This is a genomic window from Microbacterium sp. CGR1 (genome assembly GCF_001266755.1).
GTDB lineage: Bacteria > Actinomycetota > Actinomycetes > Actinomycetales > Microbacteriaceae > Microbacterium.
Genome location: NZ_CP012299.1, coordinates 2031755 through 2144650, shown reverse-complemented (window position 1 = coordinate 2144650; position 112896 = coordinate 2031755). Strand labels below are relative to the sequence as shown.

108 protein-coding genes, 1 tRNA gene and 1 pseudogene (2 of these 110 only partly in view) are annotated in these 112896 nt (G+C 67.9%); 57 read left to right on the top strand and 53 right to left on the bottom strand.

What is annotated here, in order from left to right; all coding sequences use genetic code 11:
- The 3 genes in view from AKG07_RS10395 to AKG07_RS10385 are tightly spaced (at most 47 nt apart) and all read left to right on the top strand, a layout consistent with a single transcriptional unit that may run on beyond the window.
- Nucleotides 1-1286 carry the 3' portion of an aldehyde dehydrogenase family protein gene (locus tag AKG07_RS10395; RefSeq protein WP_053097801.1) on the top strand. The gene continues 76 nt to the left of window position 1, outside the view, so the window shows 1286 of its 1362 coding nt (coding positions 77-1362); its start codon lies off the left edge, out of view; the stop codon is at nt 1284-1286.
- A 47-nt stretch (nt 1287-1333) separates the two neighbouring features.
- Nucleotides 1334-2113, top strand: a complete 780-nt coding sequence (locus tag AKG07_RS10390; protein ID WP_053097800.1) for a 3-oxoacyl-ACP reductase — start codon at nt 1334-1336, stop codon at nt 2111-2113.
- A gap of 33 nt (nt 2114-2146) precedes the next feature.
- Nucleotides 2147-2875, top strand: a complete 729-nt coding sequence (locus AKG07_RS10385; protein ID WP_053097799.1) for a FadR/GntR family transcriptional regulator — start codon at nt 2147-2149, stop codon at nt 2873-2875.
- A 34-nt stretch (nt 2876-2909) separates the two neighbouring features.
- Here the strand turns inward: AKG07_RS10385 and AKG07_RS10380 are convergent, their stop codons facing one another.
- Both AKG07_RS10380 and AKG07_RS10375 read right to left on the bottom strand, forming a co-directional pair.
- Entirely contained in the window at nt 2910-4298 is a 1389-nt protein-coding gene (locus tag AKG07_RS10380; RefSeq protein WP_053097797.1) for an aspartate aminotransferase family protein, read from the bottom strand.
- Nucleotides 4299-4334: 36 nt separating this feature from the next.
- Nucleotides 4335-5819 carry a CoA-acylating methylmalonate-semialdehyde dehydrogenase gene (locus AKG07_RS10375; RefSeq protein ID WP_053097796.1) on the bottom strand — a complete coding sequence of 495 codons (1485 nt, stop codon included), beginning with the start codon at nt 5817-5819 and terminating at the stop codon, nt 4335-4337.
- A 174-nt stretch (nt 5820-5993) separates the two neighbouring features.
- Between AKG07_RS10375 and AKG07_RS10370 the strand changes: the two genes are divergently transcribed.
- Nucleotides 5994-7457 (top strand): PucR family transcriptional regulator, encoded by a 1464-nt coding sequence (locus AKG07_RS10370; RefSeq protein WP_053097795.1) that lies wholly within the window; start codon nt 5994-5996, stop codon nt 7455-7457.
- A 1-nt stretch (nt 7458) separates the two neighbouring features.
- On the opposite strand, the gene AKG07_RS10365 is transcribed toward AKG07_RS10370, so the two are convergent.
- The 6 genes from AKG07_RS10365 to AKG07_RS10340 all read right to left on the bottom strand — a co-directional run bounded on the left by AKG07_RS10365 (nt 7459) and on the right by AKG07_RS10340 (nt 13440).
- Nucleotides 7459-8853 carry an aspartate aminotransferase family protein gene (locus AKG07_RS10365; RefSeq protein WP_053097794.1) on the bottom strand — a complete coding sequence of 465 codons (1395 nt, stop codon included), beginning with the start codon at nt 8851-8853 and terminating at the stop codon, nt 7459-7461.
- The gene (locus AKG07_RS10360; protein WP_053097793.1) at nt 8850-9317 is read right to left on the bottom strand and encodes an Lrp/AsnC family transcriptional regulator; all 468 of its coding nucleotides are present in this window, start codon (nt 9315-9317) and stop codon (nt 8850-8852) included. Before AKG07_RS10360 ends, AKG07_RS10365 begins: the two co-directional genes overlap by 4 nt.
- An 88-nt stretch (nt 9318-9405) precedes the next feature.
- Nucleotides 9406-10566: an acyl-CoA dehydrogenase family protein gene (locus AKG07_RS10355; RefSeq protein ID WP_053097792.1), complete on the bottom strand. Its 1161-nt coding sequence runs from the start codon at nt 10564-10566 to the stop codon at nt 9406-9408.
- Nucleotides 10563-11321, bottom strand: a complete 759-nt coding sequence (locus AKG07_RS10350) for an alpha/beta fold hydrolase (RefSeq protein ID WP_053097791.1) — start codon at nt 11319-11321, stop codon at nt 10563-10565. The genes AKG07_RS10355 and AKG07_RS10350 overlap by 4 nt, the downstream gene beginning before the upstream one ends.
- 44 nt (nt 11322-11365) lie before the next feature.
- A complete protein-coding gene (locus AKG07_RS10345) occupies nt 11366-12280 on the bottom strand; it encodes a sugar kinase (protein ID WP_053097790.1) in 915 nt (304 codons plus the stop codon).
- Nucleotides 12277-13440: an MFS transporter gene (locus AKG07_RS10340; protein WP_053097789.1), complete on the bottom strand. Its 1164-nt coding sequence runs from the start codon at nt 13438-13440 to the stop codon at nt 12277-12279. Before AKG07_RS10340 ends, AKG07_RS10345 begins: the two co-directional genes overlap by 4 nt.
- 434 nt (nt 13441-13874) lie before the next feature.
- Here AKG07_RS10340 and nrdH point away from each other — a divergent pair, with 434 nt between their 5' ends.
- From nrdH to nrdF, 5 genes are read left to right on the top strand one after another with little or no spacing between them, the layout of a single operon-like run.
- Nucleotides 13875-14108, top strand: a complete 234-nt coding sequence (nrdH, locus tag AKG07_RS10335) for a glutaredoxin-like protein NrdH (RefSeq protein ID WP_042537838.1) — start codon at nt 13875-13877, stop codon at nt 14106-14108.
- A gap of 6 nt (nt 14109-14114) precedes the next feature.
- On the top strand, nt 14115-14576 hold the full coding sequence (nrdI, locus tag AKG07_RS10330) for a class Ib ribonucleoside-diphosphate reductase assembly flavoprotein NrdI (RefSeq protein ID WP_053097788.1): 462 nt from the start codon (nt 14115-14117) through the stop codon (nt 14574-14576).
- 20 nt (nt 14577-14596) lie between these two features.
- Nucleotides 14597-16717 (top strand): class 1b ribonucleoside-diphosphate reductase subunit alpha, encoded by a 2121-nt coding sequence (gene nrdE / locus AKG07_RS10325; RefSeq protein ID WP_053099256.1) that lies wholly within the window; start codon nt 14597-14599, stop codon nt 16715-16717.
- 10 nt (nt 16718-16727) lie between these two features.
- Complete coding sequence (locus tag AKG07_RS17470) at nt 16728-17552, top strand: NUMOD3 domain-containing DNA-binding protein (protein ID WP_233277246.1); 825 nt, start codon at nt 16728-16730, stop codon at nt 17550-17552.
- Nucleotides 17549-18526: a class 1b ribonucleoside-diphosphate reductase subunit beta gene (gene nrdF, locus AKG07_RS10315; protein ID WP_053097786.1), complete on the top strand. Its 978-nt coding sequence runs from the start codon at nt 17549-17551 to the stop codon at nt 18524-18526. The genes AKG07_RS17470 and nrdF overlap by 4 nt, the downstream gene beginning before the upstream one ends.
- Before the next feature lie 73 nt (nt 18527-18599).
- Here nrdF and AKG07_RS10310 read toward each other — a convergent pair whose 3' ends face one another.
- Genes AKG07_RS10310 through AKG07_RS10290 form a run of 5 tightly spaced genes read right to left on the bottom strand, consistent with a single transcriptional unit; the run spans nt 18600 to nt 23322 of the window.
- Nucleotides 18600-19451 carry a siderophore-interacting protein gene (locus tag AKG07_RS10310; RefSeq protein ID WP_053097785.1) on the bottom strand — a complete coding sequence of 284 codons (852 nt, stop codon included), beginning with the start codon at nt 19449-19451 and terminating at the stop codon, nt 18600-18602.
- A complete protein-coding gene (locus tag AKG07_RS10305) occupies nt 19448-20284 on the bottom strand; it encodes an ABC transporter ATP-binding protein (RefSeq protein ID WP_053097784.1) in 837 nt (278 codons plus the stop codon). The genes AKG07_RS10310 and AKG07_RS10305 overlap by 4 nt, the downstream gene beginning before the upstream one ends.
- Nucleotides 20277-21341 (bottom strand): FecCD family ABC transporter permease, encoded by a 1065-nt coding sequence (locus AKG07_RS10300; protein ID WP_233277245.1) that lies wholly within the window; start codon nt 21339-21341, stop codon nt 20277-20279. Before AKG07_RS10300 ends, AKG07_RS10305 begins: the two co-directional genes overlap by 8 nt.
- Complete coding sequence (locus tag AKG07_RS10295) at nt 21338-22390, bottom strand: iron chelate uptake ABC transporter family permease subunit (RefSeq protein WP_082297899.1); 1053 nt, start codon at nt 22388-22390, stop codon at nt 21338-21340. The genes AKG07_RS10300 and AKG07_RS10295 overlap by 4 nt, the downstream gene beginning before the upstream one ends.
- The gene (locus tag AKG07_RS10290) at nt 22387-23322 is read right to left on the bottom strand and encodes an ABC transporter substrate-binding protein (RefSeq protein ID WP_053097783.1); all 936 of its coding nucleotides are present in this window, start codon (nt 23320-23322) and stop codon (nt 22387-22389) included. The genes AKG07_RS10295 and AKG07_RS10290 overlap by 4 nt, the downstream gene beginning before the upstream one ends.
- A gap of 161 nt (nt 23323-23483) precedes the next feature.
- Here AKG07_RS10290 and AKG07_RS10285 point away from each other — a divergent pair, with 161 nt between their 5' ends.
- A complete protein-coding gene (locus AKG07_RS10285; RefSeq protein ID WP_053097782.1) occupies nt 23484-23780 on the top strand; it encodes a hypothetical protein in 297 nt (98 codons plus the stop codon).
- A 70-nt stretch (nt 23781-23850) separates the two neighbouring features.
- Here the strand turns inward: AKG07_RS10285 and AKG07_RS17465 are convergent, their stop codons facing one another.
- From AKG07_RS17465 to AKG07_RS10270, 3 genes are all read right to left on the bottom strand, one after another.
- On the bottom strand, nt 23851-24291 hold the full coding sequence (locus AKG07_RS17465) for a hypothetical protein (protein WP_082297898.1): 441 nt from the start codon (nt 24289-24291) through the stop codon (nt 23851-23853).
- Nucleotides 24292-24382: 91 nt separating this feature from the next.
- Nucleotides 24383-25729, bottom strand: coding sequence for an MFS transporter (locus AKG07_RS10275; protein WP_082298048.1), 1347 nt, complete (start codon nt 25727-25729; stop codon nt 24383-24385).
- 5 nt (nt 25730-25734) lie between these two features.
- Entirely contained in the window at nt 25735-26175 is a 441-nt protein-coding gene (locus AKG07_RS10270) for a MarR family transcriptional regulator (protein ID WP_053097780.1), read from the bottom strand.
- An 81-nt stretch (nt 26176-26256) separates the two neighbouring features.
- On the opposite strand from AKG07_RS10270, the gene AKG07_RS10265 reads away from it, so the two are divergent.
- The 5 genes from AKG07_RS10265 to AKG07_RS10245 all read left to right on the top strand — a co-directional run bounded on the left by AKG07_RS10265 (nt 26257) and on the right by AKG07_RS10245 (nt 30894).
- Nucleotides 26257-26994, top strand: a complete 738-nt coding sequence (locus AKG07_RS10265) for a copper homeostasis protein CutC (RefSeq protein ID WP_053097779.1) — start codon at nt 26257-26259, stop codon at nt 26992-26994.
- A 55-nt stretch (nt 26995-27049) separates the two neighbouring features.
- Nucleotides 27050-27904, top strand: coding sequence for an alpha/beta fold hydrolase (locus AKG07_RS10260; protein ID WP_053097778.1), 855 nt, complete (start codon nt 27050-27052; stop codon nt 27902-27904).
- 161 nt (nt 27905-28065) lie between these two features.
- Nucleotides 28066-28803: a DUF1684 domain-containing protein gene (locus AKG07_RS10255; RefSeq protein ID WP_053097777.1), complete on the top strand. Its 738-nt coding sequence runs from the start codon at nt 28066-28068 to the stop codon at nt 28801-28803.
- A 49-nt stretch (nt 28804-28852) separates the two neighbouring features.
- Entirely contained in the window at nt 28853-29902 is a 1050-nt protein-coding gene (locus AKG07_RS10250; protein WP_053097776.1) for a lipoate--protein ligase family protein, read from the top strand.
- Complete coding sequence (locus tag AKG07_RS10245) at nt 29899-30894, top strand: DNA-methyltransferase (RefSeq protein ID WP_053097775.1); 996 nt, start codon at nt 29899-29901, stop codon at nt 30892-30894. Before AKG07_RS10250 ends, AKG07_RS10245 begins: the two co-directional genes overlap by 4 nt.
- Before the next feature lie 51 nt (nt 30895-30945).
- Here the strand turns inward: AKG07_RS10245 and AKG07_RS10240 are convergent, their stop codons facing one another.
- The gene (locus tag AKG07_RS10240) at nt 30946-31491 is read right to left on the bottom strand and encodes a hypothetical protein (protein WP_053097774.1); all 546 of its coding nucleotides are present in this window, start codon (nt 31489-31491) and stop codon (nt 30946-30948) included.
- Nucleotides 31492-31615: 124 nt separating this feature from the next.
- Here AKG07_RS10240 and AKG07_RS10235 point away from each other — a divergent pair, with 124 nt between their 5' ends.
- Nucleotides 31616-33082 carry a carboxylesterase/lipase family protein gene (locus tag AKG07_RS10235; RefSeq protein ID WP_053097773.1) on the top strand — a complete coding sequence of 489 codons (1467 nt, stop codon included), beginning with the start codon at nt 31616-31618 and terminating at the stop codon, nt 33080-33082.
- Between the two features lie 43 nt (nt 33083-33125).
- Here the strand turns inward: AKG07_RS10235 and AKG07_RS10230 are convergent, their stop codons facing one another.
- Entirely contained in the window at nt 33126-33599 is a 474-nt protein-coding gene (locus AKG07_RS10230) for a DUF3237 domain-containing protein (protein WP_053097772.1), read from the bottom strand.
- A 57-nt stretch (nt 33600-33656) separates the two neighbouring features.
- Between AKG07_RS10230 and AKG07_RS10225 the strand changes: the two genes are divergently transcribed.
- On the top strand, nt 33657-33872 hold the full coding sequence (locus tag AKG07_RS10225; RefSeq protein ID WP_053097771.1) for a hypothetical protein: 216 nt from the start codon (nt 33657-33659) through the stop codon (nt 33870-33872).
- Here the strand turns inward: AKG07_RS10225 and AKG07_RS10220 are convergent.
- The 4 genes from AKG07_RS10220 to AKG07_RS10205 are packed head-to-tail and all read right to left on the bottom strand — an operon-like array spanning nt 33869 to nt 35911.
- The gene (locus AKG07_RS10220) at nt 33869-34237 is read right to left on the bottom strand and encodes a hypothetical protein (protein ID WP_082298046.1); all 369 of its coding nucleotides are present in this window, start codon (nt 34235-34237) and stop codon (nt 33869-33871) included. The two genes, AKG07_RS10225 and AKG07_RS10220, sit on opposite strands and share 4 nt — an antisense overlap.
- A 57-nt stretch (nt 34238-34294) precedes the next feature.
- On the bottom strand, nt 34295-34906 hold the full coding sequence (locus tag AKG07_RS10215; protein WP_150115121.1) for a hypothetical protein: 612 nt from the start codon (nt 34904-34906) through the stop codon (nt 34295-34297).
- A 23-nt stretch (nt 34907-34929) separates the two neighbouring features.
- A complete protein-coding gene (locus AKG07_RS10210; RefSeq protein ID WP_150115120.1) occupies nt 34930-35373 on the bottom strand; it encodes a hypothetical protein in 444 nt (147 codons plus the stop codon).
- Nucleotides 35351-35911 (bottom strand): hypothetical protein, encoded by a 561-nt coding sequence (locus AKG07_RS10205; RefSeq protein ID WP_150115119.1) that lies wholly within the window; start codon nt 35909-35911, stop codon nt 35351-35353. The genes AKG07_RS10210 and AKG07_RS10205 overlap by 23 nt, the downstream gene beginning before the upstream one ends.
- A gap of 24 nt (nt 35912-35935) precedes the next feature.
- On the opposite strand from AKG07_RS10205, the gene AKG07_RS18185 reads away from it, so the two are divergent.
- Complete coding sequence (locus AKG07_RS18185; protein WP_256381360.1) at nt 35936-36067, top strand: hypothetical protein; 132 nt, start codon at nt 35936-35938, stop codon at nt 36065-36067.
- On the opposite strand, the gene AKG07_RS10200 is transcribed toward AKG07_RS18185, so the two are convergent.
- Genes AKG07_RS10200 through AKG07_RS10190 form a run of 3 tightly spaced genes read right to left on the bottom strand, consistent with a single transcriptional unit; the run spans nt 36055 to nt 38316 of the window.
- On the bottom strand, nt 36055-36417 hold the full coding sequence (locus tag AKG07_RS10200) for a cupin domain-containing protein (RefSeq protein WP_233277244.1): 363 nt from the start codon (nt 36415-36417) through the stop codon (nt 36055-36057). The two genes, AKG07_RS18185 and AKG07_RS10200, sit on opposite strands and share 13 nt — an antisense overlap.
- Nucleotides 36414-37820 (bottom strand): NAD(P)/FAD-dependent oxidoreductase, encoded by a 1407-nt coding sequence (locus AKG07_RS10195; protein ID WP_053097766.1) that lies wholly within the window; start codon nt 37818-37820, stop codon nt 36414-36416. Before AKG07_RS10195 ends, AKG07_RS10200 begins: the two co-directional genes overlap by 4 nt.
- A gap of 28 nt (nt 37821-37848) precedes the next feature.
- Nucleotides 37849-38316, bottom strand: a complete 468-nt coding sequence (locus AKG07_RS10190; RefSeq protein WP_053097765.1) for an Lrp/AsnC family transcriptional regulator — start codon at nt 38314-38316, stop codon at nt 37849-37851.
- Nucleotides 38317-38416: 100 nt separating this feature from the next.
- On the opposite strand from AKG07_RS10190, the gene AKG07_RS10185 reads away from it, so the two are divergent.
- Nucleotides 38417-39850, top strand: a complete 1434-nt coding sequence (locus AKG07_RS10185) for a gamma-aminobutyraldehyde dehydrogenase (protein ID WP_053099251.1) — start codon at nt 38417-38419, stop codon at nt 39848-39850.
- Between the two features lie 14 nt (nt 39851-39864).
- On the opposite strand, the gene AKG07_RS10180 is transcribed toward AKG07_RS10185, so the two are convergent.
- Nucleotides 39865-40152 (bottom strand): hypothetical protein, encoded by a 288-nt coding sequence (locus AKG07_RS10180; RefSeq protein ID WP_053097764.1) that lies wholly within the window; start codon nt 40150-40152, stop codon nt 39865-39867.
- 157 nt (nt 40153-40309) lie between these two features.
- On the opposite strand from AKG07_RS10180, the gene AKG07_RS10175 reads away from it, so the two are divergent.
- Genes AKG07_RS10175 through AKG07_RS10165 form a run of 3 tightly spaced genes read left to right on the top strand, consistent with a single transcriptional unit; the run spans nt 40310 to nt 43676 of the window.
- A complete protein-coding gene (locus AKG07_RS10175) occupies nt 40310-41449 on the top strand; it encodes an ROK family transcriptional regulator (protein ID WP_053097763.1) in 1140 nt (379 codons plus the stop codon).
- Nucleotides 41446-42354, top strand: a complete 909-nt coding sequence (locus AKG07_RS10170) for a polysaccharide deacetylase family protein (protein WP_053097762.1) — start codon at nt 41446-41448, stop codon at nt 42352-42354. The genes AKG07_RS10175 and AKG07_RS10170 overlap by 4 nt, the downstream gene beginning before the upstream one ends.
- Nucleotides 42351-43676, top strand: a complete 1326-nt coding sequence (locus AKG07_RS10165) for an MFS transporter (protein ID WP_053097761.1) — start codon at nt 42351-42353, stop codon at nt 43674-43676. Before AKG07_RS10170 ends, AKG07_RS10165 begins: the two co-directional genes overlap by 4 nt.
- A gap of 6 nt (nt 43677-43682) precedes the next feature.
- On the opposite strand, the gene galE is transcribed toward AKG07_RS10165, so the two are convergent.
- The 3 genes from galE to galT form a co-directional block, all read right to left on the bottom strand.
- Entirely contained in the window at nt 43683-44660 is a 978-nt protein-coding gene (gene galE / locus AKG07_RS10160; RefSeq protein ID WP_053097760.1) for a UDP-glucose 4-epimerase GalE, read from the bottom strand.
- Between the two features lie 94 nt (nt 44661-44754).
- Nucleotides 44755-45951: a galactokinase gene (gene galK, locus AKG07_RS10155; protein WP_053097759.1), complete on the bottom strand. Its 1197-nt coding sequence runs from the start codon at nt 45949-45951 to the stop codon at nt 44755-44757.
- Nucleotides 45948-47168: a galactose-1-phosphate uridylyltransferase gene (gene galT, locus AKG07_RS10150; RefSeq protein WP_053097758.1), complete on the bottom strand. Its 1221-nt coding sequence runs from the start codon at nt 47166-47168 to the stop codon at nt 45948-45950. The genes galK and galT overlap by 4 nt, the downstream gene beginning before the upstream one ends.
- 158 nt (nt 47169-47326) lie before the next feature.
- Here galT and AKG07_RS10145 point away from each other — a divergent pair, with 158 nt between their 5' ends.
- The 7 genes from AKG07_RS10145 to AKG07_RS10115 all read left to right on the top strand — a co-directional run bounded on the left by AKG07_RS10145 (nt 47327) and on the right by AKG07_RS10115 (nt 55407).
- On the top strand, nt 47327-48280 hold the full coding sequence (locus AKG07_RS10145; protein ID WP_053099250.1) for a LacI family DNA-binding transcriptional regulator: 954 nt from the start codon (nt 47327-47329) through the stop codon (nt 48278-48280).
- 259 nt (nt 48281-48539) lie between these two features.
- Entirely contained in the window at nt 48540-49703 is a 1164-nt protein-coding gene (locus tag AKG07_RS10140; RefSeq protein WP_053097757.1) for a Gfo/Idh/MocA family protein, read from the top strand.
- 2 nt (nt 49704-49705) lie between these two features.
- Nucleotides 49706-50878 carry a dihydrodipicolinate synthase family protein gene (locus AKG07_RS10135; protein ID WP_053097756.1) on the top strand — a complete coding sequence of 391 codons (1173 nt, stop codon included), beginning with the start codon at nt 49706-49708 and terminating at the stop codon, nt 50876-50878.
- Nucleotides 50875-51738, top strand: a complete 864-nt coding sequence (locus AKG07_RS10130) for a sugar phosphate isomerase/epimerase family protein (RefSeq protein ID WP_053097755.1) — start codon at nt 50875-50877, stop codon at nt 51736-51738. The genes AKG07_RS10135 and AKG07_RS10130 overlap by 4 nt, the downstream gene beginning before the upstream one ends.
- 683 nt (nt 51739-52421) lie before the next feature.
- Entirely contained in the window at nt 52422-53180 is a 759-nt protein-coding gene (locus AKG07_RS10125; protein WP_053097754.1) for a sugar phosphate isomerase/epimerase family protein, read from the top strand.
- Nucleotides 53181-53251: 71 nt separating this feature from the next.
- On the top strand, nt 53252-54310 hold the full coding sequence (locus AKG07_RS10120) for a LacI family DNA-binding transcriptional regulator (RefSeq protein ID WP_082297895.1): 1059 nt from the start codon (nt 53252-53254) through the stop codon (nt 54308-54310).
- Nucleotides 54307-55407, top strand: a complete 1101-nt coding sequence (locus tag AKG07_RS10115) for a glycerate kinase (protein WP_053097752.1) — start codon at nt 54307-54309, stop codon at nt 55405-55407. Before AKG07_RS10120 ends, AKG07_RS10115 begins: the two co-directional genes overlap by 4 nt.
- A 640-nt stretch (nt 55408-56047) precedes the next feature.
- On the opposite strand, the gene pgm is transcribed toward AKG07_RS10115, so the two are convergent.
- A complete protein-coding gene (gene pgm, locus AKG07_RS10110) occupies nt 56048-57691 on the bottom strand; it encodes a phosphoglucomutase (alpha-D-glucose-1,6-bisphosphate-dependent) (protein WP_053097751.1) in 1644 nt (547 codons plus the stop codon).
- A gap of 62 nt (nt 57692-57753) precedes the next feature.
- Here pgm and pheA point away from each other — a divergent pair, with 62 nt between their 5' ends.
- The gene (pheA, locus tag AKG07_RS10105) at nt 57754-58704 is read left to right on the top strand and encodes a prephenate dehydratase (protein WP_053097750.1); all 951 of its coding nucleotides are present in this window, start codon (nt 57754-57756) and stop codon (nt 58702-58704) included.
- Between the two features lie 15 nt (nt 58705-58719).
- Here pheA and AKG07_RS10100 read toward each other — a convergent pair whose 3' ends face one another.
- The 11 genes from AKG07_RS10100 to AKG07_RS10050 all read right to left on the bottom strand — a co-directional run bounded on the left by AKG07_RS10100 (nt 58720) and on the right by AKG07_RS10050 (nt 69785).
- A complete protein-coding gene (locus tag AKG07_RS10100; protein ID WP_053097749.1) occupies nt 58720-60786 on the bottom strand; it encodes a molybdopterin oxidoreductase family protein in 2067 nt (688 codons plus the stop codon).
- Nucleotides 60783-62327, bottom strand: coding sequence for an FAD-dependent oxidoreductase (locus tag AKG07_RS10095; protein WP_053097748.1), 1545 nt, complete (start codon nt 62325-62327; stop codon nt 60783-60785). The genes AKG07_RS10100 and AKG07_RS10095 overlap by 4 nt, the downstream gene beginning before the upstream one ends.
- 2 nt (nt 62328-62329) lie before the next feature.
- A complete protein-coding gene (locus AKG07_RS10090) occupies nt 62330-63721 on the bottom strand; it encodes an MFS transporter (protein WP_053097747.1) in 1392 nt (463 codons plus the stop codon).
- 125 nt (nt 63722-63846) lie between these two features.
- Nucleotides 63847-64131, bottom strand: coding sequence for a DUF6457 domain-containing protein (locus tag AKG07_RS17670; protein ID WP_053097746.1), 285 nt, complete (start codon nt 64129-64131; stop codon nt 63847-63849).
- On the bottom strand, nt 64128-64838 hold the full coding sequence (gene mobA, locus AKG07_RS10080; RefSeq protein ID WP_150115118.1) for a molybdenum cofactor guanylyltransferase: 711 nt from the start codon (nt 64836-64838) through the stop codon (nt 64128-64130). The genes AKG07_RS17670 and mobA overlap by 4 nt, the downstream gene beginning before the upstream one ends.
- Nucleotides 64835-66067: a molybdopterin molybdotransferase MoeA gene (locus AKG07_RS10075; protein ID WP_053097745.1), complete on the bottom strand. Its 1233-nt coding sequence runs from the start codon at nt 66065-66067 to the stop codon at nt 64835-64837. The genes mobA and AKG07_RS10075 overlap by 4 nt, the downstream gene beginning before the upstream one ends.
- A gap of 108 nt (nt 66068-66175) precedes the next feature.
- Nucleotides 66176-66385 (bottom strand): hypothetical protein, encoded by a 210-nt coding sequence (locus AKG07_RS10070; protein WP_053099248.1) that lies wholly within the window; start codon nt 66383-66385, stop codon nt 66176-66178.
- 230 nt (nt 66386-66615) lie between these two features.
- Nucleotides 66616-66933 carry a hypothetical protein gene (locus tag AKG07_RS10065; RefSeq protein ID WP_053097744.1) on the bottom strand — a complete coding sequence of 106 codons (318 nt, stop codon included), beginning with the start codon at nt 66931-66933 and terminating at the stop codon, nt 66616-66618.
- Nucleotides 66934-67957: 1024 nt separating this feature from the next.
- Nucleotides 67958-68998 (bottom strand): LLM class flavin-dependent oxidoreductase, encoded by a 1041-nt coding sequence (locus tag AKG07_RS10060; protein ID WP_150115117.1) that lies wholly within the window; start codon nt 68996-68998, stop codon nt 67958-67960.
- 63 nt (nt 68999-69061) lie between these two features.
- Nucleotides 69062-69298 (bottom strand): DUF2795 domain-containing protein, encoded by a 237-nt coding sequence (locus tag AKG07_RS10055; protein ID WP_053097742.1) that lies wholly within the window; start codon nt 69296-69298, stop codon nt 69062-69064.
- Nucleotides 69299-69362: 64 nt separating this feature from the next.
- Nucleotides 69363-69785 (bottom strand): Hsp20/alpha crystallin family protein, encoded by a 423-nt coding sequence (locus tag AKG07_RS10050; RefSeq protein WP_053097741.1) that lies wholly within the window; start codon nt 69783-69785, stop codon nt 69363-69365.
- A 123-nt stretch (nt 69786-69908) separates the two neighbouring features.
- On the opposite strand from AKG07_RS10050, the gene AKG07_RS10045 reads away from it, so the two are divergent.
- Both AKG07_RS10045 and AKG07_RS10040 read left to right on the top strand, forming a co-directional pair.
- Nucleotides 69909-70193, top strand: a complete 285-nt coding sequence (locus AKG07_RS10045) for a MerR family transcriptional regulator (protein WP_053097740.1) — start codon at nt 69909-69911, stop codon at nt 70191-70193.
- A gap of 75 nt (nt 70194-70268) precedes the next feature.
- A complete protein-coding gene (locus AKG07_RS10040; RefSeq protein WP_053097739.1) occupies nt 70269-71999 on the top strand; it encodes a cation:proton antiporter in 1731 nt (576 codons plus the stop codon).
- A 63-nt stretch (nt 72000-72062) separates the two neighbouring features.
- Here the strand turns inward: AKG07_RS10040 and AKG07_RS10035 are convergent, their stop codons facing one another.
- The 5 genes from AKG07_RS10035 to AKG07_RS10015 form a co-directional block, all read right to left on the bottom strand.
- Nucleotides 72063-73490, bottom strand: coding sequence for a dicarboxylate/amino acid:cation symporter (locus AKG07_RS10035; protein WP_053097738.1), 1428 nt, complete (start codon nt 73488-73490; stop codon nt 72063-72065).
- A gap of 141 nt (nt 73491-73631) precedes the next feature.
- Nucleotides 73632-73970 (bottom strand): hypothetical protein, encoded by a 339-nt coding sequence (locus tag AKG07_RS10030; RefSeq protein WP_053097737.1) that lies wholly within the window; start codon nt 73968-73970, stop codon nt 73632-73634.
- Nucleotides 73971-74098: 128 nt separating this feature from the next.
- Nucleotides 74099-74329 carry a helix-turn-helix domain-containing protein gene (locus AKG07_RS10025; RefSeq protein ID WP_053097736.1) on the bottom strand — a complete coding sequence of 77 codons (231 nt, stop codon included), beginning with the start codon at nt 74327-74329 and terminating at the stop codon, nt 74099-74101.
- The gene (locus tag AKG07_RS10020) at nt 74326-74961 is read right to left on the bottom strand and encodes a hypothetical protein (RefSeq protein ID WP_150115116.1); all 636 of its coding nucleotides are present in this window, start codon (nt 74959-74961) and stop codon (nt 74326-74328) included. The genes AKG07_RS10025 and AKG07_RS10020 overlap by 4 nt, the downstream gene beginning before the upstream one ends.
- Nucleotides 74962-74963: 2 nt before the next feature.
- The gene (locus tag AKG07_RS10015; RefSeq protein ID WP_053097734.1) at nt 74964-75584 is read right to left on the bottom strand and encodes a DUF2975 domain-containing protein; all 621 of its coding nucleotides are present in this window, start codon (nt 75582-75584) and stop codon (nt 74964-74966) included.
- Between the two features lie 226 nt (nt 75585-75810).
- Here AKG07_RS10015 and AKG07_RS10010 point away from each other — a divergent pair, with 226 nt between their 5' ends.
- The 4 genes from AKG07_RS10010 (at nt 75811) to AKG07_RS09995 (ending at nt 80323) form a co-directional block, all read left to right on the top strand.
- A complete protein-coding gene (locus AKG07_RS10010) occupies nt 75811-78336 on the top strand; it encodes an ATP-dependent Clp protease ATP-binding subunit (RefSeq protein WP_053097733.1) in 2526 nt (841 codons plus the stop codon).
- A gap of 124 nt (nt 78337-78460) precedes the next feature.
- Nucleotides 78461-78964: an amino-acid N-acetyltransferase gene (locus AKG07_RS10005; RefSeq protein WP_053097732.1), complete on the top strand. Its 504-nt coding sequence runs from the start codon at nt 78461-78463 to the stop codon at nt 78962-78964.
- A gap of 9 nt (nt 78965-78973) precedes the next feature.
- Entirely contained in the window at nt 78974-79633 is a 660-nt protein-coding gene (locus AKG07_RS10000) for a hypothetical protein (protein ID WP_053097731.1), read from the top strand.
- A 279-nt stretch (nt 79634-79912) separates the two neighbouring features.
- Entirely contained in the window at nt 79913-80323 is a 411-nt protein-coding gene (locus tag AKG07_RS09995; RefSeq protein ID WP_053097730.1) for a hypothetical protein, read from the top strand.
- 364 nt (nt 80324-80687) lie between these two features.
- Here AKG07_RS09995 and radA read toward each other — a convergent pair whose 3' ends face one another.
- Nucleotides 80688-82055 carry a DNA repair protein RadA gene (gene radA, locus AKG07_RS09990; RefSeq protein ID WP_053097729.1) on the bottom strand — a complete coding sequence of 456 codons (1368 nt, stop codon included), beginning with the start codon at nt 82053-82055 and terminating at the stop codon, nt 80688-80690.
- Between the two features lie 100 nt (nt 82056-82155).
- Between radA and AKG07_RS09985 the strand changes: the two genes are divergently transcribed.
- The 5 genes from AKG07_RS09985 (at nt 82156) to cydC (ending at nt 88823) form a co-directional block, all read left to right on the top strand.
- The gene (locus AKG07_RS09985) at nt 82156-82836 is read left to right on the top strand and encodes an ArsR family transcriptional regulator (protein WP_053097728.1); all 681 of its coding nucleotides are present in this window, start codon (nt 82156-82158) and stop codon (nt 82834-82836) included.
- 93 nt (nt 82837-82929) lie between these two features.
- Entirely contained in the window at nt 82930-84345 is a 1416-nt protein-coding gene (locus tag AKG07_RS09980; RefSeq protein WP_053097727.1) for a cytochrome ubiquinol oxidase subunit I, read from the top strand.
- Between the two features lie 14 nt (nt 84346-84359).
- Nucleotides 84360-85382: a cytochrome d ubiquinol oxidase subunit II gene (cydB, locus tag AKG07_RS09975; protein ID WP_053097726.1), complete on the top strand. Its 1023-nt coding sequence runs from the start codon at nt 84360-84362 to the stop codon at nt 85380-85382.
- Between the two features lie 106 nt (nt 85383-85488).
- Entirely contained in the window at nt 85489-87156 is a 1668-nt protein-coding gene (gene cydD / locus AKG07_RS09970) for a thiol reductant ABC exporter subunit CydD (protein ID WP_053097725.1), read from the top strand.
- Nucleotides 87153-88823: a thiol reductant ABC exporter subunit CydC gene (cydC, locus tag AKG07_RS09965; protein WP_053097724.1), complete on the top strand. Its 1671-nt coding sequence runs from the start codon at nt 87153-87155 to the stop codon at nt 88821-88823. Before cydD ends, cydC begins: the two co-directional genes overlap by 4 nt.
- Before the next feature lie 332 nt (nt 88824-89155).
- On the opposite strand, the gene AKG07_RS09960 is transcribed toward cydC, so the two are convergent.
- Nucleotides 89156-89932: a hypothetical protein gene (locus AKG07_RS09960; protein WP_053097723.1), complete on the bottom strand. Its 777-nt coding sequence runs from the start codon at nt 89930-89932 to the stop codon at nt 89156-89158.
- 173 nt (nt 89933-90105) lie between these two features.
- Between AKG07_RS09960 and AKG07_RS09955 the strand changes: the two genes are divergently transcribed.
- Nucleotides 90106-90196 (top strand) — tRNA-Ser (locus tag AKG07_RS09955).
- A gap of 370 nt (nt 90197-90566) precedes the next feature.
- A complete protein-coding gene (locus tag AKG07_RS09950; RefSeq protein WP_201778456.1) occupies nt 90567-91652 on the top strand; it encodes a glycosyl hydrolase in 1086 nt (361 codons plus the stop codon).
- Nucleotides 91653-91660: 8 nt separating this feature from the next.
- Here AKG07_RS09950 and AKG07_RS09945 read toward each other — a convergent pair whose 3' ends face one another.
- The gene (locus AKG07_RS09945; protein ID WP_171821944.1) at nt 91661-92377 is read right to left on the bottom strand and encodes a FadR/GntR family transcriptional regulator; all 717 of its coding nucleotides are present in this window, start codon (nt 92375-92377) and stop codon (nt 91661-91663) included.
- 181 nt (nt 92378-92558) lie between these two features.
- Here AKG07_RS09945 and AKG07_RS09940 point away from each other — a divergent pair, with 181 nt between their 5' ends.
- The 4 genes from AKG07_RS09940 (at nt 92559) to AKG07_RS09925 (ending at nt 97855) form a co-directional block, all read left to right on the top strand.
- Nucleotides 92559-94112 (top strand): carboxylesterase/lipase family protein, encoded by a 1554-nt coding sequence (locus tag AKG07_RS09940; RefSeq protein WP_053097720.1) that lies wholly within the window; start codon nt 92559-92561, stop codon nt 94110-94112.
- Nucleotides 94113-94180: 68 nt separating this feature from the next.
- A complete protein-coding gene (locus tag AKG07_RS09935) occupies nt 94181-95887 on the top strand; it encodes an extracellular solute-binding protein (protein ID WP_082297891.1) in 1707 nt (568 codons plus the stop codon).
- 133 nt (nt 95888-96020) lie between these two features.
- Nucleotides 96021-96884, top strand: a complete 864-nt coding sequence (locus AKG07_RS09930) for an ABC transporter permease (protein ID WP_233277243.1) — start codon at nt 96021-96023, stop codon at nt 96882-96884.
- Nucleotides 96881-97855 carry a carbohydrate ABC transporter permease gene (locus AKG07_RS09925; protein ID WP_308418028.1) on the top strand — a complete coding sequence of 325 codons (975 nt, stop codon included), beginning with the start codon at nt 96881-96883 and terminating at the stop codon, nt 97853-97855. Before AKG07_RS09930 ends, AKG07_RS09925 begins: the two co-directional genes overlap by 4 nt.
- Nucleotides 97856-97911: 56 nt before the next feature.
- Here the strand turns inward: AKG07_RS09925 and AKG07_RS09920 are convergent, their stop codons facing one another.
- From AKG07_RS09920 to AKG07_RS18235, 3 genes and pseudogenes are all read right to left on the bottom strand, one after another.
- Nucleotides 97912-99141, bottom strand: a complete 1230-nt coding sequence (locus AKG07_RS09920; protein ID WP_082297889.1) for a multidrug effflux MFS transporter — start codon at nt 99139-99141, stop codon at nt 97912-97914.
- 40 nt (nt 99142-99181) lie between these two features.
- Entirely contained in the window at nt 99182-100144 is a 963-nt protein-coding gene (locus AKG07_RS09915; protein WP_053097716.1) for an ROK family protein, read from the bottom strand.
- Between the two features lie 54 nt (nt 100145-100198).
- Nucleotides 100199-100375 (bottom strand): annotated as a pseudogene (locus AKG07_RS18235) (DprA-like winged helix domain-containing protein); the annotation flags it as partial.
- A gap of 77 nt (nt 100376-100452) precedes the next feature.
- Between AKG07_RS18235 and AKG07_RS09910 the strand changes: the two are divergent.
- The 7 genes from AKG07_RS09910 to manD all read left to right on the top strand — a co-directional run bounded on the left by AKG07_RS09910 (nt 100453) and on the right by manD (nt 108639).
- Nucleotides 100453-101118 (top strand): ThuA domain-containing protein, encoded by a 666-nt coding sequence (locus AKG07_RS09910; RefSeq protein WP_053097715.1) that lies wholly within the window; start codon nt 100453-100455, stop codon nt 101116-101118.
- 96 nt (nt 101119-101214) lie between these two features.
- Nucleotides 101215-102504 (top strand): ABC transporter substrate-binding protein, encoded by a 1290-nt coding sequence (locus tag AKG07_RS09905; protein WP_171821942.1) that lies wholly within the window; start codon nt 101215-101217, stop codon nt 102502-102504.
- Nucleotides 102501-103454, top strand: a complete 954-nt coding sequence (locus AKG07_RS09900) for a carbohydrate ABC transporter permease (protein ID WP_053097713.1) — start codon at nt 102501-102503, stop codon at nt 103452-103454. The genes AKG07_RS09905 and AKG07_RS09900 overlap by 4 nt, the downstream gene beginning before the upstream one ends.
- The gene (locus AKG07_RS09895) at nt 103451-104350 is read left to right on the top strand and encodes a carbohydrate ABC transporter permease (protein ID WP_053097712.1); all 900 of its coding nucleotides are present in this window, start codon (nt 103451-103453) and stop codon (nt 104348-104350) included. The genes AKG07_RS09900 and AKG07_RS09895 overlap by 4 nt, the downstream gene beginning before the upstream one ends.
- Nucleotides 104347-105327 (top strand): aldo/keto reductase, encoded by a 981-nt coding sequence (locus AKG07_RS09890; RefSeq protein ID WP_053097711.1) that lies wholly within the window; start codon nt 104347-104349, stop codon nt 105325-105327. Before AKG07_RS09895 ends, AKG07_RS09890 begins: the two co-directional genes overlap by 4 nt.
- Before the next feature lie 73 nt (nt 105328-105400).
- Nucleotides 105401-107404 (top strand): cellulase family glycosylhydrolase, encoded by a 2004-nt coding sequence (locus AKG07_RS09885; RefSeq protein WP_082297887.1) that lies wholly within the window; start codon nt 105401-105403, stop codon nt 107402-107404.
- Entirely contained in the window at nt 107401-108639 is a 1239-nt protein-coding gene (gene manD, locus AKG07_RS09880) for a D-mannonate dehydratase ManD (protein WP_053097710.1), read from the top strand. Before AKG07_RS09885 ends, manD begins: the two co-directional genes overlap by 4 nt.
- A gap of 72 nt (nt 108640-108711) precedes the next feature.
- Here the strand turns inward: manD and AKG07_RS09875 are convergent, their stop codons facing one another.
- Entirely contained in the window at nt 108712-109932 is a 1221-nt protein-coding gene (locus AKG07_RS09875; RefSeq protein WP_171821941.1) for an ROK family transcriptional regulator, read from the bottom strand.
- A 75-nt stretch (nt 109933-110007) separates the two neighbouring features.
- On the opposite strand from AKG07_RS09875, the gene AKG07_RS09870 reads away from it, so the two are divergent.
- The 3 genes from AKG07_RS09870 to AKG07_RS09860 form a co-directional block, all read left to right on the top strand.
- Nucleotides 110008-110877 carry a LacI family DNA-binding transcriptional regulator gene (locus AKG07_RS09870; protein WP_053097709.1) on the top strand — a complete coding sequence of 290 codons (870 nt, stop codon included), beginning with the start codon at nt 110008-110010 and terminating at the stop codon, nt 110875-110877.
- Between the two features lie 141 nt (nt 110878-111018).
- A complete protein-coding gene (locus AKG07_RS09865) occupies nt 111019-112317 on the top strand; it encodes an ABC transporter substrate-binding protein (RefSeq protein WP_053097708.1) in 1299 nt (432 codons plus the stop codon).
- 200 nt (nt 112318-112517) lie between these two features.
- Nucleotides 112518-112896, top strand: the beginning of a protein-coding gene (locus AKG07_RS09860; RefSeq protein WP_308418027.1) for a carbohydrate ABC transporter permease. Its footprint extends 449 nt past the window's final position; 379 of the gene's 828 nt are visible here — the first part of the coding sequence; its start codon is at nt 112518-112520; its stop codon lies beyond the right edge, outside the window.

Below are 112896 nucleotides of genomic sequence, written 5' to 3'. Positions count from 1 at the left end.
CGGATGCCGCGATCGCCCGCGCGGTCGCAGCGCAGCGACGGTGGGCGGCTCTCGCCCCGGTCGCGCGGGCTGACGCGCTGCGGTCCTTCGCTCGTGCGGTCGAGGCCGCCACGGAGGAGCTCGCACAGCTCGAGGTGCGGAACTCCGGGCATCCGATCGGCTCGGCCCGCTGGGAGGCCGGACACGTCGCGCAGGTGCTCAACTACTACTCGGCCGATCCCGAGCGACTGTCGGGTCGGCAGATCCCGGTGGCCGGCGGACTCGACGTCACCTTCCACGACCCCTACGGCGTGGTCGGAGTCATCGTGCCGTGGAACTTCCCGATGACGATCGCGGCGTGGGCGTTCGCGCCGGCGCTCGCCGCAGGCAACGCCGTCGTCCTGAAGCCCGCCGAACTCACGCCGTTGACAGCCATCCGACTCGGCGAGCTCGCCCTCGAGGCGGGCCTTCCCGAAGGGCTGTTCGAGGTGGTCACCGGGTCGGGATCCGTGGTGGGGCAGCGTCTCGTCGAGCACCCCGACGTCCGCAAGGTCGTGTTCACCGGGTCGACCGAGGTCGGCATCGAGGTCGCCGCCGGATGCGCTCGCGCGCTCAAGCCCGTGACGCTCGAGCTCGGCGGCAAGAGCGCCAACATCGTCTTCGCCGACGCCGACCTCGAGAAGGCCGTCGCCGCGGTGCCCGGCTCGGTGTTCGACAACGCGGGCCAGGACTGCTGCGCCCGCAGCCGGCTGCTCGTGCAGCGATCGGTGTACGACCGGTTCCTCGAGATGCTCGAACCCGCGGTCAGGGCGTGGCGTGTGGGCGACCCGTCGAGTGCCGACACCGACATGGGGCCGCTCATCTCTGCCGCGCATCGCGACACCGTGTCGGGGTTCCTCGACGACGCGAACATCGCGTTCCGCGGCAGCGCTCCGAGCGGCGACGGATTCTGGTTCGCGCCCGCCGTGGTGCTCGCCGACCCGTCCGACCGGATCGCCCAGCAGGAGGTGTTCGGCCCGGTCGTCGCGGTGATGCCGTTTGAGGACGAGGCCGATGCGATCCGCCTGGCGAACGACACCGCCTACGGTCTCGCCGGGTCGATCTGGACCGAGAGCCTCGGTCGGGCCGTGCGCGTCTCGCGCGGCGTGCAGAGCGGCGTGCTCTCGGTGAACTCGCACTCGTCGGTGCGCTACGCGACGCCGTTCGGCGGCATGAAGGCATCCGGACTCGGGCGCGAGCTCGGTCCCGACGCCGCCGAGCACTTCACCGAGACCAAGAACGTCTTCTTCGCGACAGACGAATCCTGACCAGCGACACCCGGCCCGACCATCCCCACCTGCAACGGAGAGCACACATGACCATCGATCTGACCCAGCGCCTCAAGGACCGCGTCGCGATCATCACCGGAGGGGCGAGCGGGATCGGCTTCGCCACCGCTCAGCGCTTCGCGGCCGAAGGCGCGTTCGTCGTCATCGCCGACGTCGACCCCGCCACGGGCGAGAAGGCGGCGGCCGAGGTGGGCGGTGCGTTCCGTCCCGTCGACGTGGCCGACGAGACCATGGTGAACACGCTCTTCGACGGCGTCGCCGCGGAGTTCGGCCGTATCGACATCGCCTTCAACAACGCCGGCATCTCGCCCGCCGACGACGACTCGATCGAGACGACCGAGCTGCCGGCCTGGGATCGCGTGCAGGACGTGAACCTGAAGAGCGTGTACCTGTGCAGCCGCGCGGCACTGCGCCACATGGTGCCGGCGGGTCGCGGATCGATCATCAACACCGCGTCGTTCGTCGCCCTGCTGGGGTCGGCGACCTCGCAGATCAGCTACACCGCGTCGAAGGGCGGCGTGCTGGCGATGTCGCGCGAGCTCGGCGTGCAGTTCGCGCGACAGGGCGTGCGGGTGAACGCGCTGTGCCCCGGGCCGGTGAACACGCCGCTGCTGCAGGAGCTGTTCGCCAAGGATCCCGAGCGCGCGCAGCGACGACTCGTGCACGTGCCGATGGGGCGCTTCGCCGAGCCGTCCGAGCTGGCCGCCGCTGTGGCCTTCCTCGCCTCGGACGACTCATCGTTCATCACCGCCAGCGCCTTCGTGGTCGACGGCGGCATCACGAACGCCTACGTCACCCCGCTGTGAAGCGGGACCATGTCACTGTGACAAGGTGAAAGCATGAGCGAGCACCCTTCCGACGGCGATCTCGTCGAGGTGCGCCGGGCGGTCTACCGGCCGCTTCGCCGAGGCAACGCCCTCGAGGATGCGGTGGCTCGCCTCGTGCAGACCATCCGCCTCGGCGTCGTGGCCCCGGGGGAGTCGCTGCCGCCGGAACGAGAGCTCGCCGCCTCGTTCGGCGTCAGTCGCGACACCGTGCGCGAGGCGATCCGCGAACTCGCCGACACCGGATACCTGGTGCCCAAGCGGGGGCGGTACGGCGGCACGTTCATCGCCGATCCGCTGCCCCAGCCCTCGGATGCCGGGGAGGTCACGGCGGACGAGATCGACGATGTGCTGGGGCTGCGGCGGGTGCTCGAGACGGGAGCGGTGCGGGCTGCGGCGAGCCGGGCGCTGGATGCCGCGACCCGCGCCGACCTGTGGGCGCGACATGAGGCCGCACTGCCCGCCGGGCCCGAGGAGTATCGGCGTCTCGACACGCTGCTGCACCTCGCGATCGCGGAGGCGGCCGGCATCCCCTCGCTCGTCGCGCTGGTCGCCGAGAACCGGGCCGACGTCAATGCGTGGCTCGACACGTTCCCGCTGATGCCGCGCAACATCCAGCACTCGGGTGAGCAGCATGAGCAGATCGTGACGGCGATCCTCGCCGGGCGGCCCGACGTCGCGGAGGCGGCGATGCGCGATCACCTCGCCGGTTCCGAAGCGCTGCTGCGCGGATTCCTGATCTGAACCCGCGCAGCAGCGGCTGCGCCTCACGGCACTGTCAGCTCGTGGCTGCCTCGTCGGCGACGGCGAGAGCCTCGTCGAGCACGGCCAGACCGCGCACGAGATCGTCCTCGCCGATCACGAGCGGCGGTGCCACGTGCATGCGGTTGAAGTGCGTGAACGGCCAGACACCCGCCTTCTTGGCGGCGGCGGCGAAGGCGGCGACGGGCGCGGCATCCGCTCCGCTCGCGTTGAACGGCACGAGCGGCTCACGCGTCTCCTTGTCGCGCACCAGCTCGACGGCCCAGAAGAGCCCGCGGCCGCGCACCTCTCCGACGCTCGGGTGGGTGTCGACCCAGCCGCGCAGGGTCGGCTCGACGATGCGCTCGCCGAGGTCGCGCACCCGCTCGAGGATGCCGTCGCGGCGGAACACCTCGAAGGTCGCGACGCCCGCGGCGCACGCGAGCGGATGCCCGGAGTACGTGAGCCCTCCGGCGAACGGCGTGGTGTCGAAGGCCTTCGCGATGCGCTCGGAGATGACGACGCCGCCGAGCGGCACGTAGCCGGAGTTCACGCCTTTCGCGAAGGTGATCAGGTCGGGACGCCCGTCGTACGCGTCGATGCCGAACCACTCGCCGAGGCGGCCGAAGCCGACCATGACCTCGTCCGCGATGTAGACGATGCCGTAGCGGTCGCACAGCTCGCGCACGCCCTGCAGGTAGCCGGGCGGCGGCACGAGCACGCCGTTCGTGCCGACGACGGTCTCGATGATGATCGCCGCGATCGTCGAGGGTCCTTCGAGCTGGATGGTCTGCTCGAGGTGGGCGAGGGCGCGCTCGGACTCCTGCTCCGGCGTCTCGGCGTGGAACGGCGAGCGGTAGAGGTAGGGCCCGAAGAAGCGCACGGCTCCGGAATCCGGTGTGCCGTTCGCCCACCGGCGAGGATCACCCGTCAGCGCGATCGCCGTCGAGGTCGACCCGTGATAGCTGCGGTACATCGACAGCACCTTGTGGCGGCCCGTCGACTGGCGCGCCATGCGCACGGCGTACTCGTTGGCCTCGGCGCCGCCGTTGGTGAAGAAGACCTTCTCGAAGCCCTCGGGCGCGACCTCGACGATGAGTCGGGCGAGCTCGCCCCGCACGTCGTTGGCCATCGCCGGCTGGATGGTCGAGAGGCGACCCGCCTGCTGCTGGATCGCGGCCACGAGGTCGGGATGCTGGTGCCCCAGGTTGAGGTTCACCAGCTGGCTCGAGAAGTCGAGGTAGGCGTTGCCGGCGTAGTCCCAGAACGTCGAGCCCTCACCCGCGGCGACGGGCAGCGGATCGATGAGTCCCTGGGCGCTCCAGGAGTGGAAGACGTGGCCGCGGTCGTCCGCCCGCACCTGCGCCTCGGCCTCGGGGGCGGGGAGCGGATGCGATGCGCCGTGGCGATCGATGAAGTTCGTCATGTCTCGTGTCTCGGTTCTCAGTGTCTGCTCGGGGGCTCAGTGGTTGCTCGGGAAGCCCAGGTCGATCTGCGAGGGCGTGTGGTCGGGCCAGCTCGTCGTGACCACCTTCGACCGAGTGTAGAAGTGCACCGACTCGGGTCCGTAGATGTGCGAGTCGCCGAAGAGCGAGTCCTTCCAGCCGCCGAACGAGTAGGCGCCGATCGGCACGGGGATCGGCACGTTGACGCCGACCATGCCGACCTCGATGTCGAACTCGTACTGACGGGCGGTGCCGCCGTCGCGGGTGAAGATCGCGGTGCCGTTGCCGTACGCGTTCGCGTTGACGAGCTCGACGGCCTCGGCATAGGTCTCGACGCGCACGACCGAGAGCACCGGGCCGAAGATCTCGTCGTCGTACACGTTCATGCCGGGAGCGACCCGATCGATGAGGCTGACCCCGATGAAGAAGCCGTCGGAGTCGAACTCCTTCGTCGTGCCGTCGACCACGACGGTCGCACCCTCCGCGGTGGCGCCGGTCACGTACGACGCGACGCGGTCGCGGTGCTCGCGGGTGATGAGCGGGCCCATCTCGCTCGCGGCGTCCGTGCCCGCGCCGATCGTGAGTCCGTCGATGCGTGAGGCGATCGCTGCGACCAGATCGTCGGCGATGTCTCCCACCGCGACCAGCACCGAGACGGCCATGCAGCGCTCGCCGGCCGAGCCGTATGCGGCCGAGACCGCCGCGTCGGCCGCGGCGTCGATGTCGGCATCCGGCATCACGACCATGTGGTTCTTCGCGCCGCCCAGAGCCTGCACGCGCTTGCCCGCGTTCGCCGCCCGCTGGTAGATGGAGCGGGCGATCGGGGTTGATCCGACGAAGCTGATCGCGTTCACCCGCGGCGACTCGAGCAGCGCGTCGACGGCCTCCTTGTCGCCGTTCACGACATTGAGCACGCCGTCGGGCAGTCCTGCCTCCTGGAAGAGCTTCGCGATCCAGATGGCCGCCGACGGGTCCTTCTCGCTCGGCTTGAGCACGACCGTGTTGCCGCAGGCGATCGCCGAGGCGACCATCCACAGCGGCACCATGACGGGGAAGTTGAACGGCGTGATCGCCGCGACGACCCCGACGGGCTGCTTGACCGAGTGCACGTCGACGCCGCGCGAGACCTGCTCGCTGCGCTCTCCCTTGAGCAGGTGCACGAGGCCGGCGGCGAACTCGACGTTCTCGATGCCGCGCGAGACCTCGCCGGCGGCGTCCGAGAGCACCTTGCCGTGCTCCGAGGTGACGATCGCCGCGAGCTCGGGTGTGCGCTCCTTGAGCAGCTGACGCAGGCGGAAGAAGACGTCGGCGCGCTTGATGAGGCTCGTCTCGCGCCAGGCGGGCAGAGCGGATGCCGCGGCGGCGATGGCCTGGTCGACCTCGGCGGTCGACGCGAAGGCGACCTGCTTCGACACCTGACCGGTGGCCGGGTCGAAGACCTGTCCCGTGCGCGCCGCGTCGGCGGTCTCTGCTCCATTGATGAGGTGACGGACGATGTCCACGGGGCTCCTTCGTGCTGCGTGATCCGTATCGAACACTCTGACCGAGCAGCGATACGCTGGGTTCTCTCCCATGATCACAGAGCACGAGAGGGCGAACAGGTGTCAGAACGTAGTGACATCGAGCTGGGTCGGACAGAACGTCCGGATGGCAGCACGTTTCTCAGCGTATCCGACGTGCTCTCCGAGCCCGCCGTGCAGCAGGGCGGCCCGTCGGTGCTCGTGGGGGGCGCCGCTCTCGATGTCGCCGTGCGGTGGGTGCATGTCTCCGACAGCCCGGACGTCGCGCGGCTTCTCGACGGCGGCGAGTTGCTGCTGACCACGGGAGCCGGGTGGCCGAGCGACGTCAAGCAGCTGCGGGACTTCGCGACCAGCCTGCACCGCGCGGGCATCGCCGGCATCGTGTTCGAGCTCGGCACAGCCCGTGAGGCGGTGCCCCAGCCGCTGGTCGACCTGTGCGCGACGGTCGGACTGGCGCTCATCGCGTTGACCCGAGAGGTCAAGTTCGTCGCGGTGACCGAGGCGGTGCATCATGCCCTCATCGCCGCGCAGACGCACGCGCTGCACGAGCGTCAGCACCTGCACGAGCTCTTCACCGCGCTGAGCCTGCAGGGCGCGCCGGCCGATGTCGTGGTGTCCGAGACCGCGCGGGCGCTGCGCGCACCGGTGATCCTGGAGAACCTCGCGGGTGAGGTGATCGCGGCCGAGGGGCTCGACTCTCCGATCGCCGACGTCCTGAGCTCGCGTGGCGACGCCGAGCGGGTGCCGGTGCAGGCGCGGGGAGTGCGCTGGGGCACGCTGCTCGCCCAGCCGGGACCGGCTCACCCCGCCGGGCGGGTCACGGTGCTCGAACAGGGGGCGACGGCCCTCGCGTTCGGCTGCATCGCCGACGGCGGCGACACCGAATGGTCGCTGCTCGCGCAGCGCACGGTGATCGATGATCTGCTGGGGGCGCGCTTCGCGAAGGCCGACGACATCGACGCGCGGCTGCGTGCCGGCGGTTTCGCCCTCGCCGACCGGCAGTGCCACGGGATCGTCGCCCGAGGGTCGGCGTCGATCAGCGAGCTCGCGTATCGCGCACGGCAGGCGGGGTTCGCCGTCATGGCGGCCAGGGTCGAGGGCGATGACGTCGCCCTGCTCTCGCTTCCGGCATCCGCAGTGCTGTCCGACGAGGTCGTGCTGCGCATCGCCGGTCCCGACCGCGCGGTGTTCGTCGGCCCGGTCGCCGATGACGTCGTCGGACTGCTCGGCTCGCTGCGCGCCGCGCGCGACCTCGCCGACAGCGACCGCGCCGAGGCGGGGGCCAGAGTGCGGCGGGTCGACGATCGCCCGCTCGAGAGGCTCGTCGCCACGCTGCGCGACGATCACCGACTGCACGAGCACAGCGAGCGGATGCTGGCGCCGCTGATCCGTCACGACCGCGAGCGTCGCGGCGACCTGCTCGCGGTGCTCGCGGCTCTCGTCGCACACCCGGGCAACCGCTCCGCGGCGGCGGCCGCGAGTCACCTGTCGCGGTCGGTGTTCTATCAGCGCCTCACGCTGATCGGCGATCTGCTCGGTGCCGACCTCGACGACGGCGAGACGATCGCGGCGCTCCACCTCGCGCTCCTCGCGAGGCGGCGCACCGCGGTGACCGACTGAGTCAGAGCACCGACTGGGCGTCGGTGAGCACGCTCCGCAGGATCTGCTCGATCTGACGGAACTCCGCGGGGCCCACCGTGAGCGGCGGTGCGAGCTGGATCACGGGATCGCCGCGGTCGTCGGCACGGCAGTAGAGCCCGGCCTCGAACAGGGCGGGGGAGAGGAAGCCGCGCAGCAGCCGCTCGGACTCGTCGTCGTCGAAGGTCTCCCGCGTCGCCTTGTCCTTCACGAGCTCGATGCCGAAGAAGTAGCCGTCTCCGCGCACATCGCCCACGATCGGGATGTCGAGGAGCTTCTCGAGCTCGGCGCGGAACAGGGGCGAGTTCTCGCGCACGTGCTCGTTGAGCCCCTCCTCGTCGAAGATCGCGAGGTTCTCGAGGGCCACGGCCGCCGAGACCGGATGCCCGCCGAACGTGTAGCCGTGCGGGAACGACACGTCGCCCTTCGAGAACGGCTCGTAGATCCGGTCGCTGATGACGGTCGCGCCGATGGGCGAGTAGCCGCTCGTCATGCCCTTGGCACACGTGATCATGTCGGGCACGTAGCCGAGGCCCGTGCACGCGAAGGTGTGGCCCAGGCGACCGAACGCGCAGATGACCTCGTCCGACACGAGCAGCACGTCGTGGCGGTCGCAGATCTCGCGCACCCTGGCGAAGTATCCGGGAGGGGGCGGGAAGCATCCGCCCGAGTTCTGCACCGGCTCGAGGAACACCGCGGCGACCGTGTCGGCGCCCTCGAACAGGATCATCTCCTCGATGCGGTCGGCGGCCCAGCGACCGAAGGCCTCGAGGTCGTCGCTCGGGCCGCCCATCTCGGCCGCGCGGTAGAAGTTGGTGTTCGGCACGCGGAACCCACCCGGGGTGACGGGCTCGAACATGGACTTCATCGCCGGGATGCCGGTGATGGCCAGTGCGCCCTGAGGGGTGCCGTGATAGGCGACCGATCGCGAGATGACCTTGTGCTTGGTGGGCTTGCCCATCAGCTTCCAGTAGTGCTTCGCGAGCTTGAACGCGGTCTCGACCGCCTCGCCGCCGCCCGTCGAGAAGAACACCCGGTTCAGGTCGCCGGGCGCCTCGGCCGCGAGTCGGTCGGCGAGCTCGATGGCCGCCGGGTGCGCATACGACCACAGCGGGAAGAACGACAGCTCGGAAGCCTGCTTCGCCGCGGCCTCGGCGAGCCGACGGCGGCCGTGGCCGGCGTTGACGACGAAGAGTCCGGCGAGGCCGTCGAAGTACTCCTTGCCCTTCGAGTCCCAGATGCGGTGACCGTCGCCCTTGACGATGATCGGGACGCCGCTCTTCTCCATCGTGGACTGCCGTGTGAAGTGCATCCACAGGTGGTCCTTGGCCATGGTCTGGAGTTCGGCCTCGGACGGTGTCGGGCGTTGCGTGCTCATCTGGTCCCCCAGTTGTAGAGCTGCTTCTGCAGCTTGGCGTAGATGAAGGTCTCGGTCGACAGGACCCCGTCGATCGGGCGGATGTGATCGTTGATGAGGGCGAGGAGGTCCTCGTCGTCCTCGCAGACGACCTCGGCGAGGATGTCGAACGAGCCCACGGTGATGACGACGTAGTCGATGGCGGCGATCTCGGCGATGGCCTCGGCCACGACCCTCGTGTCGCCCGAGACGCGGACGCCGATCATGGCCTGCCGGGGGAAGCCGAGCTGCATCGGATCGGTCACTGCGACGATCTGCATCACGCCGGACTCGGTGAGCCGCTGCACGCGCTGGCGGACGGCGGCTTCGCTCAGTCCCACCTCTCGCCCGATGTCGGAGTACGAGCGTCGCCCGTCTTCCTGCAGCAGTTCGATGATCGTCTTCGCGACATCGTCCAGTGGGGGGTGCTTCTTCGAGGACGCCATGATGCGATCCTCGCACCGCAGCGGCCGGTCTTCAACTGATTCCGCAGAATCGGCAGAGCCTCAGGGGTGAAACCGCAGAATATCGCGCTTATGCCTCGAGGGGTCCGAGCCAGGCGCTCGCCGCAGTGGAATGCGCCGATTCGGGATCGGAGGGATGGAATGCGCCCGCGAGGACGTCCCGGTAGAGACGCGACAGCTCGTTCGACGAGAAGTACGAGCCGCCGCCGGCGACGAGCATCGCCTGATCGACGACGTGCTTCGACATCGTGATCGCCCGGTGCTTGACGCCCGACAGCAGCGTGAACCACCGAGCGCCGTTGTCGACCCTCTCATCGACATCGCGGGCGAGCACCGCGATCTGCGGCGGGAGCGCGTCGTACGCGAGGCCCATATCGGCGATGCGCCAGCGGATGTCGGGATCCTGGCTGTACGTCGCACCCGTCTTCTTCGAACGGCGCATCTGCGCGGTGAGCACCGCCAGGTCAAGGGCACGACGTGCGATGCCCGTGTAGACGGAGGCGAGCAGGATCTCGAAGACGGAGAAGATCCCGAAGACGATGGGGTCGGGGTTCGGGCCCGGATCGATGCGACGCACCACGTGCGCGGCATCCGCCACGGCTCCGTCGAGACGCGTCGTGCGGCTCTGGGTGCCCCGCATGCCGAGGGTGTCCCAGTCGTCGCCCGTGACGACCGCGTCGGTGCGGTCGACGAAGGCGAAGACCAGCTTCGGAGCGTCGGCGCTCGTCGTGTCGAGGCCGTGCAGCCCGAGCCTCGTCCATACGGGCGCGAGCGAGGTGAAGATTTTGGTGCCGGTGAACGCGTAGCCTCCGTCGGCGGTGGGCGCGGCCTCGGTGTCGCTCCCGAACAGCACCAGGTCGTTGCCGCCCTCGCTGATTCCGAAGGCGAAGACCTCGCCCGCGACCGCGCCGTCCTGCACGAACTCGAGACCCGGCACGCCGCGGTCGGAGAAGACCTTCGCGACGCCGGTCCACACCAGGTGCATGTTGATCGCGAGCGCCGTGGCGGGAGCGGCGGTCGCGAGACGCTGCTGCAGGATCGCCGCCTCGGCGAGGCCGAGCCCCGCGCCCCCGCGTTCGGCGGGCACGAGGATCGACAGATATCCCGCATCGCGGAGCTCATCGAGGTCCTGCTCGGGGAACGTGTTCTCGCGGTCGTGGATCGGGGCCCGCTCGCGGATGCGCTCGAGAAGGTCGTCGGGAAGGTAGGCGGTCGGATCGAAGGTGCTCACGCGAGTGCCTCTCTCAGCTGTCGGACGGTCTCTTCGGGCTTGTCGCGGTGCAGCGAGTGCCCGGCGCCCTCGACGACCGACATCGTGACGAGGGGGTTGGAGGCGAGGACGCCGGCCGCGACCTCGCCGGTGAAGATGCTGTAGACCGCGGGATCCGAGGCGATCACATGGGTGGGAACGGTCAGCCGGGCGGCATCCGCAGTGACGTCCCACGGAGTGTTCTGCGCACTCGTCTGCTCGACCGCCCAGGCGCTCGCGCGGTGCACCGCGTCGACCTTCAGCTCCCAGTCCTGCGGGTGCCAGTGCGGATGCTCCTGCCGCACCAGCTCCACCCTGTTGTCGGCGAAGGCGCGCTCCTGGCTCCTGCGGACGATCGCGGCATCCCGGCCGCCGACGAGGAGCGCCGGATCGAGCAGCACGAGTCGGCGCGTCCACTCGGGAGCGGATGCCGCCGCCGCCGTGCTGGAGGCCCCGCCGAGCGAGTGGCCGACGACGGCATCCCAGGGTCCCCCTCCGTCGGGCGTCGTCGTGGCGAGGTCTGCCGCGTAGGCGGCGACCGAGTAGTCGAGGGCGCGCGGGGCGTCGCCGTGGCCACGCAGATCGACGGCGGTCGCATGCCATCCGGCGTCGGCGAGGTCGGTGCCGACGCGCCACATGAGAGCCGCGGACGAGCCGAGCCCGTGCACGAGGAGAACGCGACGATCGGATGCCGGGTCGCCCCAGGAGATGCGGGGCAGCGTGAGCGGTGCGGGCATGCAGCAAGCCTACGACCGGCTCGCGGCGGTGAGGCCTGCGGAGCTCAGTCGAGGGGCGGCAGGTCGCCGTGCGTCGTCAGCACGCGGGCCGCTGCGGTGTGGCCCGCGGACAGCCGTGCCGACAGATCTGCGCCGTCGAGGGTCGCGGCGAGGAACCCGGCCGCGAACGCGTCTCCGGCGCCGACCGGCTCGACGACCTCGACACGGGGAGCGGGCACGAACACCGGCTCGTCGTCGCCGAGGAACGCGGTCGCCCCGACGTCGCCGTCCTTGACGATGAGCAGCCCGCAGTGAGGCAGACGGGTGCGGATCGCGGCGGCGGTCGCGGTGCCCCAGATGCGCTCGGCCTCGTCGCGTCCGACGAAGGCGATGTCGGCGGCGTCCGCGAGGCGGGCGAGGGTGTCGGCGGCATCCTGCATCGTCCACAGTGCGCGGCGATCGTTGACGTCGAAGGACACGAGGGCGCCGGCGGCGCGAGCGTCGACGAACAGCTGATCGACCATCGCGCGGCAGGACGGCGAGAGCGCCGGGGTGATGCCCGTGGTGTGCACGATGCGGACGCCGGCGAGCTGGGCGGCGTCGAGGAACCCCGGTGCCATCAGCGAGGCGGCCGAACCGCGCCGGTAGTAGTAGACCGACGACGACTCCACGCCGGGGTCCTTGAACATGACGCCGGTGGGAGCATCCGCATCCGTCGTCACCCAGAGGTCGACGCCGCGCCGCTCGAGCTCGGTCGAGATGCGCACGCCGATCGGGTCGTCACCGAGGCGTGAGGCCCACGCGGCGCGGTGCCCTGCCGACACGAGCCCGACCGCGACGTTTCCCTCGGCTCCCGCCAGACCGAGCGCAGCCGTCTCGGTCTCGGCGAGCGGGGCTCCGAGAGCGGTGACGAGTCCCATAGACTCGCCGATGCAGACCACCTCGGGGGCGGCGGATGCGGGGGAGGGGGCAGAGCTCATGAAGGGGTGACCGCCAGAGGTTCGGTGTCGGGGTGGGGACTCGCGTCGCGATGGCGCAGGTCGGGGAAGGAGCGGACGAAGACGATCGAGACGACGAGGCCGGCTGCGGCGAACAGTGTCGCGGCGAGGTAGGCGCCGCGCGGGTCCGTCGCGTCGACCAGGAAGCCGGCGACCGCCGAGCCCGCCGCGGCACCGATGAGCTGTCCCGTGCCCGCCCAGCCGAACGCCTCGGCGGTCTCGCTGAACTTCACGCTCGCAGTCGTGATGGCGAACAGCACGGCGAGGGCCGGCGCGATGCCGATGCCGGCGAGGACCAGCGTGCCGCCGAGCCAGAACACGTTGAGGGAGAACATGGTGAGCGCCAGGCCGACGGTGACGATCGCGAGACGGCGGGCCATCGCCCAGGGGCCGATGGGGATGTGTCCGAACGCGAGTCCGCCGGCGAGGCTGCCGACCGAGAAGACGGCGAGCACGAGGCCGGCGGCGAGGCTGCCGTGCTCGAACGTGGCGACGACGCCGACCTCGACGGCGGAGCAGGCGCCGATGAGGAGGAACCCGATGACGGTGGCGAGCAGCACGGGCGGCTTGAGGACGACCTTGCCGAGGGCGTTGCGGCTGCGGGGGATGCGCACGCGACCGACCTCGGGCGAGAGGATGAACCACGCCCCGCCGCCCACCAGCACGACGGCGACGAGCAGGAGACCCTCGGCGGTGCCGACCTGGGTCGAGACGAGGGTGATCACGACGGGCGCGATGACCCAGATGATCTCCTGCAGCGAGGCATCGAGGGAGAACAGCGGAGTGAGCTGCTTCGAGTTCACGAGCTTCGGATAGATGGTGCGCACGGCGGCCTGCACCGGCGGGGTCGAGAGGCCGGCGATCATGCCCAGGACCATGTAGCCGGGGATGCTGAGGGGGAGGAGCGCGAGCCCCAGCACGGCGACGACGCAGACGCTGAGCGTCAGGGTGAGCACGCGGCGCATGCCCCAGGCGCCCATCCACCGACTCGTGATCGGGCCGGCGACGGCCTGCCCGACGCTCGTCGCGGCGAGCACGAGGCCAGCCGAGCCGTACGACCCGGTCTGCTGCTCGACGTGCAGCAGGATCGCGAGCGAGGTCATCCCGTTGGGGAAGCGAGCGGTCAGCTGTGCAGCGATCATGCGCGCCACTCCGGGCGTGCGAAGAAGGTCCCGATATCCCGCCACGGGTCAACGCTACCGGGAGGCGCGGACGCGGGTCCAAGCGGCTCCTCCGCGACACGCCGCGACACGCCCAAACCGAGTTTCCACAGAAAATCCGATGTCCGAGGTCGGCCGTATCGTCCCCCCTGTGGATGGATCTCTCACAGGTCGTTCCCAGCCGCGATTTCTCGCGGTTCGGAGGCACTGTCAAGGGGGCTGTGCCTGTGGAAGAAACGGTGGAGAACCTGTGTTGTAACAGTGGAGAGCGGTGGAAAACTACACGTATGTAACTACTACCCCTAGTGGTCACCCTGAATGTCCGTACCTATATGTAGTATTGAGATCCCGGTGAGGGTCTACCGGAAAACAGCCTGATTCAGATGCAGGCCAGAGATGTGAGGGGAAGCGAAAAGATGTCGATCACGGTCTACACGAAGCCGTCCTGCGTTCAGTGCAACGCCACCTACCGCGCGCTCGACGCCAAGGGCATCGAGTACGAGATCCTCGACCTGTCGGAGGACGCCACGGCGCTCGAGCAGGTCAAGGCGCTCGGCTACATGCAGGCACCCGTCGTCGTCACCGACGAGGGTCACTGGTCGGGCTTCCGCCCCGACAAGATCGACGAGCTCGCCTCGCGTCTGGCGTGATCCGCCATGAGCGCCGTCGCGACCGCCGCGCCGCTCCTGGTCTACTTCTCGAGCGCCTCGGGTAACACCGCGCGCTTCGTCGAGAAGCTCGGGCTCCCGGCCCGACGCATTCCCCTTCTCCGACAGCAGGAAGAACTCGTCGTCGACGAGCCCTTCGTGCTGGTCACCCCCACCTATGGCGGGGGTGAGGGGCGCGGCGTCGAACGAGGCGCGGTGCCCAAGCAGGTCATCCGGTTCCTCAACGACGAGCGCAACCGGCGTCACATCCGCGGAGTCATCTCGGCGGGCAACACCAACTTCGGCGACTCGTTCTGTCTCGCCGGTGACATCATCAGCCGCAAGTGCAACGTGCCTCACTTGTATCGGCTCGAGATCTTCGGCACACAAGACGATGTAGATCGCGTGAGCGACGGATTGGAGCGACGGTGGGTACCGCAGTTGACGAGCAGGCAGGAGCCGACTCAGTGACGGATACGGTGGCGTTCAAGATGAACCCGACCTACGAGGGCCTGGACTATCACGCCCTCAACGCGATGCTGAACCTGTACGACGCGAACGGCAAGATCCAGTTCGACGCCGACAAGCGGGCGGCGCGCGAGTACTTCCTGCAGCACGTCAACCAGAACACGGTGTTCTTCCACTCGCTCAAGGAGCGCCTCGACTACCTCGTCGAGAAGGAGTACTACGAGCCGGCCGTGATCGAGCAGTACTCGCTCGAGTTCATCCAGAAGCTCAATGACCTCGCCTACGGCAAGAAGTTCCGCTTCGAGACGTTCCTCGGCGCCTTCAAGTACTACACGAGCTACACGCTCAAGACGTTCGATGGCAAGCGCTACCTCGAGCGCTTCGAGGACCGCGTCGTGATGACGGCCCTCGGCCTCGCCGGCGGCGACGAGCAGCTCGCCGTCGCACTGGTCGAGGAGATCATCTCCGGCCGCTTCCAGCCCGCGACCCCGACCTTCCTCAACTCGGGCAAGGCCCAGCGCGGCGAGCTCGTCAGCTGCTTCCTGCTGCGCATCGAGGACAACATGGAGTCGATCGCCCGCGGCATCAACTCCGCCCTCCAGCTCTCCAAGCGCGGCGGCGGAGTGGCGCTGCTGCTCTCGAACATCCGTGAGGCCGGTGCGCCGATCAAGCAGATCGAGAACCAGTCCTCGGGCATCATCCCCGTGATGAAGCTCCTCGAAGACAGCTTCAGCTACGCCAACCAGCTCGGTGCGCGTCAGGGTGCCGGCGCGGTGTACCTCAACGCACACCACCCCGACATCATGCGCTTCCTCGACACCAAGCGTGAGAACGCCGACGAGAAGATCCGCATCAAGACGCTGTCGCTCGGCGTCGTCGTGCCCGACATCACGTTCGAGCTGGCGAAGAACGGCGAGGACATGTACCTCTTCTCGCCGTACGACGTCGAGAAGGTCTACGGCGTCCCCTTCGGCGACATCTCGGTCACCGAGAAGTACCGCGAGATGGTCGACGACCCGCGCATCAAGAAGACGAAGATCAACGCGCGCGAGTTCTTCCAGACGATCGCCGAGATCCAGTTCGAGTCGGGCTACCCGTACATCATGTTCGAGGACACGGTGAACAAGGCCAACCCGATCAAGGGCCGCATCAACATGTCCAACCTCTGCAGCGAGATCCTGCAGGTGAACACGCCGACCACGTACAACGACGACCTGTCGTACGACCAGATCGGCAAGGACATCTCCTGCAACCTCGGCTCGATGAACATCGCGCTGTCGATGGATGCCGATGACCTGGGCCAGACGGTCGAGACCGCGATCCGTGCGCTGAGCGCGGTGAGCGACCAGAGCCACATCCGCTCGGTCCGCTCGATCGAGGACGGCAACGACCGTTCGCACGCGATCGGCCTCGGCCAGATGAACCTGCACGGCTACCTCGCCCGCGAGCACGTGCACTACGGCTCCGAAGAGGGCATCGACTTCACGAACATCTACTTCTACACGGTGCTGTTCCACGCGCTGCGCGCCTCGAACAACATCGCGATCGAGCGCAAGCAGGCCTTCGACGGCTTCGAGGACTCGACCTACGCGTCGGGGGAGTTCTTCGACAAGTACATCGAGCGCGCCTGGGTTCCCGAGACCGAGAAGGTCAAGGAGCTCTTCGCGGGCAAGCACATCCCGACGCAGGAGGACTGGGTGGCGCTGAAGGCGTCGATCCAGGAGCACGGCATCTACAACCAGAACCTGCAGGCGGTGCCCCCGACCGGCTCGATCTCGTACATCAACAACTCGACGTCGTCGATCCACCCGATCGCGTCGAAGATCGAGATCCGCAAGGAAGGCAAGCTCGGCCGCGTCTACTACCCGGCGCCGTTCATGACGAACGACAACCTGGAGTACTACCAGGACGCGTACGAGATCGGCTACGAGAAGGTCATCGACACCTACGCCGCCGCCACCCAACACGTCGACCAGGGCCTGTCGCTGACGCTGTTCTTCAAGGACACCGCCACGACGCGTGACATCAACAAGGCTCAGATCTACGCATGGCGCAAGGGCATCAAGACGATCTACTACATCCGTCTGCGTCAGATGGCGCTCGAGGGCACCGACATGGCGGAATGCGTCAGCTGCATGCTGTAATCGGCGAGAGATGATCATGCTGGAATTGAGGGATCGCGTAGGCGGATGGCCGATCATCGGTCTCGTTTACGCGGTCCGCCGCTACGATTCGCCCGAGTATCGGTATGTCGGCATGACAACGAAGTCCGTGGGAGTTCGCAGCAGGCAGCACCTGAAATCTGCGCGGGCGGGGAAGAGAACACCTTTTTCCGACTGGATCCGTGCGCGCGATTCAGAGCAAGAAGAGGTGTATTTCGAACCCGTTGAGATAGTGATGGGCAGCCAACTTGAGGCTTTGGGTCTCGCCGAGCAGAGCTGGATTGCGAAGCTGCGAGCAGAGGGCCATCGGCTACTGAACCTTTCTGACGGCGGCCTGGGACCTCAAGGGCACGTCTGGACAGAGGCACAGCGTGAAGCCGCGGGTCAGCGATCGCGAGGAAGGAAACGACCGGATATAGGCTCCGGTCCGGATCATCCGAGCTGGGGGACTCGACGTTCCGAGGAGCAGCGAGCCAGTTGGTCCGCTCAGCGCAAAGGCATGAACGCTGGGGAGAGGAATCCGAACTTCGCGAAGTTCGGACCCGAGCATCCGAAGTTCGGACATCGGATGTCCGAGCAGGCAAAAGCGAGGCTCTCCGAGATGCGGAAAGGCGAGTTGAATCCCAACTTCGGAAAATCCGCGAGCGTCGAGACTCGACTCAAGATGTCGATGACCCGCGCAGGCAAGCCGATGCCATCCAGCAGGCGAAGCGCGCACACCAGGTATCACTCAAACAAAGGCGTGTTCAAGGACACGTGCGCATGCTGCGTCGATGACCGTCAGAATGCACAGGACGAAATGAGGAAAGACGAATGACAGGGCAGAAACTTCAGCTTGTCAATGAGGTTCAGGCGATCAACTGGAACCGCATCCAGGACGACAAGGACCTCGAGGTCTGGAACCGCCTGGTGAACAACTTCTGGCTGCCTGAGAAGGTGCCGCTGTCGAACGACGTCCAGTCGTGGAACACGCTCACGCCCGATGAGCAGCTGCTCACCATGCGCGTGTTCACCGGTCTGACGCTGCTCGACACGATCCAGGGCACCGTCGGCGCCGTCTCGCTGATCCCCGACGCGATCACGCCTCACGAAGAGGCCGTGTACACGAACATCGCGTTCATGGAGTCGGTGCATGCGAAGAGCTACTCCTCGATCTTCTCGACGCTCGCGTCGACGAAGGAGATCGATGAGGCGTTCCGCTGGTCCACCGAGAACCCGAACCTTCAGAAGAAGGCTCAGATCATCATGGACTACTACCAGGGCGACGACCCGCTCAAGCGCAAGGTCGCCTCGACGCTGCTCGAGTCGTTCCTGTTCTACTCGGGCTTCTACCTGCCGATCTACTGGTCGTCGAAGGCGAAGCTCACGAACACGGCCGACCTGATCCGCCTCATCATCCGTGACGAGGCCGTGCACGGGTACTACATCGGCTACAAGTTCCAGAAGGGTCTCGAGAAGGAGACCGAGGAGCGCCGCCAGGAGCTGAAGGACTACACCTTCAACCTGCTGTTCGAGCTCTACGACAACGAGGTGCAGTACACGCAGGACCTCTACGACGGCGTCGGCCTGACCGAGGACGTCAAGAAGTTCCTGCACTACAACGCCAACAAGGCGCTGATGAACCTCGGCTACGAAGCGATGTTCCCCTCGACCGTCACGAACGTGAACCCGGCGATCCTGTCGGCTCTCTCGCCGAACGCCGACGAGAACCACGACTTCTTCTCGGGATCGGGATCGTCGTACGTCATCGGCAAGGCCGAGGCGACGGAAGACGACGACTGGGACTTCTGAGTCACCTGCTGAACGACACGAAGGGGGCGGATGCTGCGGCATCCGCCCCCTTCGTCGTGCTCCGCTCCGCGGATCACCCGACGAGTGGCCCACCTCGACGCCAGTAGCCGAGGAAGGAGACCCGTTCCTTCGGAATGCCGAGGCCGGAGGTCAGATACCGGCGAATACCGGTGGTCATGCCGGACTCACCCGCGATCCATGCGTAGAAGGCGGTGTCCTCGCGGGCCGACGCACCGTGGGTGGCGCCCCAGGCGTGCACCGCCCGTTCGATCGCCGTCGAATCCGGGGCGTCGCGCAGCACGCGATGCACGCGCGCGGTGTCGGGGGCAGCCGGCGAGATGAGATCATCGGCGGGGTGACCGCATTCGAGGATGACCTCGGCGCGCGCGTCCGGCCCGAGGGAGTGGAGGATGCCGCGCACAGCCGGGAATGCCGTCTCGTCGGCGATGATCAAGAACCGCCCCGCATCGCCGGGCTGCCAGTGCAGTCCGTACCCGGTCCACCCCATTCGCGCGTCGGGACCGTTGACGACGAGCCGGTCGCCCGGGGACGCCGCGGCCGCCCATGCAGAGGCGGGCCCGGCGGGCTCGTGGAGGAAGAAGTCGATGTCGATCTCGCGGTCCTCGGCTCTGATCGCGGCGGGGGTGTAGGTGCGCAGCACGTTGCGTTCGTCTTCAGGGAGGGCGCGCCACCGTGTGTACCAGTCGGAGGGATGCGGTGTCGGCTCGTCGAGCAGTCCGAAGTCGGCGATGCCCCCGTCGGCCAGCGGCAGGACGACCTTGATGCGCTGATCCATGCCCCAGTCGGCGAAGTTCCGCAGACTCTCACCGCCCAGGGTCAGCCTGACGAAATGCGGGCTGAGCATCACGCGTGCGCGAACCTCCACCGGGAAAGCGCTGTAGGCCCATGGGCGCTCGGCAGTCACGACCGCACTCCCGCAGGAGCCGAGCCGCGCAGCGGCACCACCAGCGGTCCTCCGGTGACGGGGTCATCGATCACGACGTTCGCCAGGCCGAACACCTGCTGCACTCGTTCGCTCGTGATGACCTCGCGGGGTGGGCCTTGGGCGACGATGCGGCCCTCGCGCATCGCGATGATGTGGCTCGCGTAGCGTGCGGCGTGATTGAGGTCGTGCAGAACGGCGACGAGTGTGCGTCCCTGCGTATTGAGATGCGCGAGCAGCTCCATGAGATCCACCTGGTGGGCCACGTCGAGGAAAGTGGTCGGCTCGTCGAGCAGCAGCAGATCCGTCTCCTGCGCGAGCACCATCGCCACCCAGACGCGCTGGCGCTGCCCACCGGAGAGAGCATCGACGGGGCGTGACGCGAGATCTGCTGTTCCTGTCGCGTCGAGAGCGTGCCGTACAGCACTCTCATCGGCATCCGACCATTGGCGCATCAGACTCTGGTGCGGGTAGCGCCCGCGGGCGACCAGGTCGGCCACGGTGATGCCGTCCGGCGCTGTCGCACTCTGAGGAAGCAGCCCCAGCCGGCGGGCCACCTCCTTCGCCGGGTACTCGCTGATCGACCGGCCGTCGAGCACGACGCGCCCGCTCGAGGGAGGCAGCAGGCGTGACAGCCCGCGCAGCAGCGTGGACTTGCCGCACGCGTTCGGTCCGATGATCACCGTGAAGCCTCCTGCGGGCACAGCCACGGAGAGTTCGCGGACGATCTCGGTGCGGTCGTATGTGAGCGTGATGCTCTCGGCTCTGAGGCGCGAGGCGGCGCTGGGGTCGGGCGAGGTCGAGTTCTCAAGCACGGCGGCGGATCTCCAGGATGATCATCAGGACGAGGTAGGCGCCGCCGACCGACACGGTCACGACGCCGACAGGCAGAGCAGTGGGCAGCATGTGCTGAGCGATGAGGTCGGCACCGAGCAGGAGGACTCCTCCGAACAGCGCCGACAGCATCAGCGAGAGGTGCGGGGTGCGGGCCACAAGGCGCGCGATCTGCGGTGCAGCGAGCGCGACGAACGCCACGGGGCCGGCGACGGTCGTCGCGGCGGCGACGAGTGCGACGCCGATGAGCAGCGCCACGACCCGGATCCGCCCCGGTCGGGCCCCTGTGGCTGCGGCCGTGTCGTCGCCCAGCTCGAGCTGGCGCAGTCGCGGCACCAGGAGAAGCGCTGCGACGGCGAACGGCAGGGCGCACAGGAGCGCGCCCGCGAGCGGGCCTGCGGTGACGCCGTTCAGTGATCCAGTGCCCCAGGCAGACGCGAACATCGCGGTCTCGAGCTCGATCTGCAGGAGCAGCCAGGTGTTGAGAGAGGCGAGGATCGCCGAGACTCCGATGCCCACGACGATGAGGCGGAAGCCGTGCACACCGCCTCGTGCCGACAACAGCCAGATCACCACGGCTGTCGCGAACCCGCCGATGAGAGACCCGGCGGTGAGCACGGGCCAGCTCCCCGAGACCAGCACCAGCGCGATCAGCATGCCCGTGAACGCGCCGTTGGACAGGCCCAGGATGTCGGGGCTCGCGAGCGGATTCCTCGTGACGGTCTGGAAGAGCGCGCCGGCGATGCCGAGGAGCGCACCGACGGTGATCGCCGCGATCGCGCGTGGCAGGCGCCACTCGATCACGACCGTGCGGTGCAGGGCGTCGCCCCCGCCGAGCAGCGTCTGCACGACCTCCTGGGGAGAGAGGGGATAGCTCCCCAGCCCCAGCGCCAGGATGCCCAGAACGATCAGAGTGGCCGCTGCAGCGACGCCGACGAGGATGCTGCGCCGGCGAACCGGCATCCGCAGCGGCCCCAGGTGCAGGATCATCCTGGAGCGGGAGGCGTCCGTGAGCGCCGAGGCGATCGACGCGCTCACAGGGCACTCACCTGGCGTCGTCGCGCCAGCGCGATCAGCACCGGCGCTCCGACGAATGCCGCGACGATTCCGACAGGCACTTCCGCCGGGGCGATGATGACCCGGCCGAGGACGTCGGCGAGAAGCAGGATCACCGGTGCCAGCACGGCGGAGAGCGGCAGGACCACTCGCTGGTCGACGCCGAACGTCCAGCGGATCACGTGCGGCACCATCAGCCCGATGAACGAGATCGGGCCGGCGAGGGCGGTCGCCGCGCCCGCGAGAAGTGTGACGGCGATGATGACCCCGACGCGGATGCCTGCGACATTCGCGCCCTGTGCCCGAGCGACGTCTTCGCCGAGGCCGATGGCGTTCAGGCCGGGACCGAGCAGCACTGCGAGTGCGACTCCGACAGCGACGAACGGGAGGACGGGAATGATGACGTCGAAACCACGTCCGAGCAGCGTTCCGGCGTTCCAGCTGCGCATCGAGTCGAAGGCTTCCGGATCGCTGAGGGAGATGCCCGTCGTGATGCCCGAGAGCACGGCTCCGAGTGCGACCCCGGCGAGCGTGAGGCGGAGCGGGTCAGCGGAGCCGCGCCCCGCCGAGCCGATCAGGTAGACGGCCACCGTGACGATGAGGGCGCCGAAGAAGGCGAACCAGACGAACTGCGAGACGTCGCGCAGGCCGAGCAGGCTCACGCCGAGGGCGACCGCGAGCGCGGCGCCGGCGTTCACGCCGAGGATGCCCGGGTCGGCGAGCGGATTACGGGTGAAGGCCTGGATGAGAGCGCCGGCCACACCCAGCGCCGCACCGGCGACGATCCCCGTGACGGTGCGAGGTATGCGCAACTCGAGCACGATGTAATCCATCTCGGTCGTGCCCGCGCCCCGCAGGGTCGTCCAGACCGCTTCGGGGGAGAGGGGATTCGCGCCGATCGCGAGGGAGAGGACGACGGCGGCCGCGAGCGCAGCAAGAAGGACGATCGCACCGACGACCGCACGACGGCCGCGTCGGGGGATCCGCGCGTGCGGAGCCCCCGACGTCTCGACCGGGGTGAGAGTCGTCACCGGCTCTCTTCGAGGTACGCCTCGATGTCATCGAGCACGGCCTGTGCGCCCTTCGGCCCGACTCCTGAGACCCAGTAGCTCGTGTCGACAGGGGTGACCGAGGGGAAGGCCGCGGCGTTCTGTGTGATCGCGGCGGGGATCTCCGAGGCGTCGTCGACGTCGGTCACGGTGACGAACACGTGGTCCGCTGCCGCCGAGACGATGTTCTCGGGCGAGATGTCTGCCTGCAGCCCATCGGCCCACTCCTGCGCGGGGATCGTGAACCCGGCGCACTCGAGGAGGCTGCCCGAGAACGACACCGGTCCGTAGAGGCTCAGGGTCGTCTCGTCGCGGGGGCGGATCAGCTGCACGCTCTCGCCGTCGATCGCATACTCGCCGGCCAGCGACTCGCACCGGTCGTCGACGGCCGAGAGCAGATCGGCGACCTCGGCCTCGCGGCCCAGCGCTTCGCCGATGAGCATGGCGTTGTCTCGCCACGGGTCGGCCTGGGTCTCGATGAACACGGTCGGGGCGATCGCCGAGAGCTGCTCGTAGAGCTCGGAGTGCCGGGCCTCGGTTCCGAGGATCAGATCGGGCTCGAGCGCGGCGATGGCCTCGAGGTCGGGTTCGGGAACAGTGCCCACGGGCTCGACGTCGTCGGCGCCGAGGTATGCCGGTGCTCCTGCGACGTTGCTCGCGACCGCAGCGCCGACCGGCTCGATGCCGACCGCGACGGCGGTGTCGAGCTCGAGCGGTTCGAGGGTCACCACGCGCTGCGGCTCGTCGGGGACCGCGGTGGTGCCGCGGGCATGCTCGACGTCGTGGGTGCCGGCGGATTCCCCCGCCGCATCGGTGACGGCGGTCGGCTCAGGGGCGCAGCCGGCGAGCAGAAGCAGTGCGCATCCTGAGGCGGCCAAGGCCGTGACGGCGCGAAGACGGAGGCTGGAGGGCATGGTGAATGACCTTTCGGGACCGGGGAGGGGAACGACACCAACCAGATCGATGTTGGTTAGGCAACCCTAACAGTTTGGTCACTCGTGCCGTGCACCATGACGCCCCACCGTTCCGAGTAAGGGGTGAAAACGAGGGGTGAATTCGGCTCATTCGGGCGGGGGTGAATCTGCCGATCGGTCCGATCGCGGCGGTGCCGATGGTCTGCGCCGCCATCGCGCTCGATCTGGTCCTGCCGCTCCAGCGGGGAACGAGGGCGAGCGCACGCCGCATCCTCCTTGCCGCTGCGGTCGCCGGCGTCGTGCTGTTCCTCGTCGCCTTGCCGGTGTTCTCCCCCGAGCACTTGGTGCCTGGCGTGCTGACGGCGACGTTCGGCGCGCGCCTCGTCGGCGAACTGGCGGTGGCGTCAGGCGTGATCGGCGTGCGGCGGTTGCTCGTGCGGGCCGGGACGATTCGCTGAACGCCCTGTCAGACGGCGCACGAAGGGGGCGGATGCTGCGGCATCCGCCCCCTTCGTCGTTCCCGCGCGCTCAGGCCGGGGTGTCGTTCGGGTCCAGCGTGCGCAGGGTGTCCTGCTCGACCTCATTGTCGGCCGTCAGCTGGTCTTCGGTGTTCTCGTCGCCGCCGATGGCCGCGTCGCGGTCGGGGCTGGCGTCGCCCTGGATGGCGCCGCGGGGTGATTCGCCGTGCGAGCTGTCGCCCTGGATGGCGCCGCCCTGGGCAGCGCCCTGCGCGTTCTCGTCGTCGGCGTCGCCCTGGATGGCACCGCGCGGCGAGTCGCCGTGCGAGCTGTCTCCCTGGATCGCGCCGCCCTGATTGGAGCCCTGGGCGTTTCCGTCGAGCTCGTCGGGCTGACGCCCGGCGTCCGCCGTCGACTGGCCGTCAGGAGCGGTGTTGTGCTCGGGGATCACGTCGGGGGAGCCTTCTGCGGGCTGCTCGGGGTGCGGGGTGCGTCCTGTGTTCTGGTCCATGACGTGACGGTACGTCCACCCCGCCTGCGCGTGGAGGGCATTGACAAACCGGTCTCACGCGTTCCGCCCGCGATGCCCGGTCAGAACGCGGTCAGTCCTTCTTCGAGGTGCGGATCGGCGTGGTGACGGCTGCCTCGTCGCTGAACTCGACCGGTTCGGCCTTCTTCTCGAGGATCTCGGCCTCGTCGACGATGTTCAGCGGTCGCGTCTCGTCGAGCGTCATGAGGAATCGGCTGCCCTCGGAGCGGTGCAATCGTCCGGAGGTGAAGACCCAGATCGCGCCGATCGCGCACGCGACGAAACCGGCGGTGCCGCCGAGCATGATCGCCGTGCGCGGCCCGAAGGTGTCGGCCACCCACCCGGCGATCGGGGCGCCGACCGGCGTCGAGCCCATGATCACGGCCATGTACAGCGCGAGCACACGGCCGCGCAGGGCAGGCGCGGTGGTCATCTGCACGTAGCCGTTGGCGGTCGTCAGCAGCGTCACGATCATGAACCCGGTGAACGTCAGCGTGATCGCGTACGTCAGATACGTGGGCATGGATGCGGAGACGAACGCCGCGACGCCGAATCCCCCGGCAGCCAAGATCACGACACGCACCCTGGCTCGGTCACGCCGGGCAGCCAGGAGCGCACCGGCGAGCGAGCCGATCGCGAGCACCGAGCTCAGCACTCCGTACCCGTCGGCGCCCGCCCCGAACTCGATCGCCATGGTCGAGGCGAAGATGGGGAAGTTCATGCCGAAGGCGCCGATCAGGAACACCGTCACGAACACGACGCGCAGGTCGCTGCGCCCCCACACATAGCGGAAGCCCTCGGCGAGTCCGCCGGGGCGGCGGTTCTTCAGGCGCGGTGCGAGCTGGCCGGTGCGCAGCATCAGCAGCGCGACGAGCATCGCCAGGAACGTCACGGCGTTCGCGATGAACACCCAGCCCGAGCCGATCGCGACGATCAGCAGGCCGCCGACGGCCGGGCCGATCATGCGGGCCAGGTTGAAGGATGCCGAGTTGAGGGCGACCGCGTTGGACGTGTCGCCGGCGGAGACCATGTCGGAGACGAACGCCTGCCGCGCGGGGGCGTCGAAGGCGTTGACGACACCGAACGCCGCAGCGAAGCAGAACATCATCGGCAGCGTCATCACCCCGTTGAGCAGCAGCACGCCGACGGCGATCGCGAGCATCAGCAGCGCGCTCTGGGTGGCGAGCAGGATGCGGCGGCGCTCGAAGCGATCGGCGACCCATCCGGTGAGGCTCACGAGCACGAGCGGCGGACCGAACTGCAGCGCCATCGTGACGCCCATGGCCGCGGCGTCGTTGTCGGTGAGCTCGGTGAGCACGACCCAGTCCTGGGCGGTCGCCTGCATCCACCCGCCGATGTTCGAGACGAGGGCACCGGCGAACCAGATGCGGTAGTTGATGTTCGAGAAGGAACGGAACATCGCGCTCATCGGTCGACCACCTTTCGCATCAGGGCGCTCGCTGCGCGCAGCGTCGCCAGTTCGTCCTCCGTGAAGTCCAGTTCGCCGAGCATCTCGGCGAGCAGCTCGTCTCTTCGTCGGATGGTCTGCTCCACGATCTCGGTGCCTGCCTCGGTGATGTCGACCTGCACGCGGCGGCGATCTTCGGCATCCGGAGTGCGGAGCACGAATCCCTGCTCTTCGAGCCCGTTGATCATGTTCGTCATCGACGGCGCGGTGACCCGCTCGCGCTCGGCCAGGGCGCTGATGGTGCGGCGACCGTGCATGCGCAGCGTCGCGAGCACCGCGAGCTGCGCGTCGCTCATCGCGTCGACGGCGCGAGCGCATCGCAGGCGCCGTGCGAGCCGGAACGTCGCCATGCGCAGGTCTGTCGCGGTGAGGTGGAGGGAATCATCAGGCGCAGACATTACTTAGACAGTCTAAGTAATTTACGCCCGGATCGGAAGTCGGTGGCAGGACGCACCCGCCGCACGGGTCACAATGGACGGGTGACCCGAACCCCCGCGATCGAAATCGCCGTCCAGGATCCCGCCGGAGTGCGCATCGCCGGAGCCGTCGGCGCCGCGCGCGTCGAGCTGGCCCAGGCCCTCGCGCTCGGCGGTCTCACTCCGTCGCCGGCGACCCTCGACCTGTCGATCGACGCCGCGCATTCCGTCGGCGTCGAGGTGCACGTGCTCGTCCGGCCTCGCGCGGGCGGCTTCCGCTACTCCGCCGACGAGATCGCGATCGCCGAGAACGATGTACGACGTGCGATCGAGGCGGGAGCCGACGGTGTCGTGATCGGCGCCCTCGACGACGAGGGGCTGCTCGACATCCCCGCCATGCGGCGTCTGCGCGACGCCGCCGGGGCGGCATCCGTCACCCTGCATCGCGCGATCGACGTGACCCCCGACCCCGTCGCCACGCTCGTCGCCGCTCGCTCGCTGGGCCTGCGCCGCGTGCTGACCTCGGGCGGCGCCTCGGTCGCGATCGACGGCATCGACACGCTCCGGGCGCTCGTCGCCGAGGCCGCCGGCGAGATCGAGATCATGGCGGGCAGCGGAGTGGATGCCGCCAGCGCCGCCGCCCTCGCCGCCGCCGGTGTCGACGCCCTGCACTTCTCCGCGAAGCGCACGGTGAGAGAAGACGGCGGCGTGCGCATGGGCTCCGCCGCCGACGGCGTCGGAGGATACGAGGTCACCGACCTCGAGATCGCCCAGGGCGTCATCGCCGCGCTGTCGAGCTGACGCGTCCGACGCGGTCGGCCTGACGCATGTCGCGCACTCTCAGTAGGGTGGGGGCGTGACCGATACGCGCGAATTCACGGATGCCGACGGCATCGCCATCGTCTACGACGTGCACCCGGCGGTCGGTGATGCGCGGGGAGTCGTGCAGCTGCTGCACGGGGTGGGCGAGCACGCCGGTCGGTACGGCGCGCTGATCGCCGCGCTCACGGAGGCCGGATTCATCGTCTACGCCGACGATCATCGGGGGCACGGGCGCACCGGCATCCGTCAGCACGGCGGACCCGAGAAGCTCGGTCGACTCGGCAAGGGCGGTCTGCGTGCGGCGGAGGCGGCGATCTGGCAGCTCACCGGCATCATCAAGGACGAGCACCCCGACCTGCCCCTCGTGCTGCTGGGGCACTCGTGGGGATCGTTCCTCGCGCAGATGCTCGTGAACGACCACCCCGAGGCATGGGATGCGGTGATCCTCTCGGGCTCGGCTCTGCGTACGCCCGGATCGCTCAACGCTGCACCGCTCAACGCACGCTGGGCCGCCGACGACGCCACGGGCCTCGAGTGGCTGAGCCGCGATCCGGCGGTGTGGACGGCGTTCGACGAGGATCCGCTCACCACGAACCAGCCGCTGCTGAAGCTGTTCGGCCCCGTCGAGGCGGCCAAGCTCTACGGCCGTCCGCGCAAGGACCTCGGCCGCGACATCCCGCTGTTGCTGCTCGTCGGTCGCGACGATCCGGTCGGCGGTCCGCGCAGCGTGCACAAGCTCGCCGACGAGTACCGCACCCGATCGGGACTCACCGACATCACGACGCTGGTGTATCCCGACGCTCGTCACGAGATCTTCAACGAGCTGCAGCAGGACGAGGTGCGCGCAGACATCCTGTCGTGGCTCGACACCCGCATTCCCGCTCGCTGACCGTCGCCTCGATCCGGGCGAGCCCCGCCATCATCCGGGCGGCTCGCGCGTCGGCGTGTTACGCCCCGTGAACGGACGTTACAGCGGGTGAATCCGCGTGACGTCATCCCGGCACCTCGGCCTCTCCTCCGCATAGATTCGCGGCGAGAGGGAGGTGCGGGGTGGGATTCGAAGACGAGTGGCGTGCATGGCACGACGCGCGAGAGCGCTATGCCGGCGCGGAGTACGGCCCGGCCGCGCTCGAGTCGACGAACTGGCTCATCACCGAACCCGCCGCCGTGGAGGGAGTCCCGGGTCTCTGGGCGCTCACGGGAGACGGAGGGATCCGCGGCAGCGATCTCGGCACGGCCGGGTCGGTCGTCACGCTGAGGGGCCGTGAGACGCTGCGGCTCGGACGCCGCGAGCTGCGTGTGTTCGACCGGCGCGGCGAGGTCGCGCTGCGGGTGTTCAACCCCCGACGCCCCGAGCGCGAGCGGTTCAGCGCGATCGACGCGTATCCGCCTCGGGAGGGATGGCGGATCCCGGCGGTGTTCGAGCCCACGCCGGGCGAGACGATCACCGTGACCTCGATCGACGGGCGCTCGCACGACACCGACCTCGCCGGACGGCTGCGGTTCACGCTCGACGGTGTCGCGGTGGCGCTGGCCGCGACGCGTGCGCCGCAGGGCGGCCTGAGCGCCGTCTTCGCCGACGGGACCAACGGCACCGAGACCTATCGGTTCCGCTTCCTGCCGGTCGAGGAACCGGCATCAGACGGCTCGGTGGTCATCGACTTCAACCGCGCCTACCTGCCGCCGTGCGCCTTCTCGGACCAGTACGTGTGTCCTCAGCCGCCGCCGGGCAACCGCTTCTCGGCGCCGATCCGCGCCGGAGAGCGCGCGGTGGTGCACGGGCGCTGAATCCGCGGCGTACCGCGCCGTCCTGACGGCCCCGCCTTAAGCTGTAACCGTGCACGGTGAATACAAGGTTCCAGGAGGAAAGCTCGTCGTCGTCGACCTCGAGGTCGAAGACGGCAGGATCGCCCGTTTCCGGCTCGCCGGCGACTTCTTCCTCGAACCCGACACGGCGCTCGACGACATCGACCGGGCGGTCACCGGGCTGCCCGTCGAGACGGACGCCACGGCCATCGCCGCCGCGGTGCGCGGTGCGCTCCCCGAGGGCGCGCAGCTGCTGGGCTTCACGCCCGAAGCGGTCGGCACGGCCGTGCGTCGAGCACTCGTCACGGCACCGGGATGGAACGACTTCGACTGGGAGATCGTGCACGAGAAGGCGGTCTCGCCGCGCATGAACCTCGCGCTCGATGAGGTGCTCACCTCTCGGGTCGGTGAGGGGCGCCGTCGTCCGACGCTGCGCATCTGGGAGTGGGACCAGTCGGCCGTCGTCATCGGCTCATTCCAGTCGTACCGCAACGAGGTCGACCCCGAAGGTGCTGCCCGCCACGGCTTCGACGTCGTGCGCCGCATCTCCGGCGGTGGCGCGATGCTCATGGCCGCAGGGCAGATCATCACCTATTCGCTCTACGTGCCGGCATCCCTCGTGCAGGGCATGACCTTCGCCGACTCCTATGCGTTCCTCGACGACTGGGTGCTGCAGGCCCTGCGCTCGCTCGGCATCGACGCGATCTATCAGCCCCTCAACGACATCGCCAGCTCGTCGGGCAAGATCGGCGGAGCCGCGCAGAAGCGCCTCGCCAACGGGGGAGTGCTGCACCACGCGACCCTGTCGTACGACATCGACGGCCAGACCATGACCGAGGTGCTGCGCATCGGCCGCGAAAAGCTCAGCGACAAGGGGACGACGTCGGCCGCGAAGCGGGTGGATCCGCTGCGCAGCCAGACCGGCCTCGCGCGGGCCGAGATCATCGAGCGCTTCAAGGACACCTTCCGCTCGCTCACCTCGGCGGAGGACGGCACGATCAGCGCCGACGAGTACGCGGATGCCGAGGCTCTGGTGGAGTCGAAGTTCGCCACCGACACGTGGCTGCACCGGGTTCCGTGACCGACCCCGCGCCTGATCCCGGGGCGGTGGATCCCGCTCCTGTCGTCCGCGGTGACGTCTCGATCATCCAGGGCGACAACCTCGCCGTCGCGGCGACCCTGCCGTCGGCGTCGTTCACGCTCGTCTACCTCGACCCGCCGTTCAACACGGGCCGGACGCAGGAGCGACAGGTGGTCACCGCCCGTCGCACGTTCACGACTCAGCAAGAACCGGGTGCTCCCGGAGTCGGACTCCCGGAATCCCGCGGGTCGGATGCGGCGGTCACGCCGATCGTGCTGAGTTCTGAACCGGCGGCGCCGCCGGCCGAGGTGCGGCACGGTTTCCACGGCCACGCCTATGAGCGGGTGCGCGGGATGCTCCGCACCTACGACGACCGCTTCGACGACTACGGCGCCTTCCTGATGCCGCGACTCGAGGAGGCGTGGCGACTGCTGGCCGACGACGGCACCCTCTATCTGCACCTCGACTACCGCGAGGCGCACTACGCGAAGGTGATGCTCGATGCGGTCTTCGGCCGCGACTGCTTCCTGAACGAGCTCATCTGGGCCTATGACTACGGTGCGAAGTCCCGCCGTCGCTGGCCCACCAAGCACGACACGATCCTCGTCTACGTGAAGAACCCCCGCGAGTACGTGTTCAACTCCGACGACATCGATCGCGAGCCGTACATGGCTCCCGGCCTCGTCACGGCAGAGAAGGCCGCCCGAGGCAAGCTGCCCACCGACGTGTGGTGGCACACGATCGTGCCGACGACCGGCCGCGAGAAGACCGGATATCCGACGCAGAAACCCGAGGGCATCCTGCGGCGCATCGTGCGGGCGTCCAGCCGTCCGGGCGACCGTGTGCTCGACCTCTTCGCCGGCAGCGGCACCGCCGGGGCCGTCGCCTCGGCTCTCGGGCGCGACGCGGTGCTCGTCGACGACAACCCCGAGGCCGTGCGCGTCATGACCGAGCGGATGCCCGATGCCGTGGTGACCCGCGTCGGGGAGTAGCCCCGCACGCGGAGCACTCTCAGCAAGGATGCTCGCCTGCCGCAACAGGCGTCAGCGTGGTGCATGGGTTCTCGTGTGCGCGTGGCAACGCGCGAGCAGGTCGGCGCGGCGTCTGATGGCGGCTTGTGCGCTCTCGGTGACGCTGCGTCCCACGCTGCTCGGGGTGGTCACATCGAGACCGGGGCGGGCGAACAGGACGTCGTAGAACGGAGCGAGAGTCTCGTCGGAGAACTTGAGCGTGCGACTGAGCGTCTGCAGCGGCGTGCCCCACCGACTGCCGCTGTCGGCATTGATATCCGCACCTTCATCGATCAGGCGGGCGAGCAGAGGCGCTTCGGCGGTGAAATCGTGTGCTGTCGCGCTCAGCAACACGTGCAGAGCGTTCACGTGGCTCTCGGTCGCTGCGGCGGCATCAGCGCCGTCGTCGAGCAGTCGCGTGGCGATCGCGACCCGGCTGGCGGGATCGGCGTTGCGGAGGGCTCGCATCAGCAGGGTCGATCCGTCCTCGTCTGCCCATCGTGCGAGCGAGGGCTCGTAGTCGGCGAGAAACTCGGCCTCGTTCGTGATCGCGGAGAAGTAGGCGCGGGGGTAGACCATGACGTCGACACTAGGCGACGGGCGCGGTCCGTGGCGGGAACATGCGGGACGAGGATCGACCGACGGGACACATCCCGGGCTGCCGTTCGGCGGGAGAGAGTCTCGGCGTGAGAGTGTGAGAGTCATGACCGAGTACGTCGAGGTGCAGACCGCCGCGGGGCGGGTTCGCGGGCGCTGGCGCCCGACCACCGGAGGCAGGGGCGCACCGCGGTCGGCGGCCTTCCTCGGCATCCCGTTCGCGGAGGCGCCGGTCGGTGACCTGCGGTTCCAGGCGCCGGTGCCGAAGGTGCCCTGGGACGGCGTGTTCGACGCCCTCGAGTTCGCTGCGACCGCCCAGCGCGGCGATCCCGGGGTGACACTGATCCCCGAGCCGAGTGTCGAGGGCGACTCGACTCTGAACGTCAATGTCTTCACGCCCGATCCCACGGCGGCGGGTCTTCCCGTGCTGGTGTGGATCCACGGCGGCGGATACTTCGCGGGCTCTCCGGCGAGCCCCTGGTACGACGGCCGGAACTTCAACCGCGACGGCGTCGTCACCGTGTCGATCTCGTATCGGCTCGGCTTCGACGGATTCGGCTGGATCGAGGACGCCCCGTCGAACCGTGGCGTGCGCGACTGGCTGCTCGCTCTCGAATGGGTGCAACAGAACATCGCCGCATTCGGCGGAGACCCCGAGCGGGTGACGATCGCCGGGCAGTCCGCGGGCGGCGGCGCAGTGCTGACTCTGCTCGGCATGGAGAAGGCGCAGCACCTGTTCCACGGCGTCTATGCGATCTCGGGAGCGCTCGGCGATGTCGCGGCACCGCGAGCCGAGGCATTCGGGCGGGCGCTCGCTGCGGCGGCGAGCGTCGACCCCACCGTGGCCGGATTCTCATCGGTCGCGGAAGAGCGTCTGCTCGCGCTGCAGAAGAAGGCCACCCAGCTCGGTCCGTCGTCGATGACCAGCATGATCGATGAGGGGCTTCCGCTCGGTCCCGCGATCGACGGCGACCTTCTCGTACGTCCGACCCCTGACTCTCTGCGTGCCGGCGTCGGTGCCGACAAGCCGCTCGTGATCGGCGCAGCCGACGACGAGTTCACCATGGCGTTCACGGGCAGCGCCGCGAGGGCGCTGCGCTGGGTGCCGCAGGGCGTCCTCTTGACCCGGCTGGGCCTGCGCAAGACGATCCGCGCGGACTATCTCGCCGCGAACGCCGACGTCGCACGTCTCGGCAAGGCCCGCCTCGCCGGTCGCGTCCTCACCGATCGGATGTTCCGCAGCGGAGTTCCCCGCATCGCAGCCGCCCGGGGCGACGCGCCCACCTGGCTCTACCGGTTCTCGTGGCCGTCGGGGCATTTCGGCTTCGCGGAGCACTGCCTCGATGTGCCGTTCTTCTTCGACTGCCTCGACGGCCCCTCGATGGAGGCGCTCGCCGGACCGAATCCGCCGCAGGAACTCGCCGACGAGCTGCACGGTGCCGCCGTCGCGTTCCTCACCACGGGTGATCCCGGCTGGCCGGAGCACCAGGGGGATGCCGGGATCGTGCGGGTGTACGACCTGCCCACCCGCGACGTCGCCGATGCGTACGCGTCGGTGCGTGCGCTGGTCTGACACGCCTCGACGGGCCCGAGCCGGGCGTGCCCGGCCGCGGGGCTCAGCTCACCCGGTAGGCGCGGTAGCGCACGGCATCCGCCTGCCTCCGAGCGGCCGAGAGGAACAGGGTTCGCTGCAGGTGGGCGAGTGCCGGCGCGGCCGTCTCGATCTGCACGGTCGTGCGGAAGTAGTACGCGCCCGGGTCGACGTCCTCACCGCGTCGCAGCTGCTCGAGCACGTCGGGAGTGCCTGTGCGCAGTCCCTTCGCGTGCAGCAGCAGCAGGTCGCCTCCGTCGGTCCGTGCCGAGTAGCGGCCGTCGATCTCGATCGTACCGTCGGGTCGCACGATCTGCCAGTCCGCTCCGCCGGCCAGGATCTCGGCCTCGACGGCGCCCGTGATGCGCCCGCCGAGGATCGGCACGACACGGCGATGGCCGACGCTGGTGGCGTGGTGATCTTCGAGCGGGCCGAGGTCGACGGTGACGTCGAAGGCGAACTCGAGGTCGGGTCGGGGGAGTTCATCGTGCGAGGTCATCGGGTCTCCTCATGGTCGGCGGCGAGCAGGTCCGTGACTCAACGCGCATCGAGATCGATGGCCTTCATCGGCGCTTCAGTGGCCCTGTCGGGTGCCGCGACAGCAGTACTGTTCTTCTTCCAGCCGTGGAGAAGCTGTCCCTATGAGGACACGTCCGTGGGGTGCGCCATGCTGCCGAATGACGCCGCGGTGATGGTGACCGCGCTGGGTATCGCCCTCATCGGCGCCGCGGTGTTCGCTGTCGGCAGGCTTCAGGGGCGTCGAGCGGGTTAGTGGTACAGCGGAGGCGGCGTAGCCGGCACGGCGATCAGCGCTGCCATCACGAGGACCGTGCTGAGCCCCACGATGCTCCATACCGTGGCACGTCGCTCGCGCTTCGGATGCACGCCGTCTAGCCCCACCAGCACGGCCGACAGCAGCAGCACGAGCCAGACCACAAGCGCGATGATGCCCATCCCGATACCGATCGCCCGCTCGGTATCGTCCGAATCGGCGTACTCGATGACCGTGACGCCGGGGCCTCCCCAGCTGAGGCCGGGGCCCGCCAGGCTGAGGCCGGCTAAGCCGAGCATGAGAGCCCCGAAAAGTCCGATGAGCGTCGCGGCGATGGTCAGGGAGGCACTGCCGACGATCCGCACGGCCCCATAGTGGCACGTGGCGGGCGCGAGCGCAGTCACGGGCGTCGGCAGCGACAGCTACAGGCAGTTCGGCGACTGCAGCAGCGGTAGCTCGAACCTGGTCAGCCTCGCGGCCGATCCGGGCTCGAGGGCGAACCATCCGGCGATCTGCCCGTCGGCGACCCGCGTGCCGTAGTCTCCGGCGGCGAACGGCTGATGGCCGTCGTCCGCGCTCGTGTGCAGGACTGGGGTGGCGATCAGCCCATCCTGCTCGAGCACGTCTATCGATGAGAGGAAGAGGAAAGACCTCTCTTCGACGGCGTATCCCGATTCGCACCCGTCGACCAGTAAGGGGGTGACGAGCCACGGCATGGTCAGAAACCCCCAGAACACTGCCACCACGGTTCCGCCGATCGACAGCAGTCGCCCGATCACGATCAGTCCGAGCCAGCCGGAAGGCGCCGAGACGGTGCAGAGCATGTAGCTGATCGCGATGAACGCGAGGATCGTGGATGCTCCGATGATGTGTCGTGACGGCAAGGTGCCGAGCAGCAGCTGAGCATCGCCACCGGATGCGGAATCGACCACGGCCACGCCGATCACCGCGATCGTCGCTGCGGCCACTGCCACTGTCGCCGCAATCTGCAGCATCCGCGGGCGCCGGGATGCCGTGAGGGTGCGCTCACTCATCGCCGCTCTCTTTCACGAACGCATCACGAGCAGGACAGGTGCGAATACACCTCGATGACTCGCTCGATATCGGGGTAGCCCGCTTCTTCCAGAGCGGCCCGCACGTCCTCCCGCACGGATTCCAAGTAGGCGGACCCTCGGAGCCTGATCTCGGGAACGGAGTCGAGGTCAGGATCATCGTCGAGGAGCGAATACCACTCCGACCACTGAGACTCGCTGACCGTCGCATCATCGAGAGCTTTGGCAGCGATGCTGCTGGCCTCGGCGGGCGGATCGTCGACCGCGGGGCTGAGCCACCATTCGATCTCGCACGTGCCACCCGGCACAGGCACGGTTTCGGAGCGATCGGGACCGCTCGCCGGCGGCATGAGGCCGCAGCCGGTCATCGCCAACAGGGCCGCCACCAGAGAACCACTGAACAGCCAAGGTCGACGCATGCAGAGATCATAGGTGAGCGTTCTGAGCATGCTCCGTCGCCAGCTCGACGAGCATTGCCTGACCAGAGGACATCGGTTCGGTCGTGAGTTCTACGGATCCGAAGGGGAAAGGGTAGAAGAACGTCCCTGTTCCGTCCCACTCGGTGATCGGGATCATCGCGAACCAGATCTGGCTGATCGCGACCGAGACGACGGCGAGGATCGCAACGGCAGCAGCGGCCCGATCGAGGTATCGGATTGCTGAGGGGATGTCTTGCGCGCGGCGCAGCACCGCGGTGATCGCCGCCAATGCGATCGCGGCGAATGCGAAGAGGATCAACGGGCTGGGCTGCAGAGCGAGATACACGCACGTCGGCGCGGTCTCGGTCGCGTTGCCGGCCGCATCGATGAAACCGCCGTCCGCTGCGACGCCTCCTGGGCAGTATCCCTTGCCGCTCGTCATGAACGTCGAGTAGCCCAGAGCGGCGACCAGGGCGACCACGACCAGGCGCCGAACGCGAGCGATGATCTCCATGCCCGGCACTGCGGACTCTGTCGTCGGCGCCTCCCGCCTCGCGGTCTGAGACACGTTGACCCCCCTTGTGCTTTGCCCATGACACTATCGACGGCCGCGCCGAACATCCACCGAGGAATTGGTGATCGGAACGAGCTCGCCGACGGATGGCACACACTCATGCGCAGCATCCAGGCGGTCGCCGTCGATGCCGCACGTCAGGCGATATAGATCTTGCGCAGCGTCTCGGTGACCGTCCACGCGGTGCGCTGCCCCGCGGCGAGGCGCACGACCGACCCGGGGCCGACCTCGACGGCGGGCAGCGGGGGGTCGACGAACTCGATCCGCGCCTGACCGGTCAGCACGACGAACACCTCGTCGACCTCGGTGTCCGATGCCGTGCCGGGCGTCATCTCCCAGATGCCGATCTCGACCTCGCCCAGAGTCCCCAACGCCTGCACAGCCGTCGTCGGGCGACCGATGAGCACGTCCACCGCAGGCAGCGGTTCGTGCATCAGCGGCAGCGCCGCGGCATCCACTCCGGTTCCCGGCGCGAGCTCGCCCGGCGCGAGCTCGCTCACGAGTCGAAGCCCATGCCGACGGCATCCAGCGTCTTGAGGAACAGGTTGCGCTTGCCCTCGTTGTGATCGGCCCGGTTCATCGCGGCTCGCACGAGGTTGACGCCGATCGAGGCGACGGGCTCGGGCGGGAACGGGATCGGCTTCTCGCGCACCATCGCGAGCTCGGTGCGCTCGGTCGGCTCGCCCGACAGCTTGTCGAGCATGACGTCGGCGGCGAAGCGCGCGGCGCCGACGCCGAGCCCGGTGAACCCGGTCGCGTAGGCCACGCGTCCCTTGCGGGCGGTGCCGAAGAACGCGCAGAAGCGACTCGACGAGTCGATCGCCCCCGCCCACCGGTGCGTGAAGCGCAGCCCCTCGAGCTGGGGGAACGTCGTGAAGAAGTGCGAGGCGAGCTTGCGGTGGCTCTCGGCGCGATCCTCGTACTCGGGTCGCACCTTGCCGCCGAAATGGTAGACCGCGTCGTATCCGCCGAACAGGATGCGATTGTCGGCGGTGAGGCGGTAGTAGTGGAACTGGTTGGCGCTGTCGGCCAGGCCCTGGCGGTTCGACCACCCGATCGACGCCAGCTGCTCGTCGGTCAGCGGCTCGGTCATGAGCACGTAGTCGTAGACGGGAACCGTCATCAGGCGGTTGCGCTTGAGCAGCGAGGGGAAGACGTTCGTGGCGAGAGCCACGGCATCCGCTCGCACCTGCCCGCCGTCACGTGTGACGAGCGTGATCGCGCTCGATCCGTCGCCGATGACCTCGCGCACGAGCGACTGCTCGTAGATCTCGACCCCGAGTTCGACCGCGACGCGCGCCAGCTCGAGACCGAGCTTGGCGGGGTGCACGAGCGCACAGGCATCGCGCTCCCAGGCGCCGGCGAGGAACGTGTCGGAATGCACCTCGGCCTGCACGGCCTCGCGGTCGAGGAATCCCTCCTCCTCGCGCAGCCACTCGACCTGGTGCGGCTCGACGGCGACGGCCAGCTGGCCGGTGCGCTCGAAGTCGACATCCATGCCGTACCGCTTCACGGTCTCTTCGATGCCGTCGAGGTTCTCGATCCCCAGCTCTTCCAGGCGGTCGATCTCGTCGGGCCAGCGCGTGAGGCCGTTCTCGTGCCCGTGCGTGAGGCTCGCCTCGCAGAACCCTCCGTTGCGGCCCGACGCCGCCCACGCGATGCGCGACGCCTCGAGCAGCACGACCTTGCGCTGAGGATCGCGCTCCTTCGCACGCACGGCGGTCCACAGGCCGGCATAGCCCCCGCCGACGATGGCGAGGTCGGCGGTGATGCTGCCGGTGAGTGCGGGGTGCGAGACACGCTCGACGTCATCGAGCCAGAACACGCTGAACGCGGTGTCGCGCAGCGAGGCATCGATCACGGCATCCGCGGGGCGGCGACGTTCGAAGACCGTGGTTCCCATGGTGTTCTCCTGGTTCCGGACCCGCGCCTCAGCGCGTGCCCCAGTTGTAGAGGTCTTTGTAGAGCCCTGCGTAGAGCAGGCTCTCGGTGTGCGTGATGCCGGGGATCGTGCGGATGCGGGTCGCGATCAGATCGAGCAGGTGGCTGTCGCTCTCGCACACCGCCTCGACGAGGATGTCGAACGTGCCGAGCGTGACGACGACGTACGCGAGCTCGGTGATCTTCGTCAGCTCCTCGGCGATCAGTCGGGGGTCGCCCGTGACGCGGATGCCGATCATCGACATGCGATTGAAGCCGAGCTGCATCGGGTCGGTCACGGCGACGATCTGGATGATGCCCGCCTCGGTCATCCGCTGCACGCGCTGACGCGCCGCCGCCTCGCTGAGCCCCACCTCTCGGCCGATCTCGGCATAGGGCCGTCGACCGTCCTCCTGCAGCAGCTCAACGATCCGCTTCGAGATGTCGTCCAACACGGGCTGCTTCGGCGTGGTGCTCATGTGTCGATATTGACAGGATCGGCGCTCCCTGGCAACTGATTCCATCGTTAAGATCACTTCACTCTTCTGTATTCGTGATCCGATCGCTAGCATGGCGAGCATGGCCACAGAACTCCTACAGAACTTCATCGGCGGGCAGTACGTTCCCGTGAGCGGACAGAAGCGGATGCCGCTGATCGACCCGGTGACCGAGGAGGCCTACGGCGAGCTGCCGGTCTCGGACGCCTCCGACGTGGACGCCGCTTACGCCGCCGCATCCGCCGCGTTCCCGATCTGGCGCGACACCACTCCCGCCGATCGCCAGCTCGCGCTGTTCCGCATCGCCGATGAGATGCAGACCCGCGCCGAGGAGTTCGCCGACCTCGAGTCGAAGGACACCGGCAAGCCGCGTGCCAGCCTCGTAACCGACGAGATCCTGCAGTCGATCGACCAGCTGCGCTTCTTCGCCGGAGCCGCCCGCAGTCTCGAAGGACGCGCGGCGGGGGAGTACCTCGCCGGCCACACCTCGTTCGTGCGCCGCGAGCCGATCGGCGTGATCGGACAGGTCACCCCCTGGAACTATCCGCTGAACATGGCCGTGTGGAAGATCGCCCCGGCGCTCGCCGCAGGCAACACGGTCGTGCTGAAGCCCGCCGAGTCGACGCCCCTGACCACCCTGCTGCTCGCCGAGATCGTCGCGCTGCACACGCCCGCCGGCACGCTCAACGTCGTGCTCGGCGACCGCGACACCGGCGTGGCGCTGGTCGAGCATCCGACGCCGCAGATGGTCGCCATCACCGGATCCGTGCGCGCCGGGATGGCCGTCGCACGATCGGCGGCGAACGACGTCAAACGGGTGCACCTCGAGCTCGGCGGCAAGGCGCCCGCGATCGTCTTCCCCGATGCGAACCTCGACAAGGCGGCATCCGGCATCGTCACCGGCGCGTTCTTCAACGCCGGACAGGACTGCACCGCGGCCACCCGCGTGCTCGTGCACTCGTCTGTGCACGACGAGTTCGTCGCCGCGCTCGTCGAGAAGGCGAAGACGGATGCCCGCACGGGCGCCCCGCACGAGGAGGGCGTGCTCTACGGTCCCCTCAGCAGCGCTGCCCAGCTCGCTCAGGTGCAGGGCTTCGTCGACCGCCTGCCTGCACACGCCACGATCGAGACCGGCGGTGCGCGTCAGGGTGAGAAGGGCTACTTCTTCGAGGCGACCATCGTGTCGGGTCTGCATCAGGACGACGAGGCCGTGCAGGGCGAGATCTTCGGCCCGGTGCTGACCGTGCAGTCGTTCGAGACCGAGGAGCAGGCGCTCGAGATGGCGAACGACGTGCCCTACGCCCTCGCATCGTCGGTGTGGACCGCCGATCATGCCCGCGCGATGCGCTTCTCGCGCGACCTCGACTTCGGCTGCGTGTGGATCAACACCCACATCCCGTTCGTCTCCGACATGCCTCACGGCGGTTTCAAGCACTCGGGCTACGGCAAAGACCTCTCGCAGTACGGCTTCGACGACTACACGCGCATCAAGCACGTGATGTCCGCGCTGGACTGACGGCGGGTCTCGGGCTACCAGCGCGAGCGGATGAGCGACCCTCGCGTGAACCGCACCACCGAGATCGTCATCGGCACACTGCCGACGGGGGCATCGAGAGCTCGCGCGAGCAGCAGCTCTGCGGCCGATCTGACCTCGGCGAGCGTCGCGGCGACGCCGCGCACGTCGAGGTCGGCGACGTGCAGCACCCACCACCCGCGCTCCAGCAGGGCCGTCACCTCATAGGGGTACACGGCCGGGGTCGGAGTGTCGATGCGCGACGACGGACGTCGGTCGAGCCGGTGCGGGATGGTCGGTCGCATCGGATGCCTCCTCCCTGTGGTCGTACGGGGCCGCGGTGGCTCCCTGAAGCAAGACGCGCACGGCCGTGGATCATGACGCGGATCAGGGTCCGGATCTCTCGACACGTATGACGCGATGTGTCAAGCTGGGGCGGACGTCGAATCCGGGGGGATCAACTTGGCACGACCACTTGCGGGGCCCCAGACCCTGCTCCGAACACTCAACGGCCGCGCGATCCTCGAGACGCTCGCGCGCCGAGGCCCGCTCACCCGCGCCGAACTGGTCGCCGAGACCGGTCTCTCCCGCACTGCGGTGACGCAGGTGCTGCGGATGCTCGAATCATCGTCGGCGGTCGCCGCTGCGGGCGTCGACCGTGACACGCGGGGACCGGCAGCAGGGCGCGTCTCGCTGCATCCACATCTCGGACTCGCTGCCGCGGTGCACGTCGACGCCCACGCCGCCCACGTCGCGCTGGTCGACCCGACCGGAGCCGTGCGGGCCGAGAGCCACGCCGCCTTCCCCGTGCGCGGGGACCGCGTGCAGCACATCGCCGGGCTCATCGACGCCTGTCAGAGGGCCGTGGCCGGTCCGCTGCTGCTCGCGGTCGTCGGCATCCCGGGCATCGTCACCGCCGACGGAGTCATCCGCGACGATCAGGGCCCCGACGGCGGCGCGTTCAAGAACGCCCTGTCGACGCGCCTCGGCTGCCCGGTGCGGGTGGAGAACGACGTCAATCTCGCGGCGCTCGCCGAGCTCTCCGAGGGCGCCGGCGCGGCGCTCAGCAGCTTCGCGCTGCTGCTCCTCGACGACGGACTCGGCGCCGGCATCGTGATCGACGGCTCCCTGCACCGGGGCTTCTCGGGCGTGGCCGGCGAGGTCATGTATCTGCCGCAGAGTCCGCTGCCGATCGGCGCTCCCGTGCTCGGTGACGCCGTCGTGCGCGACCTCGCACTGGCGAACGGGCGTGACCCGGACGAGACGATCGACCAGCATCTCGACGCCGCCTCCGCCGGCGATCCGGCCGCACTCGCCATGGCCGCCGAGATGGGACGCAGGCTCACCCTGATCGCGGGCAGCATCGCGCTCGTGCTCGATCCCGAGGCGTTCCTCCTCAGCGGCACTGCCGCGCACCCGGCGCTGGCCCGAGCGGCGGTCGCCTTCGCCGAAGAGCTCGCCCCGCAGCTCCCGCTCACCCTCCTCGTCTCGTCGTTCGGCCCGGAGGCGCCGCTGGTCGGCGCAGTCGGTGAGGCGGCATCCGCTCTTCGCGCGACCGTCTTCTCGCGGTTGCTTCCCGCATCGGACAGGAGTCGGCGATGACCTCGGACCTCGCGGATCACCTCGGCCTCGCGCCGGGAGCCAGGGGCGTGATCATCAACGCCGACGACTTCGGCATGTGCCACGCGGCCAACACCGCGATCATGCAGCTGCTCGATGCGGGGCACATCGACTCGACGACGCTCATGGTGCCGTGCGCGTGGGCACCCGAGGCGCTCGCTTTCGCGGCCTCGCGCGCCGACCTCGACGTCGGCGTGCACCTCGTGCTCACGAGCGAGTGGACCGACTACCGCTGGCGGCCCCTCACCGGCACCGACACCACCCTCGTCGACGACGCGGGGTACTTTCCCGCCGGCGTCCTCGCGATCGAAGAGCTCGCGTCGGTCGACGACGTCACCGCCGAGATCGCCGCGCAGCTGCAGACGGCGCTGGACGCCGGGGTCGACGTGACGCATCTCGACAACCACATGGGGTCTGTCTACGGTCTGCTGACCGGGCGGGACTTCCTCGGCCCGGTGTTCGAGCTCGCCGCCCGCAACGGCCTGCCGTTCCGGCTGCCGCGCAGCATGGACGGGACCGGCGACGACGCCGCCCTGCAGGCGAAGCTCGCCGAGGCCTCGGCCGCCGCCGACGCGCTCGGCGTCGAGATCATCGATCGGCTGTGGAGCCACCCGTTCGAAGAGGCGCCGGACGAGTCGTACGAACAGGTGCGCGACGGGTTCATCGCGCTGCTGCGCGCGGTTCCGGCCGGAGTGACCGAGATCTACCTGCATCCGATGGTCGACGACGACGAGCTGCGCGCGGCCGTCGACTTCGGTGCGGCCAAACGCGGGCACGAGCTTCGCCTGCTCTCCGACCCCGAGGTGCTGCAGGTGTTCGCCGACGAGGGACTGGTGCGGCTCGGATGGCGCGATCTGCGCGATCTGCAGCGGAGCCGACGCGCATGACGTCGTTGACGACGCGGCTGCGCGACCGACGACTCGACGCCGCCCCCACGAGGGCTCAGGCCATCGCGTTCGGAGCATCGGGGTTCCCGACCCAGCTCATGGCGCAGACGTTCTCGGCTTTCGTCGTCTACTTCTACGTCACCCACCTCGGTGTCGCGCCAGCATGGGTGGCCGCGGCGATGATCGCGCACGGCGTGCTGAACGCGGTGCTCAACCCGGTCGTCGGGGCGCTGTCCGACCGCATCCGCACGCCGTGGGGCCGCCGCATCCCGTGGATCGGTCTCGGCATCGTGCCGCTCGTGGTCGCCTTCGCGCTGGTGTGGATGCCGCCGGAGCTGCCGACCGCCGGGCTGATCGTCTGGTTCCTGATCGTGGTGGCGGTGTACGACGTCGCGTTCGTGGTGGTCGTGCTGAACATCTCGGCGCTGTTCCCCGAGATCTTCCGCACGACCGACGAGCGAGCGCGTGGCAACGTGCCCCGTCAGATCTTCGCGATCCTCGGCATGGTGCTCGGCACCGCGGGTGCCCCTGCGCTGTACGACTCGATCGGCTGGCCGGGAATGGCCCTCGTGCTCTCGGCCGTCTGCCTCGCGCTGCTCGTGTGGTCGTTCTTCGGTGGCATGATCGAGCGTCGAGTGCCCGAGGCCGCATCCGAGGCGATGCGCTGGGGTGACCAGCTGAAGTACACGTTCGCGAACCGGGCGTTCGTGCCCTACGTGCTCGGCTCGCTGTTCATCCAGACCTCGATCGCCGTCATCCTCGCGGCGCTGCCGTTCTACGTGCGCTACTCGCTGGGCGCCGCCGAGGGGGAGGCGAGTCTGCTGCTGGGGGCGATCTTCGTCACAGCCATCCCGTCGATCGTGCTGTGGAGCGCGATCGTGCGCCGCACCTCACCCCGCGCAGCGCTGCTGTGGAGCGTCGCCGTGTTCGGGATCTCCGTGCTCGGCTACCTGCTGCCGTCGACCGTGCTCGCCGCAGCGCTCATCGGCGTCGCGGTGGGCGTCGGCGTCGGCGGTCTGCTGCAGCTGCTCGAGGTCGTGCTCGCTCAGATCATCGACGAGGACGCCACGCGCACCGGTCATCGACGCGAGGGCGCGTACTTCGGGGTGAACGGCTTCGTCGTGCGCGGCTCGGTCGTGCTGCAGGCCGTCGTGGCGGCGGTGGTGCTCACGGCATCCGGCTTCGACGCCTCGCTCGGCGAAGCGCAGCCGGAGGCCGTCGACGGCGGGATCCGCGTCATGGTCGCGGTGGTCCCGCTCGTCTTCGCCGCCCTCGCGTGGCTGTGCTTCTGGCTCTACCCGATCCGCACGCGCGATCTCTGACCGACGTCAGGACGCGGCCTGACGGGCCTCCCAGCCCGTGCGCACCATCTCGTCGACCGTGTATCGCATCTTCCAGTCGAGGTCACGCGCGGCGAGCTCGCCGGTCGCGACGATGCGGTCGGGGTCTCCCGGACGCCGAGGGCCGATCTCAGGGGTGAAGTCGATGCCCGTGACGCGCGCGACCGCGTCCATGATCTGCTTCACGCTGAGGCCGTCGCCCGAGCCGAGGTTGTACGCGGCCTCGATCGGCTCGCCACCGGCGAGACGCTTCGCTGCCGCGACGTGGGCGGCGGCGATGTCGCCGACGTGCACGTAGTCGCGCACGTTGGTGCCGTCCTCGGTGTCGTAGTCGTCGCCGTTGATGCGGGGGGTCTCGCCGGCGATGAGCTTCTCGAACACGATCGGGAAGAGGTTGTGCGGGCTCACGTCATAGACCGACGGGTCGGCCGAGCCGACCACGTTGAAGTAGCGCAGCGAGGTGTGACGCAGCGGCTTGTCGGAGTCGGCGGTCGCGATCGCCTGGTCACGGAGCAGCCACTCGCCGATGAGCTTGGACTCGCCGTAGGGGCTCGCCGGCTTCTTGGCGGTCTCCTCGACGACGAGCGCCACATCGGGAGTGCCGAACACGGCCGCCGACGACGAGAACACGATGTTGGTGACGCCCGCGGCATCCATCGCCTCGAGGATCACCCGAGTGCCCTCGACGTTCTGCGCGTAGGTGTGCAGCGGACGCTGCACCGAGACGCCGGCGTACTTGTATCCGGCGACGTGGATGACACCCTCGGCGTCGTGATCGCGCAGCGCCTTCTCGACCAGTTCACGGTCGAGGATGCTGCCCTGCACGAAAGCCACGCCTTCGGGCACGAACGATGCGACGCCGCTCGAGAGGTCGTCGAGGACGACGGGCGTGAGCCCGGCATCCGCCAGTGCGCGAACGACGTGCGAGCCGATGTAGCCGGCGCCGCCGGTCACGATCCAGGACATTGTGCTCCTCAGGGTGGGGAAGTGTTCAGTATCTCAGGTCGCGATCGGCGGACTCTGAAGCCGCGAGTTCACGACGTGGTCGAGCGGGCAGCGGTCACGCGTCGCGATGCGCCCCGGCCGACGGCGTGACGGTGAAGATCACGGGGGAGGTGAAACCGGATGCGGCGAACGCCGCCGACACGGCATCCGTCACCTGCTGCACCGAGTCCTGCTCGATCAGCGCGATCGCCGCACCGCCGAAGCCTCCACCGGTCATGCGAGCACCGAGTGCGCCGGCCGCGAGGGCCATCTCGACCGCCGTGTCGAGCTCGGGGACCGAGATCTCGAAGTCGTCGCGCATCGAGGCGTGCGAGGCCACGAGCAGGTCGCCGATCGCACGGGCACCGTCTTCGCGCAGCACCACGACGGTGTCGAGCACGCGCTGGTTCTCGGTGACCACGTGCCGCACGCGGCGGAACGTCACGTCGTCCATGAGCTCCTCGGCGCGGGGCAGGTCGTCGACCGAGATGTCGCGCAGGCTCGGCACGCCCATGATCGCGGCACCGCGCTCGCAGGCCGCACGGCGCTCGCCGTATCCGCCCGTGGAGTGCGCGTGCTTGACCCGGGTGTCCATCACGAGGATCGCGAGGCCGGCCTCGGCGATGCCGACCTGCACGAGGTTCGCATCGAGCGAGCGGCAGTCGAGGAAGATCGCGGCATCCGGCTCGCCGAGCATCGACGCCATCTGGTCCATGATGCCGGTCGGGGCGCCGACCGCCTCGTTCTCGGCCTTCCGACCGACGCGGGCGAGGGCGACGCGGTCGAGCCCGGCGGCCCAGAGGTCGTTGAGCGCGGATGCCGTGGCACCCTCGATCGCCGCCGACGACGAGAGCCCCGCGCCCACGGGCACGTCGGACGCGATGGCGATGTCGAGCCCTGAACCGGTGGCCGCGGACGGAGCGACACCGTCGGCCTGGCGCAGCGCCCAGGCGACACCGAGGGGGTAGGCGGCCCACTCGGGCACCCGCGGCGCGGTGCCGGTCGGGGTCGGGAACAGCTCGTCGAGGTCGTCGAGGGAGACCTCGACCGGCTCGTCGGCGAAGGTCGAGGCGACGCGGATGCGGCGGTCGTCGCGGATTCCCACGGCGGCGACCGTGCGATGCGGGATGGCGAAGGGCAGCACGAATCCGTCGTTGTAGTCGGTGTGCTCGCCGATCAGGTTCACGCGCCCCGGCGCCGACCAGACGCCTTCGGGGGTGCGACCGGTGAGGTCGGTGAAGAGTGCGCGCGCGGCGTCCTGGGTGGTGGTCATGCGGATGCCTCGTCTGCGTTCTGGTCTGCGGATGCGGTGTGTGCGGCGTCGGCCTTCGCGATGGCCTCGCGGATGCGGGCCGCACCCTGCTCGGGGGTGACCTCGGCGGCCCAGGCCCACATCGCGGCCTCGGATCCCGCGAGGAACTTGAGCTTGTCGGCCGCCCGGCGGGGGCTGGTCAGCTGCAGGTGCAGGCGCACGCTGTCTCGGCCGACGTTCACCGGGGCCTGGTGCCAGGCGGCGATGTAGGGCGTCGGGGTGTCGTAGAGCGCGTCGACACCGCGGAGCAGTCGCAGGTAGAGGGGCGCGAGCTCGTCGCGTTCGGCATCCGTCGTCTCGGCGAAGTCCGGAACGTGGCGGTGCGGCATGAGGTGCACCTCCAGCGGCCAGCGGGCGGCGAAGGGCACGAATGCCGTCCAGTGCTCCCCGCGGAAGACGACCCTCTCGGATGCCTGCTCGGACTCGAGGATGTGCTGGAACAGGTCGGGCGCGGTGCGGTCGATCGAGTCGAGCAGGCGCGTGGTGCGCGGCGTCACGTAGGGGTAGGCGTAGATCTGGCCGTGGGGGTGGGGGAGCGTGACGCCGATGGCCTCGCCGCGGTTCTCGAACGGGAAGATCTGCTGAATGCCCGGCAGCTTCGACAGGGCGGCGGTGCGGTCGGCCCAGGCCTCGATCACCGTGCGGGCGCGCGTCACCGACTGGGTGCCGAACGAGCCGGTGTGCTCGGGGCTGAAGCACACGACCTCGCAGCGTCCGACCGAGGTGCGGGTGCGGCCGAGTCCGAGGGCGGCGAGATCGTCGAGCCCGCGGGGAGGGTTGCTCGCCTCAGGAGCGGTGCCGGTCGCCTCGGCGAGGGCGGGGCCGAAGGCGGGCGAGCGGTTCTCGAACACGGCGACGTCGTAGAGCGACGGCACCTCCGAGGGGTTGGTCGGCGACTGCGGAGCGAGCGGATCGGCGTCGGCGCTCGGCATCATCACGCGGTTCTGCCGGTTGGCGGCGACCGTGATCCAGTCGCCGGTCAGCACATCGAGGCGCATCGTGGCGGTCTCGCCGCGGGCGTCGAGCGTGCGGCTGTCGACGGCGCGGTCGGCCCCGAGCGTCGTGTCGGGATCATCGAAGTAGATCAGTTCGCGGCCGTCGGCGAGCGTCGTCGCGCGCTTGACGATGCCGGCGGAGAGGGTCTCGGTTCGCAACTCGGGAGATTCGGGCGTGTTCACGTAAACATGGTACGCACAGCGCCGTGGTAACGTCAACATTCCGGAGTTGTGAGCGCGTAGAGAGGGTGCCCGTGGACGACGAGCTGCTGCGCGACGATGATCTGCGTCGCGGCGCCGCGCGCCCGCGCCGTCGCCAGGCCCCGTCCGGTCGTGTCTCGATGGCGATGGTCGCCTCCCGTGCCGGCGTCTCGGGTCAGACCGTGTCGCGCGTCGTCAACGACAGCCCTCGCGTCGACCCCGCGACCCGCCGGCGCGTCGAAGCCGCGATGGCCGAGCTCGGCTACCGCCCCCACCGCGCAGCGCGCGCTCTGCGCACCGGACGCTCGCAGACCATCGGACTCGTCGTCACCACTCTCGCGACGGTCGGCAACTCGCGGATGCTGCAGGCCACCGCCGAGGCCGCGGCTGAACGCGGCTACGCCCTCACCCTCGTCACCGCGGGCGACAGCGTGGCCGACGCCTTCGAGCGCCTGGCCGAGCAGGAGGTCGACGGCGCGATCGTGCTGAACGAGGCGTCGGCGCTGGTACCCGCAGCCGATCGGCCGCCGGGACTGCGCCTCGTGGTCGTCGACGCCCCGGGGTCTGCGGATCTCGCGGTCGTGCACAGCGACCATGTCGGAGGCGCCGCTGCGGCGACCGCTCACCTGCTGGGCCTCGGACACGAGACGGTGCACCACCTCGCCGGGCCTGCCGACTCGTTCGCGGCCGCCGAGCGCGAGCGCGGATGGCGGAAGGCGCTCGCGGAGGCCGGGGTCGAGGCGACCGAGGTCGTCCGCGGCGACTGGACCGCCGAGGCAGGGTTCGCCGCGGGCGAGGCGCTGCGAGCAGCATCCGCCGTGTTCTGCGCCAACGACCAGATGGCGCTCGGGCTCCTCCGTGCGCTCGCCGAATCGGGGCGGCGGGTTCCCGAGGACGTCAGCGTCATCGGCTTCGACGACGTGCCGGATGCCGCCAACTACCGCCCGCCGCTGACGACGATCCGTCAGGACTTCGCCGCCCTGGCACGCCGCGCCGTCGACCTGCTCGTCGCCGACATCGAGGGTGCCGCGGACGGTGCGGCATCCGCTGTCGTCGTGCCGACGCTTCTGGTCGAACGCTCCAGCACGCGCTGAGCCGCGCCGCCCCCCGCACCCCGCCCGCCCCCGCACCCCGCCCCCTGGCGGTGCGTGGCCAGAAACGCACGTGAATCGCGCCTTTCGGATGCGTTTGTGACCACGCACGCGGCAGGGGCGGCCACGCCACCGCCCCGCGAACCCGGATAGCGGTTTCCACTCGCCGCTTGCGCGCCCGACGGAGTCATGGCATGCTGACGGAAAGCGCTTACCCACAACGGGCGACCGGCGCACCGGCTTCCCACAGAACGGACCAGCAATGTCACAGGCGACACCCCGCGAGATCGGGATCATCATGAACGGCGTCTCCGGGCGCATGGGCTACCGGCAGCACCTCGTGCGGTCGATCCTCGCGATCCGCGACCAGGGCGGCATCGAGCTGCCCGACGGATCCCGCATCACGGTCAAGCCGCTGCTTGTCGGCCGCAACGAGGCCAAGCTCGCCGAGCTCGCCGCGAAGCACGGCATCGACGACTACACGACCGACCTCGACGCAGCGCTCGCGGACCCGAAGTGGGAGATCTACGCCGATTTCCTCGTGACCAAGGCCCGCGCCTCGGCCCTTCGCAAGGCGATCGCGGCCGGCAAGGCGATCTACACCGAGAAGCCGACCGCCGAGTCGCTCGACGAGGCCCTCGAGCTCGCGCGTCTCGCGGACGAGGCCGGCGTCAAGACCGGCGTCGTACACGACAAGCTCTACCTGCCGGGTCTGCAGAAGCTCAAGCGCCTCATCGACTCCGGTTTCTTCGGCCGCATCCTCTCGGTGCGCGGCGAGTTCGGCTACTGGGTCTTCGAGGGCGACTGGCAGCCCGCGCAGCGCCCCAGCTGGAACTACCGCACCGAAGACGGCGGCGGCATCATCGTCGACATGTTCCCGCACTGGAACTACGTGCTCGAGAACCTGTTCGGCGAGGTCAAGAGCGTCTACGCGCAGGCCGCCGTGCACATCGCCGACCGCTGGGACGAGAACGGCGAGCACTACACCGCCACCGCCGAGGACGCCGCGTACGGCATCTTCGAGATCGAGGGCGGCATCGTCGCCGAGATCAACTCCAGCTGGACGGTGCGCGTCAACCGCGACGAGCTCGTCGAGTTCCAGGTCGACGGCACCCACGGATCCGCGGTCGTCGGACTCTTCGGCGCGAAGATCCAGCCCCGCAACGCGACTCCGAAGCCGGTCTGGAACCCCGACCTCGAAGACAGCCACGACTACGACGCCGACTGGCAGAACGTCCCGACCAACGATGTCTTCCTCAACGGCTTCCGTCAGCAGTGGGAGGAATACCTGGTCTCGTTCGTCGAGGGCACGAAGTACCCCTTCGACCTGCTCTCGGGCGCCCGCGGCGTGCAGTTCGCCGAGGCGGGGCTGACCTCCAGCGCCGAAGGCCGCAAGGTCGCACTCACCCCGCTGACGCTGGGTTGAGCATGACCTCTCTCCGACTTCTCGACGCCGCGGGCGCGGTGACGGATGCCGAACTGCGCGAGGGCGGCGGGTACACGCGTCCGGCCTCTCCGCTGCAGAGCCGCGTCGCGTACGCCGCAGCCCATGTCGTGCCGAAGGTGTACGCCGACAACACCCCGGGGCAGCCCGCCGACATCGACTGGGACTCGACTCTGGCGTTCCGCCGCAACGTGTACTCGTGGGGTCTGGGCGTCGCCGACGCCATGGACACCGCTCAGCGGAACATGGGGCTGGATGCCGCGGCGACGCGCGAGCTCATCACGCGCAGCGCCGAGGTCGCCCGCGAGGAGGGCGGCTCGGTCGTGGTCGGCGTCAACACCGATCACGTCGCCGAGTCGCACATCTCGCTCGACCAGGTGATCGACGCCTACAAGGAGCAGCTGCACTTCACCGAGGAGCAGGGGGCGGGCCCGGTGCTCATGGCCTCTCGCCACCTCGCCCGTGTCGCTGAGAACGCCGACGACTACCGTCGCGTCTATCGCGAGGTGCTCTCGGCGGCCACCGTCCCGGTCGTGCTGCACTGGCTCGGCACGGCTTTCGACCCCGAGCTCGCCGGGTACTTCGGAGCGGACGACTGGCAGACGGCATCCGCTGTGCTGCTCGACGTGATCGCCGAGAACCCCGAAAAGGTCGCCGGCGTGAAGATGAGCCTCCTGAACGCCGAGTCGGAGATCTCGGTGCGCGAGCGACTGCCGCAGGGTGTGCGCATGTTCACCGGCGACGACTTCAACTACGTCGGCCTCATCGGCGGAGACACCGTGGGGCAGGGTGACGGGCACTCCGACGCGCTGCTCGGCGCGTTCGCGGCCATCACCCCGGTCGCCTCCGCGGCGATCCAGGCGCTCGATGCCGGGGACCCCGAGCTCTACCTCGAGATCCTCGGCCCGACCGAAGAGCTCAGCCGCCAGGTGTTCGCCGCGCCGACCTTCTATTACAAGACCGGTGTCGCCTTCCTCGCCTGGCTCAACGGGCACCAGCCCGCCTTCCAGATGGTCGGCGGACTGCACTCGGCGCGCAGCCTTCCGCACCTCAGCCGCATCGTCGAGCTGGCGAACGCGTCGCTCGCCCTCGAGAATCCCGAACTCGCACGCGAGCGCTGGCACGGGATGCTGCGCCTGAACGGAGTGGACCTGTGACCGTCGACCCGCGCCTGTCGATCAACCAGGCCACGATCAAGCACGCAGACCTCGCGACGGCGCTGCGGGTGACGGCGGATGCCGGCATCCAGGCGATCGGCCTGTGGCGCGAGCCCGTGAACGAGGTCGGGCTCGACGTCGCCGCGCAGATGCTCGCCGATTCGGGGCTGCGCTTCACGACCCACTGCCGCGGTGGTTTCTTCACCCTTCCGGAGGGGCCGGATCGCATCGCTGCGCTCGACGACAACCGCCGAGCGATCGAGGAGACCGCGACCCTCGCCGCCGCGGGCGCCGACGGATCGACGGCCGTTCTCGTGCTCGTGGCCGGCGGCATCCCGGTGGGATCGCGCGATCTGATCGGCGCACGCGAGCGTGTGCGCGATGCGATCGGCGTGCTCGCGTCCGACGCGAAGGCGGCGGGCGTGACGCTCGCGATCGAGCCCCTGCATCCGATGTACGCCTCCGACCGCGCGGTCGTCTCGACGCTCGGGCAGGCACTCGACATCGCGGCCGATTTCGATGCCGACGTCGTGGGCGCGGCGGTGGACACGTTCCACATCTGGTGGGATCCGCAGGTGCTCGAGCAGATCACGCGCGCCGGCCGCGAAGGGCGCATCGCGACGTACCAGGTGTGCGACTGGAAGACCCCGCTCGCCGCCGATGTGCTGCTGTCGCGGCATTACACGGGTGACGGCGTGATCGACTTCGGCTCGCTCACGCGGGCCGTGATCGACACCGGATACGACCGTGACATCGAGGTCGAGATCTTCAACGCCGACATCTGGGCGGACGCTCCCGAGCACGTCGTCCGTCGTACGGCCGAGACCTTCGGCACCGCGATCTCGCCGCATCTGCGCTGACGGCCACCGGGATCCGGTCGGGGTCGGGTTTCGGTCGGGCACCGGCCGCGAACGTCCGCGAGTGGGCCACGCTTCCACCGTCTGCAGGACCCGAGCACGGATGCAGGGCCATGACACCGTTTCTGTCCTGCATCCGTGCCCGCGTCCTGCAGATGGGAGGGGGTGCGGCGGTCTTCTCGTCCGACGGGACCGGACCGGAAAAGACCGGACCGTTCGCCGGGAGCACGTGCAGGACTCGAGCACGGATGCAGGGCCATGACACCGTTTCCGTCCTGCATCCGTGCCTGGGTCCTGCAGACGGGACGGGGTGCGGCGGTCTTCTCGTCCGACGGGACCGGACCGGAAAAGACCGGACCGGAAAAGACCGGACCGGACAAGACCGGACGGGAACGTCCGCCGGCACCGGACCGTTCGCCGGAGCACCTGCAGGACCCGAGCACGGATGCAGGGCCGTGGCACCGTTTCTGTCCTGCATCCGTGCCTGGGTCCTGCAGACGGGACGGGGTGCGGCGGTTTTCTCGTCGGACCGGACCGGACCGGACCGGACCGGACCGGACCGGACCGGACCGGACAGAACGCCGCCGAAGACCGGATCCCCACCCGGGAACCGCCCACCTGTACGCGGCGGTCGCGCACGGCGCAAGCCCCGAGACACCCCGCCGAACGATTGAGAGGATGACGTCATGACGAAGATCCGCCCAGGACTCTGCTCGGTGACCTTCCGGTCGCTGAGCGCCGAACAGGTGGTCGACCTCGCCGCCGACGCCCGACTCGAGGTCATCGAGTGGGGAGCCGATTCGCACGTGCTGCCCGGCGACGTCGAGCAGGCCGCAAGGGTCGCGACGCTCACGACGGATGCCGGGCTCGTCGCGTGCTCCTACGGCTCGTACTTCCGTGCCGGTGCCGACGAGCCGATCACCCCCGTGCTCGACACCGCCGAGGCGCTCGGTGTCGATCGCGCGCGCGTCTGGGCAGGGCCGATCGGGTCCGACGAGGCGTCGCCGCAGGACTGGGCGTCGACGATCGCCCGACTGCAGGATGCTGTCGATGAGGCCGCCGCCCGGGGAATCTCGCTCGCGCTCGAGTTCCACTCCGGGACGCTCGCCGACACCGCCCCGACGACGCTGCGGGTGCTCGATGAGGTGGCTCGGCCGACGCTCCGCTCGTACTGGCAGCCGACGGTCGGCGCCACGGTCGATGCGGTGCTCGACGAGTACCGCGCGATCGCCGACCGGGTCAGCGCCGCGCACGTGTTCTCGTGGTGGCCGGATCACGAGAGGCTTCCGCTGCGGGCGAGGGATGCCCTGTGGACCCGCTTCTTCGCGGAGGCGCTGTCCGCGACGACTCCGCCCCGCGATGCGCTGCTCGAGTTCGTACCCGGCGATGATCCGACGCTGCTGCGTGGCGAGGCGGCGACGCTGCGCGCCTACCTCTCCCTCTGAGCCATGCGCCCCCGCAGCCCGGTCGCCGGACCCTCCCCGGCATCGCCCTCACCGCGCAGTATGCTCAGGGCATGAGTCAGCAGGAAAGCCCTTCCCGCGTGCGTCAGCCGCGGCATTCGCGGGGCGCGGCCCCGACCCTGCACGACGTCGCCCGTGAGGCCGGGGTCTCGCTCGCCACGGCATCCCGTGTTCTCAACGGATCCGAGCGCAAGGTGGCCGAGTCCTTCCGTGAGCGCGTCGAGCAGGCGGCCGCCGAACTGGGCTACACGGCTAACGCATCGGCGCAGGCGACCGCCCGAGGAAGCTCGCCCGTCATCGCACTGCTGGTCGCCGACATCGCCGACCCCTACTTCGGACTCATCGCGGCCGGTGTCGCTCGCGGAGCCGACGAACAGGGCCTTGTCGTGACGATCGCGATCACCGAGCGAGATCCGGCACGCGAGGCGCGCATCGTGCGGGCCCTCCGTGGGCAGCGACCCCAGGGCCTGATCCTCGCCGCATCGCGCACGAACGAGCCGACGGACTCCGACACCTCACGCGAGCTCGCGGAGTACGCCCGCTTCGGTGGACGCGTGGTCACGTTCGGCGCCGGCAGCGCAGACAACCGCCACGTCGAGATCGACAACCGCGCCGGCGCCGAAGCGCTCGGTCGCCGCATGGCGTCTCTCGGATACCGCTCCGCCATCGCGATCGGCGCGGCCGAGGGAGTGCTGACGTCGGACGAGCGTCTCGCCGGATTCCGCGCCGGCTTCGAGACCGACGGCGGGGCCATCGAGCAGGTGATCCGCGGCGACTTCCGCCGCGAATCGGGTGCGCAGGCGATGACGGCGGCCCTCGCCGACGGCGTCGAACCCGGAACGCTCGTGTTCGGCATGAGCGACGTGGTCGCGATCGGAGCGATGGCGGCGATCCGCGAGGCCGGTCGTGAGGTCGGCGCCGACATCGCGGTCTGCGGCTTCGATGACGTGCCCTCGAGCAGCGATGTCACCCCGGCGCTCACCACCGTGCGCGTGCCGCTCAGCGAGGTCGGATATCAGGCCTTCCGTGCGACGGTCGACGCCGACTGGCAGCAGGCTCCGCTTCCGCTCGAGGTCATCGTGCGGGCGAGCACCCCCGGACTCACCCGATGACCCGTGTGGTGCTGGCGCCGGACAGCTTCAAGGGCACGATCACCGCGGCGGATGCGGCGGCATCCCTCGCCGAAGGCTGGTCATCGGTCGAGCCGACCGCGACGTTCGTGCACCGCCCCATGGCTGACGGCGGCGAGGGCACCGTCGCCGCGTTCGAGGCGGCCGTGCCGGGAGCGCGACGCATGCCGGTCGTCGTCGACGGACCCGCGGGGCTGCCGCTGGAGACGAGCTGGCTGCTGCTTCCCGTCTCGGGGGATTCTCCCGGGGGGACCGCCGTCGTCGACCTCGCGTCGACCTCGGGCATCGAACTGCTCGACGAACTGCGTCCGTGGGATGCCGACACCACCGGATTCGGTCAGGCGATCGCCGCAGCCCTCGACCACGGCGTCACGCGACTGGTCGTCGGCATCGGGTCGAGCGCGTCGACCGACGGCGGCACCGGGATGCTGACCGCCCTCGGTGCGCGATTCCTCGATGCCGCCGGTGAGCCGGTCGCGCGAGGAGCCCGCGGTCTCGCCGACATCGCCTCCGTCGACCTGAGCGGTCTGCGCACGGCGCCGCGGGTGCGCGTGCTCACCGACGTCACGAATCCCCTCGTCGGCCCGCGGGGCGCCGCAGCCGTGTTCGGACCGCAGAAGGGTCTCGTCGGCCCGGAGCTCGCCGAGGTGGATGCCGGACTAGCGGGCCTCGCCGAACTGCTCGGCCTCGACTCCGCACTTCCGGGCACCGGAGCCGCCGGTGGCACGGGCGGTGCGCTGGTCGCCTGGGGTGCGACGCTCGCCCCGGGCGCTGCCGAGGTGGCGGACCTGATCGGCCTCGCCGACGCGATCGCCGACGCCGACCATGTCATCACAGGCGAGGGGTCGTACGACGGTCAGTCCGGAGACGGCAAGGTGCCCTCGTTCATCGCCGGCCTCGCGTCGACGACCGGTGCGACCGCCCTGCTCGCCGCCGGACGCATCACGGCCGACTCCGACACCGCGCTGTTCACGGCATCCGCGTCGCTCACCGAGATCGCCGGATCCTCGGATGCCGCGCTCGCCGACCCCGCCCGCTGGTTGCGCGAGGCCGGAGCCCTGCTCGCCCGCTCGGTCTGACGCATCGCCTCGGCGCGCGTCGGCCCACGGTGGGGTTCGCTGTTGCGCAGCATCCGTCCGCATTCGTCCGCATTCTTCCGCCCGGGTTGCCCCCGCCCCCCGCAGCATCCGCCCGCCAGCCCGTCGGGACCACTTTCGCAGCCGGCTCGCCAGTCGGGGCCACTTTCGCATCGGGATCGGCCGTTTCGGGTGCGTAATTGACCCCGCACACGCAGGGGGGCGAGCACGAGGGCCGGAAGGCATCTCCGTCCGCCAGCCGGGGCCACTTTCGCACCGGGGATGGCCGTTTCGGGTGCGCAATTGACCCCGCACACGCAGGGGCGGCGAGATAGGGACGCGAGGGCATCTCCGCCCGCCAGTCAGGGTCAGTTTCGCATCGCGGATGCCAGGCGCGGTCACTTTCGCACCGGGGATGGCCGTTTCGGGTGCGTAATTGACCCCGCACGCACAAGGAGGGGATGCCGTGGGGCAGTCCGCCCCCGGATCCGCCCCGGGGTCGTTCCGCCCCGGGGGCGTTGCGCCCCGGGGGGCGTTCCGCCACGGGGGCGTTCCGCCACGAAAGAGTTCCGGTCCCGGATGCACTTCTGCCCCCACACGGGCGACGTGCGGGGGCAGAAGAACAGCCCGAAGGACGCGGGGATCAGCCCCCGAGGGCGGCGGACACCACGGCTCGCGCCTCGGCCTGCACCTCGGCGAGGTGCTCCGGGCCGCGCAGGCTCTCGGCGTACAGCTTGTAGACGTCTTCCGTGCCCGAGGGGCGGGCGGCGAACCAGGCGTGCTCGGTCTGCACCTTGAGGCCGCCGATCGCCGCACCGTTGCCGGGGGCGTGCGACAGCTTGGCGGTGATCTCCTCACCCGCGAGGGTCGTCGCCGAGACGGCATCCGGAGCGAGCTTGCCCAGCGTCGCCTTCTGCGCGGGCGTCGCCGGGGCGTCGACGCGCTGGTAGGCCGACGAGCCGAAGGCCTGCTCCAGCTCGGCATACCGCTCCGACGGCGTCTTGCCGGTGACCGCGATGATCTCGGCCGCGAGCAGGCACAGCAGGATGCCGTCCTTGTCGGTCGACCAGACGGTGCCGTCCTTGCGGAGGAACGATGCTCCGGCCGACTCCTCGCCGCCGAACGCGACCGAGCCGTCGAGCAGACCGGGCACGAACCACTTGAAGCCCACCGGCACCTCGAGGAGGCGGCGTCCGAGCGATTCGGCGACCCGGTCGATGATCATCGACGACACGAGGGTCTTGCCGATCGCGGCGTCGCGCGGCCACTCGGAGCGGTGCGAGAACAGGTAGTCGATCGCGACCGCGAGGTAGTGGTTCGGGTTCATGAGCCCGGCGTCGGGGGTGACGATGCCGTGGCGGTCGGCATCCGCGTCATTGCCGGTCAGCACGTCGTAGTCGCCCTTCTTGGCGACGAGCGAGGCCATGGCCGACGGGGAGGACGGATCCATGCGGATCTTCTCGTCCCAGTCGAGCGTCATGAAGCGCCAGGTCGGGTCGACCTCGGGGTTCACGACGGTCAGGTCGAGGTCGTAGACCTCCTTGATGAGCGCCCAGTACTCGACGGATGCGCCACCGAGCGGATCGGCGCCGATGCGCACTCCGGCGGTGCGGATGGCGTCGATGTCGATGATCGTTGCCAGGTCGCGCACGTAGGCGTCACGGAAGTCGTACCCCGGAAGCGCGTCCCAGTCGATGTCGGCGAACCGCTCGCGCTTGACGTCGACGAGACCGCGGTTGATCAGCTCGTTGGCGCGGTCGGCGATCCAGCCGGTCGCGTCGGTGTCGGCCGGTCCGCCGTGCGGCGGGTTGTACTTGAAGCCGCCGTCGCGGGGCGGGTTGTGCGACGGGGTGACGACGATGCCGTCGGCGCGGCCGGTGGCATCCGGTGCGAGGTCGCGGTTGAAGGTGAGGATCGCGTGGCTGAGCGCGGGCGTCGGCACCCAGGCGTCGCGCGAGTCGACGCGGACGTCGACGCCGTTGGCCACGAGCACCTCGATGGCGCTGCGCTCGGCGGGCAGCGAGAGCGCGTGGGTGTCGCGGCCGAGGAACAGGGGACCGGTGATCCCCTGGCTCGCGCGGTAGTCGACGATCGCCTGGGTGGTCGCCAGGATGTGGTTCTCGTTGAAGCTCTTGGTCAGCGACGACCCGCGGTGACCGCTGGTGCCGAACGCGACCCTCTCGGCGGCGACCCCGGGGTCGGGAACGCGGTCGTAGTAAGCGGCGATCAGCTCGTCGACATCGATCAGATCAGATTCCTCGGCAGGGAGGCCGGCGCGGCTCGTCATGCAGACAGTCTGCCCCCATCTCGGCATCCGCGCATCTTCTGGGCGTGTGCCGGTGCCCTAAGGTGAAACGCGTGACTGAACGCCGCACCTACAGCTATCTCGGCCCCGCCGGAACATTCACCGAAGCGGCGCTCGAACAGGTCGCTGAAGCACGGGGTCAGGACTGGCGTGCCGTGCACAACGTCGGAGAAGCCCTCGCGGATGTGCTCGAGGGGCGCAGCGACGCCGCGATGATCGCGATCGAGAACTCGATCGAGGGCGGCGTCTCGACCACGCAGGATGCGCTGGCCACTCTGCCGGGCCTCCGGATCATCGGCGAGTACCTCGTGCCGGTGAACTTCGTGCTCGTGGCGCCTCGGGGCACGACCCTGGCAGACATCAGCGTGATCGCCGCGCACCCTGTCGCGTACGCTCAGTGCCACGGCTGGCTCGGGGAGCACCTGCCCCGGCACTCGCATGTGCCCGCGGCGAGCAACGTCGCTTCGGCGATCGGCATGCTCGACGGCGGTCTTCCGGCCCAGGCGGCCATCGCCGCCCCGGGCGTCGTGAAGCACCTCGACGTCGACGTGCTGGCCGAGGACATCGGCGACAACGCTCAGGCCGTCACCCGCTTCGTGCTCGTGACCCGCACGACCACGGCGCCGGCACCGACCGGGGCCGACAAGACCTCGCTGATCGTCGAGCTGCCGAACGATCACCCCGGATCCCTCCTCGAGATGCTCGAGCAGTTCTCGACCCGCGGCATCAACCTCTCGCTGATCCAGTCGCGTCCGATCGGCGACGAGCTCGGCCGCTACCGGTTCGTGATCGACGCCGACGGCCACATCGAGCACGAGCGCATGGCCGACGCCCTGCTCGGCATCCGCCGTTTCAGCCCGCGCGTGGTGTTCCTCGGTTCGTATCCGCGAGCCGACCGGCAGATCGTGCAGTATCCCGAGCGCTACTCCGACGACATCTTCGTCGAGGCGCGCGACTGGCTGCGCGGCATCCTCAGCGGCGAGCCGGACGACTGAGCGCCGCCTCCACGATCAGACGGCTCGGAGCTCGACCAGAGCCCGTTTGAACTCGGGCATCGCCGAGTGCGGATCGACCCGGTCGTCGGTGAGCAGATTGGCGCTCTCGGCATCCGCATAGTGGAACGGCAGGAACACCGTGTCGGGCCTGATGTCGTTCGTCAGCTCGGCCCGCGCCCGCAGGGTGCCGCGGGAGTTCGAGAGACGGATGCCGTCGCCCTCGCCGATCCCATGACGACGCGCGGTCGCAGGGTGCAGCTGCGCGACGAGATCGGGCCGCTTCTCGGTGAGCTCGGGGATGCGGCGGGTCTGCGCTCCGCTCTGGTACTGCTCGAGCAGGCGCCCGGTGATCAGGGTGAGCCGGTCGGCGCTCGCCGTCGGATGCTCCCGAGCCCGCACGGCGACGAGCTTCGCGCGCCCGTCGGCGTGCGCGAAGCGGTCGGCGAACAGTCGAGGGGTGCCGAGGCTCCCGATCGGGAAGGGCCAGTGCGCCTCGATGCCGAGGTCGAGCAGTTCGTGGCTGAGGCCGGAGTAGTCGGCGCGGCCGCCGGCGGAGGCGCGGGCCAGCTCGCCGAACACCTCCGACGGCACGAGGCTCCAGGTGCCGGGGGCGTCGAGGCGACGGGCGAGCTCGGCCATGATCCACAGCTCGCTGCGGGCGCCGGCGGGGGCGTCGACCGCTCGGCGGCGACGCAGCACGCGGCCCTCGAGGTTGGTCATCGTGCCCTCCTCCTCGGCCCACTGCAGCACGGGGAGCACGATGTCGGCGGCCTTCGCGGTCTCCGAGAGGAAGAAGTCCGAGACGACGAGCAGATCGAGCCGGCTCAGGGCCTCGCGCACGGTCGAGACGTTCGGCGCCGACACGAACACGTTCGAGCCGTGCACGAGCAGCGCTCGCACGCCGCGCGGGAGTCCGGCGCTCTGCAGCAGCTCGACCGCGGGGATGCCGGGCCCGGGAAGGTCGTCGGGGTCGACGCCCCACACGGCCGCGACCGAGGCGCGGGCGGCCGGGTCGCTGATCGACTGGTACCCCGGAAGCTGGTCGGCTTTCTGTCCGTGCTCGCGTCCGCCCTGGCCGTTGCCCTGCCCGGTCAGCGTGCCGTAGCCGCACCCCGGTGTCCCCGGAAGACCCAGGAGCAGTGCGAGGTTGATGGCGGCCGTCGCGGTGTCGGTGCCGTCGACATGCTGCTCGACGCCGCGGCCGGTGAGGATGTAGGTCGAGTCGGAGTCCGCCAGTCTGCGTGCCAGATCGCGGATGCTGCGCGCCGCCACCCCGGTGACGGTCTCGGCACGCTCGGGCCACCACGCCGACACCGACTGGCGGAGGGCGTCGAAGCCCGATGTGCGCTGGCGCACATAGCCGTCGTCGTAGAGCTCCTCGGCGATCACGACATGGATCACTGCGAGCAGCAGCGCGAGATCGGTGCCGGGCACCGGCTGCACGTGGATGCCGGCGCCGTCGGCGCTCAGTCGTGCCGTCGAGCTGCGGCGAGGATCGACGACGATGAGACCGCCGCGGGCCCTGGCACCCTGCAGATGCGAGACGAACGGCGGCATGGTGTCGCCGACGTTCGATCCCAGCAGCAGCACCGTCTCGGCGGTGTCGAGGTCGGTCAGCGGGAACGGCAGGCCGCGGTCGATTCCGAAGGAGCGGTTGGCGGCGGCCGCAGCGGATGACATGCAGAAGCGGCCGTTGTAGTCGATGCGCGACGTGCGTAGTGCGATGCGGGCGAACTTGCCCAGCTGGTACGCCTTCTCGTTCGTGAGCCCGCCGCCGCCGAAGACGCCGACCGCATCGGGGCCGTCCTCCTCGGCGATCAGACGCAGCCGCGCGGCGATCAGATCGAGAGTCACGTCCCAGTCCGCCGGGTGCAGTTCGCCGTCGGTCCCGCGCACCAGGGGAGTGGTGAGGCGACCTGCGTCGGCGAGCAGCTCGGCCGAGGTCCACCCCTTCTTGCACAGCCCGCCGCGGTTCGTCGGGAAGTCGCGTCCGGCGACGGCGACCGGCAGCGGTGCGCCCACGGTCGGGGTCAGCGTCATCGCGCACTGCAGCGCGCAGTAGGGGCAGTGGGTGTCGGTCATGCGACGGCCCCCGCGTGGGCGTGCAGCATCTCGGTGATGCGGGCGCGGCATCCTCCGCATCCGGTGCCGGCGCGGGTGCACTCGCCGACCGCAGCCACCGACGAGCAGCCGTCGTCGATCGCGTCCTCGATCTGGCCGACGGTGACGGCGTTGCAGATGCAGAGGGTCGCGTCACGACCGGCCGGTGCGATCGCATCAGCGTCAGGATCATCGAGACGCAGCAGCAGCGAGCGGTCGGCGGGCAGCTCGCCGCCGCGCAGGTACAGCACGCTCAGTTCGGCCGCGGCCCGCGGCATCCCGACCGCCACGAATCCGGTGAGGATGCCGTCGCGCGTCGCCATCTTCACGTAGGTGCCGTGCTCGGGGTCGGCCCAGACGGCGATGCCGGGGGCATCCTCACCGGCCGGGACAGGGGCGAAGGGGTCGGCCGAGACGTCGCCCGCGGATGCGATGTCGACCAGCTCGCCCTTGAGCACGACGACGCCGGGGTGCTCGTCGGCGAACTCGCCCGGGTGGTCGTCGGCACTGTCGAGCTCGGCGGCGATGGCCGCGGCGAGCCAGCTCGCCTGACGCCAGCCGGGGCCGACGAGGCCGTGCGGTCCGCCCGGCACCTGGCGGTCGTGCAGGAACTCGGCGGGGTCGGCGATGTGGGCGCAGTCCCCGATCGCATGGATGCGCGGATCCGACCACGAACGCAGTGCGCCGTCGACGAGCACGCCGTTGCCGACGCGGAGTCCCGCGGCCTCGGCGAGCTCGGTGCGCGCCTTGACGCCGCACGACAGCACGAGCAGATCGCCCTCGATGCGCTTGCCGTCGGAGCTCGCGAGTGCACGGAACCGGCGGATGCCGTCGTCGCCCTCGACCCCGATCACTCCCTCGGCTCGGGTGTGCGGCACCAGCGTGACGCCGGCCGAGGCGAGAGCGGTCGAGAGGATGCTCGCCGACCCCCGGTCGAGCTGGCGGGGCATCGGCATCGGACCGAAGTGGGCCACGGAGAGCACGGCGCCGGCGTCCGCGAGCAGCATGGCGAGCTCGATCCCCAGCACGCCGGCTCCGAGCACCACGACCCGGCCGCCGCGTGCGACCACGGCGCGCACCTGCTGGGCATCCGACAGATCGCGGAGCACGCAGACCCCTGTGGTCAGACTGCTGTCGAGGCCGGTGGTGTCCGGACCGAGCGTCTCGAGGCCTTCGAGCGACGGGACGATCGATCGCGCGCCGGTCGCGAGCACCAGGCGGTCGTACCCGACGGTCGATCCGTCGACCAGCTCGACGACCCGCGCATCCCGATCGATCCGCACCGCTCGCGCCCCCAGCCGCAGATCCACACCGGAGAGGCTCGCGGCAGTGGCGAGAGTGAGCTCGTCGAACGAGGCCTCGCCCACGGCGTATTCCGCGAGCAGCACCCGGTTGTACGGATCCGCCGTCTCGGCGCCCAGCACGGTGACCGTCGCCCGACCCCCTGCCACGAGCGGCAGGAGCTCTTCGGCGAAGCGGATGCCGACAGGCCCCGCGCCGATCACGACGATGCGCTCGGTCATGGTCAGATCCGGTGTCCGGCGAGCGAGGGCCGAGGCATCAGATAGACGAAGACCGTGATGAGGAGCAGCACGATGTAGGCGGCGACGAATCCGCCGAATGCCGGAGCGTACGAACCTGTGCCGCTCTTCGCCGCCGCGAGAACCTGCGGGATCACGAATCCGCCGTAGGCGCCGATGGCCGAGATCAGCCCCAGGGCGGCCGCGCCCTTGCGCTGGGTGCTGACAGCGAGCGCGTCGCCCGCGGTCGCGGCACCGCGTGCGGCGAAGACGTTGGGAATCATCCGGTAGGTCGCGCCGTTGCCGACGCCGGCCGCGACGAACAGCAGCAGGAAGCATCCGAGGAAGAGCGCGAAGCTGTTCGCCTCGAGAGTGACGAGAAGCGACAGGGCGCCGACGATCATGAGCGAGAACGCGGCGATCGTCATCCGTGCTCCGCCGAAGCGGTCGGCGAGCTTTCCTCCATAGGGGCGGGCGAGCGAGCCGACGAGGGCCCCGAGGAAGGCCAGCGACAGCGAGGCGCTGCCGATCTGGAACGTCGAGAACTCGGGGAAGGTGTCGGCGATGAGCTTCGGGAAGACGCTCGAGAAGCCGATGAACGATCCGAACGTGCCGATGTACAGCAGCGACAGCACCCACAGGTGCGGTTCGCGCAGTGCGGCGGCGGCCCCGGCGAAGTCCGCCTTGGCGGACGACAGGTTGTCCATATGGCGCCATGCTCCCCACACGGCCACGAGGATCAGCGGCACCCACATCCAGCCGGCGAACGACAGGCTGAAGGTCGACGCGGCGGTGATCGACACGACGATCGGCACCGCGAGCTGGGCGACCGAGGTGCCGAGGTTGCCGCCGGCGGCGTTGAGCCCGAGCGCCCAGCCCTTCTCCTTCTGCGGGAAGAAGTAGGTGATGTTCGCCATGGAGCTGGCGAAGTTGCCGCCGCCGAAACCGGCGAGAGCCGCGACGGCGAGCAGCACGCCGAACGGGGTCTCGGGATCCTGCACGACGATGCCGAGCAGGACGGCGGGGATCAGCAGCAGCAGCGCCGAGACGATGGTCCAGTTGCGTCCGCCGAAGCGGGCGACGAGGAACGTGTACGGGAACCGCAGCGTCGCGCCGACGAGGCTCGGCAGCGAGATCAGCCAGAACGACTCGGTGGTGCTCAGAGTGAACCCGGCGGCGGGGAGCAGCACGACGACGATGCTCCAGAGCTGCCAGATGATGAAACCGAGGAACTCGGCGAAGATCGACCAGCCGAGGTTGCGGCGGGCGATCGCCTTGCCCTCGGTGGCCCAGAAGGCCGAATCCTCGGGGTTCCAGCCGTCGATCCACCGGCCGGGGCGGCGTGTGAGGGTCACGGCGGGGGTGTCGACGCTGCTTCTTCCGGTGATCTGGGACATCGCGGCTCCTGCGTTCGAGAGGTGAATGCTCTGAACGTAGGCGGCGGATGTTGCAGGGCCGCACGAGTGCGATTACCGGACGATTACTTCTCGATCACATCGGCGAGGTGGGCGATGAGAGAACTTCAGGAATCCCGGTCGTCGGCGCGCCATTCCCCGGCCAGCTCGGTGATGGTGGCGACCGCCGCAGCGGTGTCCTCACGACTGCCGCCCGCGCGACCTGCGGCGAGGCCGGCGAGGTAGGCGCTGAGCGGTGCGGCCGGGCGCGCGACGCCGTGCGCGACATCCCGGGCGAGATCCAGGAGCAGGGCGACATCGACGGACTCGCGATCGATCCCGAGCGCGCTGCAGACCGCCGTGGTCCAGTCGTCCAGGGCTTCGACCGGAAGGTGTTGCGGCTTGTCGGTCATGTCGTCTCCTCGTCTGGTGCTCCGTCGCGCGGGGGCATCGGTGCCGCGGCGCGGGCCCGTTCGAGATCGTCCCACGTGTCGACATCCGTTGCCAGGTCTCCCGCCGGAATCGCGCTGATGCGCAGGCGCGCCAGCAGCGATCGCAACGACGCGTCGCGGCCGCCGTCGGGGAGAGCCGCGGCGGCGGATCGCAGGGCATCGGTGCGGTAGCGGCCGACGAGCCACTGCATCCGTCCCGACGCGTCGATCAGGCAGACGCCGTCGATGCCGTGCGCGCCATTCGTGCTGTCGGCGTCGGCCTTGCCGATTTTGCCGTCGGCGTCGGCGGAGAGGGGCGGATGCCGGCGCAGCAGCGCCACGGCGCCTTCGGCGTTCGGCAGGTCGGCCGCCAGCACCAGGACGTCGGCGGTGTCGACGAGAGCGAGGCCGGCGGCGATGCCGGCGACCGGTCCGCCGAACTCCGGGGTCTCCCGGGTCCATACGACGCGAACACGGGTCGGCGCCGGCGGACCAACGACCACGATGGGGTCGCAGCCGTCGACGGCGGCGATGGCGCGGTCGAGCAGTGTACGGCCGCCGACCTCGAGCAGCGGCTTGGCAGTCCCGTCGAGTCGTGAGGCCCGCCCGCCGGCGAGGATGATCGCGGCAGTCGGCCCGGACGCCGGTGTCGCGGCGTCCGGTGTCTCGGTCGTGCGCGTCCCGGTCACGAGAGCAGCATCACGTCGACCAGGTCGCCTGCCGCGACGGCCGATATGTCGGCGGGCACGACGGCATAGGCATCCGCCCTGGCGAGTCCTGCCGCCAGATGCGCGCCCGACGACCCGTCGGCGGCCGCCGGGCGCACCGACCAGGCGGCCGGGTCGGAGCGGTCGAGGGCGACGGGCACGTACTGCTGTCGTCCCACCGGGCTGCGCCACGCTGCGCTGCTGGCGAGGCGGAGCATCGGGCGCTGCAGTGCTGCGCGACCCTGGAGAGCGAGCAGCGCCGGCCGCACGAAGGCCTCGAACGACGCGGCGACGCTCGCCGGATTGCCGGGCAGCCCGAACACCAGCGCGTCGCCAAGGCGCCCGAAGGCCTGAGGCCTGCCCGGCTGCATGGCGACCGCCACGAACTCGATGCGATCGCGCAGCACGTTCTTCACGACCTCGTGGGCTCCGGCGCTGACTCCGCCGGACGTGACCACGACATCGACGCGCGCATCGACGAGCGCGCGATCGAGGAGTGCGGTGAAGGCGGCATCCTCGTCTGTCACCGTGTCGACCGAGACGACGTCAGCGCCCGTCTCCGCGCACAGCGCAGCGAGCAGCACCGAGTTCGACTCGGGGATCTGCCCGCGGGCGAGGTCGGCGCCGGGGTCGGCGAGCTCGCTGCCGGTCGAGATGACCGCGACGCGAGGACGACGATGCACCGGCACAGTGTCGATGCCGGTGGCCGCGATGGCCGTGAGCTGGAGCGGGCCGAGGGTGGTGCCCGCTGTCGCGACGACGGCTCCGGCGCGCAGCTCCTCGCCGCGGCGGCGGATGTTGGCACCCGCGCGAGTCGGCGCAGTGACCACGATCGCAGGCGCATCCCACGCCTGCAGGCCGTCGCGGGTGTGCTCGAAGGGCACGACGACGGTCGCCGTGTGCGGCACAGGCGCGCCGGTCATGATGCGTGCGGCTCGTCCCTCACGCAGCTCGGGTTCGTCGGCCGACCCCGCCGGGAGGTCGGCGATCACCGCGAGCTCGACGGGGTGCTCGGCCGTGGCCGACTCGACGTCGGTGAACAGGACCGCGTATCCGTCCATCGCCGAGTTGTCGAACACCGGCACATCGACCCGAGCGTGCACGGTCGTGGCGAGGACGCGGCCCGCCGCCCGTGCGAGCGGCACCGATTCGGCATCCAGCGGTCGGGTGGCGGCGATCACCTTCGCCCGCTGTTCCTCGACCGTCAGCATGCCGGAGGAGCGAGGGGAGTGGTGATTCGCATGCAGTCAGCGTACGACGGTCGCGGGGATGCCCCGCGACCGCGCCGCCCCTCTGCCCCTTGTTTCCCCGTTCGAAAGTCAGTGCTCGCGGAACATCGGCCAACCGCTGCCCGGCAGCATGTGCGAATGCAACGCGCCCTTCGCCGATTCCAAGGTCGGGTACGTGCCTGTCGCCGCATCGGATCCGGCCATGACGACGGTGTATCCCTCGTCGTCATGTCGGATGCTGCCGACGACGCCGTTCGTGCCGTACGCCACCCAGAGGGCCAGGGTCTTGGTAGTGCTCATCATCGAACCCCTTCCGTTGCGGGTGACCCTACGCCCCGGCGCACCGGAATACCAGCCCCTGACGCGGAGTCTTGGCGGCTTTCGCCACATGGCGCCGGCGATGCGGGCCAGTTGTGCATCGCAAACGGATGATCCGGATGCGGAACTGGCCCCGCCTGGACGCCGGATGCGGAAATGGCCCCGCCTGCGGGCGTGGGAGGGGCGGGGCGGGACGCAGAGATGTGCGAGCGTCAGCGACGGGATGCCATCGCGCGACGGATGCGGTCCATCAGCGGTCGCCCGTCGTCCAGGTCGAGCTGAGCCACGCGGATGACGATCCAGCCGAGGTCCTCGAGATCTCGCTGCCGCTGGATGTCGCGGCGCCACTGATCGCGACTCGTGCGGTGGCCGTCGCCCTCGTACTCGATCGAGATCCTGAGGTCGGGATAGGCCATGTCGCTCCGCGCGATGAGGAGCCCGTTCTCGTGGATCTCGTACTGCACGACGGGTTCAGGAAGACCTCCCGCGACGATGAGCAACCGCGTCTCGGTCTCCTTGGGCGATTCCACTCCTTCGCGCGCACGGGACAGCGCGTCACGGACTCGTCGAGAGCCGGGGAAGCGGCCCAGGCCTGCAGGCGCTGTTCGATGTCGGTCTCTGTCAGGGGAGGGCGCCCCTGACGCAGCCCGGGATAGTTGTCGGCCGTGCTCAGCACTGCGTCGAGGGCGCTGACCACCTGGTCGTCGGTCAGCGTCGCGGCGCACATGAATAGAGCCGCGGCCGGATCGACGACCGGAATTCCACCGATTCGCCAGGGATGGGCCCGTCCCTCTGCCAGGCGCCGGCCGGTGACGCCGCGGCGGCGGACGCGCGCCGAACCCGTCGTCACGACCACGAGGATCGGTGCCTCGACGTTCCAGATGCCGGGATGCGGATACCCCCACACCCGCATCGCCGTCTCCCCGCCGATGAGCTGACCACGGTGCAGGAGGGGCGCGAGGGCGACGACGCGATCGAGTGGTGTGTCCGCGGCCGTGACCGAACGCACCCCGCGGAAGGGCCGGTCGAGATCGCGCGCGGACACGCGACCCCGACCGACACCTGCGGCCGCGGCCTGCCGCACGGAGAAATGGCGCCCGAGTTCGTCGGGCAGGAGTATCCGATGGCGCATCCCATCAGGCTCGCTGGTCGGATGTGTCTTCCTGGCCTGATGACCGCGAGATCCCGAGAGATGTGGACAAGTCGCGCCTGTGGACAGATTGAGCGCCGCGTTCCTCCGGCGTGGTGCGGGGCCACTTCTGCATCCGGTGCCGCGAGCGGGGCAGTTCCGCATCCGGTGCCGCGAGCGGGGCCAGTTCTGCATCGGGTGCCGCGAGCGGGGCCACTTCTGCATCTGAAACCGGCGTTTCGGATGCACAAGTGGCCCCGCCTGGCGGCGGGATGCGGAAGTGGCCCCGCTCGCGTGCGCGAGCGCGCGCGGCGACCAGCGAGTGGTGACCAGCGCGGCGACCAGCGCCCGGCGACGAGCGCGCGACGGCACGCGGCGCCCCCTTCGCCTACAGCCCGGCGCCTACAGCGCGGTGCCCGCGGCGCCTACAGGGCGGCGGCGATGAGCTCGAGCGTCTGGGCGCGGCCGGCGGCGGCGTCACGAGGCTCGGACTCGTATGCACCGGCGACGGGCGACAGCATGACCTCGTCGACGCCGTACTTCTCGGCGAACGCGCGCACCTCGGCGGCGACCGACTCGCCGGTGCCGACGAACCAGCGCGAGCGGGCGGCTTCGACGACCTGGTCGGTCGCGGCATCCGATTCTGCGGCGAGGGCCTCTTCGACGGTCTCGAGTGCGATGAGCGGCTTGTTGAGGCGCAGGCGCGACATCATGCGCAGCTGCGGAAGGGCGCGCGCCTCGGCCTCTTCCTGTGTCGGCGCGGCGACGACGTTGACCGTGAGGAACGTCCGCGGCTCGGGGTGCTCTTCGCTCGGCTGGTAGCCGGTGCGGTAGAGGTCGAGTGCGCGCTCGAGGCCATGTCCCGAGAAGTGGTTGGCGAAGACGTAGGGCAGGCCGTGGGATGCCGCGAGCTGCGCAGAGTAGTCGCTCGATCCGAGCAGCCACACCTCGGGGCTTCCGGTGGCGGCCGGGGTCGCGTGCACCGTGTACTCGCCACCCGAGGTGAAGCGCACGGTGGCGCCCTCGCCCGAGATGAGTGCGGCGATGTCCTGCACGTTGCGCGGGAACTGCTCGACATCGCTGGTCGTGCCCGATCCACGCAGCAGCTGGGTGATGACGGGGTCGCTGCCGGGCGCGCGGCCGAGGCCGAGGTCGATGCGTCCGGGCGCGATGGCCTCGAGGGCGGCGAACTGCTCGGCGACGATGAGCGGTGCATGGTTGGGGAGCATCACTCCGCCGGATCCGAGACGGATCTGCGTCGTGCGCATCGCGGCGGCGGCGATCAGCACCGGGGGAGTGGTGGATGCCACGGCCGGCATGTTGTGGTGCTCGGCGAACCAGTAGCGGCGGTAGCCGAGCCGGTCGGCGGTCGCGGCGAGATCGAGGGAGGAGGAGATCGCCTCGGCACTGGTCTGGCCGGTGCGAACCGGGACGAGGTCGAGGACGGAGAGCGCGGTGGAAGTCATCCCCGAATGCAACGGCGGGGGCGGGCGGGGCATTCCCGTCCGCCCCATCGTCGCCGGTGCGTCTCAGACAGCGACGAGACCTGCGGATGCCGAGGGCGTGAACTCCTCGGTGAGCGCGCGTCGCGTGAGGTGATAGCGGATGTGCCAGGCGGCGCTGAAGCTCTGCTCGGGAAGCTGGGCGAGGGCCGTTCGGTCATCGGGGCCGAGGCCGTCGCGGGCTGCTTCGCGGAGCAGGTCGTCTCGTGTCGCCGGGTACTCCATGCCGCGGAGGAACCGGTCGAGAGCAGAAGAGGGGCGCATGGGATCGTCCATTCCGAAGGGAGAGCGGGGTGGGCCGGGGTGTGCGCCCCGGCCCACCGAAGGGTCAGGCGGTGATCGACTGTCGGTTGTCGCTCGACTCGACCTCGATCTTGCGGGGCTTCGCGCGCTCGCTGACCGGGATGATCACCGAGAGCACGCCGCTCTCGTACGAGGCGCTGATCGCGTCGAGGTCGACGCCGTCGCCGAGCGAGAACTGGCGGAGGAACGAGCCCGCGCCGCGTTCGCGTGCGAGCCAGCGGACGCCTTCGCGACCGTCGGCCGTGCGCTGCGCGCGGATCGTGAGCTGTCCGCCGTCGAGGTCGACGTCGATCGAGCCCGGATCGATGCCGGGGAGGTCGGCGTGCAGGATGTACCTGTCGCCGTCGCGGTAGAGGTCCACCGGCATGAGACGCGGTGCGCGGACGGAGTCCAGCACGCTCGCAGCGAAGCGGTCGAGCTGACTGAACGGATCGAAGGACATGGCCATGAGTGTCTCCTTTCGTGTGGCCCGAGCGGGCGTTCTCCGGTGCAGATTATCTGCAACCGTTGCTATAGATTTTTTATAGAACAACGCGAGATAGAATGCAAGTGCGTCGAGAAGGAGGTGCCCATGGGTGATCGTGATCCGAGCATGCCGGTCTACGGCATCGCCGTCGCCGCGCAGCTCAGCGGGGTCCCCGAGGCCAGCCTCCGCCTCTTCGAGGCGAAGGGGCTGGTCACGCCCGCGCGCAGCGAGGGCGGCACGCGCCGCTACAGCGATGACGACCTCGAGCGTATCCGCCGGGTGACCGGGCTGCGCGTCGAGGGCATCAACATCGTCGGCATCCGTCGCGTGCTCGATCTGGAGGACGAGAACGCCGGCCTCCGCGACGAGCTCGCCGACGATCGCCCCTGATCCGCGGCCCGCTGCGCCCCGTGACCGACGCGGCTGCGCCCCGCGACCGACGCGGGAGGGCAGTACTTTAGGGGCATGGATGCCGAGATCTTCTACGTGCTCGTCGGTGCTGTCGTGGTGGCCGCGATCGCCCGATGGCGCGGCTGGCCGGCGCCGCTCCTCGTCACTGTCGTGGCGCTCGCGGCATCCTTCCTGCCCTTCGTGCCGGATGTCGAGATCGACGGCCATCTGCTGCTGAACCTCGTGCTGCCGCCGCTGCTCTACTCGGCGGCCCTGGACGTCTCGTTCGTCGGCTTCAAGCGCAGCCTCCCGCAGATCCGCCGGCTCGGCATCTGGCTCGTGCTGCTCACGGCGCTCGCGGTGGGGTTCGTGGCCTGGTGGATCATGCCGTCGCTGACCCTGCCGGGCGCCCTGCTGCTCGGCGCGATCGTGGCGCCGCCGGATGCGGTGTCGGCCGCCGCGATCGGCCGCAAGCTCGGTCTGCCGCGCCGCATCATGACGGTGCTCTCGGGCGAGAGTCTGATCAACGATGCGACCTCGTTGACGCTGTACCGCGTGTTCGCGGCGATCCTCGCGGGCGCGACCGTCTCGGTGTGGGGCGGCGTGGGGCAGTTCCTGCTGGCCGTCGCCGTGGGTGTCGCGATCGGACTCGTCTTCGGCATCCTGCTGCATCAGCTCCGCATGAGGATCAACGATGCGGTCGTGATCGGGACCTTCGGCCTGCTCGCACCGTTCGGCGCCTATGCGATCGCCGAGCACCTGCTGGGTTCCGGAGTGCTCGCGGTCGTCGCGATGGGCCTGTACGTCGGATACAACTCGCCCCGCACCGATTACACGACCCGCCAGCAGGAGAAGCCGCTCTGGCTGTCGGCCGATCTGCTGCTCGAGAGCTTCGTGTTCGCATACATCGGTCTGCAGTTCCCCCGGGTGCTCCGCGACCTCGGCAGCGAGTCCGTCGAGCAGATCCTCGTGCTGTCGGGCATCGTGCTGCTGGTCGTGCTCGTGGTGCGTCCGCTGTACATCTATCCGACGAGCGCGTGGGCGAACTTCCAGGACCGCAAGCGCCTTCAGCGCTGGGATCGCGGCGTCGAGAACGGGGAGTTCGAGAAACGTCACGAGAAGTCCCGGCGGTGGGGGCAGTTCACGGCCGACGAGCTGCGCACGCACATCGTGCGCGACCAGATGGCCGGGCTGCAGCTGACCTGGAAGGACAGCGCGGTGATCTCATGGGCCGGTATGCGCGGCGTCGTGACGCTCGCGATCGCTCTCGCGGCCGCCGATCTCGCGACGCTCGACGAAGAGGCCTCGCACGCGATCGTCGTGGTGGCGTTCGTGGTGACCGTGGGCACGCTGCTGCTGCAGGGGCTCACGCTGCCGATGCTGATCCGCCGCCTCGGCATCGAGGGAGACGTCGATCACGACGACGATCAGCGTGCGCTCGCCGCGGTGCGGGAGAAGAGCCGAGAGGCCGGCAAGGCGTTCCTGGCCGAGAAGCGCGTCGAGTGGGAGGCCAAGTACGGCGAGGTCGACCTGGGAGTGTTCGATGCGTTCACGAAGCGCATGACCCGCGTCGAGAAGGACACCGACGACGCGCAGCAGGTCGAGGATGCCGCAGCTCGCCCGTCCTTCGATGACCTGGCTGCCCTGAGTCGGGGATGGCTGCAGGTGCGCCGCGACATCCTGCTCGCGGAGAGGGACGCGGGCAACCTCGATGAAGAGCTCATGCGCGAGCTGATGACGGCGATGGATGCCGAGGAGCTCGCGCTCGACACCCGCGGTGCCACCCGCCAGCAGGGTCGCGCATAGCGGGAGACGAACGAGCGCCCCGCCCCGGAAGGGACGAGGCGCTCGGGCGGTGACCCAGAGAGGTCAGCGGGTGCTGGCCGGCTCGGTCTCGGATGCTGCGGCATCTGCCTCGGGTGCGTCGTCGTCGGCCGAGTCGTCGGCGAACGGCAGGCCCTCGCGGGGCGCGTTGTAGAGCTCCTCGTCGAGGATCCCCTCGCGCTTGGCGACGATGGTGGGCACGAGCGCCTGGCCCGCGACGTTGACCGCGGTGCGGCCCATGTCGAGGATCGGGTCGATCGCGAGCAGCAGGCCGACGCCCTCGAGCGGCAGGCCGAGCGTCGACAGCGTCAGGGTGAGCATCACGGTCGCTCCCGTGGTGCCCGCGGTGGCCGCCGAGCCGACGACCGAGACGAGCACGATCAGCAGGTACTGCACGAGGGTGAGTTCGATGCCGAAGAACTGCGCGACGAAGATCGCGGCGATGGCCGGATAGATGGCGGCGCAGCCGTCCATCTTGGTGGTCGCGCCGAACGGCACGGCGAAGGAGGCGTACGAGCGGGGAACGCCGAGGTTGCGCTCGGTCACGCGCTCGGTGAGGGGCAGGGTGCCGATCGACGAGCGGCTGACGAACGCCAGCTGCACGGCGGGCCAGACGCCCGAGAAGTACTGCCTGATCGACAGGCCGTTGGTCTTCACGAGCACCGGGTAGACGACGAAGAGAACCAGAGCGAGACCGATGTACACGGCGATCGCGAACCAGCCGAGCGAGGCGAGCTTCTCCCAGCCGTACTCGACGACCGCGGCGCCGATCAGGCCGAAGGTGCCGATGGGGGCGATGCGGATGATCCACCACAGCACGCGCTGGATGACCTTGAGCAGCGACTCCGTGAACGCGAGGAAGGGCTCGGCCTTCTTGCCGGCCTTGAGCGCCGCGATGCCGACGGCGACCGCGATCACGATGACCTGCAGGATGTTGAAGTTGACGCTCGAGGAGAACGTGCCCTCGGTCGCGCCGGGGTTGGTGCTGACGCTGAGGCCGAGGAAGTTCTGCGGGATCAGACCGAGCAGGAAGTTCCACCAGGTGCCCACGGTGTAGGGGGCGCTCGGGGCGAGGTCGTCGCCGGCGCGCGACCCGGGCTGGATCACGAGTCCGAGCACGATGCCGATGCTCACGGCGATGAACGCGGTGATCGCGAACCACAGCAGCGTCTGACCGGCCAGGCGTGCGGCGTTCTGCACGCGCCGCAGGTTCGAGATGCTCGCCACGATCGCGGTGAAGATCAGCGGCACGACGGCCGTGCGCAGCAGCGTGACGTACGAGCTGCCGATCGTGTCGAGGGTGGCCGAGAGGCCGTTCGGCTCGTCGCCGGTCGCTCCGAGCTGACGGGCGATCAGGCCGGCGGCGATGCCGAGGACGAGTGCGGCGAGGATCTGGAAGCCGAACGACGTCAGCAGCTTCCGGACGGGACCGCGGGTGTCTGGCGCCTTCGTGGCGCGGACGGTGGTGCTCATTGGATCGGGGACTCCAGAATCGGTGCGCGCCGTGTGCGCGCTATCCGTCCACGCTAGGAGCCGCGCCCGCGACCGGAGGCGGAGATGACGAAGGATGACGGATGCCGCAGCATCCGTCATCCTTCGTGGTCGGCCCGGGGGTCAGCCCGCGCACTTCTCCAGGTTGTCGGTGAGGATCTGCGTGGTGAGTGCCTTGTCCTCTTCGCTGGACTGCTTGTCCTCGCCGTTGGCGATGTAGGTGAGGGTCTCGTTGCTCAGGTCGGAGTCGACGAGGGCGTCGGCGAAGCAGGTCGCGACGTCGTCCGTCACGACATCACCGAGTCCCTGCTCTTCGTAGACCTTCTGGATGCCGTCGGCGACGTCGTCGACCGCGGGGCGGGACGTTCCTCCGCAGGCGGCCAGCGAGAAGGCGAGTGCGGCGATGGGCAGAGCCATGAGGATGCGGGAGGGTGTGCGCAGGTTCCGGTCGTTGAGCTTCATGCCGTCAACGCTATCGACCCACAGGAGATTCATAGAAGGGGTTGCGCTGAGCATGCCGTCCGTGATGCTGTCCCGCGGCCGTCACCCGAGGGCGGTCATCGGAACCGGAGCCGCGCATCGCGGTCCCCCTACGCGAGCACCAGCAGGTCGCCGACCTCGCAGTCGAGCGCGTCGCAGATCGCGCGCAGAGTCGAGTACCGGATCGCCCGCGCGCGGTCGTTCTTGAGCACCGACAGGTTGACGATGCTCACCCCGACGCGTGCGCTCAGCTCGGTCAGCGTCATCCCTCGCTCGGCGAGCAGCTCGTCGAGCCGGCAGTGGATGCCGGTGAGCTCGTCGTCGTTCTCCGCCGGGCTCATACGAGGCCCCGATTCTCATCCTCGAGGGCCGCGTTCGTGCGCTGCAGGCGGATGCCCTGACGGAACGCTGCTGCGATGAGGCCCACCGCGACGCCGGTCGCGAAGATCGGGACGATGGACCAGAACTCGATCGGATGCACCGGCTCGCCTGAGCCGATGCCCACCGCGGCGGACACCCCGTTCAGCCCCAGTTTCTCGAGCAGCACGATGAACATCGGAGCGAGCACGAGGGTCCAGCCGATCGCGTCGAAGGCCCGTGCGTTGCTCCGCACGAAGAAGCGTCCGCGGAGGAAGTTCCAGGCGACGAGCATCACGCCGACGATGACGATCAGCGGGGCGAGCGCCCAGAGGACGAGAGAGCCGATGATCGCTGCGGTCGAAGCGGCGTCCACCCCGGTGGCGAACACCATCGCCTCCCGAGCGATCCCCTCGACCGACGCGGATCCTGAGCCGACGGTCGCGTCGATCGGCTGCTCGTCGATCGGAATGGACCACGCGATACCTTGATCTCGGAAGGTTCCAAGCACGCGGAGGACGGTGCTGATCGCGGTCACGACCAGAGCGGCTGCGCCGAAGAGGATCACGGTGATCGCATCCGCGGTCTGCGAACGTGTCGCGGTGGTTGTGCTCATCATCAGACGAGCCCGTCCGTGTCGCGCTGCAGCCGGTCGCCGATCACGAAGACCGTGCTGATGAGGGCGATGACGAACGCCCCGAGGACGAACGTGAACGGCTCGACGCTGATCACGGCGTTGTCCACTCCGTTGTCGGTGATCCTGGCCACCGTCGCGTTGGCCAGCATGTTGTCGAAGAAGCGCACGGTGGCGAACCCGACCAGGCCGGCGATCCCGGCGGTCGCGACGAGAGCGGTGTTGCGGCGGCTGAAGACGCGACCGGTCAGCACGCTCCGCGCCAGCAGGATCAGGCATCCGATGACGAGGACGATCGTGAGGATCTGCGCGACCTGCCCGATGATGCCGGGCACGGCGGCGATCGCCGGAAGCTGCGGGGCGGTGATGATCGCACTGTCGAGACCGACCGTGATGGAGTCGCCGGTGCTGAGGGGCAGCTCGACAGGCGCCGTCGAGCCGACGAACTCGACCAGCACGGGCACGTCGACCCCGCGAGCCAGTTCGATGATGCGGATGATCGAGAACACCGTGATGTAGGCGGCGATCAGTGCTCCTGCGATGCAGAAGCCGATCAGGGCTCCGGAATCGCCGCGAGAGATCGTGCGGTCCTTCGTCGAGGTCATCGTCCACTCCTTATCGAGAGTCGTTATTACCGATAATCGTTAACATAACGACTGTCGATAAGTCCGTCAACCCCGGTGGTCCAGGAGACGCGTCACTGGCGGTCACGGCACTATGCCGACGGCGAACACGGGCATACTGCCTGCGCACGGTGGTTACTCTCGATGTACAAGCGCTTCACGCGTCTTCGCCAGTGTCGAACAACACGTGCGAATAAGGAGTCACAGCATGTTCGAGAGATTCACGGACCGAGCCCGTCGAGTGGTCGTCCTCGCCCAAGAAGAGGCGAAGATGCTCAACCACAACTACATCGGCACTGAGCACATCCTGCTCGGCCTCATCCACGAGGGTGAGGGTGTCGCAGCCAAGGCGCTCGAAAGCCTCGGCATCTCCCTTGACGCCGTCCGCGAGCAGGTGCAGGACATCATCGGTCAGGGCCAGCAGCAGCCCACCGGTCACATCCCGTTCACGCCGCGCGCCAAGAAGGTGCTCGAGCTCAGCCTCCGCGAGGCCCTGCAGCTCGGTCACAACTACATCGGAACCGAGCACATCCTGCTCGGCCTCATCCGCGAGGGCGAGGGTGTCGCAGCCCAGGTCCTCGTCAAGCTCGGCGCCGACCTGAACAAGGTCCGCCAGCAGGTCATCCAGCTGCTCTCGGGTGCCCCCGGACGCGAGCCGGCAGCCGTCGGCGCGCAGTCGAACGACACCCCGAGCGCCCAGGGCGGCTCGCAGGTGCTCGACCAGTTCGGCCGCAACCTCACGCAGGCCGCTCGCGACAACAAGCTCGACCCGGTCATCGGGCGCGAGAAGGAGATCGAGCGGGTCATGCAGATCCTGTCTCGCCGCTCCAAGAACAACCCCGTCCTGATCGGCGAGCCCGGCGTCGGCAAGACCGCCGTCGTCGAGGGCCTCGCTCAGGCGATCGTCAAGGGCGATGTGCCCGAGACGCTGAAGGACAAGCAGCTCTACTCGCTCGACCTCGGCTCGCTCATCGCCGGTTCCCGCTACCGCGGTGACTTCGAAGAGCGTCTCAAGAAGGTCACCAAGGAGATCCGCACGCGCGGCGACATCATCGTCTTCATCGACGAGATCCACACCCTCGTGGGTGCGGGTGCCGCCGAGGGCGCGATCGACGCGGCCAGCATCCTCAAGCCGCTCCTCGCTCGTGGCGAGCTCCAGACCATCGGCGCCACCACCCTCGACGAGTACCGCAAGCACTTCGAGAAGGATGCCGCTCTCGAGCGCCGCTTCCAGTCGATCCAGGTGAACGAGCCGAGCCTCCCTCACACGATCAACATCCTCAAGGGGCTGCGCGACCGGTACGAGGCGCACCACAAGGTGCAGATCACCGACGGCGCGATCGTCGCGGCATCGAACCTCGCCGACCGCTACGTGTCGGACCGCTTCCTGCCCGACAAGGCCATCGACCTGATCGACGAGGCCGGCGCACGCCTGCGCCTCAGCATCCTGTCGAGCCCACCCGAGCTGCGCGAATTCGACGAGAAGATCGCCAAGGTCCGCGAGCAGAAGGAAGTCGCATCCGAGGACCAGGACTTCGAGAAGGCCGCATCGCTGCGCGACGAGGAGAAGAGCCTCCTCGCCGAGCGCCTGCGCCTCGAGAAGCAGTGGCGTTCGGGTGACGTCGCGACCGCTGCGGTCGTCGACGAGGGTCTGATCGCCGAGGTGCTCGCACAGGCCACCGGCATCCCGGTCTTCAAGCTGACGGAAGAGGAGTCCTCGCGACTCGTCTTCATGGAGAAGGCGCTGCACCAGCGTGTCATCGGTCAGGAAGAGGCCATCGCGGCGCTCTCCAAGACGATCCGCCGTCAGCGCGCCGGCCTCAAGGACCCGAAGCGTCCCTCAGGCTCGTTCATCTTCGCCGGCCCCACGGGTGTCGGAAAGACCGAGCTCGCCAAGGCGCTCGCCGAGTTCCTGTTCGACGACGAAGCGGCTCTCATCTCGCTCGACATGAGCGAGTTCGGTGAGAAGCACACCGTCTCGCGTCTGTTCGGTGCCCCTCCCGGATTCGTCGGATTCGAAGAGGGCGGCCAGCTCACCGAGAAGGTGCGCCGCAAGCCGTTCAGCGTGGTGCTGTTCGACGAGATCGAGAAGGCCCACCCGGACATCTTCAACTCGCTGCTGCAGATCCTCGAAGAGGGTCGCCTGACCGATGGTCAGGGCCGCGTGATCGACTTCAAGAACACCGTCATCATCATGACCACCAACCTCGGTGCGCGTGACATCGCCGGTGGTCCGGTCGGATTCCAGATCGAGGGCGTCAACTCGACGAACTACGAGCGGATGAAGGGCAAGGTCAACGAAGAGCTCAAGCGCAACTTCAAGCCCGAGTTCCTCAACCGTGTCGACGACATCATCGTGTTCCCGCAGCTGTCGAAGGAAGAGCTGGTGCAGATCGTCGATCTGTTCACGAAGCGCCTCGGCGAGCGTCTGCTCGACCGCGACATGACGATCGAGCTCTCGCAGGCCGCCAAGGAGCGTCTCATCGAGATCGGGTTCGACCCGGCGCTCGGTGCCCGTCCGCTGCGTCGCGCGATGCAGCACGAGGTCGAGGACCGTCTGTCGGAGAAGATCCTGCACGGCGAGCTGAACCCCGGCGACCACGTGAAGGTCGACGCGAAGGACGGCGAGTTCCTCTTCGAGCACGGTCCCCGCGGCGAGAAGGTCGCGGTAGGCGTCAACACCGGTGGAGCGATCTCCGGCACCCCCGACCTGGCGGTCGCCAGCGGGGAGTGACCTGATCACAGAAGGGGCGGATGCTGCGGCATCCGCCCCTTCTGCGTGTCCGGGGGACTCCAGCACTCCGGCATTCCGGGCTCGCTCAGGGTCTGGGGAGGTGACGGGTTCTAGGCTTGACGGTGTGAGCGAGTACATCGTCCGGCCTGCGCGCAGCGCCGACATCGTCGGCATCCGGAACCTCCTGCAGCCGATGGTCGAGCAGCGCATCCTGCTCGGCAAGGATCTCGCTGTGCTCTACGGCGCCGTGCAGGAGTTCGTCGTGGCCGAAGCCGACGGCGAGCTGATCGGATGCGGTGCGCTGCACGTCTTCTGGGAGGACCTCGGCGAGGTGCGCACCCTCATGGTCCGCGGGGACTGGCTGCACCACGGCGTCGGCGGCGCGATCGTCGGCGCGCTCGAAGAGCAGGCTCGCGAGCTCGGGCTCAGCCGACTGTTCTGCCTGACCTTCGAGGTCGACTTCTTCGGCCGCCGCGGATACTCGATCATCGGCGAACAGGTCGTCGACCCCGACGTCTACTCTCAGCTGCTGCGCAGCGGCGACGCGGGTGTCGAGGAGTTCCTCGATCTCGCGCATGTCAAGCCGAACACGCTCGGCAACACCAGGATGCTGAAGAGCCTCAACTAACCTGAATCAATGCCTCGCCACTCCGCCGCCGTCTATCGTCGCCGCCGATTGGTGACCCTCGTCGCGGCGATCCTGCTCGTCGCCGTCATCGGTGCCGCGGTGTGGCTGCTCCTGGCACGCCCGTGGGCCAGCGCCGCCGAGGCGACGCCCTCGCCGAGCGCCTCGGCCTCGGGATCCCCGTCGCCGGATGCCACGACCTCAGAATCGCCCGCAGCCGAGTCGCCGTCTCCTGAGCCGTCGGCCGATGAGACACCCGGGATCGTCGCGTGCGAGGCCAAGGACGTCGAGGTGGCGGCCGTGACAGATGCCGATTCGTACGATCCCGGCGTGCTGCCGCAGCTGTCGATCTCGCTGACGAACCGCGGGTCGACCGACTGCGCGATCGACGTGGGGTCAACGACTCAGCGGATGACGGTGTCGAGCGGCACCGATGTCTGGTGGACGTCGACCGACTGCCAGGAGAACCCGAGCAGCATGGTCGCCACGCTCACCGCCGGCGCGACCGTGACGAGCAAGGTGCCGGTCACCTGGGACCGCACGCGGTCGAGCGTCGAGACCTGTGCGGACGAGAATCGGCCGCGAGCTCCCGGCGGCGGAGCGTCGTATCACGTCGCTGTCGAGATCGGCGGCTTCAAGGGCACGACGACGAAACAGATCCTCCTGTATTGAGGCAAAAACTAGCCAAAGGTCTTGAATACAGTCCTGCACTCAGTTTCGGGTGACACTGCTGTTTCTTTGGGATACCATTGGAGTGACCCTCGCAGACTTGCGGCGCATGCCATCCCCAGTGGCGTCGAGCACAGCGTCCCCAGCGCTTCGACATGCCGCCCGAGGGTCCGTGGGCCCTCTCGAGTACCCCAGTCCCCAATGGATGACTCGAGAGGGCCCCTTTCTTCTCCCGGCTCGGTTTCGGACCGCGCTGCGGCATCCGCTGAATATGCTGGATGCATGGCAGCGAAGAAGTCGAAATCCGCGAAGAGCAAGCCCGCACCTGAGGATTTCCGGTCGGATGCCCTCGCCCAGGCGTTGGAGAAGCAGGACATCGCCGCGGTCGCTCTCGCACTGCGCCACGGCACCACGGTCGTGCCGCTCGTGAAGCCCGGCGCCCGCGACAATCCTCTCGACAGCGGCGAGGTCTGGACCTATCGCGACCCCAACTCGGGCGATCTGGCACTGCTGCTGTTCAGCGATGCCAAGAACAAGCCGGCCAACCTCCCGCCGGGTGTCGGCATCTACAGTGCGGAGTGGCTGCGGAAGTTCCTCGGCGCGCACCCGATCACCACGGTATTCCTCGACATCGCGGGACCGCACCCGATGCAGGCCTCTCCCGAGGAACTGCTCAAGGCCCTCGACGCCTGAGTAGCGGTGCGAGCTCGCTCGCCCAGGCGACCGGCGCAGGACCCACGGCCCGTGCCGGGTCATCTTCGCATCGGCTGATCTGTGCGGGGTGACTTTCGCCCTGGATGATCTGTGCGGGGTCAGTTTCGCATCGGATGATCTCTGCGGGGTCACTTTCGCATGCCGATCGCCCGTTTGGGGTGCGGAAGTGGCCCCGCTTGACGGTGCGGTGCGGAAGTGGCCCCGCTTGACGGTGCGGTGCGGAAGTGGCCCCGCATGGCGTTGCGGTGCGGAAGTGGCCCCGCTTGACGGTGCGGTGCGGATGTGGCCCCGCTGACGGTGTTCGACCCGGCTGAGCGCGGGACAGGCGCTCATCGCCGCGGGCTCAGAACGGCGGGATGTCGGCTTCGCTGCGCCTGCTCGTGTTCCGCGCACGCACGTCGTTGAGCGCCGCACGCAGCGTCTTCGAGCGGTCGTCGACCACCTGGTCGTAGCCGAGCCGCGACGCCTCGGACCGACGCTGCGCCGACTGGGTGACGGGGCGGATCTCGCCGGCGAGGCTGAGTTCTCCGACGGCGGCGACCGTGCGAGGCACCGAGATCTGCTGGATCGACCCCGCCACGGCGATCGCGATCGCGAGGTCGGCCGCAGGCTCGGTGAAACGCACCCCGCCGACGGTCGAGACGTAGACGTCGAGGTTGCTCGTCTTGATCCCGGCGCGGCGTTCGAGGATCGCGAGCACCATCGCCACACGCGACGAGTCGAGTCCGTGTACCACTCGACGGGGATTCGGAGCGGTGGTGGTGATCGTCAGCGCCTGCACCTCGACCGGCAGCGCCCTGCGGCCCTCGAGCGAGATCGCGACGCAGGTTCCCGGCTCGGTGGCACCCTGCGAGAGGAAGAGACCGGACGGGTCGGGCACCTCGGAGATGCCCGCACCCGTCATCTCGAAGCAGCCGACCTCGTCGGTCGGACCGAAGCGGTTCTTCAGCGCGCGGATGAAACGCAGCGATGTCTGACGGTCGCCCTCGAAGTGGCAGACGACGTCGACGAGATGCTCGAGCACGCGCGGCCCGGCGACGGTGCCGTCTTTCGTCACGTGCCCGACGAGGATGACGGGCAGCCCGCGGTCCTTCGCGACGCGGATCAGCGTGGCCGCCACTTCTCGGACCTGGCTCGGCTGACCGGCCGCGCCGTCGATGAGCGACGACGACACGGTCTGCACCGAGTCGACGATCACGAGCTGCGGGGCGACCTCGTCGATGTGGCCGAGGATCGTCGCGAGGTCCGTCTCGCTCGCCAGGTAGAGCTCGTCGTGCAGCGCGCCTGTGCGCTCGGCGCGCAGGCGCACCTGCGCCGGAGACTCCTCGGCGCTCGCATAGAGCACCCGACGGCCGGAGCGGGCGGCTTGAGCGGCGACCTCGAGCAGCAGCGTCGACTTGCCCACACCGGGTTCTCCGCTGAGCAGGATCGCCGCGCCGGGGACGATGCCCCCGCCGAGCACGCGGTCGAACTCGCCGACCCCGCTCGTGCGACGTGGGGCGTCTTCGGTGGTGATCTGCGTGATGGGTCGCGCGGCCTTCGCCGCGGTCGGCGCGAGCGGCGTGATCCGGCTCAGGATGCCCGTCTGGGTGCCCTGCTCCTGCACCGTTCCCCACTGCTGGCACTCGGCGCAGCGACCCACCCACTTGGCGGTCGTCCACCCGCATTCGGTGCAGACGTACGCAGGAGGAGCGGGTTTTCGGGTGGCCATGCAGCCAGGCTATCGCCGAGATCAGACATCCCTATCGCCTGGGGCATTATTCACGGCCGAACCACCCCATGGCGCCGAGCCCCCGCGGGATACTGGATCCATGGCCAACGGCGGGCCCGTCTGCGGGCCGATCTCGACCTTCTCGCGAGTGCAGATCCTGCACGCGCTCTTCGAAGGCGGCCCCCGCATCGATGGCGACGCCGAGCACGACGGCGGACCCGTGCGGACCCGCGGGGAGCGGACGATCGGCGAGCTGTGCGAGGCCACCGGCCTGCATCCCAACACGGTTCGCGAGCACCTGCAGCGCCTCATCGAAGGCGGCTACGTCATCCAGGCCAGTGAGCGCCGCACCACTCGCGGTCGTCCGCGCACGCTGTACAGCGCAGTGACCGGTGCGGCGGATGCCTCGAGTCCCATCGCCCGCGACAAGGCGAAGGCGGCCGCCGTCCGCGGCGATCTGCTGCGTCGGGTCCTGCCTGCGTCGGCATCCTCTCTCGGTCGCGATGCGACCTACCAGCTTGACGCCCTGATCGAACACTTGGAGGAGAGCGGCTTCGAGCCCGTCGTCGATGACGAGCAGCTCACCGTCGATCTCAGCCCATGCCCGCATGCCGCGGGTCGCGCCGAAGACCGTCCGATGCTGTGCTCCGTGCACCTCGGCCTCATGCAGGGGGTGCTCACCGAAGCCGGTGGGCCGCTCGCCGCCGAGGCCGTTCGCACCTCCGCCCTGCCGGCGGACTGCACCGTGCAGCTGCGTCTGACGGAGATGTCCGCCGCCTAGGCGCGCATCTGCCTTATTCACGGTCGGCGGCCCATCGGGGGCGGCAGGCCCGTCGTTAGCGTGGCACCCAGGGCACGGAAGAAGGAGTGGCTCATGGAATGGTTGGACCCGCTGGTCCTGTCTCGATGGCAGTTCGGTCTCACGACCGTCTATCACTACCTGTTCGTGCCGCTGACGATCGGCATGGCGCTCGTCGCCGCGATCTTCCAGACCGCGTGGGTGCGCACTGGCAAGGTGCAGTACCTGCACCTCACCCGGTTCTTCGGCAAGATCTTCCTCATCAACTTCGCCATGGGCGTCGTGACGGGCATCGTTCAGGAGTTCCAGTTCGGCATGAACTGGTCTGACTACTCGCGCTTCGTCGGCGACGTCTTCGGTGCTCCGCTCGCGTTCGAGGGGCTGCTCGCCTTCTTCTTCGAGGCCACGTTCATCGGCCTCTGGATCTTCGGATGGGACAAGCTGCCGCAGAAGCTGCACCTCGCCACGATCTGGTGCGTCTCGATCGGCAGCATCCTGTCGGCCTACTTCATCATCGCCGCGAACGCCTTCATGCAGAACCCGGTCGGGTACGTCTTCAACCCCGAGACCAACCGCGCCGAGCTCACCGACTTCTGGGCTCTGCTGACCAACCCGGTCGCGCTCGCCGCCTTCCCGCACACCATCTTCGGCGCGCTGATGTTCGCCGCCGGCGTCGTGATCTCGGTCTCGGCCTGGCACCTGGCACGCGGACAGCACTTCGACACCATGCGCATCTCGCTGAAGTTCGGCCTGTGGGCGATGATCTTCTCGACCGCCGGGGTCGTGCTCACGGGTGATCAGCTGGGCCTCGCGATGTATGCCGCTCAGCCGATGAAGATGGCAGCCGCCGAAGCGACCTTCAACACGGTGTGCGGCCCGGATGCCTCCTTCAGCCTCTTCACGCTGGGCACCCCCGACGGCAGCTCCGAGCTGTTCTCGATCCGCGTGCCGTACCTGCTGTCGCTGCTGTCGACCCACACGTTCGACGCGTGCGTGCACGGCATCAACGACCTCAACGCCGAGTACGCCACCACCTTCGCCGACACCGGACTCACCGAGTTCGCCCCGATCCTCTGGGTCACGTACTGGGCGTTCCGCTGGATGATCGGCCTCGGCATGGCCGCCGCCCTCGTCGCCGTGGTCGGCCTCTGGGTCACCCGCAAGGGCGCAAAGAACCCGCCGGCGCCGTGGATGTGGAAGCTCGCGATCTGGTCGTTCCCGCTGGCGCTCGTCGCCAACATCATGGGCTGGGTCTTCACCGAGATGGGCAGGCAGCCCTGGATCGTCTTCGGACTCATGACCACGCAGGACGGCGTCTCGCCGGGTGTCAGCGGCGTCGAGGTGCTGATCTCGCTGATCGCCTTCACCGCGATCTACGCCGCGCTCGCCGTGGTCGAGATCCGCCTCATCATCCGTGCGGCCCAGAAGGGTCCGGACACCGAAGAGCAGCCCCACGAGGAGACGGCCCAGCTGCCGTCCGTCGTGTACTGAGAAAGGGATCAGTCATGGAATACATGTGGTTCTGGATCGTCGCCTTCCTCTTCGTCGGCTACTTCGTGCTCGACGGGTTCGACTTCGGCGTGGGCATGTCGCTGCCGTTCCTCGGCAAGAACGACGTCTCGCGTCGCCAGGTCATCAACACGATCGGCCCCATCTGGGATCTCAACGAGACCTGGGTGATCGTCGCCGGCGCCTGCCTGTTCGCGTCGTTCCCCGAGTGGTACGCGACGCTGTTCAGCGGGTTCTACCTGCCGCTGCTGCTGATCCTGCTCGCGCTGATCCTGCGCGGGGTGTCGTTCGAGTACCGGCACCAGCGTGAGGGCGCGCAGTGGAAGCGCGGCTTCGACCGGATGATCGTGATCGGCTCCGCCGTGCCCGCGCTGCTGTGGGGTGTCGCGTTCGGCAACATCGTGCAGGGCGTGGCGATCGACGAGAACCACATCTATGTGGGCGGGTTCTTCGCACTGCTGAACCCGTATTCGCTGCTCGTCGGCATCACGACGCTGCTGCTGTTCTTCCTGCACGGAGTGCTGTTCGTGTCGCTCAAGACCGACGGCCAGGTGCACGCGGACGCTCGTCGTCTGGTCAAGCTCGCCGCCGGGCCGACGGTGCTCGCCGCCGCGGGCACCGTGCTCTGGACGATCGGCATCGCCTGGGATCGCGAGTCTCCGCTCATGCTGATGGTCATCGGATGCGGTCTCGTCGCCGCGCTCGCTTTGATCGCGTCGGTGCTCTTCTCGATGCGCGGACGTGACGGTCGGGCATTCACGGCGGGCGCCGTCACCGTGGCATCCGCTGTCGTGATGCTGTTCGCGGCGCTGTTCCCCTTCGTGATGCCGTCGACGATCGACCCGGCCTTCAGCCTCACGATCGAGAACGCCTCGAGCACGCCGTATACGCTGACGATCATGAGCTGGACCGCCCTGATCGCCCTGCCGCTGGTGCTCGCGTACCAGACCTGGACGTATTGGATCTTCCGCAAGCGCGTCACCCGCAGCTCGATCGAGGGGGCTCCGGCGCACGCGTGAGACACGACTTCTGCTCCGGTCGCAGTTCGCGCCGCCTCTCTGATCGGGGAGCGGCACGAACTGCGACCGGAGTGACCTGTCTGACCACGGCTGAGCGGGTGGCGCGGTGAAGCCGGTCGACATCCGGCTGCTGCGGTATGCGAGCGCCGCCCGTGGATTCCTGCTGCTCTCCGGCGCGATCGGGGTCGTGCAGACCGCGGTGACCATCGCGTTCGCGTGGATGCTGACGGATGCCGTCACCGGCGCGCTCGCCGGGCGCGATGTCACGGCATCCCTGCTCTGGCTGCTCGGACTCGCGGCCCTGCGGGGCGTGCTGATCGCGGCCTCGGATGCCGCCGGGACCCGCGCCGCGGCGAAGACGGGCATGCAGCTGCGTGCCGCTCTGATCGCCGCCGTCGGCCGCCTCGGACCCGGATGGCTCGCGCAGCGCAATCAGGCTGGCCTCGCCGTCACCGCAGGGCACGGGCTGGAGGCGCTCGACGCGTACTTCGCCCGCTACATCCCGCAGCTCGTGCTCACCGTCATCGCGACGCCGGTGCTTCTCGCGATCATGTGGTGGCAGGACTGGCCGAGTGGACTGACGGCGCTCATCACGCTGCCGCTGATCCCGTTGTTCCTGATCCTCATCGGCATCGCGACCCGCACGGTGCAGCGCACGCAGTGGCAGACGCTGCAGCGACTAGCGGCACGGTTCGCCGACACCGTGCAGGGGCTCTCGACGCTGCGTCTGTTCGGGCGCGAGCGCCGGGCCGCCGCACAGATCGAGCACACGGCCGACGAGTACCGTCGCGAGACCATGAAGGTGCTGCGGTTCTCGTTCCTGTCGGGCTTCGCGATGGAGCTGCTGGCCTCGCTCGCGGTGGCGCTGATCGCCGTGGCGGTGGGCTTCCGGCTGCTGTCGGGTGACCTGTCGCTCGAGGTCGGGCTGTTCGTGCTGCTGCTCGCGCCCGAGACGTTCCTGCCGATCCGCCAGGTGGGCGTGCAGTTCCACGCCGCGTCCGAGGGGGTCGCGGCGACCGAGGATGTGTTCGAGGTGCTCGATGCGGCCGGGGCTCGGGCGGACTCGCTCCACGACTCCGGAGATCGGGCGACGGTCGGGCCGGATCCTGCCGATCCGGCCGGTTCTCCGGATGGATCTCCGGAGTCGTGGAGCACGAACGCGCGAGACCTGGTCGTCACCGACCTGCGCGTGCGCGATCTGCCGCCGGTCTCGTTCACAGCCGAGCCGGGAACCATCACGCTGATCGAGGGGCCGAGCGGCGCAGGCAAGTCGAGTCTGCTCGCGGCTCTGCGCGGTGCCGTCGAGTTCGAAGGCTCGGCTGCGGTCGCCGGAGTCGATGTGCGAGGTCGCGCGCCGTCGGAGTGGCTGGCGTGGAGCGGACAGCGCCCCCAGCTGAGCCGCGGCACGATCGCCGCGAACGTCGCGCTCGGTGACGACGAGCCCGACGACGACGGCATCCGCCGCGCCCTCGACGACGCGTGCGCGACCGACCTCGATCCGGCGCTCGAGCTCGGCGTGCAGGGGAGCGGTCTGTCGGGCGGCCAGGCGCAGCGCGTCGCCGTCGCACGGGCGCTGTATCGGCACGCCGCCGACCCGGACGCCGTGCTCGCTCTCGACGAGCCGTCGAGCGCCCTCGACCCCGACACCGAAGCACGGCTCTGGTCGTCGCTGCGCGACCGCGCGGATGCCGGAGCCACGGTCCTCCTCGTCTCGCACCGCCGCTCGGCCAGGGCCATCGCCGATCGCGTCGTCGAGCTGGGGGTGCACGCATGAGCATCAGCGACTCCGCCCGGATCCGCGACGTCCTCCGACTCGCGCAGCCGCCGATGCGCCGCTTCCTCCCCGGCGCGATCTGGGGTTTCCTGTCGGCGGGCGCCGCGGTGAGCCTGCTCGCGGTGAGCGGCTGGCTGATCGTCAGCGCATCGATCGTCGACTCTCTCGTGCCGCTGTCGATCGCGGTGGTCGGGGTGAGGTTCTTCGCGGTGTCTCGTGCGGTGACCCGGTATCTGGAACGGCTGAGCGGCCACGATGCGGCGCTGCGTCAGCTCGCCTCGACACGCGCCGACATGGTGCGGCGCCTCACTCCGCTGTCGCCTGCCGGACTCGGACGAACCGACCACGGTCGCGTGCTCTCGGCCCTCGTCGACGATGTCGAGAACCTGCAGAACCTGCCGCTGCGGGTCGTGCAGCCGCTCGCAGTCTCGGGGCTCGTCGCCCTCGGCGCCGTCGGATTCCTGGCGTTCGTGTCGCTGCCGGCCGCACTCACTCTCGCCGCATGCCTCGTGGTAGCGGCCGCTGCGGCGATCGGACTGGGGTGGGTGTTCGGCTCTCGGGCAGAGGCCGCCGTCTCCCGCCGTCGCGGCGACCTCGCCGCCGCGCTGACCGACTACTTCGGCACGCTCGATGTGCTGCTCGCCTATGGAGCCGAGCCGCAGGCCCGCGAGCGGGTGCGGCAGGCGGATGCCGAGCTGCGCCGCGCCGTGAGCACGGCATCCCTGGCGCAGGCGATCGCAGCCGGCGTCGTGTCGGCGGTCGCGGGCGCGGCGTCGGTCTGGGCGCTGGCTGTCGCGGCTCCCGGGCTGACGACCGGGGCGATCGACGGACCCTGGCTCGCCGTGGCCGTGCTCGTTCCCATGGTCGTGTTCGAGGTCTTCGGCGCCGTGCCGATCGCCGCGGCATCCTGGCGCAGCGTGCGTTCGAGCGCCGAGCGCATCGTCGACGTGCTGCCGGCGGAGATGCCCGCCGAGCTGAGGTCGGACGACGGCGAGGATGTGACGATCGTCGGAGTTCCCGCGCTGCGACTCCGTGATGTGCGCGCGTGGTGGCCCGGGGGGACGTCGGCGCTCCGAGGAGTCGACCTGGACCTGCGTCCGGGAGAGCGTGTGCTGGTGGCCGGTCCGAGCGGGGCGGGCAAGAGCTCGCTCGCTGCCGCGCTCGTGGGATTCCTGCGGATCGAGGGGGAGTATTCCGTCGGAGGCATGAATGCGGCGGCACTCTCCGGTCCCGCTCTGCGACGCACGATCGGGCTGTGTGAGCAGAGTCCACAGCTGTTCGACGAAGACATCCGCCAGAACCTGCTGTTCGCCCGAGACTCCGCGACCGACGATGAGCTGCTCGCGGTGCTCGACCGCGTCGGCCTCGGCGCCTGGGTGCGCGAGCGGGGCGGACTGGATGCGCGGGTCGGCGACCGCGGCGGACTCGTGTCCGGCGGGCAGGCGCAGCGGATCGCTCTGGCTCGCGCGCTGCTCAGGGGCTTCCCGGTGCTGGTGCTCGACGAGCCGACCGCGGGTGTCGACCCCGATGCATCTGATGCGCTGCTGCGCGACCTGCTGCACGCGGCGGGGGAGCAGTCGGTGCTGCTGATCTCGCACGTCGCCCCGCCCGCGGGCACCGTCGACCGGGTCGTGCGGTTGGAAGACGGACGCACGGTCGCGGAGTAGTCCGGCGGCTGTCGGGTCCTGGGGCGACTTCTCGCCGCTACCCCCGGGCACAGTGTCGGACGTCTAGGGCGGCGTGCCCTGGCATCCGTTCGTCCGTTCGGTGTGTCGGGGGTGGAGCCCGACGTCGTGCCGAGGTTCGGGAATGACAGGCCCGCCCGGTGTCGTGTCGGCGACCGTGTGCAGGACGGAAGCACCGATGTCGGTTCAGAACCGCGTTCTGGTCCTGCATACGTGCATCGGTCCTGCAGACGGACGCCAGCCCGGCCGAGTTCAGATGCCGGACCTATCGGGGCGGGGCTTCGTCATCATGCCCGACCGAGGAAGCGCGGAGGTCAGACGCTGAGGTCGGCGCGCGGTTCCATCACGATGCCCTGCGCCTCGAAGACGCGGCGGCGCTCTTCGATGCGACGGTGGAGTTCGACCTGTGCGTCGTCGACGAGCTGCGGGTCGAGGTCGACGGTCGCCGGGTGCGGGTCGCCGTGGTTCGCCTCGATGTAGGCGTCGAGCTCGGGACCCGACGTCCACGAGGTGATGAGGGCGTACCGCGGGGTCGTGCCGCGGTGCCAGACCGCGTGCCAGAAGCGCTGGGTGTCGACGATGATGCGGGATCCCTCGCGCAACGGCAGGCGGATCTCGGTCGCCGGGTCGCAGCGGTCGGAGCGCAGGAGCAGCAGCGAATCCGTGTCATCGGACAGGTTGTAGTAGCCGCGCACGACCCAGCCGGTGCCGTCTTCGTTGAGGCGGTTGTTGTCGTCCTGGTGCAGGTTGTAGACGGCATCCGCGTAGTCGTTGGGCTGCAGTTCGATGACGCGGCAGCGGCCGACTCCGGCGCCCGGCTCGAGGGCGCGTCGCTGCAGGGTCGGGGCGATCGCGACCTGCGACTCGACCCACACGCCGTCCTTGTCGGTGCGGGGAGGGGTCTGGTTCCAGAAGCCGTTGCATTCGATCGCGCCGGCGTGGCTGGCGAGCGGGGCGAAGCGGGTGACGCCCGACGAGCGCCAGCCGATGTACTCGAGATCGAGCCACTCCGCGGGATCGGACGCCTGATCGTGGTCATCGAGCACGACGTAGCCGGTCTCTGCCAGCGCCTCCGATGTGATGAAGCCCATTGCGTCCCCTCCGTGCCTCGACTCCGCGGCTCATCCGTGACGGATGCCTTAGGCCATCCTAACCAGCGGGCGCGACAGCCGACGGGGGCACCGCCGGAGAAAAGGGCCCCGTCGAGAACTCGTCCGACCCACTCGATTCGCGCCGTGGCCCGGGTTGTCGTAAGCTAGTCCGCGGTGACGTGTCCGAGCGGCCGAAGGTGCAACTCTCGAAAAGTTGTGTAGGGTAACCCCCTACCGTGGGTTCAAATCCCACCGTCACCGCCACCACGAAGGCCCCGAATCCCCTGGAAACACTGGGATGCGGGGCCTTCGTCATGTCTGGAGTGGCGGTTGCGGTAACGGCGCAGTAACCGAAGCAGAACGCTTCCAGTCCCTCTGCCCCCTGTGCTCGCAAGCTCGAACGCCGACGATCGGCCAGGCAGCGGCCCAGGGTTCGTCGTCTCCCAGTCGCGGCACGCGCACTGGCTACCTCCTCATCGGCTCCGACGGGTATCCGAGCGCCGAGGTCGCGGGCGAGTTCGCTGGTGGCATGGGGCGCGGGTTGTAGGTAACGGGTCAACGACTGTCGCGTCGGAGAGCTGGGGCCAGGATCGAGCCAGCATTTCGACACTTACATAAATTATTGAATTAACCCTTGACTCGCTACGTCGGGATGACCAGCCTGGATCCTGAAGACGCTTCGACGACGAAGTGTCGGAAGGAGATCGAGATGTATTCACGGATCAAAGCTCGGGCCCGGTGGGTAGTGGGCGCCGCAGTCCTCGTCGGACTGCTCGGTTCCGCAGCAGCGCAACCCGCTCCCGCAGAGGCGTTCACCCCAAAGACGAAGGCCACGGTGCTCCAGTACCTGCGGAACATCGCGGGCGGGAACATCGTGTCCGGCCAGCACAACAAAGAGCCGGCGAATTTGCCGGGCCAGTACACGCAACAGGTCAAGGACATCACTGGCCAGTACCCCGGCCTGTGGGGAGGTGACCTGATGTTCCGGGCACAGGATGCGGCTAATCGGCAGAGGGTGATAGATCAGGCGAAGACAGAGTGGGCGAATGGCTCGCTCGTCACGCTCACCTGGCACGCCTGCTCTCCGACCGGCCCGTCGACCTGTGAGTTCGAAGGCGGTGTGAAGACGCAGATCTCGAACACGCAGTTCACGCAGATCGTCACAGGTGGCACCGCGCTGAACAACACTTGGCGGCAGCGTATGGCGGAGGTCGTGCCCTATCTTCGACAGCTCAAGGATGCGGGCGTGCCGGTGCTGTTCCGGCCCTTCCATGAGATGAACGAGACCTGGAACTGGTGGGGTGGGCGACCCGGGGCGAACGGCGGAGCGAAGATCTTCCAGCAGATGCGCGACTATTTCGATTCACAGGGCCTCGACAACCTGATCTGGGTGTGGAACATCCAGGACAACCCTGCGGGAGGGTGGTCGAACTACTACCCCGGCAACTCTTACGTCGACGTCGTGTCCATCGATGCTTGGTACAAGGATTACCCGAGTGCGGCTGACTATCAGCAGTTGCAGACCATTGCGGGGACGAAGCCGATTGCCATCGCCGAGATGGGCAAAGTCCCGAACGCCGCCTTCTTGCAGTCTCAGACGCGATGGTCATACTTCATGATCTGGTCCGAGCAACTCCGCGGCAACAACACCAACACTGAGATTCAGAACACGTACTTCCATTCGAGGGTGCTGAATCAGGGTGAGGTGGTGCTCCCGTAGGCGGCGACCTATCGGATGCCAAGAAGCGCGGCGACGCGATAGCGCAGGCCTGCTCGTGCGAGCCGGGCATGCTCCTTCGCGGCGCCGCGCGCAGCATCGACGTTCCGCTCCACGATTGCGGCGAAAAGATGCTCGTGCACGGCCAACGAATCATCGGTCGTCTCGTTCCGAACTAGCTTGCCGCCGTAGGCGGAGCGTTGTGTCGATACCAACGCGCTCTCGATTCCCTCCAGTATGAAAGACAGCACCTCGCTGCCGGCCGCATCCACGAGGGCCGCGTGAAACTGACCATTGGCCACACCCAGCTCATCTCCCGACTCGGCATCGCGCATCCGGTCGAGGGCAACCCGTGCAGACTCGACCGCATGGGCGGAAGAAGGGGAGGATTGCTCGGCTGCACGTTGAGCGACGAACTCGTCGAGGAAGTCTCGGACTTGCGCGAGCTCAATGAGGCGTTGAGGGTCTCGACGAACCAGAGCTCCCAGTTGAATCCCCAAGACTGCACCGGTCGGGCGTGTGACGGTGCCTCGACGGCCGCGACCCAACTCGATGAGACCGCGTCCGCTCAACACCTTAAGTACCTCGCGAACCGTTGCGCGGCTGATGTCGTACCGATCAGCGAGTTCAGACTCGCTCGGAAGTTTCGCGCCAAAGTCGAACTCGTCGGCAAGTCGCTGTTGAAGGTCGTCTGCGATCTCTTCAACACGGGAGTCGCCGGTTGCCATGCGCTGCATCCCGAAAACATATCAGACAACTTTGGCCAGAGGCACGATGGGCAAAGAAGACAGACAAGTTTCTTCGGAACAGCGCGCAAATGCGCAGCCGCAGCCCGCAGAATCAATGAAACAAACGGGACGCGATCCAGTAATTGTAAAAAGTTGCTTGACAACTTTTGCGGACCGGAGCATGATCGAGGTCATCAACGACGATGGGAGACAGGTGCTCGAGTTCGCTACCACCGCAGGCCGCGTGCGTGGTCGATTGGTCAGTACGCCCGATGGCGACGCCGTCGCCTCGCTGGGGATCCCGTTCGCCCGTGTGGACGAGCGATACCAACCAGCCGTGCGGCCGAACGAATGGGCCGGGGTTCGCGACAGCGGACAGGGACCGATTGCCTGGCAGGATCCGGGACGTGCCGCGGGCTTGTCCATGAGCGAGCGAGACTGTCTCACCGCCAACGTCTGGACTCCGGCGGCACCTTCGTCCTCGCCTCGTCCGGTGCTGGTGTGGGTGCACGGCGGCGCACATCTCTACGGTTCCAATGCGCATCCTCTCTGTGACGGGGCGCGGCTCGCCGCGGCGCATGGGCTCATTGTTGTTGCCATCAGTTATCGGCTCGGGGCGCTCGGGTATCTTCGGCTCGACCACTTCTTCGGCGCCGACTACGGCGATGCAGGAAACGTAGCGCTTCGGGACACGCTCTCAGGAGTTGAGTGGGTTCGTGACGAGATTGCAGCTTTCGGCGGGGATCCGTCGCGCATCACGCTGATGGGTCAATCAGCAGGCGGGGTTGCGGTTGCCACCCTCTTGGCGGAGAGCGCCGACAGCGCGCCGTTCCAAAGAGTGATCGTCGAGAGCGCGACCGCAGAACGCGTACATACTCTCGATGAGGCTGCCGAGGTAACCAACGAGCTCCTCGAGGAACTCGCGGGGCCGCACGCGGCGCCCGAACTGTTACTCGGCAGCTCAGCGGCGGAACTCATCGCGGCGCAGGAGCGTGTCGTCGACCGCTGGAAGGCCACCCGGCGTGGACCGGGCATCCCTTTCCGTCCGGTGCTTGATCACCGATTCGTCCACGACATCCCCCTCCACGCAATTGCAGCTGGCGCGGGCGCACATATCGACGCAATCATCGGAACGAACCGAAACGAGGCGTCAGGGTATATCGACCTGCTCCGCACGGGTGAGAGCGACGCCATCTCTGCGCTCCAGAGCGAACTGGTAGCGGACGGCCACACCGTCACAGCGGCGGAGTACATCGAGGCATGTGCTCGAGATGACGGCGTGACCGCAACCGCGGTCGACGCGTTGGAGTCGTACGTCGCAGACCGCCTCTATCGCAAGCCGGCGAGCCGGTTGCTAGATGCTCGACGCAATGCCAGCGGGACCACCTATGGCTATCTTTTTGCCTGGCAACGGCCCGACACCGCGGGTTGGGCACGTCGAGCAGGCCACTCGCTTGAACTCCCCTTCGTATTCCGGCACCTCGACGACAGCGATGCTGCGCGAGAGGAGCTCGGAGAAGCACCGCCTATGGCTCTGAGCGCGACCATGAGTGCGTCCTGGGCTGCCTTCGCGGCGACTGGTCGGATCCAGGAGGTAGACGATCCGGAGTGGCCGGTCTACGAGTCGCAGCGCGCCACCATCGTCTTCGACGAGACCACCAAGATCGTCCATGATCCGTTCGCTGAACGCCGACGACTGCTCGAGGTAGCTCGCTCGACGGCCGGGATGATCTGAGACCGACACCCCAACGCACACGTCCGCCCTGACAAAGAACCCCGCATCACCTTCAGAGGAGAAGCTGAATGTCTACCCCAAACCCTTTTCGCGACATCCAAGTGACCCGGCGAACGGCACTGGGTGTCGGGCTTGGTGGAATCGCCGCCTTCGCGCTCGCGGCCTGTGCCCCGGGAGGCGGGGGCACCACCGCCCAAGCGACAAGAGCAGAGTTGACGCTCCCCGCTTTCCGCGCGCAGCGAGCTGCAGACGCGACGGCAATCGTCAGCAAGGTCCCCGGCGTCCAGCCCGTTTATACGACCTACCCTGCCAGCTACTGGGCTAGTGTCGCGTCGGCGCCCGGACGCGGCGGTGAGCTCAAGACTTTCCAGATGCTGTACTTCTCACCACCGGCGCCGCTCAGCTCGAACCCGTTCTGGCGAGAGCTCAACAAGAGAATCAACGCGGACTTCAAGCCCAGCTACGCGTCAGGCGACAACTACGACGCGAAGGTCGCGACGACCCTCGCGGGAGGCGTGCTTCCCGACATCATGTACCTGCGCGACGAAGTGCCGGCAGTTCAGCAGGCGCTGCAGGCGGGTGCGTTCGCTGACCTATCTGACGTGCTCGGCGGAGATGCAGTTCTCAAATACCCGAACCTCGCCAATCTCGACACACACGCGTGGAGGAACTCCGCGAAAGGCAACCGCATCATGGGTGTGCCGCGCACGAGCCCTCGAGTAACGGCGTGTCCTGTCATACGCACGGATCTCATGGATGCGGTTGGCGCCACAGGGCAGCCCAAGGACGCCGCCGCGTTCGCCGATGTTCTCGCGGAGATCGCTCAGCTCGGCGAGCACGCCGGACGACGCGTCTGGGCGGTCGGCGGACTCGGCACTGGTCAGATCCAGTTGCTCGCACGATGGATGTTCGGGGCGGGCGCCGACTGGACACTCACGAAGAGCAACAAGCTTGTCAACACCATCGAGACCGACGAGTTTGAAGCGACGATGGAGTACCTTGCTGACCTCTGGAAGAGGAAGGTGTTCCACCCGGATGCGATTGCTCTAGGGTCCGACTCGCAGCGCAGCAAGGAGAAGCAGTTGTGGCTCGAGGGGTCGATTGCGTTCGAGCTCGATGATCCCGCATGGCTGTCCTCGCAAGGAATGCTCCAGGTGGAGCAGGGCACGCCCGGCGCCCGAGTCGGGTACCTGATGCCGCCCGGGCACAAAGGCGGCGACATCGTGGTTCAAGCTGGGCCAGGGTATGGAGGATTCAACGGTATCTCTGCGTCGGCAGCGAAGGACCCCAAGCGCCTCGCCGAGCTGCTTCGCTACCTCAATTGGTGGGCGGCACCCTTTGGAACCGAGGAGAACCTCTTCATCGGCGGTTCCGGTCTTGAGGGATACAACTACACCTTCGGCCCCGACAAGCAGGTCGTCTCGACCGGCGACGCCACGGCACTTGCGAACCTTCAAGGTCTGAAGTGGCTTGGAGTCACGGCGCCGCCGTACATCATGCTCAACAACGAGAATGCTGGCCGTGCCGAGGAGCTGGTTGCGCAGATGGAGTACCTCACAAACGCTGCCGTCGACAGTCCCGTCGTCGGGTTGACCTCGACCACTCAGACCAGTCGCGGCGCGCAGCTCACCCAGATCAACGATGACTATCGCAACAAGATCGTCTCCGGGAAGCTCTCCGTGTCCGCCATCAAGGACTGGCGTGCCGACTGGAAGCGGGCCGGTGGTGACCAAATCAGGTCCGACTATCGCAAGCTACTCGATGAGCGGAAATAACCTCATGACAGAGGCACATACTGACCTAACCCAAAAGCCGGTCGCTCGTACTGAGGCGCAGGACCACCGCAAGGAAGCTGCCGTCCGACGGCATAGGACGCCGCTGCTGACGAGGATGCGTCGGGAGTGGCGCATGTACGCCCTCGTCCTTCCGGGTCTGCTCTTCTTCGTCTTGTTCGCCTACGTGCCGATCTTCGGCAACGTCGTCGCGTTCCAGGCCTTCTCGCCGTTCTTGGGTATCGAAGGGTCACCATGGGTTGGGTTCGACAACTTCATCCGTATCTTCAGCGACCCTGAGGTGGGTCGCGCGGTCGCGAACACCATAACCATCGCACTGTTGCAGATCGTCTTCTCGTTCCCTGCCCCGATTCTGCTGGCACTCCTCCTCAACAGCCTGTTATCGAACCGGATCAAACGGGTCGTGCAGTCCATTGTCTATCTCCCGCACTTCATCTCCTGGGTGATCGTCATCTCGATCTGGCAGCAGATCCTCGGCGGTGCGGGGCCAGTGGCCGCCCTGTTCGAGTCGATTGGGGTCGACGGCGTCAACATCATGTCCAACCCGGACACGTTCAAACTGCTCGTCACGTCACAGGTCATTTGGAAAGACATTGGTTGGGGAACGATTATCTTCTTCGCCGCCATCGCCGCGATACCGCAAGAACTATACGAAGCAGCTGCTGTCGACGGTGCCAAACCATGGCGGCAGATGTGGCATGTGACCTTGCCTGGGCTGGTGCCGGTGATCTCCCTGCTCCTCGTCCTGACCGTCGGCAACGTACTCACGGTGGGATTCGAGCAGCTCCTCCTCCAGCAACCGATTGTCGGCGCGGATGCGGCACAGGTCATCGACACGTTTGTGTACTTCCGGGGCGTAGTCGGCGGAGACTGGGGCATTTCCGCGGCCGCCGGACTGATCAAGGGAATCATCGGCACACTGCTGGTTCTGGGCGCGAACCGACTGGCGAAGAAAATGGGAACGGACGGCGTACTGTGACGACGACAGCAGCACCAAAAACGGAGAGAATGCCGGAGCCTGCCGGACAGCGAAACACTGACCGCACTCCCCCCACGCGCAGGCGCCGCCATGTGCCAAGCGACCGCCCCGCCTGGATGGGGCGCCCATCGGCGTCCGTCCAGGCGGCGAAAGCGATCATCATCGGTTTCATCGTTCTGGTGATGCTGTACCCCTTCGTCTACATCATCTCGATGAGCTTCGCCTCGAAGGATGCGCAGACGAGCGGATTCCTCCCGACCTCGTTCTCTTTGGATGCCTATCAAGCGATCCTCTCCGGAGATATCGTGACTAGGTCGCTGCTGATCTCCGCCTTCGTCACGATTGTCGGAACAGCCCTGTCCCTCGCCTTCACAGTCACGATGGCCTACGGGCTCAGCCGGACCAGGCAGGTTCCTGGTACCCGGGCGATCCTCCTCATCGTTGTTTTTACGATGTTCTTCGGTGCCGGCATCATCCCCAACTACTTGCTCATGAAGAACCTCGGGCTTCTCAACACCCTGTGGTCGCTGATACTTCCGGGCCTGATCTCGGCTTTCAACATGGTCGTCGTGCGCAACTTCTTCATGAGCATCCCGGCAAGCCTCCTCGAGTCGGCGAGAATTGACGGGGCGAGTGACTTCAGGATTCTGTGGAAGATCATCCTCCCGCTCTCGGCACCGGTGCTCGCCGTCGTCGGCCTGTTCTACGCAGTGGGTTATTGGAACAGCTACTTCAACGCACTTCTGTACATCAATGATTCGACCCTCTGGCCGGTGCAGGTCGTCCTCAACCAGTACGTGATCCAAGGGTCAGTCCTCACCGACATCATCGGATCCGACGTGCCCACCCCGCCGTCCCAGTCCGTTCAGATGGCGGTGGTCGTGCTTGCCACCTTGCCGATCCTCATCGTCTACCCGTTCATCCAACGTCACTTCACCAAGGGCATGCTCACGGGCGCTATCAAGGGCTGAGTTCCGGACGACGCACCGCCCCGACCAGTCCTACTGTCGGGGCGGTCTTTTTCGTGTCAGTCGATTGGGTCGAGGCGGCCGGGTCGGACGACCACCCACAGGATGACGATGGCGGCGATCTGACCTACGACCATGACCACCGCAATCGGTGCCGCGCTCGTCACCCCGATAAGCCCCGCTATCGGAGTTGCGACAGCGCCGAAACCTTGGCGAGTGGAGTTGAGGAGACTCGCTGCCGTGCCGGCATCGCCGCCATGGCGCGCAAGCGCAAGAGTCTGGATGCACGGGGTGTTGATGCCCAGGAAGAACGTGAAGGCCCAGAGGAACACCATCACACTGATGAGCGAACCTACAGGCGCAAGCCCGACGATGAGCAAGCCGAGTGCAGACAGGCCCAGCCCGGCGGTCGACAGCATGACAATGTGACGTGGCTCGATGCGATGGGCGATCCGGACGCTCAGCTGCGTGCCGAGCAGCATCATCAAGGCGTGGGAAGCGAAGACCAGCCCGTACTGCAGCTCGGACAGACCGTAGACGCGCTGGAACAGGAAAGACGATGCGGCAAGGTACCCATACATGCCGGCCCAAGCGAGTGAGGTGACGAGAACGAGGCCGACGAATGGTCGGTCTGATGCGACGCGTCCCATCGCGGATATCCGCGCCCTGAGCCCGCCTCCGTGACGACGCTCAGCTGGCAACGTCTCACCGATCAGGAGCAGTACCAGGAGGCCGATCACCAACCCGTATCCAGCTAGAGACGCGAAAACGCCTCGCCAGTCCATCACCTCCAGCAGAAGAGACCCGAAGAGTGGGCCGACGGCAATCGCCATGCCGGAGATCAAAGACATCGATGCCAGCATCCGCATCATGGCGAGGCCGGAGTACAGATCTCGCACGATTGCGAGCGCGACGACGCCTGTCGCGGCCGACGCGGCGCCCTGAACTACCCGGGCGACCACAAGCATTTCCACGGATGGGGCGAGGGCACATGCGAGCGATGCGCCGACATGAGCGACAGTGGCGATGAGCATCGGCTGCCGACGACCCACAGCATCGCTCCATGGTCCGGCGAAGAACTGCCCCGCTACCATCCCAATCATCGCTCCGGTGAAGGTGAACTGAATCGACGACTCGGAGACGCCGAAAGCACCGGCAATCTGAGGGAACGCGGGGAGATAGATGTCGATAGTGAAGGTGCTCAGGGTCTGGAGCAACCCGAGGGCGACGACATACGCAATGCGCCGTCGGCTCACGCCATCGTCCGATCCGCGACGACGCTCGTTCATTGGCGGTGCTCGCGACGGCGAGTCACCCGAGCAGAGTCCATCATGCGAGGACGTCGACGGCAGATACGCCTATCGGATCGTTGAGTAACGGACCAAAAGCAGTGTCGCTGGCACCGATGAGGAGCTGATTTTCGCCGAGCGCCGGAGCGAGAAGTCGCGCTGGCGCTCGCAAGACCGAGGCAGTGCTGTCTGACAAACGTTGGAGAAGTGACTCTCCCGCGAACTCCATCAGCAACCCGAATAGCCCGCCCATGATCACGATGTCGGGATCGTAGATGTTCGCAATAGAACGGAGAGCTGTGGAGACGTAGTCGAGCTGCCGTTCAAGCACCGCACTCCTGTGCGCACTGGGGTGCTTTAAGAGAGCTCGATGCAGTTGGTCCGGAGCGACGGAGGGGGCACCAATCGCCGAGGCGAGGATGTGAGACGAGACCACGGTCGTCAGGCAGCCGACGTTGCCGCAGCTGCACACAGGACCGTCAGGTGCCACTAGGAGGTGTCCAAGACGCGCCACGCCGCCGTTCGCACCTTGGAGGATGCGCCCGTCGACGAGTGCCGCAGCGCCGATGCCACCCGGGCCGCCGTACAGATACACCGCATCGTCGGTGTCCCGAGCAGCGCCCCAGTGCTGTTCCGCAGCCAGCCCCGCAACGGCATCGAATACGAGCTGGGACGGTAGGCCCGTAGCGTCGCGCAACATCCCCGCGAACGGAACATTGCGCCATCGCAGGTGAGGAGCATTGACGATCTCGACGCCGGACCTGTCTACGCGGCCGGGGATCGCGGCGCAGAGTGCGATAAGGCGGGAGGCGGGGACTTCCGCGTGGAGATCAGCGATAGCTGCGGCGACAGACTCCGTTGCCTCAGATGGGGTCAGTACACGATTACTCGGTCTGAAGGTCTGGGCCACGATGCGCCCACCCAGTCCACACAGCGCAACGCGCACACCATCCACATCCGGGTTGATTGTCACGGTGAGGAACTGATCAGTCGGGGCGATCACGGGGGAGGGGCGTCCTGCGCGTCCGGGAGGAAGCGCAGCGTCTTGCCTCACGATTCCAGCGATCTCAAGGTCGGCGATGACTGTTGCGACGGACGACCGTGACAGTCCTGTGTCCCGGGCGATCTCTGCTCGCGACACGGGGCCGACGGAATGCACCAAAGTGAGCACTGCTGACACGTTTCGCCGACGAGTGTCCTCCAGAGTGTTGCCGGAGGTTGATGAGGCCCTCATCTCGTTCCTCTCATCGATGCAGCGGAGTGGCTGATAAGTTCTAGTCTTGCACAAATAGACAACAGGCTGGAGCGCGCATGAAGACAGTACTGGTACTTCGGGGTGAAGGTCGATACTCCGATCCATGGCACGACTTCGCGGCAACATCTTCTCGGATCGCGAAGATTGCGGAGCAGAGTGGTGCCCGCGTCCGAATCAGTGGCGACGTTGAGTCGGAGCTGAGCCGACTCGACGATGTGGATCTGCTCGTCTTCGACGTCGGCAACCCCACGCGGCACGGGCTTGAGTCCTCAACGTTCGGAGCAGCTCGAGCCGGGTTCGTGGACTACGTCCGGTCGGGACGCCCAGTGTGGTCGCACCACGTCTCCGCTACCTCGTTCCCTCATATGCCCGAATGGGAGGAAGTTGTCGGCGGGAGATGGGTCGCCGGAACGTCGATGCATCCCGAGATCGGCGAAGCTTTCGTCGAAGTCCCACCATCAGACCACCCGATTACGCGAGGGTTGCAGGACTTTACGGTCTGGGACGAGCGATACACCAGCCTGCGAGTGAGCCCGAACGTGCAGGCGCTGGCTTTTCACGAGCACGCCGGTGAGATGCACCCTCTCTTGTGGGCCCATGAATATGGGGCGACCCGGGTCGTATACGACGCGCTGGGGCACGACGAGACATCATTCGACTCGCCCGTGCGGAGCGAGATTCTGAGACGGAGCCTCGCGTGGCTGACGGAGAACCAAGACTGAAACGCTTGCAGGCATTTGTCCTAAGTGTGAACATAATGTAGCGTTCTGAGTCATTCACGGACTACAAGGAGGTAAGCCATGCGAAGGACAATGTCGATGACCGCGGCGGTCGCCGTGGGCGCACTGATGCTCGGGGGATGCTCGGCGGCCAGTGAGGACGAGGAATCGAAGGGGGAGGGACCTGTCACGCTCACGTGGTGGACGTGGTGGGCGGGTGCGCCGGGCATCGCCGACGAGTGGAACGCAGATCATCCTGATATCCAGGTAAAGGTGACTAACGTCGGGGGAGGCACTGACCAGTTCACGAAGCTCAACGCGGCTGTCCGTGCAGGCGAGGGTCCCGACATGGCCCTCGCCGAATACCAGTGGTTGCCGTCCTATATTTCCAGCGGCGTCGCTGCCGACATCAGTGACTACACCGACGGACTCGAGGACTCGTATAACCCCGCGGTATGGAACCTTGTCGAACTGGGCGATGGCGGCGTATACGGGGTTCCTCTCGATCAGGCACCAATGCTTCTCATGTATCGCGCAGACCTCTTTGAGCAGTACGGCCTCTCGGTTCCGGCTGATTGGGACGAGTTTGCTGAGACGGCGCGCCAGGCAAAGGCGGCCGCGCCTGACAGCGTGCTCGCGAATTTCCCCACGAACGACGCCGGTTGGCTCGCTGGTCTGTCGGCCCAAGCAGGCGGCGACTGGTGGTCACTCGACGACGGAGCATGGTCGGTGGGAATCGACTCTGATGGGCCCACTTCCGTTGCTGAGTACTGGCAGTCGCTGGTCGACGACGGTGCGGTCTCGGCGGGCGCAAGCGGCACACCCGAGTTCAACTCTCAGCTCAACAACGGCAAGATACTCACGCAGGTCATCGGATCCTGGGGTGCAACCGGATCGTCGATCAAGACCGGCGCTCCGGACACAATCGGGAAATGGCGCATCGCTCCCCTTCCTCAGTGGAGCGACGATGATCCCGGCGTCGGTTTCCAGGGTGGCTCTTCGACTCTCGTGACGACGACCTCCAAGCACCCAGCGCAGGCCGCGGAGTTCCTCACATGGCTCGGATCCACCGCAGACGGCCAGGGCGTGATGATCGAGCAGGGCGGGAACTTCCCCGCTTCTCTGGAAGGACTCGAGGTGTATGCGGGCGTGCCGCAGCCTGCGGACAAGGCGACGTATGGCCAGGACGACTTCCATGATGTTCTGCTCGCCGTTGCCGACAACACCACGGACGTGACGTGGGGGCCGAACACCACTGTCGCGTTCAGCGCGTACTCAGACCAGATCGGGAAGGCCCTGGAGTCGGACACTCCGTTCGCTGCAGCGCTGACCAAGGTTCAGTCGGTTGTCCGTGACGATCTCAAGAAGTCGGGCTTCGACGTCGAATGACTACTATCCCGCTCCCCACAAAACCCCCGAAGACTGCTGCGGAGTATCCGCGGCACCGCCGGCGAACGCCGCTTGCGCCGTACGTCTTCCTGCTGCCAGCGATTGTTCTGTTCGTTTTGTTCCTCGTCGCGCCCATTGGCTACGCAATCGTCCTGAGTCTCTTCGGGCAGCGTGTGCCCGCCGGCTCGGGCGGGTATGGCGCTCGAGAGCAGACATTCGTTGGACTCGAGAACTACGTCTCGTCACTCACGGATCCGGAGTTCGTCGCCAGCATCGGGCGTCTCGGCGTGTACGCGGTGATCGTCATCCCGGTCACCCTTGCAGTCGCGCTGACGTTCGCGCTGTTGCTCGACTTGCCCGCGGTCCGCGGTGCGCGAATCTGGCGCACCAGCATATTGCTTCCGTATGCCGTGCCGGGGGTTATCGCCGCCATGATGTGGGGGTTCCTGTACCTGCCCTCGACGAGTCCCCTCAACGCCGTCTTGACTGGGGTGGGACTTCCGGCTCTCGATCCGCTCGCTTCTGGTTCAGTCATCGGTGCTCTTGCGAACATCAGCATCTGGGGCTCGCTCGGATTCAATATGGTCATCATGTTCACGGCACTCCGGGCCGTACCCGCCGAAGTGTATGAGGCCGCGCGGATCGACGGTTGCTCCGAACTTGATATCGCGGTGCGTATCAAGATTCCACTGATCGCTCCCTCGCTTGTGCTGACAGCGTTGTTCGCGCTGATCGGCACTCTGCAGGCCTACGCCGAGCCAACAGCATTGCGGCCGCTCACTGACACCATCAGTTCCACGTTCTTCCCGTTGATGAAGGTCAACACCGACGCTTTTACGAACGACAACATCAATGGCGCAGCGGCGACGGCAGTCGTGATTGCGGTCTTTACGTTGGCGGCCTCCGCGATCCTCCTACGAGCGACGAGGGAAAAGAGCACTGAATCATGACCACGACCCTCGACCGACCGGAAGCACTTCAGCCATCGACGAACAGCAGAACGGACGTGCGTCGATCCCGTAGACCTGGGATCCTCCCGACAGTCATCCTTGTTATCGGCTCCCTCTACTGTCTCGCACCCCTGGTGTGGGTAGTGATGGCGTCTACTAAGTCCCCCCAGGAACTGTTCTCCACGTTCACCCTTGCCCCGGGCACCGGCTTCTTCAGCAATCTAGAGAAGCTCTTCACCATGCAGAACGGCGTATTCCTGTCATGGATAGGTAACACGCTGATCTACTCGCTCGGTGGCTCAGTGCTCTGCGTTCTGGTTTCTGCCCTAGCGGGATACGCGCTGGCGAAGTTCGAGTTCCCCGGCCGTGACACCATGTTCCGGATCCTGCTTGGCGGCGTCCTCATTCCGGGAATCGCGCTGGCGATCCCGCAGTACTTCGTTATGGCAGGTCTTGGTCTTACGAACACGTACTGGGCAGTCCTGCTCCCGATGGTGATCAGCCCGTTCAGCATCTTCCTTTGTCGCGTGTACGCGAACTCGTCGGTCTCATCCGACCTGTTGGAAGCCGCACGTATCGACGGAGCGACAGAGTACTCCATCTTCGGGCGGATCGCACTGCCCATCATGGTTCCCGGGCTGGTCACAGTCTTCCTGTTGCATTTCATCGGCACATGGAACAACTTCCTCCTGCCGTATCTCATGCTGTCGAACGAACGCCTCTACCCGCTCACGCTGGGACTCTTCACGCTGCTCAGCACAGGAGACGGTAAGGAACTGCTCTACACAACTGCGATCGTGGGCGCCTTCGTGTCGCTCATCCCGCTCGTCGCGTTGATGCTCTTCCTGCAGCGGTTCTGGAAACTCGATCTCATCAGTGGAGGTTTGAAAGGATGACGAAGTTGGATGTTCCAACTCCCCACCTCGGCGGAGAGCGGCTTCTTGGAGATACCGGTCTTACCGTCAGCCCGATCATCGCGGGTGCTGCTGGTTGGCGTCGTCGCGACGACGGCTCGGGCTCCGACCCTGAAGAGACTGCGGCCCTCGTTCAAGCGATGACCAAGGACGGCCTCGTGACGGTGATCGACACCGCGAACAACTACGGATTCGGCGCGAGCGAGCGCCGCGTATCGTGGGCCCTCAATCAGGTCGAAGGGGCCGCTGACCGGCTACTCGTACAAACGAAGGCAGATCGCGCTCCCGGCACCGATGATTTCTCCGCCCGGCAGATGCGCCGGTCTCTTGAGGAGAGTATGGAGCGGCTCGGCGTCGACCGTCTACCTATGGTCTATTTGCATGACCCCGAGAACACGACGTGGGAACTCGCCATGGATGATGACGGCCCTGTCGCCGCGCTCGTCGCGGCGCAGCAGGAAGGTCTCATTGGCGGGCTCGGCATCTCCGGCGGCCCCGCCACTCTGCTTCGCCAGTTCATCGACACCGGTCACTTCCAAGCAGTCATCACTCACAATCGGTTCACCCTCGTCGACCGCTCGGCGGATGCGCTCTTGACAGTGGCCGCGGATGCGGGGCTCGGCGTTCTGAACGCGGCCCCCTATGGCGGCGGAGTTCTGACCCGCTGGCCGCGGCAGTCCACGCGCTACGCCTACGGAGAGGCTCCCCTCGCAATGCTCCGGTCTATCGACGAGATCGGCCATATCTGTGCGGAGGCCGGCGTGCCAATCGCCGCCGCAGCGCTGCAGTGGTCGCTGCGTGATCCGCGGATCACCGGGACCGTCGTCGGGATGGAACGCGTCGATGACTACGCGCGAACACTCGACCTGGCCGCTATGCACATCGACGACGGCCTGTGGGGCGAGATCGAAGCAGTGGAGCTGGACCCGCGAACCTGGCAGGACGCGCACGAGAACTGACGCGATCCCTTTGCAAAACACGCCTACCGAGCCCCAGACGCGTGCCTCGGCTGATGAACGACAAGGATGATCCATGAGACGTAATGCGGCAAAGCTCCCCACCCCGGATGGCGTGGATGCCCTGATTGGTGTGAACTACTGGTCGCGGACTGGCGGGCCCCTGATGTGGCGGGACTATGACGGAGATGTCGTCGCGGAAGAGCTCGAGCAGCTGCGGGCACATGGAATCACTCACACGCGCAGCTTCCTGTACTGGCCCGACTTCCATCCGCAGCCTGACCAGCTCTCCGAGGAGATGCTCGGGCACTTTGCCGACTTCCTTCAGCGACACATCGATGCGGGGATGTGGACGATCCCGACGTTCATCGTCGGCCACATGTCGGCGCAGAACTGGGATCCGGCATGGCGCAACGGCCGCGACATCTTCACGGATGTCTGGTTCGTGGGGCGCCAGGCGTGGTACATCCGCGAAGTCGTATCCCGGTTCGCCGACAACGCTGCCATCGACGGCTGGCTTCTCACGAACGAGGTGCCGATCTACGCCGACTGGCGGTCGCGCGGAATCGACACGATTGATGCTGAGGCCGTCACCGCCTGGGCACAGATCCTCATCGACGCGGTGCGCGCGGGAGGCGGGAAGCAGGCGGTGTCCATCGGCGAAGGCGCGTGGGGCGTTGAGATCACCGGCAACGACAACGGGTTCAGGGTGCGGGAACTCGAACCTCTCATCGACTTCTTCGGTCCACATGTCTACCGCATGGAGGACGACCTTGTCAGACAGCATCTGGGGGCTGCGTTCATCTGCGAGCTCCTCGACATCGGCGACAAGCCCGTAGTCATGGAGGAGTTCGGTGTGACGTCCGACTACGTCGACGACGCCAACGCGGCGCACTACTACCGTCAGGTGCTGCATCACACCTTGCTCGCGGGCGCCACCGCATGGATCCCCTGGAACAACGTGGACTACGACGCTTTCGCCGACCGAGAGCCGTACTCCCACCACCCTTTCGAGATGCACTTCGGCCTCGTTACCTCCGAGGGCGAGCCCAAGGCGCAACTCCTCGAAGTGAAGGAGTTCGCATCGCGCCTCGCCGAGCTCGATTTCGGCGGACTCGAGCGGCCGGACACGAGGGTGGGATTGCTTGTGTCCTCTTTCCTTGAGTCGCCCTACGCATTCACGGCGCGAGAGGACGGCCCCACAGTCTTCCAAGTCGCACGTCAGTCGTATGTCGCGGCAAGAGAAGCCGACCTTCCCATTGGAGTCATTCGCGAACGTGATGGGCTGCCGGACAACCTGGACCTGATCATCGTGCCGTCCACGAAGGCGCTCCTGGCTCCGACATGGACCGATCTCGTTCGACGCGCGGAGGCCGGTGCGGTCGTGTATGCGTCGTACTTCAACGGAGTGCACGCAAACCAGCGGGGATCATGGTGGCCCAAGCTCGACGAACTCTTCGGGGTCCGTAAAAGTCTGAAGTACGGGTTGATCGAACCTGTTCTGACCGACACCGTGACGCTCGAATTCCGATCCGATTTCGGCAGGATCAAGGCCGGGGAGCGTCTGACTTTCGCGGTGGGAGGGACCGTCGAGGGGCGCTCGCATCTCCCGGTCGACGCGACGGAAGCTGAGGTGATCGCCGTCGACGGTTACGGCCAGCCTGCGCTCCTGAGGCGCCGGATTGGTTCTGGGAGCATGATCCTCTCGACCTACCCGCTCGAGTATTTCGCGTCCGCGGTCCCGCGCGTCAATCCGGAGCCGACCTGGCTGCTCTATCAGGCCCTCGCTCTCGAGGCGAAAGCAGCGCCGGGCATTCGAGTCGACGATCCGCGCGTGATGACTGGAGTGATGGAACACCGGGATGGGCGACGGTTCGTGTGGTTCATCAGTCAGAGTGAGCAGCCGGTGACTTTCACGCCAGTGACGAATGCCCGGCTGTCACGCATCGACAATGGTGCGGCAACGACCCACCTCAGCCTTCCCCCGTTCGGCGTCGAGATACTCGCGGTGACCCCAGAGGAGATCGGATCGAATGGCGAACGGGGATCCTCCAGCGAATCCCGGGGGGTGACCCGGTGAAGATCGACCGTGCCGAGGTGATCGTCACCAGTCCTGATCGCAATTTCGTCACGCTCAAACTCACCACGGACGACGGCTTGAGTGGTCTCGGCGACGCTACGTTGAACGGTCGCGAACTGGCAGTCGTGGCGTATCTCTCCGAACACGTAGTCCCGCTGCTCATCGGACGGGATGCGTCCAGCATCGAGGACACTTGGCAGTTCCTCTACCGCTCGGCCTACTGGCGTCGTGGACCTGTCACCATGGCGGCGATAGCGGCGGTCGACGTGGCGCTGTGGGACATCAAAGCCAAAGCTGCGGGTATGCCGCTCTATCAACTCCTGGGAGGAGCGTCTCGCACCGGTCTGCTCGCATACGGCCACGCCTCGGGCAAGACCGTGGAGGAATTGTTCGATTCGATCCGCGATCATCAAGAACAGGGCTACCGCGCGATCCGCGTGCAGACCGGAGTTCCTGGCCTGAAGTCAATTTACGGCATCGCCTCCAACGCGACCTTCGAGGCCAACAGCGGCATCCGATATGACCATGAGCCCGCCCAGCGAGGTGCGATGCCCAACGAAGAGGATTGGGATACGCGCTCCTACCTCAGGCACGTGCCGACCGTCTTCGAGGCGGTGCGGAACGAATTCGGTGCAGAGCTGCCATTGCTGCACGACGGTCATCATCGTTTGACGCCCATTCAGGCGGCATCCCTGGGCAAGAGTCTCGAGCCCTTCGACCTGTTCTGGCTCGAAGACTGCACCCCCGCGGAGAACACGGAGGCCCTGCGACTCGTCCGCCAGCACACCACCACGCCGCTCGCTATCGGTGAGATCTTCAACACGGTCTGGGACTATCAGCAGATCATCCGCGAGCAACTGATCGACTATGTGCGCAGCGCAGTAACGCACACGGGTGGAATCACTCACCTGAGAAAAGTGCTCGACTACGCGGCGATGTACCAGATCAAATCGGGCATGCACGGGCCTACCGATATCTCCCCGGTCGGCATGGCCGCGGCGATGCATCTCGGCCTTTCCGTCCACAACTTCGGTATCCAGGAGTACATGAAACACGGCGCACGCACTGACTCCGTCTTTCAGCAGTCGTTCCGTTGGAGCGATGGCATGCTCCATCCCGGTGATCAGGCCGGTCTTGGAGTCGACCTCGATCTTGACGAGGCAGGCAGGTATCCGTACCAGCGCGCCTACTTGCCGTTCAACCGTTTGGCTGACGGCACCGTCCATGACTGGTGAGCTAAGCCACCAGCAGAGATGGTGAGCTACGTCGCCAGAGTTCCCTGGCGGCGGTCACATTACAGCCCCGCATCAGCCGAGTGAAGGTCCGTGTCCGGGGGCGATTGTGCCCTGCAGTACAAGCGAGGCCGCGCCGATCGCCGCTGTGTCTCGAGGATTCGCCGACAGCTCCACCAGGATCGGATGAGCACGTCGCGCGAAGAAGCTCTGCTCGAGTCGTGAGCGGATCGTCCGTGTGTAGAGGGAGCCCGCCACCGCCATCCCCGGCCCGGCAAGCACGAGGCGGTCGAGATCGAGAAGGTTGGACAGGGTCACCGTTGCGGAGGCGATGTGATCTGCGGATCGCTGCAACAGGCCGAGGGCCGTGGCGTGTCCGCTTATCGCCGCGCGGGCGAGTTGATCGAAGTCCCTGCTGAGCGTCTCCGGGTCGAATCCGAGGCGGAGATCGCTGAGAGCTCCGCGCACTTCGTGCGCGGCCAGCATGACGGCCTCCGGCGCGGCGTAGCGCTCGAGGCATCCGCGGTTGCCGCAGTGGCACGGGACTCCATCGGCATCGATGCTTATGTGGCCCAGCTCGCCGGCGTTCGAGCTGGAGCCGCGGTAGAGGGCGCTGTCGAGCACCATGCCTGCGCCGATTCCCGTGCCCATGTAGATGCAGGCGAACGACTCCGTCCGCGACACCTGTCGACTCCAGAACTCTCCGACCGCGGCGGCGGCAGCGTCGTTGTCGACTATGACGGGGGCGTCGATGGCTGACTGGAGCGCTTGCTTGAGCGGGAACTCGTCCCATCGCGAGAGCGTCGGCGGTCCGAGGAGCACTCCGCCAACCTGCGCGATAGGGCCGGGTGCGACGACGGCGACACCAGCGATCGAGGCGGGGAGAAGGTCGACTGCGTCTACGAAATCGCGATAGAGCGCGGCGATCCTGGCGGTGACCTCGTCGGGCGGTGCTGATCCGGCTCCATTGACGAGCTGACGTCCCACCACTCCGCCACGTACATCGGTGGCGACAAGGGTGATCGATTCGAAGCCGAGTTGGATCCCGATCCCGTACTTGGCGCTCGCGTTGATCTCGAGCAGAGTGCGTGGCTTGCCGCCCTGCGACGCCGCGCGCCCCGACTCTCTGACCAGACCGGCCTCGATGAGGCGGCGCACGATGTTCGATACGGACGGTTGCGTGAGCCCGGTCGCCTGAGTCAGTTCGGTTCTGCTGATAGGCCCTGCTGATCTGATCAGGTCGACGATGAGCGCCTGGCTGCCGGGGCCGGACTGTATCGACTCGCGCCGGGCCATCTGTGTCTCCTGATCATCGAGCGCGTACTGTGAGGGGCGCACACGACGATCCGATCACGAAAGGTCGCCCACCCGATGGGTCCCGATTTCGAACAGACTATCGCGCAGGTGCGGCCTATCGGCCTCACACTGTTCCGCGCCTCCGAGATCTACGGCGCCGAGCCGTTCTATCACGAGCTGATCGCCGGAATCGATCGTGTGGTCCGGCCCGCAGGTCTCTCAGTGCTGCTGCGCGTGCTCGCCACACGCGAGGAGGAGATACTGCAGCTGGAGCGATGGCAGCGAGAGCATGTCGTCAGCGCGTTCATCCTGGTCGACGTCGTCGACCATGACGAACGCGTGTCTTTCGCTGAGCGCAGCAGCATTCCCGCGATCGTGATCGGGGCACCTGCCTCGGCCAAGGCTCTCCCGGCCGTGTGGACGAACGATGCGCTCACGATGCGCGAGGCCGTCGACCGCCTCGTCGCGAGTGGGCATCGTCACCTTGCACATGTCACCGGCCCCATTGAACTGACGCATACCGAATCCCGCGTCGAGGCTTTCGCGGCTCTCGTGGATGCGCTCGACCTCGACGCCGTCAGCCTCACCGGCGACTACTCGCGAACCTCTGGTTTCGAGGCCATGAACATCCTGTTGGCGAGCGAGCGTCGGCCCACCGCCGTGATCTTCGACAGCGACCTCATGGCTCTGGGCGGACTCGACGCAGCTCAGCAGGCCGGGCTTCGCATACCCGAGGACATCTCCGTCGTGGCATGGGATGACTCGGCGCAATGTCAGCTCTCGGAGCCACCCCTCTCCGCCCTGAGCCACGATGTGCAGCGCATCGGCGAGATCGCCGGGGAGGAGCTGCTGGAACTGCTCGCCGGCCGGCCGGCGCAGACTCGCGAAGCTCCCCACGCTGTGTTCATCGAGCGCGCGACATCGGGACCCGCCCCGGTCGAGTGACCGATTGGGGCCCACTCCGCCGACACCAATCCGTTACATAAATTAATAATCTTAAGTCTTGACTCTGATGTCTCCGCCAGCGATGCTGGATGCCGAGCGACGAGGCAACCCGGCCCTTCGTCCGCGAACGAAGGAGTTCTCATGAACCGGAAACCGATCCTCGGTCTCGCCGCGATGACGGCGGTCGGCGCGATCGTCCTCGCTGGATGCTCGGGCGGAGCGAGCAACGACGACGGTGAGCCGTCGGGCGAGATCACGGTCCTGACCAACCGCACCGACCTCGTCGACACCACCTTCAAGGAGTACGCGGAGACATTCGAGGAGGAGTATCCGGGTACGACGGTGAAGTTCGAAGCGCTCACCGACTATGAGGGTGACACGAAGATCCGCCTCAACTCGCAGGACTACGGCGACGTGCTTCTGATCCCGAGCTCGAACGTGACCAAAGACCAGTACGCGAACTTCTTCGAGCCGCTGGGCACGGTCGAGGAGCAGTCCGAGACCTACCGCTTCGCGAATGAGGCATCGTTCGATGGCACGGTGTACGGCGTGTCCACGTTCGGTTCGGCGATGGGGTACGTGTTCAACCGGGATGTCTGGACGGAGGCGGGCATCACCGAGCCGCCGGCGACCGAAGAGGAATACCTCGACGCCCTCGAGAAGATCAAGGCGACGGGATCGATCCCGTACTACACGAACTACAAGGACGGCTGGCCGCTCGCGACTCTGGAAGGCAACCTGGGCGCGACCCAGGGGCCCGAGGTCCGCTCCGAAATGATCGAGACGGACGACCCATGGTCGGAAGGCAATGACCAGTACAACATCGACGGGCTGCTCTTCGACACTGTGGCAGCAGGGCTCAGCGAACCCGACCCGACGACCACCAACTGGGAGGAGTCGAAGAACCTCCTCGCATCCGGCGAGATCAGCTCAATGGTCCTCGGCTCCTGGGCGGTGTCGCAGATGCAGGATGCTGCCGAGAAAGCAGGCGAGTCGCGAGATGTCATCGGCTTCTGGCCGATGCCCTGGAAGACCGATGACGGCTTCACCTCGGTGACCGCGTCCGACAAGTTCCTGGCGATCAGCAAGCACTCGGACAACAAGGCGACGGCCAAAGCGTGGATCGACTGGTTCACGAACGAGTCCGGATTCGCCGCAAGTCAGGGAGCGATCAGTCCGGTCATCAGCGATCCCGCGCCGGACACTCTCGCGGACTTCGCCGACCTTGGAGTCACCTACCTGGAGCTCGCGCCCGATCCCGTCGGCAAGGAGGCCGTGATCAACGACATCGCCAACGAGGCCGAGATCGACCTCTTCGGCAACACCTACCGGCAGAAGCTCATCGATGTCGCGCGCGGAGCCGCGGACGGAGACAAGGAGAGCGCATTCGCTGATCTTAACGAGCGCTGGGCCGCGGCGCGGGCTGCCGTCGCCGAGTAATCCTCACAGGTCGTCCGGCTCCGATTTCCCCCGGAGCCGGACGACCATCCTCACTGAAGAGAGCAGACACAATGGCAATCGGACAGGGAACGTCGCCCGCCACGAGGGCGCTGGTGACGACCCGACCTCGCAGGGGCCGCGAACAACGACCCCTTCGATCGGGGAGACAGAGCGCAGGGTTCACGCCATGGCTCTTTCTGGTGGTGCCACTCGCCTTTCTGGTCGTGCTCACCTACGTGCCGGTGGCGAACATGCTCTGGTACAGCCTCACGTCGTGGGATGGCCTAGAGCCGCAGAAGGACTTCGTCGGGATCGACAACTTCGTGCAGATCTTCACGAAGCCCGAGATCTTCCAGGTGTTCTTCGTCAGCCTCTATTACCTGGTCGGCGCCGCCGCCCAACTCGTGCTCGCGCTCTACCTCGCCACTCTCCTGAGCTTCCGCACACGCTTCAAAAACTTCTTCAAGGGCGTCATCTTCTTCCCCTATCTGATCAACGGGGTCGCGATCGGGCTGGTGTTCCTCTACTTCCTCCGCCCCGGCGGCACCCTCGACGCTCTTCTCGTAGCCGTCGGAATCC

What these genes read in the sequence shown, in the direction of transcription:
- galE (WP_053097760.1), bottom strand. Translation starts at nt 44,660, where the DNA reads ATGTCCTGGATCGTGACCGGCGGCGCCGGCTACATCGGCTCGCACGTC.
- AKG07_RS10050 (WP_053097741.1), bottom strand. Translation starts at nt 69,785, where the DNA reads ATGGCCATGTCCTTCGATCCGTTCAGTCAGCTCGACCGCTTCGCTGCG.
- AKG07_RS10020 (WP_150115116.1), bottom strand. Translation starts at nt 74,961, where the DNA reads ATGAGCACAACCACCGCGACACGTTCGCAGACCGCGGATGCGATCACC.
- cydC (WP_053097724.1), top strand. Translation starts at nt 87,153, where the DNA reads ATGAGCATCAGCGACTCCGCCCGGATCCGCGACGTCCTCCGACTCGCG.
- AKG07_RS09960 (WP_053097723.1), bottom strand. Translation starts at nt 89,932, where the DNA reads ATGGGCTTCATCACATCGGAGGCGCTGGCAGAGACCGGCTACGTCGTG.
- AKG07_RS10270 (WP_053097780.1), bottom strand. Translation starts at nt 26,175, where the DNA reads ATGTCTGCGCCTGATGATTCCCTCCACCTCACCGCGACAGACCTGCGC.
- AKG07_RS09895 (WP_053097712.1), top strand. Translation starts at nt 103,451, where the DNA reads ATGACCACGACCCTCGACCGACCGGAAGCACTTCAGCCATCGACGAAC.
- AKG07_RS10045 (WP_053097740.1), top strand. Translation starts at nt 69,909, where the DNA reads ATGGGTGATCGTGATCCGAGCATGCCGGTCTACGGCATCGCCGTCGCC.
- galK (WP_053097759.1), bottom strand. Translation starts at nt 45,951, where the DNA reads ATGACCACCACCCAGGACGCCGCGCGCGCACTCTTCACCGACCTCACC.
- AKG07_RS10115 (WP_053097752.1), top strand. Translation starts at nt 54,307, where the DNA reads ATGACCCGTGTGGTGCTGGCGCCGGACAGCTTCAAGGGCACGATCACC.
- AKG07_RS10075 (WP_053097745.1), bottom strand. Translation starts at nt 66,067, where the DNA reads ATGCTGACGGTCGAGGAACAGCGGGCGAAGGTGATCGCCGCCACCCGA.
- AKG07_RS10210 (WP_150115120.1), bottom strand. Translation starts at nt 35,373, where the DNA reads ATGCTCAGAACGCTCACCTATGATCTCTGCATGCGTCGACCTTGGCTG.
- AKG07_RS10125 (WP_053097754.1), top strand. Translation starts at nt 52,422, where the DNA reads ATGACGAAGATCCGCCCAGGACTCTGCTCGGTGACCTTCCGGTCGCTG.
- AKG07_RS09935 (WP_082297891.1), top strand. Translation starts at nt 94,181, where the DNA reads ATGTCTACCCCAAACCCTTTTCGCGACATCCAAGTGACCCGGCGAACG.
- AKG07_RS09905 (WP_171821942.1), top strand. Translation starts at nt 101,215, where the DNA reads ATGACCGCGGCGGTCGCCGTGGGCGCACTGATGCTCGGGGGATGCTCG.
- AKG07_RS09885 (WP_082297887.1), top strand. Translation starts at nt 105,401, where the DNA reads ATGAGACGTAATGCGGCAAAGCTCCCCACCCCGGATGGCGTGGATGCC.
- AKG07_RS10380 (WP_053097797.1), bottom strand. Translation starts at nt 4,298, where the DNA reads ATGACGAACTTCATCGATCGCCACGGCGCATCGCATCCGCTCCCCGCC.
- AKG07_RS09945 (WP_171821944.1), bottom strand. Translation starts at nt 92,377, where the DNA reads ATGGCAACCGGCGACTCCCGTGTTGAAGAGATCGCAGACGACCTTCAA.
- AKG07_RS10390 (WP_053097800.1), top strand. Translation starts at nt 1,334, where the DNA reads ATGACCATCGATCTGACCCAGCGCCTCAAGGACCGCGTCGCGATCATC.
- AKG07_RS10100 (WP_053097749.1), bottom strand. Translation starts at nt 60,786, where the DNA reads ATGACCGACACCCACTGCCCCTACTGCGCGCTGCAGTGCGCGATGACG.
- AKG07_RS09910 (WP_053097715.1), top strand. Translation starts at nt 100,453, where the DNA reads ATGAAGACAGTACTGGTACTTCGGGGTGAAGGTCGATACTCCGATCCA.
- AKG07_RS10070 (WP_053099248.1), bottom strand. Translation starts at nt 66,385, where the DNA reads ATGAGCACTACCAAGACCCTGGCCCTCTGGGTGGCGTACGGCACGAAC.
- AKG07_RS10350 (WP_053097791.1), bottom strand. Translation starts at nt 11,321, where the DNA reads ATGCCCGCACCGCTCACGCTGCCCCGCATCTCCTGGGGCGACCCGGCA.
- AKG07_RS10120 (WP_082297895.1), top strand. Translation starts at nt 53,252, where the DNA reads ATGAGTCAGCAGGAAAGCCCTTCCCGCGTGCGTCAGCCGCGGCATTCG.
- pgm (WP_053097751.1), bottom strand. Translation starts at nt 57,691, where the DNA reads ATGACGAGCCGCGCCGGCCTCCCTGCCGAGGAATCTGATCTGATCGAT.
- AKG07_RS10215 (WP_150115121.1), bottom strand. Translation starts at nt 34,906, where the DNA reads ATGAGTGAGCGCACCCTCACGGCATCCCGGCGCCCGCGGATGCTGCAG.
- nrdH (WP_042537838.1), top strand. Translation starts at nt 13,875, where the DNA reads ATGTCGATCACGGTCTACACGAAGCCGTCCTGCGTTCAGTGCAACGCC.
- AKG07_RS10015 (WP_053097734.1), bottom strand. Translation starts at nt 75,584, where the DNA reads ATGACCTCGACGAAGGACCGCACGATCTCTCGCGGCGATTCCGGAGCC.
- AKG07_RS10365 (WP_053097794.1), bottom strand. Translation starts at nt 8,853, where the DNA reads ATGAGCACGCAACGCCCGACACCGTCCGAGGCCGAACTCCAGACCATG.
- AKG07_RS10000 (WP_053097731.1), top strand. Translation starts at nt 78,974, where the DNA reads ATGCCTCGCCACTCCGCCGCCGTCTATCGTCGCCGCCGATTGGTGACC.
- AKG07_RS10165 (WP_053097761.1), top strand. Translation starts at nt 42,351, where the DNA reads ATGACGTCGTTGACGACGCGGCTGCGCGACCGACGACTCGACGCCGCC.
- nrdI (WP_053097788.1), top strand. Translation starts at nt 14,115, where the DNA reads ATGAGCGCCGTCGCGACCGCCGCGCCGCTCCTGGTCTACTTCTCGAGC.
- AKG07_RS10230 (WP_053097772.1), bottom strand. Translation starts at nt 33,599, where the DNA reads ATGACCTCGCACGATGAACTCCCCCGACCCGACCTCGAGTTCGCCTTC.
- AKG07_RS10055 (WP_053097742.1), bottom strand. Translation starts at nt 69,298, where the DNA reads ATGCGCCCCTCTTCTGCTCTCGACCGGTTCCTCCGCGGCATGGAGTAC.
- nrdF (WP_053097786.1), top strand. Translation starts at nt 17,549, where the DNA reads ATGACAGGGCAGAAACTTCAGCTTGTCAATGAGGTTCAGGCGATCAAC.
- AKG07_RS09995 (WP_053097730.1), top strand. Translation starts at nt 79,913, where the DNA reads ATGGCAGCGAAGAAGTCGAAATCCGCGAAGAGCAAGCCCGCACCTGAG.
- radA (WP_053097729.1), bottom strand. Translation starts at nt 82,055, where the DNA reads ATGGCCACCCGAAAACCCGCTCCTCCTGCGTACGTCTGCACCGAATGC.
- AKG07_RS09900 (WP_053097713.1), top strand. Translation starts at nt 102,501, where the DNA reads ATGACTACTATCCCGCTCCCCACAAAACCCCCGAAGACTGCTGCGGAG.
- AKG07_RS10060 (WP_150115117.1), bottom strand. Translation starts at nt 68,998, where the DNA reads ATGACTTCCACCGCGCTCTCCGTCCTCGACCTCGTCCCGGTTCGCACC.
- AKG07_RS09870 (WP_053097709.1), top strand. Translation starts at nt 110,008, where the DNA reads ATGGGTCCCGATTTCGAACAGACTATCGCGCAGGTGCGGCCTATCGGC.
- AKG07_RS09985 (WP_053097728.1), top strand. Translation starts at nt 82,156, where the DNA reads ATGGCCAACGGCGGGCCCGTCTGCGGGCCGATCTCGACCTTCTCGCGA.
- AKG07_RS09940 (WP_053097720.1), top strand. Translation starts at nt 92,559, where the DNA reads ATGATCGAGGTCATCAACGACGATGGGAGACAGGTGCTCGAGTTCGCT.
- AKG07_RS10170 (WP_053097762.1), top strand. Translation starts at nt 41,446, where the DNA reads ATGACCTCGGACCTCGCGGATCACCTCGGCCTCGCGCCGGGAGCCAGG.
- AKG07_RS10290 (WP_053097783.1), bottom strand. Translation starts at nt 23,322, where the DNA reads ATGCCCTCCAGCCTCCGTCTTCGCGCCGTCACGGCCTTGGCCGCCTCA.
- AKG07_RS10095 (WP_053097748.1), bottom strand. Translation starts at nt 62,327, where the DNA reads ATGACCGAGCGCATCGTCGTGATCGGCGCGGGGCCTGTCGGCATCCGC.
- AKG07_RS10180 (WP_053097764.1), bottom strand. Translation starts at nt 40,152, where the DNA reads ATGCGACCGACCATCCCGCACCGGCTCGACCGACGTCCGTCGTCGCGC.
- AKG07_RS09875 (WP_171821941.1), bottom strand. Translation starts at nt 109,932, where the DNA reads ATGGCCCGGCGCGAGTCGATACAGTCCGGCCCCGGCAGCCAGGCGCTC.
- AKG07_RS10195 (WP_053097766.1), bottom strand. Translation starts at nt 37,820, where the DNA reads ATGGGAACCACGGTCTTCGAACGTCGCCGCCCCGCGGATGCCGTGATC.
- AKG07_RS10135 (WP_053097756.1), top strand. Translation starts at nt 49,706, where the DNA reads ATGACCTCTCTCCGACTTCTCGACGCCGCGGGCGCGGTGACGGATGCC.
- AKG07_RS10385 (WP_053097799.1), top strand. Translation starts at nt 2,147, where the DNA reads ATGAGCGAGCACCCTTCCGACGGCGATCTCGTCGAGGTGCGCCGGGCG.
- cydB (WP_053097726.1), top strand. Translation starts at nt 84,360, where the DNA reads ATGGAATACATGTGGTTCTGGATCGTCGCCTTCCTCTTCGTCGGCTAC.
- AKG07_RS17470 (WP_233277246.1), top strand. Translation starts at nt 16,728, where the DNA reads ATGATCATGCTGGAATTGAGGGATCGCGTAGGCGGATGGCCGATCATC.
- AKG07_RS10010 (WP_053097733.1), top strand. Translation starts at nt 75,811, where the DNA reads ATGTTCGAGAGATTCACGGACCGAGCCCGTCGAGTGGTCGTCCTCGCC.
- AKG07_RS10035 (WP_053097738.1), bottom strand. Translation starts at nt 73,490, where the DNA reads ATGAGCACCACCGTCCGCGCCACGAAGGCGCCAGACACCCGCGGTCCC.
- AKG07_RS09980 (WP_053097727.1), top strand. Translation starts at nt 82,930, where the DNA reads ATGGAATGGTTGGACCCGCTGGTCCTGTCTCGATGGCAGTTCGGTCTC.
- AKG07_RS10040 (WP_053097739.1), top strand. Translation starts at nt 70,269, where the DNA reads ATGGATGCCGAGATCTTCTACGTGCTCGTCGGTGCTGTCGTGGTGGCC.
- AKG07_RS10030 (WP_053097737.1), bottom strand. Translation starts at nt 73,970, where the DNA reads ATGAAGCTCAACGACCGGAACCTGCGCACACCCTCCCGCATCCTCATG.
- AKG07_RS17670 (WP_053097746.1), bottom strand. Translation starts at nt 64,131, where the DNA reads ATGACCGACAAGCCGCAACACCTTCCGGTCGAAGCCCTGGACGACTGG.
- AKG07_RS10090 (WP_053097747.1), bottom strand. Translation starts at nt 63,721, where the DNA reads ATGTCCCAGATCACCGGAAGAAGCAGCGTCGACACCCCCGCCGTGACC.
- AKG07_RS10140 (WP_053097757.1), top strand. Translation starts at nt 48,540, where the DNA reads ATGTCACAGGCGACACCCCGCGAGATCGGGATCATCATGAACGGCGTC.
- AKG07_RS10025 (WP_053097736.1), bottom strand. Translation starts at nt 74,329, where the DNA reads ATGAGCCCGGCGGAGAACGACGACGAGCTCACCGGCATCCACTGCCGG.
- AKG07_RS10345 (WP_053097790.1), bottom strand. Translation starts at nt 12,280, where the DNA reads ATGAGCTCTGCCCCCTCCCCCGCATCCGCCGCCCCCGAGGTGGTCTGC.
- AKG07_RS17465 (WP_082297898.1), bottom strand. Translation starts at nt 24,291, where the DNA reads ATGGACCAGAACACAGGACGCACCCCGCACCCCGAGCAGCCCGCAGAA.
- AKG07_RS10235 (WP_053097773.1), top strand. Translation starts at nt 31,616, where the DNA reads ATGACCGAGTACGTCGAGGTGCAGACCGCCGCGGGGCGGGTTCGCGGG.
- AKG07_RS10275 (WP_082298048.1), bottom strand. Translation starts at nt 25,729, where the DNA reads ATGTTCCGTTCCTTCTCGAACATCAACTACCGCATCTGGTTCGCCGGT.
- AKG07_RS10225 (WP_053097771.1), top strand. Translation starts at nt 33,657, where the DNA reads ATGGCCTTCATCGGCGCTTCAGTGGCCCTGTCGGGTGCCGCGACAGCA.
- AKG07_RS09890 (WP_053097711.1), top strand. Translation starts at nt 104,347, where the DNA reads ATGACGAAGTTGGATGTTCCAACTCCCCACCTCGGCGGAGAGCGGCTT.
- AKG07_RS10340 (WP_053097789.1), bottom strand. Translation starts at nt 13,440, where the DNA reads ATGATCGCTGCACAGCTGACCGCTCGCTTCCCCAACGGGATGACCTCG.
- AKG07_RS09930 (WP_233277243.1), top strand. Translation starts at nt 96,021, where the DNA reads ATGTACGCCCTCGTCCTTCCGGGTCTGCTCTTCTTCGTCTTGTTCGCC.
- AKG07_RS10240 (WP_053097774.1), bottom strand. Translation starts at nt 31,491, where the DNA reads ATGGTCTACCCCCGCGCCTACTTCTCCGCGATCACGAACGAGGCCGAG.
- AKG07_RS10190 (WP_053097765.1), bottom strand. Translation starts at nt 38,316, where the DNA reads ATGAGCACCACGCCGAAGCAGCCCGTGTTGGACGACATCTCGAAGCGG.
- AKG07_RS09865 (WP_053097708.1), top strand. Translation starts at nt 111,019, where the DNA reads ATGAACCGGAAACCGATCCTCGGTCTCGCCGCGATGACGGCGGTCGGC.
- AKG07_RS09920 (WP_082297889.1), bottom strand. Translation starts at nt 99,141, where the DNA reads ATGAACGAGCGTCGTCGCGGATCGGACGATGGCGTGAGCCGACGGCGC.
- AKG07_RS18185 (WP_256381360.1), top strand. Translation starts at nt 35,936, where the DNA reads ATGACACTATCGACGGCCGCGCCGAACATCCACCGAGGAATTGGTGAT.
- AKG07_RS10145 (WP_053099250.1), top strand. Translation starts at nt 47,327, where the DNA reads ATGGCGATGGTCGCCTCCCGTGCCGGCGTCTCGGGTCAGACCGTGTCG.
- AKG07_RS10185 (WP_053099251.1), top strand. Translation starts at nt 38,417, where the DNA reads ATGGCCACAGAACTCCTACAGAACTTCATCGGCGGGCAGTACGTTCCC.
- nrdE (WP_053099256.1), top strand. Translation starts at nt 14,597, where the DNA reads ATGAACCCGACCTACGAGGGCCTGGACTATCACGCCCTCAACGCGATG.
- AKG07_RS10360 (WP_053097793.1), bottom strand. Translation starts at nt 9,317, where the DNA reads ATGGCGTCCTCGAAGAAGCACCCCCCACTGGACGATGTCGCGAAGACG.